Genomic DNA, 115,343 nt, shown 5'->3' with positions numbered 1-115,343 from the left:
TGCCGGTGCTGCCCCGGCCGCTGCGCCCGCTGGCCCGGTTCGACGCCCGCGACCACTTCGGCGGCACCTCCGGGTCCCTCCGCGCCGGGCTCGACGCCTTCCTCGCCGCGCACGGCGTCGACCTGGGCGGCGGGCGGGTGGTGATGCTGGCGCACGCCCGGGTGTTCGGGTACGTCTTCAACCCGCTGAGCGTGTACTGGTGCCACGACGCGTCCGGCGCCCTGGTGTGCGTCGTCGCCGAGGTCCACAACACGTACGGTCAGCGGCACTGCTACCTGCTGCGGACGGACGAGGCGGACGAGGCGGCGGTGGACAAGGAGTTCTACGTCTCCCCGTTCTTCGCGGTCGAGGGCCGCTACCGGATGCGGCTGCCGCTCCCCGGGGAACGCCTGGCCCTGACCGTCCACCTGGAGCACGACACCGGCAGGGCGTTCACCGCCGTCGTCCGGGGCCGCCGCCGGCCCGCCACCGTGCCCGGTCTGCTGGCCGCGGCCGCGCGCAGGCCCTGGTCCACCGCCGCGGTGTCGGCCGGCATCCGCCGCCACGGTGTCCACCTGCTGCTGCGCGGGCTGCCCGTGCACCCCCGTCCTCGTTCCGCCCCGCAGAAAGGCATGCCGTCGTGACCCGCTCCGCCCTCACCTCCGAGAGCCGCACCCTGGACGTCCCCGGGCGGACGCCGCCGGGCAGCCGTGCGGACGTCGACGCCGGCCGCTGGCCGGACGTGGCCCGGATCCCCCCGGCCGGCCCGGCCCGGACCGCCGTCGCCCGGTACCTGGTGGGGCGCGCACTGCGCCGGCTGGACCTGATCGCACCGCCGGCGGGTGCCCGCCCGGCGACCGTCGGGCCGCGACTGGTCCTGCACGACCCGGACGCCTTCCACCGGCGCGTCGGCCGGCACGGGCTGATCGGCTTCGGCGAGTCCTACATGGCCGGCGAATGGGACAGCGACGACCTGGCCGGCGTCCTGACCGTCCTCGCCGGCCACGTCGACGAGCTGGTCCCCGCCCCGCTGCGGCGGCTCCGCGGCCTCTGGGTGTCCGCCCGCCCGGCCGGCGACCGGAACACCCGCGACGGGGCCCGTACCAACATCCAGCGCCACTACGACCTGTCCAACGACCTGTTCGCCGCGTTCCTCGACCCCACCCTCACCTACTCCTCCGCGATCTTCCGTGCCTTCCCCGCCCGCTTCGACTCCCTCGCCTCCGCCCAGCACCGCAAGATCGACCGGCTCCTGGACCTCGCCGGCGCCGGCGAGGGCACCCGACTCCTCGAGATCGGCACCGGCTGGGGCGAACTCGCCCTGCGGGCCGCCGCCCGCGGCGCCCGGGTCACCACCCTGACCCTCTCCGAGGAGCAGGCGGCCCTGGCCCGCGAGCGGATAGCGGCGGCCGGGCTCGCCGACCGGGTGGACGTCCAGCTGCGCGACTACCGCGACATCGAGGGCCGGTACGACGCCGTCGTCAGCGTCGAGATGATCGAGGCGGTCGGCGCCGACTACTGGCCGGCCTACTTCACCGCCCTGCGGCGGGCGCTCGCCCCCGGCGGCAGGATCGCCCTGCAGGCCATCACCATGGGCCACCGGCAGATGCTCCACACCGCCGCCACCCACACCTTCATCAGCAAGTACGTCTTCCCCGGCGGCCTGATCCCGTCCCGCGAGGCCATCGCCGCGCACTCCGCCGCCGCCGGTCTGCGCACGGCCGCCGACGACGGCTTCGGCGAGCACTACGCCGAGACGCTGCGGCTGTGGCGCGAACGGTTCACCGCCCACCGCCCGGTCGTCACCGGCCTCGGCTTCGACCCGGTCTTCCAGCGCATGTGGGAGTTCTACCTCGCCTACTCGGAGGCCGGATTCCGCTCCCGCTACCTCGACGTCCGCCAGCTCCTCCTCACCGAGGGAACGCCCCGATGAGGGCCGCCGACCGACCCGCGCGGCCCCTCGGCCACGTCGTCCCCGGCCCCCTGCCCGTGCGCGTCCGCGCGTGGGACGGCAGCGTCGCGGGCACCGCGGACGCGCCCGACCTCGCCGGCGCGTCGCCCGCGTTCCCCGAACGCCGCATGGGCGGCGTCGACCAGATCCGCGCCGTACGGCCCACCCGCGAAGGAGCGTCGGACATGCCCGCCACCCCCGCCGCCTGGCACGCCCCCGCGAGCCCGGCGTGAGCGCCACCGACTGGAGCGCCCTCGGCGTCAACCTCGCCGCCACGGCGGGTGCGGCGCTGACGGTGCTCCTCGCCACCTTCGCCGTCGGCGTACGCCGCGGTCTGCACCGTATCGTCGACATCGCCTGGGGCATCGCGTTCGCCGCCGTCGCCGTCGTGACCTGGCTGCTGTCCGCCGGGCACGGCGACGACGGCCGCCGCCTGCTCGTCGCGGCGGCGACCGTCGTCTGGGGCCTGCGGCTGGCGGCGCACATCGCCCACCGCTCCCGGGGACACGGCGAGGACCCGCGCTACACCGCCCTCCTCGACAAGGCGCCCGGCAGCCGGACCCTGTACGCGCTCCGTGTCGTCTACCTCGGCCAGGGGGCGCTCGTCTGGCTGATCTCCCTCCCCGTCCAGGCCGCCTCCTACAGCTCCGCGCCCCTGGACGCCCTGGCGTACGGCGGGCTCGCGGTGTGGGCGACCGGACTCGCCTTCGAGGCCGTCGGCGACCGCCAGCTGGCCCGTTTCAAGGCGGACCCGGCCAACCGGGGACGGATCATGGACCGGGGCCTGTGGGCGTGGACGCGGCACCCGAACTACTTCGGGGACAGTCTCGTCTGGTGGGGCCTGTACCTGCTCGCCTGCACCGGCTGGCAGCCGGCCCTCGCCGTCCTCCTCTCCCCGGTCCTGATGACCCTGCTCCTCACCGTCGGCAGCGGCAAGCGCCTCCTGGAGAAGCACATGGCCGACCGCCCCGGCTACGCCGCCTACGCCGCCCGCACCAGCGGCTTCTTCCCGCTGCCGCCGCGCGGACGCGCCCGGCGCGACCCGTGAGGGGGGACCCGCCGCGGGGCGGCTCCGGCCCGAACGGCCGGAGCCGCCCCCGGCGGGGACGTCCCCTCGGTCAGGAGGGATCGCCGTACTGGAGGCCGCGGCCGTTGGTGCCGACGTAGACGCGGCCGTAGGTGTCCGGGTCTCCGGTGATGACGCCGACGCCGCCGATGCTGCCCCACTGGTGGGCGTCGTCGTTGACGCGGAGCCAGGTGGCGCCCTTGTCGGTGGAGCGGAAGACGCCGGTGACGTCCTTGACCGTGCCGATCAGGTACAGGGCCTGGTAGGAGGCGCCGGGTGCGGCCTTGCCGAAGCCGAGGGCGGAGGCGGACTTCACCGTGGTGAGCGCGGTGAAGGTGCGGCCGCCGTCGGTGGAGTGCAGCAGCCCCCGGCCGCCGCCGGCGATCCACAGGTCTCCGGCGACGCCGGGCACGGCCGTGAGCCGGCCGTCGGCCGGCAGGCCGGTGGCCCGGGCGGTGAAGGTCGCCCCGCCGTCGGTGCTGGCGTGCAGCGTGCCGCCGGACAGGGAGTAGAAGGTCCTGGCCGAGGCCCGGTCGGCGACGACGACGGCGTCGGTGCCCAGTCCGCCGACCCTCGACCAGCTCGCTCCCCTGTCGGTCGACCGGTACGGAACCTCGCCGGCCTGGGTCCAGACGACGGTCGTGCCGTCGGCCGCGAGCGCGACCCGGCCGTCCTGGGCACCGGCCACCGGCTCGGACCCGAAGCCCTTCCAGCTGATGCCGCCGTCCGTGGAGTAGGCGCCGTCCTGCGCGCCGCCGCGGCCGACGCGGACCATCGTCGACGGCGTGGACTGGGCGAAGTCGATGTCCGTGCTGTTGGTCATCATCGGACTGCTCAGCCGCCCGGCCGGCACCTTGTTCAGGTCGACGTGGCGGAAACCGCCCTGGTCGCCCATGGCGGTGACCACCGTGGCGCCGCCGGGCGGGGCGACCGCGTCCATCAGGGCGGTCTCCTCGAGTCCCCGCGCCCCCGGGGTCCAGTGGCTGGTGCCGCCGGTGTCGGTGGCGGCGGCGTCCTCGCTGCGCCAGATGCCGTTGCCGGTGCCGTACAGCACGTGCCCCGAGTCGAAGGGGTCGATGGCCAGGGCGGTCATCCAGTGCCCGGTGTGGTCGCCGATGTAGGGAGCGGCGGAGGCGTTCCGCACCGTCTTGTCCGCCAGCGCCTTCCAGGTCGTGCCGCCGTCGGTGGAGCGGTAGATCTCGTCCTCGGGCCACCAGCGGCCGAGGGTGGTGACCATCACCGTGGACGGCCTGCGCGGGTCGACGGCGAGGCCGGAGAACCCGTAGCCGCCCCGGGACGGGGAGACGTCCTTCCACGTCCCGCCGGCGTACTTCCAGACCGAGCCCCCCGTCACGCCGTTGGGCCCGAGGTTGTCGGTGTACGTCAGGTACAGCGAGCCGTCGCCGGAGAGCACGCCGTGCTGCGGCAGTCGGCCGGTGGGCTGCCCGGGGACGGCGTGCCAGGTGGAGCCGCCGTCGGTGGAGCGGTAGAGGGAGGCCGAGCGGTCGGCGACGCCGACGTAGATCGTCCTGCTGCCGGCCGGACCGTACGTCACGAAGGAGACGCCGGCGCCGGTGCCCGCCCCGTCCTTGACGGGGAACGACGACACCTGCCGCCAGGTCGCGCCGCTGTCCGTGCTGCGCCACAGGCCGTTCTTCCGGGTGCCCAGCAGCAGCACGCGGTGGTCCGACGGGTCGACCACGAGCCGCTCGCCGGCTCCGCGCCCGTCCTCGTTGCCGCCCAGTTTGAACGGCAGGTCGGTGCGCCGGAAGGTGCGGCCGCGGTCGGTGGAACGGAGGATCGCTCCGTTGCCGGCCCACTCGTTGGTGTAGGTGCCGGTCGCGAGGTAGAGCCGGTCGGGGTCGACGGGGTCGGTGGCCAGCGCGTCGATGCCCAGCAGGTTCCAGTCCTTCTCGCCGAGCCAGTCGGTCAGCGGGATCCACTGCTCGGCGGCGGCGTCCCAGCGGTAGGCGCCGCCCATGTCGGTGCGGGCGTACAGCAGCCCCTTCGCCCGGGGGTTGAAGACCAGCCCGGTGACGTAACCGCCGCCGACCACCTGCGCGTTGCGCCACCGGTACGGTCCGGCCGCGGCCGACGGGGCGGTGGCCACCTTGACCAGCTTCCACTGCTGGTTGGCGGTGCCCCTGCCGGGGTACTGGATGATCCCCGCGCCCTGGGCCGTGGATCCTCCGGAGACGTCCAGGACGAGGCCGCTGGCGCGGGAGGTGAAGGTGACGGCGTCGGAACCGCCCACCGTGTCGATCCGCCACTCCTGGGAACGGGACGCGCTGTCGGTCTGCTGCTCGGCGGCGGCGGACCGCGCGGTCGAGCCGCCCGCCACGCCCAGCACCTTGCCGCTGTTGCGGTTCACCAGCTCGTGGTAGCCGTCCCCGGTGGACCGCAGCCTCCACTGCTGGTTGGCGGTGTTCTGGTCGGTCCACTGCTGGATCCGGGTGCCGTCGGCGGTGGAGAAGCCGTTGACGTCCAGCACCTTGCCGCTGCGCACCGACACCAGCCGGTAGTAGGCGCCGGCGTCGACGGTCGCGGCCTGGGAGTCGTCCTGCGTGAGCAGCAGGTACGGGACGACGGCGGCGGGGACGCCGATCACCAGGGCGGTGGCGCTCCAGCGGCGGCGGTGACGCCCGCGGATCCTGCCGTGCTTGGAATTGCTCATGGGGGTGTGCTCCTTGCGTGTCGCGGGGGATCGGGCGGCTCAGCGCCGCAGGGTGAGGACACCCGGCCGGTACGGCAGCGCGTCGTACGGGCCGCCCGCGCGGGGGGACTTGCCCTGGTAGAGGAACTGCAGGTTGCAGGGGTCGACGGTCATGGTCTGGTCGGGGCCGACGCGGACCAGATCGCCGTGGCTGATGTCGTCGGTCCAGGTGGCGCCGCTGTTGGCCTTGCCCGCGAAGGGGTTGCTCTCGGTGGCGGCCTGCGGGGTCCACGTGCCGTTCAGGCTGGTGGCGGTGAACGAGCGGAAGTAGCGCCGCTCGTTCGCGCCCCGGGCCTCGACGATCATCAGGTACTGGTTCCGGCCCTGGACCCTGTAGACCTGCGGGGCCTCGAAGAGGTTCTTCTCCGTGTCCTTCATGACCGTGGTGTACGAGGAGCCGAAGCTGCCGGGGAAGTTCCCGATCGGCATGCTCGCCCGGTAGATCCGCCCGTTGTCGCCGGCGAAGAACAGGTACATGTTCTTCTCGTCGGCGATCAGGGTCTGGTCGATCGGCCCGGTTCCGGACTCGGCGCGCGGAATGCCTCCGGTGAACAGCGGCTGCGGCGCGGACCAGCCGTGGGGGTCGGCGGGGTTGCCCGACGTGCGGTAGCTGAAGGGCCAGGCACCCCACTGGTAGGCCAGCACCCAGATCTTCTTGGGCGCGAAGTAGAAGAGGGTGGGCGCCACGGCGTTCTGGCCCATCTTCGTCTGCGTGGCCGACGCCATGCCGGACCACTCGGCGAAGGGGCTGAACGCCATCGAGCCGTACGAGGTGCCCGAGGCGCTCGACGCGTAGACGAGGTGCTTGCCGCCCACCGTCGCATGGGTGAAGTCCTTCACCGCGGCCCACCCGTTCGCCGGCTGCGCGAGGGGACCGGTCGAGCTCCACCTGTACGTCGAGGGCAGCGGGCAGGTGCCGCCGCCCGTGCCGGTGCGGACGGTCCACTTCTGGTTGCCGACGGAGGCGCAGGCGTACAGCTGGAGTGGGGTGCCGGTCGCGGTGGCCGCGCCGACGGCGTCGAGGCACCGGCCGGACTGGACGCCGGTGATCGAGCCGTCGCTGTTGACGTTCCACCGCTGGTTGGCGCCGTCGTTGCAGTCCCAGACGATCACCGGGGTGCCGTTGGCGGTGCCCTTGCCCTGGGCGTCGAGGCACTTGCCGCCGGAGACCTTCAGCTGCTTGCCGGCGGTGTGGGTCCAGCGCTGGCCGGGCTGTCCGTCGCAGTCCTCCAGCCGCACGCGGGTGCCGTTGGCGGATCCGGGGACGCCGACGCAGCGGCCGGAGGCCGTGCCCTTGATCTCGCCGCCGCCGGCGGCCGGCTCGACCGGGGCGGTGCCGGAGCCGAGGGCCTTCACGACCGCGCCGTACGCGGGCTTGGGCTTGCCGCCGCCGTCGAAGAGGAGGGGGCTCTCGTCGCCGCGCCAGGAGTCGCTGTCGCGGACGCCCCACACCGTGATGCCGGTGCAGCGGGGCACGGACAGGCAGGTGCTGACGGTGCGCGCGTACGCGGCGGGGGACGCCTGGGCGATGTCCAGCTCGGTGATCTGGACGTCGACGCCGAGGGCGGCGAAGGCGTCCAGGGTGGTCCTGAAGCTCGCCGGCGGGCCGTCCGCCCCGAAGTGGCTCTGGAAGCCGACGCAGTCGATGGGCACGCCACGGGACCTGAAGTCCTTGACCATGCGGTGGACGCCCTGGGTCTTGGCGTCCGACCAGTTCTCGATGTTGTAGTCGTTGTAGCAGAGCTTGGCCGAGGGATCGGCGGCGCGGGCGGTGCGGAACGCCTCCTCGATGAAGCCGTCGCCCAGCACCTTCTGGAAGACCGAGTCGCGGAGCCGGCCGCTGCCGCCGTCGGCGAAGGCCTCGTTCACCACGTCCCAGGCGTAGATCTTGCCCTTGTAGTGGCCTATCTGGGTGGTGATGTGACGGTTCATCACCTCGCGCAGCGTCTTCGCGTCGCGGATGGCGGCGACCCAGGAGGGGAGCTGCGAGTGCCAGACCGTGGTGTGGCCGCGCAGCCGCTGGCCGTGCGCCAGGGCGCGGTCGACGATCCGGTCCGCGGCGCCGAACTCGAAGCGGCCGCGGGACGGTTCGACGGCGTCCCACTTCATCTCGTTCTCCGGGGTGACCATGGAGAACTCCCGGTCCGCGATCGCGGTGTACGCGGAGTCGCCGAGCCTGCCGGCGGCCACCGCCGTGCCGAAGTACCGGCCCGAGGGCGCCGCCTGGGCGCCCAGTCCGGCGGCTCCGGCGGAGCTGGGGAGGAGCGTCACGACTCCGGCCACCAGTGCCGCGGCCGACAGTCCTGTCACCCAGGTCCGGCGCCGCCGGCGGAGCCGGTGCAGGCCCTTGCCGGTCGCCCGGGGTTCGAGGGTGTGTTGCGTCATGTGAGGGGAGCTTTCTTCAGGGGATGCGTCAGCGGGGGAAGCCGTGACCTCGCCGCGCCCCCATGCGAGGACGGGTCGGCGGGAAGGCCCCCCTGAAGTGGAGGCTTCCGGGCAGGCGGCCGCGTAACAGAAAACTCGCGCCGCCCGGTGGATCGCCCGGTGACACATCTCGCAGGCGGAAAGCGTTATGCGGGACGCCGTTCCCCGGTCGCGGCCGGTGAGGAGGGGGCGCCGCGCCGACGGTCCGGCTCAGGCCCCGGGGCCGCGCACGAGGAAGGATGCCTGGCCGGCGAAGGCCCGCGTACCGTCGGAGCCGTCGAGCCAGATGCCGCCGTCGCGGTGGCGGAGGACCGATCCCGGGTAGTTGTGCGCGTGCAGGGTCACGGACCCGGCGACCGCCCCGGGACGGGGGCAGAAGGTGGCGTCCTCGCGGAACAGGGCGCTGCCGTCGTCGGTGCTCAACCGCAGCCGCAGGTAGTGGTGGCGGAGGTACCGCCCGTCCGCGGCGCGGAAGGTGACGCACCGCGCGTCGGCCAGTCCCCCGACGACCGTGAAGGTGGCCCGCTGACGTGCCTGCGCGCCGCTGGACGCGGCGACGCCGCCGAGCGCCGCGAAGTCGCCCGTGTACGTGACGAACCGGCCGGGACGGTCCGCGGACTCCAGCGACCGCGCGCCCAGCGGGACGGTGCCCGGGACGGCGGACGGACTCGCCGGGGACGGTGCGGCCGGGGCAGCGGTGGTTCGGGACGCAAGGGGCGTGGGTGTGCCGGCCGTGGGAGCGGCGGTGGCGCCGGGCGCCCGGGGCGCCGGTTCGGGCCAGGTCAGGTAGGTCGCCGTGCCGGCGACGAGCACCGCGCCGGCCGCGAGGCTCACCAGCGGATGGGCGGTCACCGCCTGGAGCTTGCCGATCAGCGCGCCCTGCACACCGCCTCCGCCGGTCGCCGTGGCGACGGCGACCGGGGCCGCGGCCAGCCCGGCGGCGCTCGCCGCCGTACCCGACAGCAGGCCCTTGGCGGCCAGCGCGGCGATCAGCGCGGCCGGGACGGCCAGCGTCGTGAGGCTGAGGGGCAGCAGTTCGGCCGGAACCCGCTCCGCCGAGGTCGCCGTGCACACCGGGCAGTCACGCGTGTGCCGCGCAATCCGCTTGCGCCACACCGACGCCGGCCGGCCGTCCCAGCCGGCGACGGTCTCCCCCAGGCCCGGGCAGCGCGGGTCGGCCTCCAGCGCGGCGACGATCGTCCGGCACAGCTCCAGCTGCTCCCGCATGCGCTGCAGGCGCACGCCGGCGTGCGCGACCGTGAGCCCCGTCGCGGCGGCCATGTCCTCCCGGCTCAGCAGACCGGCGCATTCCTGCCACCACAGCGACAGCAGCACCCGGTGGTCCGGGTCGAGCCACCGGCCCGCCTCGACGACCCGGCGCCGCTCGTCCGACACGTGCAGCCGCAGAATCGTCACGTCCACCGGCTCGGCGCCGGCGTCGGGTATCCGGCGCGCCTCGTCGATGCCCGTGGTCCGGTCGGCGAGGGCGTGCTGCCGCTGCCAGTGGGTGTTGATCTGCCGGAGCGTGATCGACACCAGCCAGGACCGGAAGCTCTCCGGGGCGCGCAGCGCGGGCAGGTCCCGCACCACGCGCAGCAGGGTCTCCTGGACGACGTCGTCGACGTCGGCATGTCCGCTCAGCGCCCGCCCGACGATGTTGTAGACCAGCGGCAGGTAGGCGGCGACCAGCTCCTCGCGCGCCCGCCGGTCCCCGGCCTGCGCCGCGACGACCAGCCGCGCGTGGTCCCCCTCGATGAGCCCCATTCCCACCTTCTCCAGGGGAGCGCCCCTCCCCGTACGGCCCGCGGGCCGGCGCCCCTACTTCACCGGCTCCAGAATCGCCACGCACTCCACATGATGCGTCATCGGGAACAGGTCGAACGCGCGCAGGGTGCGGACCCGGTAGCCCGACTCGCGGAAGTAGCCGAGGTCGCGGGCGAGGGCGGCGGGGTCGCAGGCGACGTAGGCGATGCGGCGGGCGCCGAGGCCGGCGAGGTGGCGGACGGTCTGCTTGCCGGCGCCGGCTCGGGGCGGGTCCAGGACGATGAGGTCGACCTCGGTGATGCCGGTGCGCGGGAGGACCGCCTCGACCTTGCCCTGTTCGACGCGGACGCGGGGGAAGCCGGCCAGGTTGTGGCGGGCGTCCTCGACCGCGCGCTTGCCGGACTCGATGCCGAGGACGGCGCCCTGGTCGCCGACCCGGTCCGCGAGGGCGCCGGCGAAGAGGCCGACGCCGCAGTAGAGGTCGAGGGCGGTGTCGCCCTTGCGCGGGAGGAGGCCCTGCATGACGGCCCTCATGAGGGTGTCGGCGGCCTTCGGGTGGACCTGCCAGAAGCCGCCGCTGCCGACCCGGTGGGTGCGCTCGTCGGCGCGCTCGCGGACGAAGGCGCGGCCGTGGACGCGGTGGACGCCGCCGTCCTTCTCGTCGACCCGCATCACCGAGACCGGCTTGTCGAGCTCGACGAGCGGCAGGCGGGCGCCGGGGCGGGGGGTCAGGATGACCTGGCGGTCGTTCGAGCCGGAGGCGGCGATGGCCTCGACGGCGGCCATGCCGTCCCAGGTGCGGGATTCGATGCCGAGCTCGGAGACGCCCTGCGCGGCGATCATGCAGTGGTCGATGACCTGGACCTCGTGCGAGCGGTGCTTGCGCAGGCCCGCGCGGCCCTCGTCGTCGACGGCGTACTGGACGCGGGTGCGCCACTGCGGGACCTCGCCCGCCGGGAGCTTGTCGCCCTCGGCCGGGACGACCGTGCCGTCCCAGCCGGCCTCCTCCGGGGTGAGGCCGGCGAGCCGCTTCAGCTGCTCGGCGATCACCTCGCCCTTGAGGCGGCGCTGGGCGCCCGGCTTGGCGTGCTGCCAGTCGCAGCCGCCGCACTTGCCGGGGCCGGCGAAGGGGCACGGGGCCTCGATGCGGTCCTTGGAGGCGTCCAGGATCTCGACGGCGTCGGCGCGCAGGAAGCGGCTGCTCTCGTCGCCCTCGGTGACGCGGGCCCGGACGCGCTCGCCCGGCAGCGCGTGGCGGACGAAGAGGACGCGGCCCTCCTCCGTACGCGCGATGCAGTGGCCGCCGTGTGCCACCGGGCCGACCTCGACCTCGTACTCCTCCCCGATCAGGGACGTCACAGGGGTGTTCTGCATGATCGGGGGCTCCAGAGACAGAGGGGGAAGAGAAAGGGGGCTGCTGTTCGGACAGCAGCCCACCAGTCTAGTTGCTCTTCGCGGTCGGTTCCTTCTTGGCCTTCTCGACCGGTCCGCGGCGGACCGAGCCCGGCGCGTTCCACTCCTGGCGCTTGCCCGCCCGCTTCTTCGCGGCCTCGGAGGACTGGAGCTGGTACGGGACCGAGGTCACCATGACGCCCGGGGTGAAGAGCAGCCGGCCCTTGAGGCGGAGCGCGGACTGGTTGTGGAGCAGGTGCTCGTACCAGTGGCCGACGACGTACTCGGGGATGTAGACCGAGACGGCGTCGCGCGGGCTCTCCTTGCGGAGGTTCTTCACGTACTCGATGACCGGCCGGGTGATCTCGCGGTACGGGGAGTCGAGGATCTTCAGCGGCACGTTGATGCCGCGCCGCTCCCACTCCTCCTTGAGCGCCTTGGTCTCCGCCGGGTCGACGTTGACGGTCAGCGCCTCCAGCTCGTTGGCGTGGAGCAGCTTCGCGTAGGCGAGGGCCCGGAGGGTGGGCTTGTGGAGCTTGGAGACGAGGACGATCGAGCGGACCCGGGAGGGGCGCACGTACTCGTCGGGGCGCTGCTCGGCGGCGGCGATCTCCTCGGCGACGGAGTCGTAGTGGCGGCGGATCGCGGTCATCGTCACGTAGAAGATCACCATGCCGAGGAGGGCGACCCAGGCACCGTGGGTGAACTTGGTGGCGAGGACGACGACGAGGACGAGGCCGGTGAAGAAGCCGCCGAAGGCGTTGATCGCGCGGGAGCGGATCATGTGGCGGCGCTTGGCCGGGTCCCGCTCGGTGGTCAGGTGCCGGTTCCAGTGCCGGACCATGCCGATCTGGCTGAGCGTGAAGGAGACGAAGACGCCGACGATGTAGAGCTGGATGAGGCGGGTGGAGTCCGCGCCGTAGATCCAGACGAGGAGGGCGGCGGCGCCGGCGAGGAGCACGATGCCGTTGGAGAAGGCGAGGCGGTCGCCGCGGGTGTGCAGCTGGCGCGGCAGGTAGCGGTCCTGGGCGAGGATCGAGCCGAGGAGCGGGAAGCCGTTGTACGCCGTGTTGGCGGCCAGGAAGAGGACGAGCGCGGTGGCGGCGGCGAGCAGCACGAAGAAGAACGTGCCGTCGCCGAAGACGGCCGCGGCGACCTGGGAGATCACCGGGTCCTGGACGTAGCTCTCGCCGACGGGGACGCCGTTGACGAGCAGGTCCTCGGCGGGCTTCTCGGCCATCCGGACGTCGGTCGCCTGGGCGAGGAAGATGATGCCGCAGAACATGGTGACGGCGAGGCCGCCCATGAGCGCGAGGGTGGTGGCGGCGTTCTTCGACTTCGGCTTGCGGAAGGCGGGGACGCCGTTGGAGATGGCCTCGACGCCGGTGAGGGCGGCACAGCCGGAGGAGAAGGCGCGCAGCAGCAGGAAGATCAGGGCGAAGCCGGCGAGCCCCTCGTGCTCGGGCTTGATCTCGAAGCCGGCGGTGGGGGCCTGCATGGTGTCGTCGAGGACGAGTCCGCGCCAGGCGCCCCAGGCGATCATGCAGAAGACGCCGAAGACGAAGACGTACGTCGGGATGGCGAAGAGGCTGCCGGACTCCTTCACGCCGCGGAGGTTCATCACGGTGAGGAGGACGATGACGCCGACGGCGCAGGCGACCTTGTGCTCGACGACGAAGGGGATCGCGGAACCGAGGTTCTCGATGCCGGAGGAGATCGAGACGGCGACGGTGAGGACGTAGTCGACGAGCAGGGCGCTCGCGACGGTGAGTCCGGCCTTCGGACCGAGGTTGGTGGTGGCCACCTCGTAGTCGCCGCCGCCGCTCGGGTACGCGTGCACGTTCTGCCGGTACGAGGCGACGACCGTGAACATGAGGACGACCACGGCCAGCGCGATCCACGGGCTGAAGTGGTAGGCCGACAGACCGGCGGCGGAGAGGACGAGGAGGACCTCGCCCGGTGCGTACGCCACCGACGAGAGGGGGTCGGAGGCGAAGACGGGGAGGGCGATCCGCTTGGAGAGCAGGGTCTCCCCGAGCTTGTCGCTGCGCAGGGCCCGCCCGATCAGGATCCGTTTGGGCACGTCGGTCAGTTTGGACACGCAGAGGATCGTAAGCGTTCGAAAAGAGCCATGCGCACCGGCACCCCCGATCGGCACCGAATCTCCCTGAGTATCACCTCGGATGCGGTCCCGGCCAGCGTTGCCGCTTAAGCTCGGACCGGGCAACCCGGCAGGGCGTTGCCCGCCACGGCCCGGGCCGATCGGGCGAGGAAAGTTGTGAGCAGGGTGTTTTCGCAGGTCAGCAAGGCGATCAGGAGTGCGGGGTAACGGGGACGTGCACATCGTCATCATGGGCTGCGGGCGAGTGGGAGCCGCTCTCGCGCAGACCCTGGAGCAGCAGGGCCACACGGTCGCCGTCGTCGACCAGGACCCGACGGCTTTCCGCCGTCTGGGCTCCGGCTTCGGCGGGCGCCGCGTCACCGGCGTGGGCTTCGACCAGGACACGCTGCGTGAGGCGGGGATCGAGGAGGCCGGTGCCTTCGCCGCGGTGAGCAGCGGGGACAACTCCAACATCATCGCCGCCCGGGTGGCCCGCGAGATGTTCGGCATCGAGAACGTGGCGGCGCGGATCTACGACCCGCGGCGCGCCGAGGTGTACCAGCGCCTGGGCATCCCGACGGTGGCGACGGTCCGCTGGACCGCCGACCAGATGCTGCGCCGGCTGCTGCCCTCGGGCGCGGAGCCGCTGTGGAGCGACCCGAGCGGCGGCGTGCAGCTGGCCGAGGTGCACACGTCCCCGGCCTGGATCGGTCACAAGATCAGCCGGCTGCAGGACGAGACCGGGGTGCGGGTGGCCTTCCTGACCCGGCTGGGCGAGGCGATCATCCCCACCTCGCAGACGGTCCTCCAGGAGGGGGACCTGGTCCACGTGATGATGCGGGTGGACGAGATCACGAAGGTCGAGGCGGCGTTCGCCGAGGGTCCCGAGGAGGGCGGTCACTGATGCGGGTCGCGATTGCGGGCGCGGGTGCGGTGGGCCGTTCCATCGCGGGCGAGCTCCTGGAGAACGGCCACGAGGTCCTGCTCATCGACAAGGCGCCGACCGCCATCTCGGTGGAGCGGGTTCCGCAGGCGGAGTGGCTGCTGGCCGACGCCTGTGAGATCACCTCGCTGGACGAGGCGGCGCTGCAGCGCTGCAACGTGGTCATCGCGGCGACCGGCGACGACAAGGTGAACCTGGTCGTGTCGCTGCTCGCGAAGACCGAGTACGGCGTGCCGCGGGTGGTCGCCCGGGTGAACAACCCGAAGAACGAGTGGCTGTTCAACGAGGCGTGGGGCGTGGACGTGGCCGTCTCGACGCCGCGTCTGATGTCGGCCCTGGTGGAGGAGGCGGTGAGCGTCGGCGACCTGGTCCGGCTGCTGCGCTTCAGCCACGGCGACGCGAACCTGGTGGAGCTGACGCTGCCGCCCGAGTCGGCGATGGCGGGGACGCAGGTGGGCGAGGTCGCCTGGCCGCAGGACACCTCGCTGGTGACGATCATCCGCGGTTCGCGGGTGCTGACGCCGGGCGCCGAGGAGACCCTGGAGGCCGGCGACGAGCTGCTGTTCGTGGCGGCGCAGGCCCGTGAGGAGCAGCTGGAGGAGCTGCTCCAGGTCCGCCGGGAGCCGGCGGAGTAGCGGGAAGCGGACACGGGGAAGGGCCCGGGACCGTCGACTGGTCCCGGGCCCTTCGCCGTACGTCGGGGCGGGCGTGCTACGCGTCCGGACCGGCCTGGGCGGCGGCCTTTCGCTCCCGCTCGGCCTTCTCCTCCGCCTCCATCTCGGCGAAGACGTCGATCGGCGGCGGCGCCTTGGCGAGGAAGACCCAGGTGAGGTAGACGGCGAGCAGGAAGGGCGGGATCTTCAGCGCGACGAGGACCCAGCCGAGCTGGGTGGTGTCGGCCCACCAGTAGAGCGGGAAGAGGATCGCGCACTTGGCAAGCAGGATGAGGCCCCAGGCCCAGCTGGCCTTGGCGTACGCCTTCTTCCGTCCCGGGTTCCGGGTCCGCCAGGAGAGGTTCTCCTTGAAGACCGGGCCGAGGATGAGGCCGATCAGCGGGACGCCGGCGAGCGTGGTGATGATGTACGCGAGGCCGAGGCCCAGGGTGTACAGCATGCCGGGGAGGTAGAAGTCCTTGGCGTTGCCGGTCATCATCGCGAAGACGACGCCGAAGCCGACGCCGAAGACGCCGCTGAAGGCGTGCTTGACGGTGTCGCGGCGGGCGAGCCGTACGACGACGAGCAGCAGGGAGACGGCGAGCGCGGCGATGGCCGAGCTCTTGAGGTCCTTGTTGATCGTGTAGATCGTGACGAAGAGCAGTCCGGGCAGGACCGTCTCGACCATGCCCCGGACGCCGCCGAACGCCTCGAACAGCGCGGCCTCGGTCACCGCCTTGTCGGTCCGGGCGTCCTGGTCCGGGGTCGGCGGTGCGGTGGTCGGCTTGTCGACGGACGTCACCGGCTACTCCTGTCCGAGCGGTCGGAGCTCGTATTTGGGGTTGAAGAGGACCCGCCGGCCGTGGCTCATGGAGATCCGGCCGGAGGCGATCAGCTTGCGGCCCGGTTCGATGCCCACGATGGAGCGGCGGCCCAGCCAGACGACGTCGAGCGGCGCGGTGCCGTCGAAGAGCTCGGCCTCCAGGGCGGGGACACCGGCGCGGGGGCGCAGGGTGACCGTGCGCAAGGTACCAGTCACCTTGACGATCTGGCGGTCGGAACAGTCCGAGATCCGGGTGCAGCCCGAGGCCGCCGTGTCCTCCTGGAGCTCCTCCGACTCCAGGTCCTCCGGCGAGGAGGAGAGCCGGTCGAGCATCCGGCGGAACCGGCCTGCCGGCTTGTCGGTACGGGGTGCAGCACTCATACCTGAAAGCGTACCGGCCACGGCCTCGGCCGGAAGCGGCCCGGATCAACGTTCGAAGCGGTATCCCATGCCCGGTTCGGTGACGAAGTGGCGCGGGTGGGAGGGGTCGGTCTCCAGCTTGCGGCGCAGCTGGGCCATGTAGACCCGGAGGTAGTTGGTCTCGGTGCCGTACGAGGGTCCCCAGACCTCCTGGAGGAGCTGCTTCTGGCTGACCAGGCGGCCGCCGTTGCGGACCAGGACCTCCAGGAGGTGCCATTCGGTGGGGGTGAGCCGGACGTCGCGCCCGTCGCGGTGGACCTTCTTGGCGGCGAGGTCGACGGTGAAGTCCTCGGTCTCGACGACGACGACGCCGTCCTCGGCGCCGCCGACGGGTTCGGCGCGGCGGACTGCGGCGCGCAGCCGGGCCAGGAGCTCGTCCATGCCGAAGGGCTTGGTGACGTAGTCGTCGGCGCCGGCGTCGAGCGCCTCGACCTTCTCGTCGGAGGTCTGGCGGGCGGAGAGGACGATGATCGGGACCCGGGTCCAGCCGCGCAGGCCCTTGATGACGTCGACGCCGTCGAGGTCGGGCAGGCCGAGGTCGAGGACGACGACGTCGGGGTGGCGTTCGGCGGCGAGCCGGAGGGCGGTGGCGCCGTCGGGGGCGGAGTCGACCTCGTACTTCCGCGCCTTGAGGTTGATCACCAGGGCGCGGACGATCTGTGGCTCGTCGTCGACCACGAGGACCCGGGTCATGTCGGGGGGCCTTCCTTCGCTGTACGGGGGTGGGTGCGGGCTGCTGGTACGGGTGCGGGCGCGGGGTCAGGTGACCGCGTGGGCCGGCAGGGCGGCCGGCGGCGCGGTTCCTCCTCCGGCGGCGCGCAGGGTGAGGACCATGGTGAGGCCGCCGCCGGGGGTGTCCTCGGCGCTGAGGGTGCCGCCCATGGCCTCCACGAAGCCGCGGGCGACGGCGAGGCCGAGGCCGACGCCGGAGCCGCGCGGGGCGTCGCCGAAGCGCTGGAAGGGCTCGAAGATGCCGTCCTTGGAGTCGTCGGGGACGCCGGGTCCGCGGTCGACCACGCGGAGTTCGACGCGGTCGCCGAGGGCGCTGGCGGCGACGGCGACGGGGACGCCGTCGGGGCTGTACTTGACGGCGTTCTCGACGATGTTGGCGACGGCCCGCTCCAGGAGGCCCTTGTCGACCTCGACCATGGGCAGGGTCTCGGGGATGTCGGCCTCGGCGCTGCCGTCCGGGACGCCGCCGAGGGCCATGGGGACGACCTCGTCGAGGTCGACGGCGCGGATGAGCGGGGTGACGGTGCCGGTCTGCAGGCGGGACATGTCGAGGAGGTTGCCGACGAGGTGGTCGAGGCGGTCGGCGCCGGCCTCGATGCCTTCGAGGAGTTCGGCCCGGTCCTCCTCGGACCACTCGACGTCGTCGGAGCGGAGCGAGGAGACGGACGCCTTGATGCCGGCGAGCGGGGTGCGCAGGTCGTGGCTGACGGCCGCGAGCAGGGAGGTGCGGATCTTGTTGCCCTCGGCGAGCTTGCGGGCCTCCTCGGCCTCGCCGACCAGCCGCTGCCGGTCGAGCACGACGGCCGCCTGGGCGGCGAAGGCGCCCAGCACCCGGCGGTCCTCGGCGGGCAGCACCCGGCCGCTGAGGGCGAGCGCGAGGTGGTCGCCGACGGGCATGTCCACGTCGGCGTCCTCGGGCCGGGCGGCCGGGTGCGGCCCGACGGCGGCGGCCTGGACCCAGGGCTCGGCGCCGTCGGCCCGTTCGAGGAGGGTGACGGACTCCATGGAGAAGGTCTCGCGGACCCGTTCGAGGAGGGCGTCGAGACTGGTCTCGCCGCGCAGCACGCTGCCGGCGAGGTAGGAGAGCACCTCGGACTCGGCGCGCAGCCGGGCGGCCTGCTGGGTGCGGCGGGCGGCGAGGTCGACGACGGAGGCGACGGCCATGGCGACGCCGAAGAAGACCGCGATGGCGACGATGTTCAGTGGGTCGGCGATGGTGATCCGGTGGATCGGCGGGGTGAAGAACCAGTTGAGCAGCAGGGAGCCGGCGGCCGCGGAGGCGAGCGCCGGCAGGAAGCCGCCGAGCAGCGCCGCGCCGACGGTGAGCGCCAGGAACAGCAGCATGTCGTTGGCGAGGCCGAGGTCGGCGTCGGTGTGGGTGAGGAGCAGGGCGAGCGCGACGGGGCCGGCGACGCCGACCAGCCAGCCGCCGAGGATCCGGGAGCGGCCGAGGCGGGCACCGCGGGCGACCGGGAGGCCGCGGCCCTTGGCGACCTCGCCGTGGGTGACGATGTGGACGTCCAGGTCGGGGCCGGAGTCGCGGGCGACGGTCTGGCCGACGCCGGGGCCGAGGACGTACTGCCAGGTGCGGCGGCGGCTGGAGCCGAGGACGATCTGGGTGGCGTTCACCCCGCGGGCGAACTCCAGGAGGGCGGTCGGTATGTCGTCGCCGACGACGTGGTGGAAGGTGCCGCCCAGGTCCTCGACGAGGGTGCGCTGGACGGCCAGCTCCTTGGGCGAGGCGGCGGTGAGGCCGTCGCTGCGGGCGATGTAGACGGCGAGGACCTCGCCGCCGGCGCCCTTCTCGGCGAGCCGGGTGGCGCGGCGTATCAGGGTGCGGCCCTCGGGTCCGCCGGTGAGGCCGACGACGATCCGTTCGCGCGCCTGCCAGGTGGAGCGGATGTTGTGCTCGCCCCGGTAGCGGCGCAGGTACTCGTCGACCCGGTCGGCGGTCCACAGCAGGGCCAGCTCGCGCAGGGCGGTGAGGTTGCCGGGGCGGAAGTAGTTGGAGAGCGCGGCGTCGACCTTGTCGGGGGTGTACACGTTGCCGTGGGCCATGCGGCGGCGCAGCGCCTCGGGCGACATGTCGACGAGTTCGATCTGGTCGGCGCGGCGGACGACCTCGTCGGGGACGGTCTCCTGCTGCCGGACGCCGGTGATCGCCTCGACGACGTCGCCGAGCGATTCGAGGTGCTGGATGTTGACGGTGGAGACGACGTCGATGCCGGCGGCGAGGAGTTCGGCGACGTCCTGCCAGCGCTTGGGGTTGCGGGAGCCGGGGACGTTGGTGTGGGCGAGTTCGTCGACGAGGGCAACGGCGGGGCGGCGGGCGAGGACGGCGTCGACGTCCATCTCGGTGAAGGAGGCGCCCCGGTACTCGACGGTGCGGCGGGGCACGGTCTCCAGGCCGTGCAGCAGCACCTCGGTGCGCGGCCGGCCGTGGTGCTCCACGAAGCCGACGACGCAGTCCGTGCCGCGCTCCACCCTGCGGTGGGCCTCGGCGAGCATCGCGTACGTCTTGCCGACGCCGGGTGCCGCGCCGAGGTAGATCCGAAGCTTGCCACGTCCCATGGACCGACCATACGTCCGGCTGATCGGACATTCCGCACGCGGAGGATCACCCCGGATCGGTCTTGACGTGATTCTGATGCGCGCCGGGGCGACGGTCGGTCCCGGTCCGGCTCAGCCTTCGGCTATCTCGCCGTCGCGGAGTTCGAGGACCCGGTCGGCGAGGCCGAGGAGCTGGTGGTCGTGGGTGGCGACGAGGGCGGTGCAGCCCTCGCTGCGGACCACGGCCCGGAGCAGTTCCATGACGGCGAGGCCGGTCTCCGCGTCGAGCTGGCCGGTCGGCTCGTCGGCGATGAGCAGGGCCGGCCTGTTGGCGAGGGCGCGGGCGATGGCGACCCGCTGCTGCTGGCCTCCGGAGAGCTCGCCGGGGCGCTGGTTGGCGTGGTCGGCGAGGCCGACCAGGGCGAGGAGCAGGGCGACCCGCTCCTCCCGCTCGGCGGGGTCCGCGTCGCGCAGCCGCAGCGGCACGCCGACGTTCTCCGCGGCGGAGAGGATGGGCAGCAGGCCGAAGGACTGGAAGATGAAGCCGATCCGGTCCCGGCGCAGCTCCAGGAGGCCGCTCTCGCCGAGGGTGGAGAGGTCGGTGCCGTCGATGACGATCCGGCCGCCGTCGGCGCTGTCGAGGCCGCCGACCAGGTTGAGCAGGGTGGTCTTGCCGGAGCCGGAGCGGCCCTTGAGGGCGACCAGCTCGCCGCGGGAGACCTCGAAGGAGACGCCCTTGAGGGCGTGGACCGCGGCTTCGCCCTCGCCGAAGGTGCGGCGCAGGCCCTCCACCCGGATCATCGGCCCCGTGGCGGGGTCCTCGGCGACGGCCGTCGCGGACCGCGTGCTGTTCTCGCTCACCCTGCGCTCCCCCTCCTCGAACACGTGCGCAGACCAGTATGGTCGGCCGCCGCCCCCGAGACCAGGGTCCGGACCCCGGAGGACACCCCGGTCTTCGGACGCCGTTCCCCGCCCTCCGGACGCCCGGCCCCGTAGGGGCGGCCCCCCAGGGAAGCCGTACGACCTCCCAGGGGAGCCGGCCGCAGGGCCGTCAGGAGGTCTTGTACGGGCCTTCGGCCGCCGGTCACCGTGCGCCCGGGGAAACGGCCGGTGGGCCGCCGCCCGTACGACGTGCGTACGGGCGGCGGCCCACCGGACCGGGGTCTCGCGGGTGCGTCAGCGGATCTCGGAGATCTCCGGGCCGCGCTGAAGCTGGCCCATGCCGCCGGAGAAGCGGGACCCGGCCTGCTCCTCCTGCTGGACGCCGTCCGGCACCATCTGCGCGTCGTTCGGCAGCTTGAGGACGATCGGGTCGCGCGGGGCCATCGGGCCCTCGCCGCGGGCGACCACGGTGTCCCGGACGATCTGCTCCAGGAGACCGGCCGCCTCGGGCTGGACCGCGCCCTGGCCGGAGATGACGCCGCGCAGGAACCAGCGCGGGCCGTCGACGCCGACGAAGCGCACGATCTGCACGCCGCGGTTGCCGTCGGGCAGCTGGACGGGGACCTGTGCGCGCAGCTCCCAGCCGAGCGGTCCCTCGACCTCGTCGATGGCGCCGCCCTGCTGGACGATGCCGGTGGCGATCTCCTCGCGGACCTCGCCCCAGATGCCTTCCTTCTTGGGCGCCGCGAACGCCTGGAGCTGCACGGCGCTGTCGCGCAGCACGATGGTCGCGGCGACGATCGCGTCGCCCGCCACCTCCACGCGGAGCTCCATGCCCTCGACCCCGGGCACGAAGAGGCCGCCGAGGTCGACGCGGCCCTCCTCGGGCTTGGCGACCTCGGAGACGTCCCAGGGACCGTCGGGCCGGGGCGCCGGCGGAAGGTTCACCTTGCGCGGCTGGTCGGCCGCCTCCGCGGCGTCCTCGCCGGTGACGGCGTCGACGACCTGCTCGGCCTCGCCCGCCTTGTCGGCGGCACCGCTCTTCTTGCGACGTCCGAACACGTCACTGTCCTTCCCGGTCGGATACGACCGAAGCGTATCGATTCCCACCCGTGGTGCCGTCCACGGCGGCATGACCGCCGGTGGACCCGAAGCCCCCCTCGGCCCGCGCCGAGCCGGGAAGCTCCGCCACCTCGTGGAAGCGCACCTTCTCGACCTGCTGGACGACCAGTTGGGCAATCCGGTCGAACCGCTCGAACCGCACCGTCTCGCGCGGGTCGAGATTGACCACGATCACCTTGATCTCTCCACGGTACCCGGCATCCACCGTCCCCGGGGCATTCACGAGCGCGACTCCGCAGCGCGCGGCCAGTCCGGAGCGGGGATGGACGAAGGCGGCGTAGCCGTCGGGGAGGGCGATCGACACGCCGGTGGGCAGCACGGCGCGCTCGCCGGGGGCCAGCTCGGCGGCCTCCGTGGTGACGAGGTCGGCGCCGGCGTCACCGGGGTGGCCGTAGGCCGGGATCGGCACGTCCGGGTCGACCCGGCGGATCAGTACGTCGACGGGAGGGCGCATCAGGGGTTCACCTCGAAGGCGCGGGCGCGCCGGACCTGGTCGGGGTCGGACATGGCGGCCTGGATCTCCTCCGGCCGGCCGTTGTCGATGAAGTGGTCGACCTTGACCTCGACGAACATGGCTTCGGCCCGGACGGCGACGGGGCCGTCGGGGCCGCCGATGCGGCCGGTGGCGGTCGAGTAGATCTTGCGGCCGTGCACGGCCGTCACCTCGGCCTGGAGGTGGAGCACGGTGCCGACCGGCACGGGGCGGCGGAAGTCGGTCTCCAGGCGGCCGGTCACGGCGATGACGCGGAGCAGCCAGTTCAGGGAGCCGAGGGTCTCGTCGAGCGCGGTGGCGAGCACCCCGCCGTGGGCGAGCCCGGGGGCGCCCTGGTGGTCGGCGGTGACGGTGAACTCGGCGGTCACGCTCACGCCCTCGCCCGCGCGGGCCTCCAGGTGGAGGCCGTGGGGCTGCCCGTCGCCGCACCCGAAGCAGTGGCCGTAGTGCGAGCCGAGCGACTCGCCGGGAGCGGGCGCGTCCGGATGGCGGGTCGGCGCCACGGCGTCGGCCGGCGGGGTGAGAGCGGCAGATGTTCCAGTCACAGGCGCAGACCTTACCCGCGCGGCCGGGCGCGGGTCGCGCCGTGCCAAGCTTGGAGGCATGCAGCCTTCCGCATCGAACCCCGCGCCGACTCCGCCGTCGGGGGCCTCCTCCCCCGCGTCTCCCGCCTCCCCCGCGGCGCCCCGCTTCGACGAGCGGCTGACCGTGCCCGGTTCGTGGTGGGTGATCGTCGCCCTGCTGGCGGTCTCCGGCGGTCTGATCATGTTCCCGCTGGGCACGGTGCCGATGCTGGGCGGTCTGATCGTGGCGGGGGTGGCGGCCGGTGTGGCGGCGTCCTCGTACGGCTCGGCCCGCATCCGGGTGGTGGCCGGTTCGCTGGTGGCGGGCGAGGCCCGGGTGCCGGTGTCCGCGCTGGGGGCGGTCGAGGTGCTGGACGAGGAGGGGGCGCGCGCCTGGCGCACGCACAAGGCGGATCCCCGCGCCTTCATGCTGATGCGCAGCTATGTGCCGCGGGCGGTGCGGGTGGTCGTGACGGATCCGGCGGACCCGACGCCGTACCTGTACCTGTCGAGCCGTGACCCGGAGGGGCTGGCGGCCGCGGTCGAGGCGGTGCGGGCGGAGGGCTGAGCCCTCCTTGCCCACGGTCCGTCCCGGGGCCGCCCCTGGCGGCCCGGGGCGGTCTAGAAGCCCAGTTCCTTGGGGTTCTCCGGCTGTTCCAGCGGGGGCAGCCCGGTGAGCCTGTCCCAGGGGACCTGGCGGGCCCTGAGGTCCTTGCGGATGTGCCCGGCGAGCTTCTTGGTGTCGCGCCGGTTCATGACCGCGCCGACGGCCGCGCCCACCATGAACGGGGTGAGGTTCGGCAGGTTGCGGACCATGCGTTTCATGATCTGCTGGCGCAGTTCGCGCTTGAGCTGTCCGCCGAGGGCCGCGTTGATCGTCGTGGGCTTGGTGGGGTCGATGCCCCGCTCCTCGGCCCAGGAGGTCAGGTAGGCGGCCGAGCGCTGGGGCAGGGTGCCGGGCGGCCGCAGTCCGTAGACCTCGTGCAGTTCGGCGATGAGCTTGATCTCGATCGCGGCGACGCCGGTGATCTCCGCTGCCAGCTCGGCCGGCATGGCCGGCGGTACGGGGAGCATGGCGGCGGCGCCGATGCCCGCGCCGACGGTCGAGCTGGCGTTGGCCGCGCCGAAGACCAGCTTGTCGGCCAGTTCCTCGGGGCCGAGCCCGGGGAACTGCTTGCGCAGGGTCGCGAGGTCGCGGACGGGGACGCGCGGGGCCAGGTCGATCAGCCGGTCGGCCAGGTAGGCGATGCCGGCCTTGGCGCCGTCGCCGCTCCGCTTCACGCCCTGCTTGACGCCGTCCACGCTGCGGCGGACCGCGTCGATGCGCGCGGCGTCGATCCTGAGGCGGTCGAGCTGCGCGCGCGCCGGGTTGGCCAGCCGCCTGACGGCGTCCAGCCTGCCGTGACGGCTCGCGTCACGCTCCTCGGGCGCCTCGGGGTCCGAGGGGCCTTCGGGGTCCCGCTCCGCGGGAAGGAGTGCCTCGCCCTGTCCGTCGTCGCCGGCAGCTGCGAGCGAGGCCGTGGGGCCTCGCCCGTCGTCCACCACGCCGAGGGAGGCCAGGGGGGCGGCCTGCGCGGCGTCGGGAGCCTCCTGGGCGCCCTCCGTCGGGCCCGTGCCGCCCTTGTACGCCCGGGGCTTCGCGGGAAGCCTCAGACGCCGCTTCCGGGACGGTGTGTCGCCTGCCACGGCCGCGCCTGACTCAGTCGCAGTCGCGGCAGATCGGCTGGCCGTTCTTCTCGCGCGCCAGCTGGCTGCGGTGGTGCACCAGGAAGCAGCTCATGCAGGTGAACTCGTCGGCCTGCTTGGGCAGGACCCGGACGGCCAGCTCCTCGTTCGAGAGGTCGGCGCCGGGGAGCTCCAGGCCCTCGGCGGCCTCGAACTCGTCGACGTCGACGGTCGAGGTCGACTTGTCGTTCCGGCGGGCCTTGAGCTCCTCAAGGCTGTCCGAGTCGACGTCGTCGTCGGTCTTGCGTGGGGTGTCGTAGTCCGTTGCCATGTCGCTCTCCCCCTCTGGGTGGTTGCGGGTGTCTCAGCGCACGTAACGCGTGAGAGGTCGGACTTGTGCCCGACCTGAGGCGCAGATTTTGCCTCACATCAAGGTCTGTTACTCAATCGACACCCGTCCCGCGCTCTCAAGGAGTGATCGGTACGAGTGGCGATGCGGACCGTACACGGTCCTCGGGGCGGCCGTGCGGGCCGCCACCCCGTGTACTTTCCGCCCGTCGACGCCCGGGAAACCCGGACTTTTCCGGGTTTTCCCCCGGAATTCACGGTCACGGAGCGCGACCCCGCGGGCACTCGCGCTTGTGATCGATCACACATGTCCATCTCAGGACGGGGGTCCCGAAATTCCGCTCAAAGCGAACAGATCGGGCCGCGTCCCCGCAGTCTGTCAGATCGGCAGAGTGACGCGCATCACCAGGCCACCGCCCTCGCGGGGCTCCGCGCTGATGCGTCCGCCGTGCGCCCGGGCCACCGAGCGCGCGATCGACAGACCGAGCCCGACGCCCTTGTCGCTGCCCGTCCGCTCCTGCCGGAGCCTGCGGAACGGCTCGAAGAGGTTGTCGATCTCGTACGCCGGGACCACCGGGCCCGTGTTCGACACCACGAGCACCGCCTGGCCGTGCTGGGCCTCGGTGGTGACCTCGACCCATCCCCCGTCCGGGACGTTGTACCGCACGGCGTTCTGGAGCAGGTTCAGGGCGATCCGCTCCAGCAGGACGCCGTTGCCCTGGACCACGACCGGGGCGCGCTCGCCGCGCATCTCGACGCCCCTGGCCTCGGCCTCCGCGTGCACCTGGTCGACCGCCCGCTCGGCGACCTCGGCGAGGTCCACGGGTTTGCGGTCGATGATCTGGTTGTCGCTGCGGGCCAGCAGCAGCAGGCCCTCGACCAGCTGCTCGCTGCGCTCGTTGGTGGCCAGCAGGGTCTTGCCGAGCTGCTGGAGCTCGACCGGCGCCCCCGGGTCCGAGAGGTGGACCTCCAGGAGGGTGCGGTTGATCGCCAGCGGGGTGCGCAGCTCGTGCGAGGCGTTGGCGACGAAGCGCTGCTGGGCGGTGAAGGCCCGCTCCAGGCGGTCCAGCATCTCGTCGAAGGTGTCCGCCAGCTCCTTCAGCTCGTCGTCCGGGCCGTCCAGCTCGATCCGGCGGGCCAGGTCGGAGCCGGCCACCTGGCGGGCGGTGCGGGTGATCCGGCCGAGCGGCGAGAGCACCCGGCCGGCCATGGCGTAGCCGAAGGCGAAGGCGATGATGCTCAGCCCCAGGAGGGCGAAGAGCGAGCGGCGCAGGAGGTCCTGGAGCGCCAGGTCGGTCTCGTGGCGCAGGCAGATGGAGACCGCGGCGTTGAACTGCTCGCCGGTGCCGTTGTCGGGCAGCACGCACTCCGCCGTGGTGGGCAGGACCTTGCCCTCGACGATCTTGAACGGCAGGCTGGCGACGCTGTCGGTCAGGCTCTGCGCCGTGAAGAGGTAGATGATCGACAGCAGCAGGATGCCGGCGATCAGGAACATGCCGCCGTAGAGGAGCGTGAGCCGTATCCGGATGGTGGGCCGCAGCAGCGGCCTGACCGGGTCCCGCGGGTCCCAGGTGGGCTTCGGTGGCGCCTGCGGGTGCGGCGCCGGGGTCGCGGCCATCGGATCAGATCCGGTAGCCGGAGCCGGGGACGGTGACGATGACGGGCGGCTCGCCCAGCTTGCGCCGGAGGGTCATGACGGTCACCCGGACCACGTTGGTGAACGGATCGGTGTTCTCGTCCCAGGCCTTCTCCAGGAGCTGCTCCGCCGAGACGACGGCGCCCTCGGAGCGCATCAGCACCTCCAGGACGGCGAACTCCTTGGGCGCGAGCTGGACCTCCCGGCCGTCCCGGAAGACCTCGCGGCGGTTGGGGTCGAGCTTGATGCCGGCCCGCTCCAGGACCGGCGGCAGCGGCACGGAGGTGCGGCGCCCGAGCGCGCGCACGCGCGCGGTGAGCTCGGTGAAGGCGAACGGCTTCGGAAGGTAGTCGTCGGCGCCCAGCTCCAGGCCCTCGACCCGGTCGCTCACGTCGCCCGAGGCGGTCAGCATCAGGATCCGGGTCGGCATCCCCAGCTCGACGATCTTGCGGCAGACGTCGTCGCCGTGGACCAGCGGCAGGTCGCGGTCGAGGACGACGACGTCGTAGTCGTTGACCCCTACGCGCTCCAGGGCGGCGGCGCCGTCGTACACGACGTCGACGGCCATGGCCTCCCGGCGCAGTCCGGTGGCCACCGCATCGGCGAGCAGCTGCTCGTCCTCGACGACGAGTACGCGCACGTCGTTCTTCCTTCCTTCGGCGCTCCGGTCCGGGTGGACCGGGGGGCGTTCCTGAACACTGACTGTGCGTGTCCATCCTGCCCCGTACGCGCGTAAACCGGCTGTAAGACGGCGGTGGGCGGCCGCCCGGCGGGACGGGCCGCGGCGGGCCCGCGCAGGGGGCGCGGAAGGGGGCGCGAAGAATTCACCTGATTCAGGGGGCAGTTGAGGTTTCCCCCCGGAGAGGGGTGGGGAGGAGGTCTGCACACCCCGCGATCACGCCCTGTATGTGGCACGCCCACGGCTCTTCCGTCCCCCGGGAGCGGACAGTGTGTGATCCACCCACCCCCCGGCACACCCCCGTGCCGCCGGACCCATGAGGAGGGGCGCATGGACGCTTTCACCGCAGGGCTGCTGCAGCGCATCAGGACGACGCAGTCGGACCTCACGCGGGCCCGCGAGACCGGCGACGACTACCTGGCGGACGTCGAGCAGGCCGAGCTGGAGGACCTCCACCGGCTGGCCGCGGAGCACGGCGTGGAGGTCGCGACGGTCTGCGCGCAGAGCGCCTGAGCGAGGCCGCTCCCCGTGGGAGCGGCACGGCGGTGCCCCGGAGCCGGACGGCTCCGGGGCACCGCCGTGTCCGGGGCCGCTCTCAGTCGTGCCAGGCGCCCAGCCGGTCGAGCAGCTCCTGGAGGGGCTCGAAGAGGCCCTCGGGGGCCGCTACGGCCAGTTCGCCGGAGAGGGGCTCTCCCGGGCGTCCGCCGGTGCGCGCGCCCGCCTCGTGGGCGATCAGGGCCCCCGCGGCGTGGTCCCAGGGGTTGAGCCCGCGCTCGTAGTACGCGTCGAGCCGGCCGGCCGCCACGTCGCAGAGGTCGATGGCGGCCGAGCCGCCCCGCCGGATGTCCCGGACCAGCGGCAGGACCTCCCGGACCACCTCGGCCTGGTGGGCGCGGCGGGACTGCACGTAGCCGAAGCCGGTGCCGAGCAGGGCCTGGTCGAAGGGGGGCGCGGTGCGGACGGCGAGCCGGCGCTCGCCCAGGTACGCGCCGCCGCCGCGGACGGCGTGGAAGGTCTCGCCGCGCAGCGGGGCCTCGACGACGCCGACGACGGTCTCGCCCTCGTACTCGGCGGCGATGGAGACGGCCCAGGAGGGCAGGCCGTAGAGGTAGTTCACGGTGCCGTCGAGCGGGTCGATCACCCAGCGGACGCCGCTGGTCCCCGGGGTGGCGGCGCCCTCCTCGCCGAGCAGCCCGTCCTGGGGGCGGTGCTCGGCGAGGAAGCCGGTGATCAGCTTCTCGGCGGCGATGTCCATCTCGGTGACGACGTCGATGGCGCTGGACTTGGTGGCGGCCACGGCCAGGTCGTCGGGCCGGCCGTCGCGCAGCAGCGCGCCGGCCCGCCGGGCGGCCTCCAGGGCCAGTTCGAGCAGGGCGTCGGGCGAGGGCGGGGATGCGGGGGTCACGGCATGGCTCCTCAGGCGTAGGGGCTGTCGGCTCCGGCGGCGGCGGGGCGCTCGGCGCGGGCCGGGCAGCAGCCGATCGGGCAGAGGTCGTGGGAGGGGCCGAGGGCGCCCAGGAAGCACCGCTGCGCGTGCGTGCCGCGCTCGGCGGCGGCCCGTTCCAGGACCAGGTCGCGGATGGCGGCGGCGAACCGCGGGTCGGCGCCGACGGTGGCGGACCGGCGGACGGGCAGGCCGAGCTCGGCGGCCTTGGCGGTGGCCTCGGTGTCGAGGTCGTAGAGGACCTCCATGTGGTCGGAGACGAAGCCGATCGGCACCATGACGGCGGCGGGGGCGCCGGCCGCGCTCAGCTCCTCCAGGTGGTCGCAGATGTCCGGTTCCAGCCAGGGGATGTGGGGGGCGCCGCTGCGGGACTGGTAGACGAGCTTCCAGGGGTGGTCGGCGCCGGTCCGCTCGCGCACCGCGTCGGCGATGACCCGGGCGACGTCGAGGTGCTGTGCGACGTAGGCGCCGCCGGGGCCGTGGTCGGGGACGGGGCCGGAGGTGTCGGCGGCGGAGTCCGGGATGGAGTGGGTGGTGAAGGCGAGGTGGGCGCCGGACCGGACGGGCTCGTCGAGGTCGGCGAGGGAGGCGAGGACGCCTTCCACCATGGGTTCCACGAAGCCGGGGTGGTTGAAGTAGTGGCGGAGTTTGTCGACCCGGGGCAGGGGCAGGCCCTCCGCCTCCAGCGCGGCGAGCGCGTCGGCGAGGTTCTCGCGGTACTGGCGGCAGCCGGAGTAGGAGGCGTACGCGCTGGTGGTGAGGACGGCGATGTGGCGGCGGCCGTCGTGGACCATCTCGCGGAGGGTGTCGGTGAGGTAGGGGGCCCAGTTCCGGTTGCCCCAGTAGACCGGCAGGCCGAGGCCGGCCTCGGCGAAGTCGGTCCGCAGCGCGTCGAGCAGGGCGCGGTTCTGGCCGTTGATCGGGCTGACGCCGCCGAAGAGGAAGTAGTGCTGCCCCACCTCCTTGAGCCGCTCCTTGGGGATGCCGCGGCCGCGCGTCACGTTCTCCAGGAACGGGACGACGTCGTCCGGGCCCTCGGGGCCGCCGAAGGAGAGCAGCAGCAGGGCGTCGTACGGGGCGGGATCGTGCTGATCGGACATGGCACCGATCCTCCCACCCGGCGCCGGCGGCCCGGGGCGCGGCCCGTCCGGAAATACGGGGATGACCCGACGGCTTCGAACCCTTAGGCTTTAGACGTCAATTACACGTGTTGACCGTGCCGAACGGGCGGCGCGCCGCGTCGCAGAGCCGGAGAACCCCTTGTCCAGTCCCTACCGCGCGATCTTCTCGGCGCCCGGTACCGCGTCGTTCTCCGTGGCCGGCTTCCTCGGCCGGATGCCGCTGTCCATGATGGGCATCGGCATCGTCACGATGATCTCCCAGGTCACCGGCCGTTACGGACTGGCCGGTGCCCTCTCGGCGACGCTCGCGATGTCCGCCGCCGTGCTCGGCCCCCAGGTCTCCCGCCTGGTCGACCGGTACGGGCAGCGGCGGGTGCTCCGCCCCGTCACCCTGATCTCCCTCGCCGCCGCCACCGGGCTGCTGCTCTGCGTGCAGCAGCAGGCCCCGGACTGGACGCTCTTCGCCTTCACGGCCGTGATCGGCGTGGTGCCCAGCGTCGGGGCGATGACCCGGGCCCGCTGGGCGGGCATCTACCGGGGCGACGCGCGGTCGCTGCACACCGCGTACTCGTGGGAGTCGATCGTCGACGAGGTGTGCTTCATCTTCGGCCCGATCATCTCCATCGGACTGTCGACCACCTGGTTCCCGGAGGCCGGCCCGCTGCTGGCCGGGGTCTTCCTCGCGATCGGCGTCTTCTGGCTGACCGCCCAGCGGGACACCGAGCCGGAGCCGCACCCGCAGCCCGCCGCCAAGGGCGGTTCGGCGCTCCGCTCCCCCGGCCTCCAGGTCCTCGCCCTGGCCTTCGTCGCCACCGGCGCGATCTTCGGTTCGGTGGACGTGGTGACCGTGGCCTTCGCCGAGGAGCGGGGCCAGAAGGCCGCCGCCAGCCTGGTCCTCGCCGTCTACGCGCTGGGCTCCTGCCTGGCCGGAGCGGTCTTCGGACTGCTCCACCTCAAGGGCGAGCCGTCCCGCCGGTGGCTGCTGGGCGTCTGTGCGATGGCCGTGAGTATGATCCCCCTCCTACTGGCCGGGAACCTGCCGTTGCTGGCCGTGGCGCTCTTTGTCGCGGGCCTGTCCATCGCGCCGACGATGGTGACCACGATGGCCCTCGTCGAGAAGCACGTACCGCACACCCAGCTCACCGAGGGCATGACCTGGACCGGCACCGGCCTCGCGATCGGCGTGGCGCTCGGTTCCTCGGCGGCCGGCTGGGTGGTCGACGCCTCGGGGGCGGAGTCGGCGTACGTGGTGCCCGTCGTCTCGGGCGCGCTCGCGGTCGTGGTGGGCCTGCTCGGCCACCGCCGGCTGCGCAGGCCGGCGCCGAACCGGGAGGGGCGAGATGAGCACGAGGACAGCGGGACCGGGGAGCGCCAGGACGGGCAGCCCGTGGCGTAACTGGGCGGGGAACGTCACCTCCCGCCCGGTGCGGGAGGCCACCCCGGCCTCGGCCGAGGAGCTGGCCGCCGAGATCCGCCGGGCCGCCGAGGAGGGGCTCCGGGTGAAGACGGTCGGCACCGGCCACTCCTTCACCTCGATCGCGGCCACCGACGGCGTCCTGATCCGCCCGGACCTGCTCACCGGGATCCGCCGGATCGACCGCGAGGCGATGACGGTGACGGTGGAGTCGGGCACTCCGCTGAAGCGGCTCAACGTGGCGCTGGCCCGGGAGGGCCTGTCGCTCACGAACATGGGCGACATCATGGAGCAGACCGTCGCCGGGGCCACCTCCACCGGCACCCACGGCACCGGCCGGGACTCGGCCTCCATCGCGGCCCAGATCCGTGCCCTGGAGCTGGTGACGGCCGACGGGACCCTGCTGACCTGCTCCGAGAAGGAGCACCCCGAGGTCTTCGCGGCGGCCCGGATCGGGCTCGGCGCGCTCGGCGTGGTCACCGCGATCACCTTCGCCGTCGAACCGGTCTTCCTGCTCACCGCGCGGGAGGAGCCGATGCGCTTCGACCGGGTGCTCGCCGACTTCGACGAGCTGCACGCGGAGAACGAGCACTTCGAGTTCTACTGGTTCCCCCACACGGACAACTGCAACACCAAGCGCAACAACCGCAGCGCCGGTCCCGCCGCCCCGCTGCCCCGCCTCGGCGGCTGGTTCGAGGACGAGTTCCTCTCCAACGGGGTCTTCCAGGCGGCCTGCTCGCTCGGCCGCGCGGTGCCGCCCGCCATCCCGGCGATCGCCCGGATCTCCAGCCGCGCGCTCTCCGCCCGCACGTACACCGACATCCCGTACAAGGTCTTCACCTCACCGCGCCGGGTCCGCTTCCTGGAGATGGAGTACGCGCTGCCGCGGGAGGCCGCGACGACGGCGCTGCGCGAGCTGAAGGCGATGGTCGAGGGCTCGCCGCTGAAGGTCAGCTTCCCGGTGGAGGTGCGCACCGCGCCCGCCGACGACATCGCGCTCTCCACGGCCTCCGGGCGGGAGACGGTCTACATCGCGGTGCACCTCTACAGGGGAACGCCCCACCGCGGGTACTTCACCGCGGTGGAGCGCATCATGACCGCCCACGGGGGCCGGCCGCACTGGGGGAAGGTGCACACCCGGGACGCCGCGTACCTGGCGGCCGCCTATCCGCGCTTCGCCGAGTTCACGGCGCTGCGCGACCGGCTCGACCCGGACCGCCGCTTCGGCAACGACTACCTGCGGCGGGTGCTGGGCGACTGACGGGCCCTCATCCGGCGGTGTCGCCGGACGGGGCCGCGGGGGCGTCCTGGACGGCCGGGCCCGTGGTGGGGGCCTCGGTGGGAGCGGACGGGGTGGCGGGGGCCGTGGGGTCGGCCGTCGGGCCGTCGGGCTCCCGCGTCGGGTCCGTGCCGGCGTCCCCGGAGCCGGTCGGGTCCGGGGTCGGCGCGGTGGTGGGGTCCCCGGACGGCGTCCCCGTCCCGGGATCGGGGGTGGCGCCGGTGGACGGGGTGCCCGCGTCCGTGGCGGTCCCGTCGCCGGGCTCCCGGGTGCCGTCCCGGCCCGCGGAGCCGGTCGGGGCGGGCGCCTGCGGCTCCTCGTCCCGGTCCTGCCGCCGCTGCTCCCGCTCGGGGGCGTTCCGCTCCCCGCCGTCGCCGCCGCGGACCGCCGAGCCGAAGGTGGTGGTGCCCTTGGTGCCGCTGAAGTCCTCGCCGGAGACCAGCTCGTAGGCGGTGATGCCGCCCATGGTGACGCCGAAGACCAGCGCGGCGGCCAGCACCGGGCGCCTCCAGCCGCGCAGCCGGGTGCCGTGGGTGGTGGCCGCGCCGAACGCGTCGTCGTACGGGAACGGCGCCGCGGCCTCGGGGACGGTGCCGAGCATCAGCGTGTGGCGGTCGTCCGCCGGGAAGGCCTCGGGGGCGGCCGGGACCTGACGCGCCTTCGGCCTGGCGGCGGTGGTCACGTCCCGCACCTGCTCGCCGGTGCGCTTGAGGAGCTGCTGGAAGAGCGGTCCGCCGCAGGTGGCGATGACGCTGATCACACCGGCGCCGAGAATGGTCCCGTACACGCCGAGGGTGGAGGCGAGTTTGGCGGCGATCACCGCCGCGAGGGCGCTGCCGGCGACCTGGGGCACGCTCAGGTCGATCTTCCGCCTGGCCTCCTCCCCGGATGCCGGGGGCTCGCTCCCGGGCCCCGGGGTCCGTATCTCCGGTTCGTCCGTGTCGGCCGGCTGCCTGTGACGCATCTCCACCCTCTGCCTGGTCATCTGTTCCCTCGTGCACCCAGAAGGGACAAATGAGCGAAGCGAATAGTTCCGGTTCAGGGGGTTCTGTGAAGAGTGCCACGCGGGAGGAATGGAGACGGAGGCTCAACTCCCGCGCACCCCGAGAAGTTGGGCGGCGCGCCGGTCCACCCGAGTGGCCCGAATGGAGTACATTGACGAACCCTGGGTCCGGACGCCTTCCGGGGCGCCCGGGAACGGAACCGCTACCCAGTGTGACGCCCAGTCACTCCGGGTAGTGAACAGGTAACCGTGCCATAACGGCGGACCGGGGTCCACGCCCGACACGCCGGGCAACTCGGCAAGGTAGTGGCAGGCTGCACCCGGGCAGGCCACACTCGACTAGCGGAAGCAGCGACGCACGTGACGTCGGCAGGCACCACCCGGGAGGTCCCCATGCCCGAACTGCGTGTCGTGGCCGTCTCCAACGACGGCACACGACTGGTGCTCAAGGCTGCCGACAGCACGGAGTACACGCTTCCGATCGACGAGCGGCTGCGGGCCGCCGTGCGCAACGACCGGGCGCGCCTCGGCCAGATCGAGATCGAGGTCGAGAGCCACCTCCGCCCCCGCGACATCCAGGCGCGGATACGAGCCGGTGCCTCCGCCGAGGAGGTCGCCCAGCTCGCCGGCATCCCCGTCGACCGCGTCCGCCGCTTCGAGGGCCCCGTGCTCGCCGAGCGCGCCTTCATGGCCGAGCGCGCCCGCAAGACCCCGGTGCGCCGGCCCGGTGAGAACAGCGGCCCCCAGCTCGGCGAGGCGGTGCAGGAGCGGCTGCTGCTGCGCGGCGCCGAGAAGGACACCGTGCAGTGGGACTCCTGGCGGCGCGACGACGGCACCTGGGAGGTGCTGCTCGTCTACCGGGTCGCCGGCGAGGTGCACACCGCCAGCTGGACCTACGACCCGCCGCGCCGGCTCGTCCAGGCCGTGGACGACGAGGCGCGGGCGCTGATCGGCGAGACCGACGACACCCTCGCCGCCGCGCCGGAGCCGAGCTTCCCCTTCGTCCCGAGGATCGCCCGGCTGCCCCGGGACCGGCCGCTGGACCGCACCCTGGACCGGCCGCTCGACCGTGCTCTGGACCGGCAGCTCGACCGGGCGCCGCTGACCGCTTCGGCGGCGGAGCCGGAGGAGGAGCGGGACTCGCTCACCAGCCTCCTGGAGGCGGTGCCGAGCTTCCGCGGCGACCTGGTGGTCCCCGAGCAGCCCGACTCGGAGCCGTCCGACGAGGTCGAGGCGGAGGAGCCGCCCGCTCCCGCCGCCTCCGCCGGGGCGGGCGCGGCCTACGCCGACGTCCTCATGCCCCGGTCGGTCTCCGGCCACCGCGACCGGCTGCACGGCGCCACCGACCGGCAGGCGGAGGCCGACGGCGTCCGCCCGGGCCGCCGCGCGGCGGTGCCCAGCTGGGACGAGATCGTCTTCGGCACCCGCAGGAAGAAGCAGGACTGACGCACGCCACGGCGGGCCCGCACCGGACGGCCGGTGCGGGCCCGCCGTGCGCCTACCGCGGGTCCGGTCCCGTGGCCACCGGGCGGGACGGGTCCGAGGACCACTCCGACCAGGAGCCGGCGTAGAGCGCCGCCGGGATGCCGGCCAGCTCCAGGGCCAGCACCTCGTGGGCGCCGGAGACGCCGGAACCGCAGTAGACGCCGACCTCCGGCGCCTCGGTCGCGCCCAGCGCGGCGAACCGTTCGCGCAGCTCGCCGGCGGCCAGGAAGCGCCCGTCCGCGGCCACGTTCTCCGTCGTCGGGGCCGAGTGGGCCCCCGGGATGTGACCGCCGACCCGGTCGATCGGCTCCACGTCGCCCCGGTAACGCTCGGCGGCCCGGGCGTCCAGGAGCAGCCCCGACCGGGCCAGCGCCGCCGCCTCGTCCGCGTCGAGCAGCCGCAGTCCGCCCGGCTTCGGCGTGAAGTCGCCGGGCTCCGGCTCCGGCACCTCCACCGACAGCTCCCCCGGCCAGCCCGCCAGGCCGCCGTCGAGCACCCGCACGTCCGGGTGGCCCGCCCAGCGCAGCAGCCACCAGGCCCGGGCGGCGCCCCAGCCGAGCCCTCCGTCGTACACCACCACCGGACGGTCGGCGCCGACCCCCGCCCGGCGCATGGCCGCCCCGAAGGCATCCGGGTCGGGCAGCGGGTGCCGGCCGCCCGCCCCGGGCGGTCCGGCCAGTTCGGTGTCGAGGTCCACGTAGACGGCGCCGGGCAGGTGCCCGGCCTCGTACGCCGGGCGGCCGGGCGGACCCCCGAGGGTCCAGCGCACGTCCAGCAGGACCGGCGGACGGGGTCCCGCCGACTCGCTCGCGAGTTCGCTTGCGGAGATGATGGGCTTCATGGGGCCATCCTCGCGCAGTCACGCCCGCGCCGGGGACGGACCCGGCGTCACCCGAAGGATCGCGCCAGGAGGGGTGCGACCGGGGCGCGCCGTGCGCGGCCCGGCGGATCCACCCGGCGGCGGGGCACGGTCACGACCACGGCCGAGGAGAGAGTGACCATGACCGAGGCGGCTCGTCGCAGCCCGGGGACACCCTGCTGGGTGAGTCTGATGGTGCACGGGATCGAAGCGACGCAGGAGTTCTACCAGGCACTCTTCGGCTGGGAGTTCGTCCCGGGACCGCAGCAGCTCGGCCCGTACGTACGCGCTCTGCTGGGCGGCCGGGAGGTCGCCGGCATCGGCCAGCTCCCCCCGGACCGGCACCTGGACATCGCCTGGACCACCTATCTGGCCACGGACGACGCCGACGAGACCGCGGAGATCATCCGCTGCTGCGGCGGCACGGTCGCGGTGGGCCCGCTGGACGCGGGCGAGGCCGGCCGCATGGTCATCTGCGCCGACCCGGCGGGAGCCGTCTTCGGCGTCTGGCAGGCGGAGGCCCACCACGGCACCGCGCTCGCCGGTCCGCCCGGGACACCGGTGTGGAACGAGCTGCTCACGTACGAGACGGCCACGGTCGCCAAGTTCTACCGGACGGTCTTCGGCTACGAGGTCGAGCCGCTGGTCTCGGCCGACTTCGACTACGCCACCCTGCACGTGGACGGGCGCCCGGTCGCCTCGCTGCACGGGGTGGGCGAGGAGCTGGCCCGGGACCGGGGCCCGCACTGGATGACGTACTTCGAGGTGGCCGACGCCGACGAGGCGGCCGTGCTGGTGGAGAAGCTGGGCGGCCACGTGCTGCGCGCGCCCCGGGACGGCACGGCCGGGCGGCTCGTCCTGGTCGCGGACCCGGAGGGCGCTGTGTTCACCCTCGTGAGGTCCCGCGACCGTTGACGTCGCCGCGCCCGGTGGTCAGCGGCGGCCGCGGACGAGCCCGCGGCGGAGCGGCGCCCCCGCGGCCGGGGCGGGCTCGCCGCCGGGGAGGCCCAGCTGGGTGAGGCGTACGGCGCCGAAGTGGTGGGCGACCGCCGGGTCGGCGTGGTGCGCCGCCAGGTACCTCTCGGTCTCCGCCCGCAGGCCCGGGTGGGCCTTGTGCCGCATGCAGAAGCCGACCGCCCGGACCAGCGGGGCGAGCGAGTCCGGCGCCGGGCCGGGCACGGCCGGGGACCCGCCGTCCTCCAGGTCGGGGACGAGGTGGTCGACCACGGTGAGCGGGATCCGGTTGCTGTTCTCGAAGGGCGTCAGCCGCTCCAGCAGCTCCTCGGTGCCCACCCGGGCGATCGGCACCCCGTAGTAGACGGCGGCGGTGAGCATCGCCGTGGAGAAGCAGCCGACGACGAGCTCCAGCGCGCAGCGCTCGTAGAAGGTCTCGGCGAGCAGGGGCACGTCGAGGACGGTGAGCCGGACGCCGGCCTCCTCGGCCGCCTCGCGGAGCGCGGTCGAGTAGCCGGCCGGCGCGGTGGGGTGCGGCTTGAAGACGATGCTCCGGTGGCCGAGCCCTGCGGCGCCGCGGAGCATGCGCACGTGCAGGTCCTCCTCCTCCTCGACGGTGAGCAGGCCGAGCGCGGCGAGGTACTGGCCGAGCAGCAGCGCGGTCGGGCGCGCGGCGACGGCGGCGGTGATCGCCGGGTCGTCGCCCGCGTCGGCGGCGATCTCGGCGAGGACCGCGCGGAAGGCGGCGTCGGGGACGAGCTCGGAGGGGGTGCCGTACTCGGTGAGGAGCATCGGCGTCAGCCCCGGCACCAGGTCGAGGTGGAGCAGGCGGCGGATCCGGCAGGCCAGGGACTGGGCGACGTCCGTGCGGGTGGGGCCGTAGCTCATCAGCCCGTCGGCGTACACCTCCACGCTGCTCTCCGGGAAGCAGGCGCCGAGCGCCTTGGCCGGGTTGACCTGGATGGACTCCACGATCAGCTCGACGCGGGCGGTGCCGAGGTCCCAGGCGGTGCGCAGCACGCGCTGCCAGAGCGGGGTCTCCTCGGGGCGGGGGGCCCAGGCGGCGGGGTGGTACGGGTGGATCGTCTCGTTCCAGTCGAGGACGCCGTCGAAGCGGGCGGCGATCCGCGGGTAGCCGGTCATGGTCTCCAGGCGGAGCGCGGTCTCCGGGATCTCGGCGTTGTGCGAGAGCAGCAGCAGACGGCGGGCGTCGGCGGGGGCGCCGTACAGTCCGGCGTCGATCGCGGCGGCGACGGTCGCGGCGCCGTAGAGGGTGGAGACCTGGAAGATCTGGACCGTGCGGGCCCCCGCGGCGGTGTCGGTGGTCATGGTCAGACGGTCCTTCCGGTCTCGCGCAGGCTCCGCAGAAGGGTGGCGCGGGGGGTGTCCATGGTGGCGAGGGTCTCTTCGAGCACGTCCTGCGGCATGCGGTGCAGGGCGTCGGCGACGTCGGCGCGCAGCCGCTGGGCGACCTCGGGCTCGTACTTCCCGGCCTTGTTCACGTGGAAGGCGATCATCGCGCAGTAGGTGCGGACGGCCTTCGGCAGGAAGCGGTCGGCGTCGCGGTCCCGGGAGACCTCCTCCAGGAGCAGGTCGTAGGAGGGGATGAAGTCCAGCTGACGGTTGTCGCTGATCTGGGTGAGCGAGGTGGTGACGCCCCGGCGGTAGAAGACGCCGTGCAGGGAGAGGGCGGCGTAGGTGGTGGCCTTGAGGTGGAGGCGCCAGACCCAGAGGCGGTCCTCGGCGGTGCGCAGCTTGGTCTCGAAGCGGGACGCGCCGTTCTCGAAGAGGGTGCGGCCGTAGATCCCGAAGGGGACGAAGGGGTAGTCCACCATCGTGATCATGCTGGCCGGGGCGATGCCGTCGCGGGGGTCCATGACGGCGTCGCGGACCTTGGCGGGGGCGTACTTGATGTTCCGCTTGCGGCCCTCGGCGAGGACGTGGTCGGTGCGGGCGAAGTCGCAGCCGAGGCGCTCTATGCCGTCGACGGCGGCACGGAGGTGGCCCGGGGCGTACCAGTCGTCGCCGTCGAGGAAGGTGAGGTAGTCGCCGGTGGCGGCGTCGATGCCGGTGTTGCGGGCCTGGGCGACGCCGAGGTTGGTCTCGTGCCGGATGACGCGGGCGTTCGGGATGCGGTCCTTCCAGCGGTCCAGGACGTCCGGGGTCTCGTCGGTGGAGCAGTCGTCGATCAGCAGGAACTCGAAGTCCGGGTCCGCGTTGTGGGCGAGGCTGCGCACGGTGTCGGGCGCGTACGGCCCGACGTTGTGGAAGGGGACGACGACGGAGAGTTTGGGCACGCGGAGAATCCCCACACTGGATCGGAGGCGGACACGGGTGGAATCGGGGGTGTCTTCCGGCTGTCAGGCGCCGGTACGGCGGGCAGCGTAATCGGCGTCCTGACCGCCCGAACGAGCCTCGTGTGGACGGTCGGTGAACTCTTGTCGTCCCTCGTGCGAACCGTCCGCCGACCGCCGCGCGCGGCGCCGGGCGAGAAGTCCCGTGGCGAGCAGGGCGAGCAGGGCGGAGGTGCCGACGGCGGCTCCGAGCCGGACGCCGGGCGGCCGGAAGGTGCAGCTCACACGGGTCGCGCGGCCGTCGAGGGGGACGGCGAGCAGGCCCCGGTGGGAGCGGGCGGAGACGGGCTCGGCGTCGCCGGCCGCGCACCGCCAGCCGGTGGCGCGGGGGACGGCGACGACGGCGACGCCGGTGCTGCCGGGCGGCAGTTCGGCGGTGAGGCCGTGGCCGGTGGCGGCGACCCGGGTGGCGCCGGTGGCGGTGAGGCGGGCGACGGCGGTGGCGAGCCGGCCGCGGTCGAGGCAGCCGACGGGCTGCCGGGGCAGGGTGGGCGTCCCGTCGGCGACCAGCTCGATCCGGACCTCGCCGCCGGCCGGGACGGTGCCGAGGGCCCGCATGGCGGCGCGGACGGCCGGCGGCCGGCCGTCGAAGTCGGCGGGGGCGGCGCCGGCGAGGGCGGCGGTGCCCTTGTACTCGGGCGCCCAGAACCAGACGTCGGTGCCGGCCGGGCAGCGGGCGGTCAGCGTGGTGCCGGCGCGGCGGACGGCGGGCAGCGCGTACACGGCGGAGCCGAGGAGGAGTTCCTGGTTGCGGAAGGCGGACTCCTCGGGGGCCACGGTGGCGTTCCCGGCGGGGTGGACGGTGACGAGCGGCGGTACGGGGGTGGTGGCGGCGGTCGCGGTGCCGCGGGGCGCGGCGTCCTGGCGTACCGGTTCGGTGGCCTCGGAGCGGATCCGGGTGCCGATGGAGAAGATCGCGTCGGTGACCGGGTTGTCGAGGGTCTCGGGGTGCCGGCCCTTGGCGTAGTGGCCGAAGCCGAGGGAGTCCAGGGTCCGGGAGGTGTTCTCGGTGGTGAGGCTGGAGTAGGCGTCGGCGCCCTCGCCGCCGAGGAGCAGCGGTTCGTTGCCGCCGGGCAGCGGGCCGGGGTCGGTGCGGTACGCGGGCCAGCCGTCGGCGCGGGCGACCTCGGCGGCGACCGCGCGCTGCCAGGGGCCGATCCGGGGCGCCCAGGCGACGTCGGCGCGCTGCCGCGCCTCGACGCGCGCCCCGCTGACGGCCGCCTCCCCCGCCTGCGCGGCGAACAGCAGCACGGCGGCGGTGACGGCCAGGGCGGACTTCCGGGCGCGGGGGGCGCTGCGGGCGCGGAGGGCGAGGAGCGCGGCGGCGAGGGCGAGCAGGGCGGCGGCACCGGCGGCGGGGTAGGTCCAGGTGTCGAGGTCGGCACTGCCCCGGGCGGCGAGGGCGAGCGCCCCGAAGAGGGCGGCGGCGCCGAGCAGGGCGGCCGGGCGGGGCGGGGCGGGGGCGGCGGACAGCCAGGCGGCGATCAGCAGCAGACCGCACACGACGAAGGTCTGGCGGTAGGGGTTGCCGTTGGGCGAGGCGCCCGCGTGCCAGAGGAGGTGGGTCGGCCCCCACTGGAGGGAGAGCGTCACGAGGACGACCAGCACGGTCCAGGCGAGCCGGACCCGCGGGGCGACCGCCCGGTTGAAGGGCAGGCTGAGGGCGAGGACGAGCGCGGGCGTGCCGATGAAGAGCGCCGGCGTGTTCACTTCGGCGGTGGCGGGCAGGAAGCGGCCGAGGAGCTCGGTCCAGCCGGCGGGCGCGAAGACGGTCTCGGGCGTCGGGTCGGCGTACTTCGTCCCGCTGAAGACGACGAGGACGAGCGGGGCGGCCAGCCCGACGCCGAGGACCACGGCCCGCACGGCGCGCAGCAGGGCGCCGGGCCACGGGCGCGCGGCGCCGTCCGCCGGGTCGGCCGTGCAGAGCCGGACGGCGAGGAAGAGCGCCGCGCCGAGGGTGGCCATGTAGGCGGTGTAGAAGTTGGCGATCCAGGCGACGGCGACGACGAGCGGGCCGAGCACCGGCCGGCGGCCGGCCCTGGCCCACTCCGCCACCAGGCAGAGCAGCGGGAAGGCGATGAGGCCGTCCAGCCACATGGGCACGGAGGCGCCGTGGTTGAAGGTCCAGCCGGAGAGCGCGTACGCGGCGCCGAGGAGCGCGGCGAGCGGCCACGGGCCGGGGCGGGCCGCCGGGCGGAGCCGGATCAGCAGCGCGGCCATCGCCGCGCCCGCGGCGGTGATCTTCAGCGCGGTGATGACGTACAGCGCCAGTTCCGGCCGGTCGGCCGGGAAGAGCACGACGAGCAGCGAGAAGGGGCTGCTCAGATAGGTGCCGATGTCGCCGAGGAAGCCCGCACCGAAGCCGGAGTTCCAGTTGAGGAAGGCGTCGCCGTGGGTGTCGCCGAGCAGGAAGGCCCGCCAGTAGGCGTGGTACGGCAGGTACTGCTGGCCCAGGTCGACGACGTTGCGGGTGTACGGGCCCAGCGGATGGCTGCGGGCGAGCGCGGTGGCCAGCACGAACACGGCCGCCGTGAGCAGTCCGGCGCCGGCGGGGGCGAGCAGCAGCGGGTTCCGGGCCGGGCGGGGGCCGCCCCGCGCCCCGTCCCGGACAGGGTCGGGCACGGGCGTGGCGGCGGGTGGCACGGGTCCTCCAGGGAGCACGGAGCTCTCGTCGATCACCCGCGGCGAACGCACGGCGGGACGGACCCATTACTCCTGGTTCGGGCGACCCGAAGTGGATCACCCGGCGAGGTCCGGGCAGCGCCCAGGTGAACACCCGGTGACAGCGCCCGCCGGCGGACCGCCTCAGGCCGGGGTGACCGGCAGCACGTCCGGCGAGAGGGAGGCGGCGCGGGGCCGGCGCCGGTCATCCGTCGGCGGTGGTGGCGGCACGGTACCTCGTACCCGACGACCTCCGCGGCCGTGTTCACGTCGCCGCCGACGACGACCTGCTCGCCCGACGTCGTGGTCAGACGAAGCCGTAACGAACGAGTTCCTCGACCGCCTCCGCGGAGGAACAGGCCCCCAGCAACTCGAAGTAGTGGCGGGTACCGGGACGCGCCAGCTGCGGCGGGACTGGGCGCCCGGTTCGCGCGTCACGCGGACGACCTGCCCGCCGGCGCGCTCGGCACGGTCGAACATGGGCTGGTCGTGGTGGTGGTCGTCCGCGAGCAGGGCCACCGTGCCCCCGCGTCGAGGATGCCTGTGCCGGTGGAGGACTTGAGGGCGCCGTCGACGACGGTGCCGAGCCGGCAGTGTCTCCCGTCGAACTCGATCGCGTGCCGACTACGTCGTACCGCTCGGAACGGGCGAAGACAAATGCGTAGATGCCCTGGTGGTCGACATGGAAACGATGGTTGACAGGACCCGCGTAGGATGCCCGGATGACTCGTCCTCGCCTGGTCGCCACTGACCTCGACGGCACTCTGCTACGCAAAGACGGAGTGATTTCGGAGCGGACCCGACGGGCCCTCCAGCTGGCCGGAGACGAGGGGGCGGAAGTGGTGTTGATCACTGCTCGGCCGCCTCGTTTCGTCGACGTCCTGACCGCGGCGTACGGCCTGTCGGGGACGGCGGTGTGCAGCAACGGCGCGCTCGTGTACGACATGGGCAGGCGCACCGTGCTCACCACGCGTACGCTGTCGGCCGGTTCGGCCCGGCGTACGGCCGATGCCCTGGCGGAGGCGGTACCCGGCATCGGATTCGCCGTCGAGACGGGCCACAAGGTGATGTGCGCCCCGGGTTACGGCCTGCGCCTCCCCGAGGACGCCGACGCGGAGTTCGCGGTCCCGAGCGTCGAGGACCTGTGGACCGCCGACATCCCCATCGTGAAGCTGCTCGCCTGGTCGGCCCGCCACGACGCGGACACCCTGCTCGCCGCCGCCGAGCACGCCGCCGGCCCCGTCGCGCAGTTCACCCACTCCGGTGGCACCGGGCTGCTGGAGGTCAGCGCGGCGGGTGTGACCAAGGCCGGGACTCTGTCGGCCCTGTGCGCCGACCGGGGAATCGACGCGTCCGAGGTGATCGCCTTCGGCGACATGCCCAACGACCTGAGCATTCTGCACTGGGCGGGAACCGGTTACGCGGTGGCCAACGCCCATGCGGACGTGCTGTCGGCGGTCGCGCGGCACACCGCGTCCAACGAGGAGGACGGGGTCGCGGCGGTACTTGAGCGACTCTTCGAGCACTGACACGACGGGCGCGCCCAGGGGGCCGCGCGGGCCGGAGTCCCGCTCCGGGCCGTGACCCCATCATCGGCAGGGTGCCCGTCACGATCAAGCCGTTCGGCGGCGGGCGAATCTCCCCGTCCCCCCGCCTGGGGCTGACCCTGCCTGCCGGACGGAGGCGAACCCTGGCACGCCTCCGTCCGCACGACCGACCTTGATCACATCTGGTCGATCACGTGCGCCCGACGACCGGGCATCAACTACCGTGCATCCCAGGTCGATCAGCCATGTGGCCAATGGCTGACAACTGACGTCCGTAACAACACTCCGCGTACGGGCTCAACCTGAGGTTCACACAGGAATGGGGGGAGGCCTATGGTCAGCCATGCGCACAAGCAGGTGAGATTCGCCGTCCTGGGGCCGCTTGAGGTCAGTGCAGGGAATGTGCGATTGCGACTGGGCGGGCCCGTTCCCGTCCGGATCCTCACCGCGCTCCTGCTCGACCCGGGACGGGTGGTACCGATCTCCCGCCTGGTGGAGGCGGCGTGGGACGAGGATCCGCCGGCCACCGCCGCGCACCAGGTGCGCAAGGCGATCGCGGATCTGCGGCAGCGAATCCTGCACGGTCCGGACGTCATCATCACCGACGGGCCCGGCTACCGCATCGACGTGGGGCCCGACCAGCTCGACGTCAGCAGGTTCACCCTCTGACTGCAGGAGGCCCGCCAGGCGCTGGACGGGGGCATGGTGCCCGAGGCCGTGGCGAAGCTCCGCAACGCCCTCGCCCTGTGGCGCGGCCCGGTACTGGCCGGGAACTGCGGATCGGTGATCGCCGCTGCCTCCGCCGTGCTCGAGGAGCGCATGCTGGCCGCCACGGGACAGCTCGCCGAGCTCAGGCTGGCCATGGGCGAGACGGAGGAACTCATCGGCGACCTGCGCGAACTGACGTCGCATCACCCCCTGCGGGAGAGCTTCCGCGGCCAGCTGATGCTCGCGCTGCACCGCGCCGGCCGCCAGGCCGAGGCACTGGCCGAGTACGCGGCCATCCGCAGGCTCCTGGCCGAGGAACTGGGCATCGACCCGGGCAAACAGCTCAGCACCCTCCACGAGGCGATCCTGCGCGGAAGCCCCGACCTCGCCCTCCCCGGACCCTCCCGGCAGCCGCACGCCCCGACCGCACTGCACCCGCTGCCGGCACGCCAGGCCCCCTGCACACTGCCGTACGACCTGACGGACTTCACCGGTCGCGATCGTGAACTGCAGCTGCTCATCGGACAGGCCGGCGGGCAGGACGCGGGAACCGTCCGGATCGTCGCCATCGACGGGATGGGCGGCTGCGGCAAGACGGCCCTCGCGGTGCACGCCGCGCACCGCCTCGCCGAGGCGTACCCGGACGGTCGGATCCACGCCGACCTGCGCGGCTTCACCCCCGAGGAGGAGCCCCGCCGGCCGGGCGCGGTGATCGGCTCGCTGCTGAAGTGCCTGAGCGTGCCGGCCGAGCACATTCCCGAGGGCCTGGACGACCGGGTCGCCCTGTGGCGGGCCACGCTCGCCGAGCGACGGATCCTGCTGCTCCTGGACAACGCCAGCGACGCGGCTCAGGTCCGGCCGCTGCTCCCGGCCTCCTCGGGATGCCTGGTGCTGATCACCAGCCGGAACCGGCTGGTCGGACTCGACGGAGCGGTGTCGCTCTCCCTCGGCATCCCCTCGGCCGCGGAGGCCCGTGCGCTGGTCACGGAGGCGCTGGGGGCAGAGCGGGCGGCGAAGGAACCGGAGGCCGTGGACGCGCTGGTCGAGTTGTGCGGTCGCCTGCCGTTGGCCCTGCGCATCGCCGCGACCAGACTGCGCAGCCGCCCGCAGTGGACCGTGCAGCACCTGGTGGACCGGCTCCGCCACTCGTCCCGGCGCCTCGACGAGCTGCGATCCGGAGACCGAAGCGTCGAGGAGACGCTGTGGCTCTCGTACCGGGCACTGGACGACGAACACCGCAAGTCCTTCCGGCTGCTCGCCCGCCACTCCGGTGCGGAGATCGGCGCGTCCACGGCCGCCGCTCTGCTGGGCACCCGGCCGCACACGGCCGAGAACGTGCTGGAGCATCTGATGGACATGCATCTGGTCGAGCAGCACGAAATCGGCCGGTACGCCTTCCACGACCTGGTGCGGGGCTTCGCCCAGCGCCTGCCGGAGCCCGAGGCGCTGTTGCGCGTCCCCCGTCCCGGCAGCTGTGTGCCGGCCTCCGCCGGGTAGGAGTCGGTCCAGGCCCTCGACCGGTGCCTCGTACCCGGGCAACCGGGCACGAGGCGCGCCGCGTTCACGCCCGGGCGGCCGGCTCCCGCGGGGTCAGCCGCAGCGGCAGCGTGCGCAGTCCGTTGACGACGATGGAGTCCAGTCGTTCGGGGGCCCCGTCCAGCGCGACCTCGCCGACCTGGGCGCAGAACTCCCGCAGCACCGCACGGATCTCCATCTTGGCGAGCTGCGTGCCGATGCAGTAGTGCGGGCCGGCGCCCAGGGCCAGGTGCCGGTTGGGGGTGCGCCGGATGTCGAGGACGTCGGGGTCACGGAAGTGCCGCGGGTCGAAGTTGGCGGAGGTGAGCCAGCAGGCCACCAGGTCTCCGCTGCGGATCCGCTGTCCGCCGAGCACGACGTCGCGGGTGGCCCGGCGCATGATGTGCGTGGCGCTGGAGGTCCACCGGAGCAGTTCCTCGATCGCGGTGTCCACGGTGCCCTCGAAGTCGCCGCGCAGCAGCTCCCACTGGTCCGGGTGCTCCAGCAGGGCGAGCATCCCACCGGACATGGCGAGCCGGACGTTCTCGGTCCCGCCGACGAGGAGGTTGTCGCAGTTGAGCACCACCTCCTCCAGCGGCAGCAGTTCGCCTTCGTGGCGGACGCCCGCGAGGACGCTCACCAGGTCGTCGCCGGGACGTGCCCGGCGCTGCTCCACGAGATCCCCGAAGTAGTCGAGGATCTGCAGGTGGGCGAGGGTGCGCTCCTCGGCCGTCCCGGCGCAGAACGCCTCGGAGGACCATTCCACGAGGGACGGGCGGTCCGCGTCCGGGATGTCCAGGAAGGTGCAGACGACGTCGAGCGGCAGCGTGGCGGCGACATCGGTGACGAACTCGGTGCGCCCGGCGGCGACCGCCTTCCGGACCGTCGACTCCGCCGTGGTGTCGAGGGTCTGCGACAGCCGTCGCAGGTTCCTCGGCGCGAACCAGCCGGCGATGGCGCCCCTCAGCACGTTGTGCCGCGGCGGGTCGGACAGCGCCAGGGTCCGGTTGCTGCCGGGATCGTCTCCCTGGGCGAGCGGGCGCAGCAGGATGCCGGAGGAGGAGCTGAACGTCGAGGCGTCGCGCAGTACCTCCTTCACCTCGTCGTACCCGGTCAGGGACCAGAAGCCGGGGAAGACGCCGGGCTCGTGCCAGGCCACCGGCTCGTTCTCCCGCATCCACCGCCACAGTGCGAAGGGGTTTCCGTGACGGTAGGTCTCGCCGTCGACGAGGCTGCCGATCCGCTCTCTCACGTCGCTTCCCGTCATGAGGACGCTCCCGTCACCGCAGCGGACCGGGCGAGCTCGGCGTCGATCAGCGCCACCGGCGGATCGCCGCGGAGGTAGAAGTGCCCGCCCGGCACCACGACCGGGACGAACGTGCCGTCGGTGTGCTGCCGCCACGTGGAGAACCCGGACCGGATCTCCGGTACGTCGTCGTCGCCCACCACGGCCGTCAGACGGGCGCCGATGCGCTTCCCGGCGAACCCCGTGTACTGCGCCACGAGCCGCAGGTCGCTCTTGCTGTAGTCGAGGATCAGTTCGAGGAGTTCCTCGTCGCCGCTGATCTCCGGGCTCAGCGGTTCGTAGCGTTCGAGGTAGGCGCGGACGTCGGCCGAGTGCTCGTAGGGAACGGGAGCCCGCAGGCCGGGCGCGGCGGCCGAGGAGACGATCACGCCGGGCACGGGCTCCCCGGCGCTCTCCAGCAGTCGCGCCACCTCGAAGGCGACATAGGCGCCCATGCTGTGGCCGAACAGCAGGGAGTACCGCCGGGGCCCGGCGAGGATCTCCTCGGCCACGAGGCCGGCGAGCTCGACGAGGCTCTCGGGCGCCTCGTCCGCGATCCGCTCCTCACGGCCGGGGTACTGCACGGCGTGGACCCTGGACGCGGGCAGCAGACCGGCCCAGGGGCGGAAGAACGAGGCGCTGCCGCCGGCGTGCGGGAAGCACAGCACGGCCGGCGAGGCACCGGGGTCGGCGGTCCGGTCGCGCTCGGGTGCGAACGTCGTGATGGAGGGGTTCGACGACGACATGGTCAAGGGCACTGCTCACCCATCTGTCGAGGGAGGTACGGCGGACCGAGTGGCGGACGTGGGAGATCTAGGGGGTGGACAGGAGCTCCACCTGCTGCGCGATGGTGCCGCGCCGGTACACCTCCTTGACCCCGATCGGGTGGCCGGCGATCTTTCCCAGGGCGCGGGCCAGCCGCATGATGCTGAGGGAGTTCCCGCCGAGCTCGAAGAAGCCGGCCCTCTCGGTCTCCAGGACGTCCACGCCCAGGACGTCCGACCAGGCACGCGCGATCTGCGCGGCGAGGCCGCCGCCGGCGTCCGGTCCCGCGACGGGCGCGAGCGGCCGGACCGAGGCCAGCAGAGCGGCCCGGTCGATCTTGTCGTGCGCGGTGCGCGGCAGCGTCTCGGCGAACACCACGCGGTCGGGCGTCACGCCGGATCCGAGAACGGCCTCCGCCCTGGCCCGCACCGAGGCGGCGTCCGCCTCGGCCCCGGGCGCGACGGTGACGAAGGCGAAGGTGGTCGAGGTCTCGGCGTCGTAGGCGACGGCGGCGGCGTGCACGCCGGGGTGGGAGACGAGGGCTTCCTCGATGGACTCGATCGTCACCCGCACGCCGCGGATCTTCACCTCGTTGTCGATGCGGCCCGCGAACTCCAGGCCGTCCTCGTCCGACCACCGGCCGAGGTCGCCGGTCAGATAGGCGCGCGCCGTGGCGCCGCTCGCATCGGTCAGGGTGACGAACCGAGCGTTCGTCTGCTGGGCATCGGCGACGTACCCACCGCTCACGCCCGGGCCGGAGAGTGCGATCTGCCCCACGCCTCCCGCCTCGGCGGGCTGCAGCCGGTCGTCGAGGAGGTGGACGGACGTGCCGGGGATGGGACGGCCGATGGTCGAACGGCCCGGCCGCTCATAGACGCGGTACGTGGCCCAGACGGTGCATTCGGTCGGACCGTACTCGTTGGCCAGGGCGACGCCCGGCAGCAACGCGAAGTGGCCGTCGATCACGCTCTGCGGGAGGGCCTCGCCGGCGCAGATCGCCATCCGCAGCGAGGCGACGGCCTCGCCGGCCGCCGTGTCCTGGCCGAGCGTGAGCAGGAGTTCGGCGTAGAAGCTCGGCACGGCCAGCAGATGGGTGACGCCGTACCGGGCCACGAGCCCGAAGAGCGCGGCGGGGTCGCGCCGCTCGTCCTCGCGCGCCACGACCACGGTGCCGCCGGCCGCGAGCGTGCCCCAGACACCTGCCACCGAGGAATCGAAGTGAAACGGGGACAGGAGCAGGAAGACCGGGGTGCCGTACGGCTCGTACACGGTGAGGCGTGCGGCGGTGGAGCTCGCCAGGTTCCGCTGGGAGACCGACACTCCCTTGGGCCTTCCGGTGCTGCCCGAGGTGTACAGCACGTACGCCTCGTCGTCGAGCGACCGCTGCCGCGCAGGCTTCGGCGCCGCCGGATCGGTCCCGGGGCCGGTGTGCGGGGTTCCCGTCCGGGGGTCGGTGATCAGCGAGACGTCCGCCGTCGTGCGGATGTGCTGGACGACGGCCTCGGGCGCCTCCGGGTCGACGAAGACGAACGACCGGCCGCCGAGGCTGACGCCCAGGGCGTGGGCGACGGTGGCCGCCGTGCGGTGTGCGAGGATCCCGATTCGCGCCCCACCGGGCCGGAGCCCTGCCAGGTCCTGTTCGGCGGCGACGGCCTCGGCCGCCGCGGCGAGCTGTCGGTAGGTGAGGTGGTCGCTCCCGCAGACGACCGCCAGGCGGTCGGGGTGTCGTCGTGCCTGCTCCATCACCTCGTCGCAGACGGGTCCCACAGGTTCGGCCAGATGCGGCCCGTCGGCGATCCCGCTGAGCTGAAGAGTCGTCATGGAGGGAGGGTCTTCGCCCGCCTTCCCGGATGGCTCCCAGACGGTTCCGGGAACGAAACGGGAATCCCCCGGTACCCCGTGCGTCTAGAACTGCGGACTGTCAGCGTCAAGTAGCCCGATGGTGGGAAGGCACGCGGTGTACAAGTCATTCGCCGAGAAACTCTCCGAGCCGGACCTGATCGATCTGGGAGACGGGATCTACGTCGTCCGGTTCGAGGTCATGAAGGTCACCTCGGTGTACGCGGCCGTCAAGGACCTTCTCGACCGCGGCGTGATCCAGCCCGGGCAGACCCTGGTGGACAGCTCCAGCGGCATCTACGGTCACGCTCTCGCGCTGGTGTGCCGCGCCCTGGGCCTCAAGGCCCACATCTTCGCGTCCGTCGCGGTCGACGCGGCGATCAGGACCCAGTTGAAGTACCTCGGGGCCACGTACACCCAGGTCCCCTCGTCCGGCGACGACGGGCTCCAGCACGACCAGGAGACGCGGGTCCGGCTGGTGCACGCGTACATGAAGGAGCACCCGGACGCGTACTGGATGCAGCAGTACCACGACGACGTCCACTACATCGGCTACGAGAGCGTCGCGAACACGATCGTCAAGGAGCTCGGCTCCACCGGGATCACGGTCGTCGGCGGCGTCGGCACCGGCGCCTCGACCAGTGCCATGAGCCGCTACCTTCGAGCCTCGTGCGCGGACGTCCGGGTGGCCGGCATCCAGCCCTTCGGAAGCCGGTCATTCGGTTCGGAGGCCATCCCGCTCGACGGATTCATCATCGCGGGCATCGGCAGCGGCATCCGATTCGACAACATCGACTACTCCGCGTACGACGACATCCACTGGATCAACTTCGATGCGTCGGCCGCGGGTTGCCGAAGCCTGCTCTCCCAGACCGGCGTCTTCGCCGGACTCTCGGCGGGAGCGGGCTGGCAGGTGGCCCGCTACCTGCGGGCGGAGAACCCCGACGGCGGCCCGATCGTCTTCATGGCCGCGGACCCGGGCCACCGGTACGTCGAGCGGGTCTTCCCGCCGGACGGCCCCATCGAGCAGGACCCGGACTTCCGCCCGAAGGTCATCACCGACCTGGCCGACATGGCGGGACCGTGGAGCACCATGAACTGGGCCAGGCGGCCGTACGCCGTCGAGGACGACCTTCCGGTCTACGTCCCGCAGACCTGACGCGCCGGCGCCCCTCTCCCTCCCTGACGAAGTCCTTCCCCTGCAATGCGAGGCCGCACCATGCCCAACGTCGCCGTCATCAACTACGGCCCCAAGAGCGACTACGCCGCCATGCTCCCCGAACTCGCCGACGTGCTCCACGTGTACAGCCACAACGCGCTGGCGAACACCGACGGCTTCGCCGAGTACGAGCACGTCGAGGACTGCGAGTTCGTCCCGTACGCGGAACTGCGCATCCGCGAGCTGGCGAAGAAGGCTCCCTTCAGCCACCTCATCACCGACAACGAGTACGACCTGGAGCGGGCGGCGCGCATCCGGGAGGACCTCGGGATCCCCGGCCAGTCGGCGGCCAGCGCCCTGTCCTTCCGGGACAAGGCGGTCATGAAGCAGGTGGCGAGCCGCACCGTGCGCACGCCCCGCTACGCGCGGCTGCACACCATCGTCGACCTCACGGACTTCGTCGCGGAGGCGGGCTACCCCGTCGTCGTCAAGCCGGTCAAGCAGGGTGGCTCGCGCGACATCTCGGTGCTGCGCGGCGAGGAGGACCTGATCGCGTTCAGCCGCCGGCACTGGCGCGAGGACCTCATGGCCGAGGAGTTCGTCGACGGGCAGATGTACCACGTGGACGCCGTCATCGCCCCCGGGTACCGGTTCGTCGCCTCCTCCCGCTACGTGCGCAGCTGCCTCGGTGTCTTCTCCGGGCACAACAACGGATCCCTCCAGTTGCATCCGGAGGACAAGTTCGCCGTCCGTCTGGAGGAGTTCTTCGACCGGGTGCTCGACGCCTTCGAGACCCCCGAGGTCAGCGCCTATCACCTGGAGGTGTTCCACACCCCCGACGACGAGCTCGTTCTGTGCGAGATCGCCTCGCGGGTCGGTGGCGACCGCATCCCGGCACTGACCCGCGCCACCTACGGCGTGGACCTGCACGCCACCTGGCTGCGCCAGTCCTGCGACCTGCCCGTGCCCCCGGCCCCGGCCGGCGTCCCGGACAAGGTGCACGGCTCGATCTCCATCCTGCCGCAGGGCCGTCCGGTGAAGGCCCCCGGCAGGCCCCCGTTCGAGTGGGTGCACCACTACGAGGTGAACGAGGCGCTCGCGCCGGACGCGGTGACGCAGAACAGCACCTCGCACCTGTGCTTCGTGATCGTCGAGGGTGCCGATCTCGCCGAGGTGGAGCAGCGCGTCCTGCAGGCCGAGGCATGGCTCATGGAGAACCTCGAAGAAGCAGCCGGCGCGTGAACACCTGGCGTCAGACCTCGCCGACGGGCCGTGCCCTTCTGGTGGCGGTGCTCGTCACCGGCCTGACGACGTTCATGTTCCTGCCCCTGCTGGCCATCGAGTTCACGGCACAGGGCATGCGGGCCGGCCGGGTGGGGTTCCTCGTGGGGCTGCTCGCCTTCTGCGGCCAGGGCTTCTCCCTCGTGTCGGGCCTGGTCGTGGACCGCTTCGGCACCCTGCCGGCTCTGTCCTGCGGCTTCGGTCTGCGCATCGTCGGCTACCTGTTGCTCGGCGCGGGTCTCGCGGGGGGCACCGTGATGGTGCCCCTCGTCGCCGGCATCGTGGCCATAGGCGTCGGCGGGTCGCTCCTCGGGCTGTCCATCAAGACCCTCCTGGTGCGGGAGGCCGGGTCGGACCGCAGGGAGATGCTCGCGCTGCGCTCGACGTTCGTGAACGTCGGCGTCATCGCGGGCCCGGCCCTGGGCGCGGCGGTCTACCCGCTCGGCTTCCAGTACGTCCTGGCCGCCTGTGTGGCCTCGCATCTGCTGCTCGGCCTGCGCCTGACGCTCAGGCGGGCCGGTGGCGAGGTGCCCGGCCGTCCGGCGGAATCCGGCGATCCGTCGGCCCCCGCCGAGGCCGGCGAGGCCGGCGGCACCCCGCCGGCCGCCGACGGCACGCGCTGGGCGAGGTGGCAGTGGGTTCCGCTGCTCCTGCTCGGCGTGGTCTTCTGGGCGATCTACAGCCAGCTCAACGTCGTCCTGCCCATCGCCGCGAAGCAGCTGACCGGCAGCACGGCCGCCATCTCCGTCGTCTTCACCGTCAACGGCGCGCTGTGCGTACTGTTCCAGTACTCCCTGCTGCGCCATGTGTTCCGGTCGACGGCCACCCGCAGCCTGCTCGTGATCGGGTTCCTCGCCTTCGCCGTCGGCTACGCGCTGCTCATCCCGTTCACCGGCTGGGGCGCGCTGCTGGCGTTCGTCCTGCCGATCACCCTGGCCGAGATGCTGATCGCCCCGAGCCTCGACGAGCAGGCCGTCGAGGCGAGTTCGCTGAAGCGCACCGGGCTGGCCCTCGGCACGATGAGCGCGGCCGGCGCACTCGGCAGTCTGCTCGGCTCCGGCATGGGCGGCTATCTCCTGCAGACCCTTCACGGCAGCGCCGACCTGTGGCTGGTGATCAGCACTCTGTCCGTCGTCGCGGCAGCCTCCTGCTTCCTCCTACCGAAAGGCCGTGCCCAGCATGTCTGAGACCCAGCCGACCGCCGTATTGCTGGGCCCCCGTGACTCCGTCGTCGCAGCGGCGGAGAGCCTGGGCCTGGCCGTGGTCATCGTCGACGATCCCACCCAGCCGCGCCCTCCGGCCACGGACTGGCCGGTCGTCGAGACCGCCTGGACCGAGTCCGCCGACGAACTCGTCGAGCGGTTGCGGGCGATGGAGTGGTCGGGTCCCGTGAGCTGCTTCGGCTTCGGCGAGATCGGCTCCGTCGTCTCCGCGGTCGTGAACCGGGAGCTGGGCTGGCCCGGCAACGCGCCGGAGGCACTGCACGCGTTCAAGGACAAGGCGAAGCTGCGCTCCGTGGTGGGCGACCGGGCCGGGAAGCCGGTCTCCCACGTCGTCTGCCGCACCCGGGGCGAGCTGCTGCCCGCGATCGAGCGGATCGGCCACCCCTGCGTGGTGAAGCCCGTCGACGGCACCGGCAGTTCCGGCGTGCGGTACCTCGCGGACTCCGGCGAGGCCGAGAAGCACGTGGCGGAGATGGCGTTCTCCACCCCGCATCTGGTCGAGGAGTTCCTGACCGGCCGCGAATACAGCGTCGAGGCCATGAGCGGCCCCGCCGGGCACCGGATCGTGGCCGTCACCGAGAAGGCGACCACCGGAGCACCGCACTTCGTCGAGACCGGCCACACCCTCCCGGTGAGCCTGTCCCCGGCGGACGAGGCGGCTGTGACGGAGCTGGTCACCGCGATGCTCGACGCGGTGGACTACCGGTACGGACCCTCGCACACCGAGATCATGCTGACCGCCGCCGGCCCTCGGCTCATCGAGTCGCACGGCCGCCCGGGCGGCGACCGGATCAGCGACATGCTGATCCTGGCCCTGGGCGAGGACGTCTTCGCCCAGACCATGGCCGCCGTGTTCGGGCTCCCCGTCCCCTCCGAGCCCACCGGCCGGCGGGTCGCCGGCATCCGCTACGTCACCTTCGACCGGACCGTGCCCATGCACGACATCAGCACCGCGCTGGTCGCCTCGATGCCGGGCGTGGCCGAGGTGCACATCAGCGTGCCGGCCGGACAACTCCCGCCGAGCGTCAGCAAGTCGGGCGACCGGCACGGATTCGTCGTGGCGGTCGGCGACGACCGCGACGAGCTGGAGACCCGTCTGGAGGGCGCGGTGCGCACCCTCACCGCGAGCCCCTGATCACCCTCACCGCGAGCCCCTGATCACCTCACCGCGAGCCCTGGTTCGTCCGCACCACGCCGCGCCCCGCCCCCCGAACTCCCAGAGAGGCCCTTCCTGTGTCCTACAAGATCCTCGTCCTCGTGTCCGAGGCGTCCAAGTTCGAGCTGGACAACCACTCGATCATCCCCAGCGCCCTGTACCGCGAGGGCCACGAGGTCCACATCGGCGACATCGACACGCTCAACGTCCACGAGTCGGTCGTGGTCTGCGACCGTGTGAAGCTGTCGGAGGAGTTCGCCGCGGGCGGCGACTTCCCGACGATGCGGGAGTCCTACGCCTCCGCGGAGGACTTCGACCTGGTCTGGGTCCTGGCGGGCACGCACCCCGAGGCCGGCAACGCCTCCTTCCAGCTGCTGTGGCTGCTCAATCAGCGCGTGCCGTTCGTCAACGACGCGTCCGCGCTGTTCTACCTCAACACCAAGATCAACCTCGGTGCCATCGTGCCCGCCGAGAACTTGCCCGTCTCGTACGTCACCAACGACTTCGACTTCCTGAACGCGCTGGTCGAGGGTGACGGCGACCGCTCCTGGGTGATCAAGCCGACCAACGACGGCTGCGGCGCGGACGTGTACGTGGTGAACAAGACGGACCGCAACCGCTCGGCCCTCCTCGGCTCGGCCACGGGCAACGCGATGTCCCGCTACGGCCGGTACGGGCGCGACATCATCGGCATGGCCAAGCGCCACACCGCGGTCCAGGAGTACATCCCCAACATCCGCACCAACGAGAAGCGCGTCATCATCGCGGGCGACGTCCCGGTCTCCGGCTTCCTGCGCTTCCACCCCGAGCACGACAACCGGTCCAACGCCACGCTGGGCGCGCGCTTCGAGGCCCTGGAACTGACGCCCGAGGAGGACGCGTTCGTCCGCCGGCTGGGCAAGCGCATGATGGACCTGGGCATCTTCTACTCGGGCATCGACCTCGCCTTCCCCTACGTGGTCGAGGTCAACATGGTCAACCCGGGCGGCCTGAGCTACCACCAGCTCGCCACGGGTGAGGACAAGTCCTCCGAGGCGGTCAACACCGTGCTCGCCGCCCTGCGCGCCGCCGGGAAGCTGAAGTGAGCGCCTGGTCCTGGCTCGACCCGCGAGCCGTCGCCGCCTGGACGGACTTCGCCGCCTCCGGCGAGGCGGAGGCCGACCGCAAGGAATTCACCGAGCGGATCCACCGTCAGGGGTGGACGCACATGTACCCGCCGCAGTTCTTCGGCGCCCGGGCGTCAGAGGAGATGTCGGCGGTCGCGCTGCGGCTCTCCGAGCTGATCTCCTCCCTGCCCGGGCGGATCTTCGGCGACGACCTCGACGCATGGGTTTCCTACCTGGGCGTACCGGCCGACGACGCGCAGCTGATGTGCGAGGCCCTGCGCCGCCCGCACCTGGCTCGCGTGGCCACCGCGTTCATGCGCCCGGACCTGGTCGTCACGGACCAGGGACTCCAGCTCGTCGAGCTGAACGTGGCCACCTCGCTCGGCGGCCTGAGCACCTGCGCCCCGTACACGGCGGCGACCCGGGACTCGGGCTACGCCGGGTTCCTGAAGGCCCGCGGGCTCGCCGTGCGGGGCTTCGACACGTCCAAGGCGTGGCTCGACGTGTTCGGGAGCCTCGTGGAGCGGCATGGGGACGGCCCTCTCCACGTCTTCGAGGCGACCGCGGACCCGGCCGACATCGACTCGGGACGCCGGTTCTTCGTGGACATGGTGCGTTCCGCCGGATACGAGGTCAGCTGCGGCCTCGTGCACGACCTGGAAGCGACCGACGAGGGCGTGTACTTCGAGGGCCGGCGCGTGGACGCGATCTTCACCGCGTACACCTGGCACGAGACGAAGCACTTCGTGCCGCCGGCGCTCACCCGGCGCCTGATGGAGCTCGACACCGCGGGTGTCGTCTCCTTCATCGGCTCACCCGCGGCCGCCCTTTACGACAACAAGGCGAATCTCGCGCTGCTCTTCGACGAGGAGTTCGCCGACGTCCTGAGCCGGGAGGAGCTCGCACTGGTCGAGGCGCACGTGCCGGAGACCTTCAGGCTGCGCGCCGAGACCCTCGACCGGGCGATCGCCGGCCGCGACACCCTCGTCTGCAAGCCCTCGTCCGCGTACGGCGGGAAGGACCTGGTCTTCGGTCCCACCACCGACGCGACCCGCTGGCGCACGGTCCTCACGGAACGTCTTCAGGACCCGACCGAGTGCTACGTGCTGCAGCGTCACGTGCCTCCGGCCGTGGTCGAGCTCCCCGGCACGTCCCCGTCCGGTCGTGAAGTGGTGCTGGCCCCGCTGGTGTTCGGCGGCAGCGTGGCCGGCGTCTTCGTCCGCCAGGCCGTACCCCGGCCCGCCTCCGCGATCAACGCGTCGAGCGGTGCCGAGTCGGCGGGAGCGCTCTGGCTCGCGTAGCGGGTCGCCCCCTGGGGTGACGGGCGAGGGATCTCAGGCCGGGGTGACCGGCAGCACGTCCGGCGAGAGGGAGGCGGCGCGGGAGCTGGCGCTGGTCATCCGCCGGCGGTGGTGGCGGCGGCACAGCACCTCGTACCCGACCACCTCCGCGGCCGTGTTCACGTCGCCGACGACGACCTGCTCGCCCTCGACCACCATGTGGCCGCCGACGGTCCGGGCGTTGTGGGTGGCCCGGGCGCCGCACCAGCACAGCGCCTCGACCTGGAGCTGCTCGATCCGGTCGGCGAGCTCGATCAGGCGCTGCGAGCCGGGGAAGAGCTTGGTGCGGAAATCGGTCGTGATCCCGAAGGCGTAGACGTCGAGCCCGAGGTCGTCGACGATCCGCGCGAGCTGGTCGATCTGGGCCGGGGCGAGGAACTGCGCCTCGTCGACGATCACGTAGTCGGCCTTGCCGCCCTGGGAGAGCTGGTCGACGAGGTACCCGTAGACGTCCATGTCCTCGGGCGCCTCGACGGCCTCGGTCACCAGGCCGAGCCGTGAGGACAGCTTGCCGGCGCCCGCCCGGTCGTCCCGGGTGAAGATCACGCCCTGGAGTCCGCGCGCGTCGCGGTTGTGCGCGATCTGGAGCGCCAGCGTGCTCTTTCCGCAGTCCATCGTTCCGGAGAAGAACACCAGCTCGGGCATGACGGGTCGGGGACCTTTCGGGTCGGGAGGTCGGGAAGGGGATCGGCGGGTTCAGGAGCGGACTTCGAGGAGCGGCACCAGCTGCTCGGCGGGGGTCATCGACCCGTGCATGCCGGTCATCTGGGTCTCCAGCGGCTCGCCGACGGAGGCGACGAGGGCCACGTCCTCGTGGGCGGCGGCGACGACGTCGCCGATCCGGCCGTACACCCGCTCGTCGACGGTGTCGCCGAACCAGCCGAGTGCGATGGCCTCGTCGCGGCCCGCCACCCAGAACTGCTCGCCGAGCACCTCGCGCCAGCAGGTGAGGACGTCGGCCTCGGCACCGGGGACGGCGTAGACGTGCCGGGCGCGGCCCTCGCCGCCGAGGAGGGCGACGCCGGCGCGCAGCTCCCAGTCCTCGTCGACGTCGATGCGGTGCTCCTCGTCGAAGGGCACGTCGACCATGCCGTGGTCGGCGGTGACGTACAGCGCCGAGCGGGCGGGCAGCTGCTCGGCGAGCCGGCGCACCAGCCGGTCGACCAGCATCAGCTGGCCGCGCCAGGCGTCGGAGTCGATGCCGAAGCGGTGCCCGGCGCCGTCGAGTTCGCTGTAGTACGTGTAGACCAGCGAGCGGTCGCCGCCGGCCAGCTGCTCGGCGGCGACGTCCATCCGCTCCTCGCCGGAGAGGTGCCCGTGGAAGGCGCCGCCGCTCAGCGCGATCTGGGTGAGCGGGGTCTGCGCGAAGATCGGAGAGGACACCTGGGCGGTGTGGATCCCGGCCTCGTGGGCCAGCTGGAAGACGGTCGGGTACGGCTGCCAGACCTTGGGCTCGGTCCAGGGGCGCCACTTGAGCTGGTTCATCAGCTCGCCGCTGCGCGGGTCGCGGACCGTGTAGCCGCCCAGGCCGTGGGTGCCCGGGGCGCGGCCGGTGCCGACGGAGGCGAGCGAGGTCGCGGTGGTGGCGGGGAAGCCCGCGGTGATCGGCCGGCCGGTGCCGCCGCGCGAGCCGGCGAGCAGCGAGGTCAGGTAGGGGGCCTCGTCGGGGTGCGCCTTGATCTGCTCCCAGCCGAGGCCGTCCACGAGGAAGACGCAGACGCGGTCGGCGGGGGTCAGCTCGGCGATCCGCGGTTCGAAGCCGGGTACGCCCTGGCCGGCGACGAGGGTGGGCAGCAGGTCGGCGAGGGAGCCGGAGCCGTACTCGGGCACCGGGGCGCTCTCCGGGGCGAGCGGTTCCGGTTCGTCGGGCCAGCCGTGGGCGACCGAGGTCGGCTGCGCCATCAGCGGCCGGCCGTCGGCGCGGTGGCGGCGGTGGCCTCGGAGAGCGCCTGGGCGAAGGTGAGGGTCTGCCGGACGGTGTCCGGGCCGTCGCCGGCCTCGCTGACCCGCAGGCTGAGGTCGTCGGCGGTGGCGTTGCCGGTGTAGCCGTGGTCGGCGTCGCAGTTCGGGTCGCCGCAGGCGGCGGGCTCCAGGTCGATCCGGGAGACGGCGCCCCAGCCGATGGTGAGGACGACCTCGCGGGGCACGGTGCCCGGGGTGTACGACTCCGGGTTGGCGACGACGCGGCTGACCACGACCGACGAGATCCGGTCGAGCTTCACGGACTCGGTGGACGTGGTGGCGTACGGGCTCGGGGAGCTGTTGTCGGCGGCCTGCTCGTCGGTGTGGCTGACGATGAAGCGGCTCGGGGTGAGCACGAGCACGGTGACGTGGCGCCGGACCTCGTTGGCGTCGAAGGTGGTCTCCTGGTGGACCACGTACGACGCGACGTCCTCGCCGCCGACGGCGGCCTCCACCGCCTCGGCCACGAGTGCCGGGTAGTAGCCGCTGCGCTCGATCGCCGCGCGCAGCCCCTGGGTCGTCGTACCGGTCTTCGCCATGGACTCCATCCTACGGGGCTGCGGACCCCCTCCGGCCCGTCAGTAGCCGGGCAGGCGGCGGGGGCCGAGGTCGGTGGTGGGGGCGGCCGGGGCGAGGCGGACCACGGCGCCGAGGACGGAGACGCCCGTCGGGGCGACCACGGCCGGTTCGAGGGCGACGGAGACGATCTCCGGATGGTCGTCGACCAGCCGGGAGACCCGGAGCAGCAGCTCCTCCAGGGCGGGGGTGTCGACGGGGGCCGAGCCGCGCCAGCCGAAGAGCAGCGGGGCGGTGCGGATGGAGCGGACCAGTTCGGCGGCGTCCCGGTCGGTGGCCGGAACCAGCCGGTGGGCGGTGTCGCCGAGCAGTTCGGAGGCGGCGCCGGCCAGGCCGAAGGAGAGCACGGCGCCGGCGGCGGGGTCGATCGCGGCGCGCACGACGGTGTCGACGCCCCGGGGCACCATCGCCTGCACGACGGGCTGGAGCTCGGCGGGCTTGCCGAGGGCCTCGGTGAGCTCGGCATAGGCGGTGCGCAGCTGCTCCTCGGTCGCCAGGTCGAGCCGGACGCCGCCGAGGTCGGGGCGGTGGCGGAGGTGGGGGGCGGTGGTCTTGAGCGCCACCGGGTAGCCGAGCCGGGCGGCCGCGGCCACGGCCTCGTCGGGCCCGGGCGCGGGCAGGGTGGGGCGGACCTCGATGCCGTACCGGCCGAGCAGCTCGCGGGCCTCGTCGGCGGTGAGGGTCACGCCCCGGGACTCCTGTCCGGCGCCCCGCTCGCCGAGCACGCGGTCGATGAGGGCTGCGGCGCCGGTCTCGTCGATGGAGTCGTACTCCGGTACGCGTCCCGGCTCCGCGGCCTGCCGCCGCCACTGTCCGTACCGGACGGCCTCGGCGAGCGCGCGGACGGCCCGCTCGGCGGCGGGGTAGGCGGGGATGTTCCGGGCGGGGGCGGGCGGCTGCGGCTCCTGCGGCTCCGGTGCTGCCTGCGCCTCCTGTGCCGCCTGTGTCTCCTGGGGCGCGGGGGCCGCGGCGGTCTCCGCGGCGGTCGGCGCGGCGGCGACGGTCGGGCGGCGGGTGCGCGCGGGCGGGGGGCGGGTGCTGGTGGCGGCGGAGAGGGCCTCGGCGAGCCCGCCCATCTCGACGTGGACGACGACGACCGGCTTGGCGGCACCCGCGGCCCCGCTGCCGGCGACGGCCTCGCGGAGGGAGGCGGCGAGCACCTCGGTGGTGCCCTCGATCCCGACCCAGGGGATCGCGGTGACGACGACCGCGTCGCAGGAGTCGTCGGCGAGGGCCGCGGCGAGCGCGTCCCGGAAGTCGGCCGGGGTGGCGGTGGTCGTCAGGTCCAGGGGCCGGTGCGGGCGCAGCCCCTCGGTGAGGCAGGCGTCGTACGTGAGGAGGCCGAGGGACTCCGAGTTGCCGAGGATCGCGACGCGCGGCCCGGCGGGCAGCGGCTGTCCGGCGAGGAGGAGTCCGGCGTCGACGAGTTCGGTGACGGTGTCGACGCGGATGACGCCGGCCTGGCGGAGCAGCGCGGAGACGGTGGCGTGCGGGATGCGGGTGACGGGGACGCGGTGGCCGGGCGGGGCGCTGCCGCTGTGGCGGGCGCCCTTGACGACGACGACCGGTTTGACGGCGGCGGTGCGGCGGGCGAGCCGGGTGAACTTGCGCGGGTTGCCGATCGACTCCAGGTAGAGCAGGACGACGTCGGTCGCCGGGTCGTCGTACCAGTGCTGGAGGAAGTCGTTGCCGGAGACGTCCGCGCGGTTGCCCGCCGAGATGAAGGAGGAGAGCCCCGCGCCGCGCCGGTGCAGCCCGGCGAGGAGGGCGATGCCGATGGCGCCGGACTGGGTGAAGAGGCCGATGCGGCCCGCGGCGGGCATCTCGGGGGCGAGGGAGGCGTTGAGCCGGACGTCGGCGGCGGTGTTGATGATGCCGAAGGCGTTGGGGCCGATGATCCGCATGCCGTACGAGCGGGCCTGCCGGACCAGGGCGCGCTGCCGCTCGCGGCCCTCGGTGCCGCTCTCGGCGTATCCGGCGGAGAGGACGACGAGGCCGCGGACGCCGTGCTCGCCGCAGTCGGCGACGACCTCGGGCACCCGCTCGGCGGGGACGGCGACGACCGCGAGGTCGACGGGGGCGCCGATGGCGGCGACGGAGGGGAAGGCGGGCACGCCGTCGAGGTCGGCCGCGGGGGTGTCGAGCGCGGGGTTGACCGCGTACAGCTGGCCGGTGAAGCCCGCGTCCCGCAGGTTCCGCAGGACGGTGCGGCCGACGCCGCCGGGGGTGCGTCCGGCGCCGACGACGGCGACCGAGCCGGGGGCGAGGAGCCGCTGGACGGACCGGGCCTCGGCGCGCTGTTCGCGGGCGCGCTGGACGGCGAGGGAGCGGTCGGTGGGCTCCAGGTCGAGGTGGAGCCGGACGGAGCCGTCCTCGAAGCTGCGCTTCTGGGTGTAGCCGGCGTCCGTGAACACCTTGATCATCTTGGTGTTGGCGGGGAGCACCTCGGCGGCGAAGCGGCGGATGCCGCGCTCGCGGGCGACGGCCGCGATGTGTTCGAGCAGGGCGGAGGCCACGCCGCGGCCCTGGTGGGCGTCCTGGACGAGGAAGGCGACCTCGGCCTCGTCGGCGGGGGACGAGGCGGGCCGGCCGCGTCCGTCGATCCGGTCGTAGCGGACGGTGGCGATGAACTCGCCGCCGACGGTGGCGGCGAGGCCGACCCGGTCGACGAAGTCGTGGTGGGTGAAGCGGTGGACGTCCTTGGCGGAGAGCCGGGGGTAGGGGGCGAAGAAGCGGTAGTACTTCGACTCGTCCGAGACCTGCTCGTAGAAGCTGACGAGCCGGTCGGCGTCGTCGGCGGTGATGGGGCGGACGCGGGCGGTGCCGCCGTCGCGGAGCACGACGTCGGCCTCCCAGTGGTCGGGGTAGGCGTGCTCCTCCGGGGCCGGGGGCTCCCCCGCTCCCGCCCCGCCCGCCCCGTCCGGTCCGTCCGTCTGCTCCGACGCGCTGCGCATGGGGCACAGCCTACGACCGGGGTGGGACACCGGCACCGTTCGCGCGCCGGTCCGCGCCTGGCCCCGGGAGGGGGGTCGAACGTCGTACGGTGGGGGGACCAATGTCGACGGGAGCACTCCGCTTCCCGTGAGAGACTGGTCTAGACAACCCGCCGAAGACCTGAAGGGCAACACCATGGCTGAGCGCCGCGTCAACGTCGGCTGGGCCGAGGGCCTGCACGCCCGCCCCGCCTCCATCTTCGTCCGTGCCGCCACGGCCTCCGGTGTCCCGGTGACCATCGCCAAGGCCGACGGCAACCCGGTGAACGCCGCGTCCATGCTCGCGGTGCTCGGCCTGGGCGCGCAGGGCGGCGAGGAGATCGTGCTGGCTTCCGACGCCGAGGGCGCCGAGGCCGCGCTGGAGCGCCTCGCCAAGCTCGTCGCCGAGGGCCTCGACGAGCTCCCCGAGACGGTCTGACCCGGCGGGTCGGTTCCACGCTTCCCCGGACGGCCGTGTCCCCGGAATTCCCGGCGGACACGGCCGTCCGGCATTTCCGGAACTCCGGAATTCCCCTTTCCGGGCAGCACGAAAGAGGCCCCGGAATTGCTATTCTTTGTATACGGCGCCCGTGTTAATTCCGGACGCTCGCCGTGTTGACGGCATGTTGCGAAACCCTCACACGGCCGCGCTCCGGCCTTTTCAGCCGGTGCAGCGGCAGCGCGTGTTCGGCGTGCAGGGCGGTCAGCGCGCGGGCCCGCTCGGCGTCCCCGCGCGCGATGGCGTCGACGATCGCCCCGTGCTCGGCCCAGGCGTCGACCGGCCGGTCCGGCTGGTCCACCGTGTACATCCAGGCGATCTTGTGGCGCAGCTGGGTGAGGAGGACGGCCAGAGCGGGACTGCCGGACGCCTGCGCGAGCGTCTCGTGGAACCAGCCGCCCAGCGCCCGCAGATCCTCCCCCTGCCCCCTGCGGGCCCGCTCCTGCCCCAGCCTGACCAGGCCGCGCAGCACCTTGAGGTGGGCGTCGGTGCGCCGCTGGGCCGCCCGGGCGGCGCCGAGCGGTTCGAGCAGCGCCCGTACGTCGAGGAGGTCGGCGGCCTCCTGGTCGGTGGGCTCGGCGACATGGGCGCCCGCGTGCCGGCGGCTCACCACGAAGCCCTCGGACTCCAGGGTGCGCAGGGCCTCGCGGACCGGGACGCGGGAGACGCCGTAGCGGCGGGCGAGCTGTTCCTCGGTGAGCCGGCTGCCGCGCTCGAAGACCCCCGAGACGATGTCGTCCCGGATCGCCGTGCATACCGATTGCGCGGGAACCCGCATGTCCGACCTCCGTATTCGCTCCGCGCGCCCCGAATTCGAGCGGCTTCTTCCGCGACTCTATTGCAGTGCGCCGGAAATTCCGATGCCCCCTCGGAATTCGGCCGGTTCACGGCAGCGGGCGTACCGGACGCGGAGCGACGAAAAGGCCCCGGCTCGTGGGAGCCGGGGCCGTTTCGGAGCGGGGTGGCGGGTCAGAGGCTGACACCGCGGGCGCGGAGGTACGCGACGGGGTTGATGTCGGAGCCGTACTCGGCGGTGGTCCGGGCCTCGAAGTGGAGGTGCGGGCCGGTCGAGTTGCCGGTCGAGCCGGAGACGCCGATCTGCTGGCCGGGCTCGACGGACTGGCCGACGTAGACGCCGATGGACGACAGGTGGCCGTACTGGGTGTACGTGCCGTCGTTCATCCGGATCACGATGTTGTTGCCGTACGCGCCGCCCCAGCCGGCCTCGACGACGGTGCCGGAGCCGACGGAGACGACCGAGCTGCCGTAGGCGGCGTGGAAGTCGACGCCGGAGTGGCTGCCGGAGGACCAGAGGGAGCCACCGGTCTTGTAGCCGGTGGAGACGTACGAGCCGGCGACCGGGAGGTTGAAGGAGGCGAGCCGGCGGCGCTCGGCCTCGCGGGCGGCGCGCTCCTCGGCCTCGCGGATCTCCTTCGCGCGGGCCTCGGCCTTGCGCTTCGCCTCGGCGCGCGCCTTGGCCCGGGCCTCGGCCTCGGCGGCCTCCTGCTCCTGGGCGGCGGCCTGCGCGTTGATCTGGTCGGCGATGGACTCGTCGGCGATCACCTTCATGAGGCCGGTGTCCTCGGCGGAACGGTCGTCCGTGTCGGCGGCGAGCGCCGGAGAGGCGAGGGTGCCGACGACGCCGGTGGCGGCGAGGGCGGCCACGCCGGCGATGCCGGCGCTGCGGCGAGCCAGTCGGCTCGCACCACGATGCTTCCCGGTGGCACGGGTGAACGCCAAGACGGTTCCTTTCCTTCCTTCTCGCCTACCGGGTTAGCTGACGGGTTCGGAGCAGGAAGGTCTCCTACGGGCCCCTCCGCGCGGGCGAAGGCGTCCGATTCACCCCAGGGACTGCATGGGTCCCCGGCTCCCCAGGCTCGCGCCTGACGGGGACTCGGCGATGACTGTCCGGTGCCGCGGATGCGGCGCGTGCGTCGGCCGGACAGCCGGATCGACGCTAGGCCGGACGGATGGCGATCGCCAAACAGACGCGCCCTTTTGTAAGACATGCCACAGGTCATACGATCACACTTAACGCCATAACGGACAAAGCGGAGGTCTCCGATGCTTCACCGCATCGGAGACCTCCGCCCGGGGCCGACGGAGCGTCAGCTCACCACGGTCACCTCGCCGATGCCGAGGGCCCGCACGGGCTCCTCGATCTGCGCGGCGTCGCCCACCAGCACGGTGACCAGCCGGTCCACCGGGAAGGCGCTGACGACGGCGGCCGTGGCCTCGACCGTGCCGGTCTCGGCGAGGCGCGCGTACAGCCGGGCCTGGTAGTCGTCGGGCAGATGCTGCTCGACCTGGTCGGAGAGGGTCCCGGCGACCGAGGCCGCCGTCTCGTACTTGAGCGGGGCCACGCCCACCAGGTTCTGCACCGCGACGTCCCGCTCGGCGTCGGTCAATCCGCCCTCGGCCAGCGTGCGGAGCACCTTCCACAGGTCCTCCAGTGCGGGGCCGGTGTTCGGGGTGTCGACCGAGCCGCTGATGGCGAGCAGCGAGGCGCCGTGCCCCTCGCCGTCCGAGCGGAGCACCTGCCCGAAGGCGCGCACGCCGTACGTGTACCCCTTCTCCTCGCGCAGGACGGCGTCCAGACGGGACGTCAGGGTGCCGCCGAGGCAGTAGACGCCGAGGACCTGCGCGGCCCAGACGGCGTCGTGGCGGTCCGGTCCGATCCGGCCGATGAGCAGCTGGGTCTGGACGGCGCCGGGGCGGTCGACGATGACGACCCGTCCGGTGTCGTCGGCGGTGATCGGCTGCATCGGGCGCGGCGCGGCCGGCTCGCCGGTCCAGCGGCCGAGCGTGTCGGCGAGGACCGCGTCCAGGTCGACGCCGGTGAGGTCGCCGACGACGACCGCGGTGGCGGCCGAGGGACGCAGGTGGGCGTCGTAGAAGGCGCGGACGGCGGCGGCGTCGATGGCCTCCACCGTCTCCTCGGTGCCCTGGCGCGGCCGGGACAGCCGGGTGCCGGCCGGGAAGAGCTCCTTGTAGAGCTGCTTGGCCGCGCGGCGGTTCGGGTTGGCCGCCTCGTGCGGGATCTCGTCGAGCCGGTTGGCGACCAGGCGCTTGACCTCGTCGGCGTCGAAGGCCGGGGAGGTCAGGGCCTCGGAGACGAGCGCGAGGGCCTTGGGGAGGCGGGAGACCGGGACCTCCAGGGAGACCCGGACGCCGGGGTGGTCCGCGTGGGCGTCGAGGGAGGCGCCGCAGCGCTCCAGCTCGGCCGCGAACTCCTCGGCGCCGCGCTCGGTGGTCCCCTCGGAGAGGGCGCGCGCCATGATGGTGGCGACGCCGTCGAGGCCCTCGGGCTCGGCGTCCAGCGGCGCGTCGAAGAAGATCTCGACGGCGACGACCTGCTGGCCGGGACGGTGGCAGCGCAGCACGGTCAGCCCGTTGTCGAGCGTGCCGCGCTCGGGGGCCGGGAAGGCCCACGGCCTGGCCTGGCCGGCCTGCGGCTGCGGGTGGAACTCCATGCTGGTCAGGGGCTGGGCGGTGTCCGTCACTGGTCCGCTCCCTCTTCCTCGTCGCTGTCTTCGGCGCCGGTCTCCGCCGGCTCGTACACCAGCACCGCCCGGTTGTCGGGGCGGAGCCGGGCCGCGGCCACCTCGCGGACCTCGTCGGCGGTGACCGCGAGGACCCGGTCGACGGCGGTCAGGGCGAGCTGCGGGTCGCCGAACAGCACGGCGAACCGGCACAGTTCGTCCGCGCGGCCGGCGACCGTGCCGAGCCGGTCGAGCCATTCGCGCTCCAGCTGGGCCTGGGCGCGCTCCATCTCCTCGGCGGTCGGGCCCTCGGCGGCGAAGCGGGCGAGCTCCTCGTCGACGGCGGCCTCGATGGCGGGGACCTCGACGCCGCCGGACGTCTTGACGTCGAGCCAGCCGAGCGACGGGGCGCCGGCGAGCCGGAGCAGACCGAAGCCGGCGGCGACGGCCGTGCGGTCGCGGCGGACCAGCCGGTTGTGCAGGCGGGAGGACTCGCCGCCGCCGAGCACGGTGAGGGCGAGGTCGGCGGCGTCGCACGCGCGCGTGCCGTCCTCGGGCAGCCGGTAGGCGGCCATCAGGGCGCGGGCCGGGACCTCCTCGACGACGACCTCGCGCAGCTGCTCGCCGATGACGTCCGGGAGGGCGCCGTCGCGCGGGGCGGGCTTGCCGTCGTGGCCGGGGATGGAGCCGAAGTACTTCTCGACCCAGGCGAGCGTCTGCTCCGGGTCGATGTCGCCGACGACCGACAGCACCGCGTTGTTGGGCGCGTAGTAGGTGCGGAAGAAGGTCCGCGCGTCCTCCAGGGTGGCCGCGTCCAGGTCCGCCATCGAGCCGATGGGGGTGTGGTGGTACGGGTGGCCCTCGGGGTACGCGAGCGCGGTGAGCTTCTCGAAGGCGGTGCCGTACGGCACGTTGTCGTACCGCTGGCGGCGCTCGTTCTTCACGACGTCGCGCTGGTTCTCCATCGACTCGTCGTCGAGGGCGGCGAGCAGCGAGCCCATCCGGTCGGCCTCCAGCCAGAGCGCGAGCTCCAGCTGGTGGGCGGGCATGGTCTCGAAGTAGTTGGTGCGCTCGAAGCTCGTCGTGCCGTTGAGCGAGCCGCCCGCGGCCTGGACGAGCTCGAAGTGCCCGTTGCCGTGGACCTGCTTCGAGCCCTGGAACATCAGGTGCTCGAAGAGGTGGGCGAGGCCGGTGCGGCCCGCGACCTCGTGGCGCGAGCCGACGTCGTACCAGAGGCAGACCGCGGCGACCGGGGTCAGGTGGTCCTCCGAGAGCACCACCCTCAGGCCGTTCGCCAGCCGGTGCTCGGTCGCTGTCAGGCCGCCGGAGCCGGCCTCGGCCGTGGCCGTGTGACCCATGGGCATGTACGTCCCTTCGATCGCGGTACGAAAAGTCCTGCCACTGTATGCAAGCGCGCCGACACCTGGCGAAGTTCCCCGACCCCGGAGATGTCCCTCGTCCGGGTCGCGGTCCGCGCTGTCGGTGGCACGGTCCACAATGGTCCGCGTCAGATCAAGCTTTGTCGGAGAAGGAGCCGCAGCCGCGATGGCCCGCCGCAGCACGAAGACACCGCCGCCGGACGACGCGTACGAGGAGAGGATCCTCGACATCGACGTCGTCGACGAGATGCAGGGCTCCTTCCTCGAGTACGCCTACTCGGTCATCTACTCGCGCGCGCTGCCCGACGCCCGCGACGGCATGAAGCCGGTACAGCGGCGCATCGTCTACCAGATGAACGAGATGGGCCTCCGCCCGGACCGCGGGTTCGTCAAGTGCGCCCGCGTGGTCGGCGAGGTGATGGGCAAGCTGCACCCGCACGGCGACGCCTCGATCTACGACGCCATGGTCCGCATGGCGCAGCCCTTCTCCATGCGCGTGCCGCTGGTCGACGGCCACGGCAACTTCGGCTCGCTGGGCAACGACGACCCGCCGGCCGCGATGCGGTACACCGAGTCGCGGATGGCCCCGGCCGCGCTGCTGATGACCGAGTCCATCGACGAGGACACGGTCGACTTCGCGCCCAACTACGACGGCCAGGAGCAGGAGCCGGTCGCGCTCCCCGCCGCGTACCCGAACCTGCTGGTGAACGGCGCCTCCGGCATCGCGGTCGGCATGGCGACCAACATGCCGCCGCACAACCTCGGCGAGGTGATCGCGGCCGCCCGCCACCTGATCCGGTACCCGAACGCGGACCTGGACGCGCTGATGCGCTTCGTGCCCGGCCCCGACCTGCCGACCGGCGGCCGGATCGTCGGCCTGAACGGCATCCGGGACGCGTACGAGTCGGGCCGCGGCACCTTCAAGATCCGCGCCACCACGTCGGTGGAGACGGTGACGGCCCGCCGCAAGGGCATCGTCGTCACCGAACTGCCCTTCACGGTCGGCCCCGAGAAGGTCATCTCCAAGATCAAGGACCTGGTCGGCTCGAAGAAGCTCCAGGGCATCGCCGACGTCAAGGACCTCACCGACCGGGCCCACGGGCTCCGCCTGGTCATCGAGATCAAGAACGGCTTCGTGCCCGAGGCCGTCCTGGAGCAGCTCTACAAGCTGACGCCGATGGAGGAGTCCTTCGGCATCAACAACGTGGCCCTGGTGGACGGCCAGCCGCTCACCCTCGGCCTCAAGGAGCTCCTGGAGGTCTACCTCGACCACCGCTTCGAGGTGGTCCGCCGCCGCTCCGAGTTCCGCCGCGGCAAGAAGCGCGACCGGCTCCACCTGGTCGAGGGCCTGCTGGTCGCCCTCCTCGACATCGACGAGGTCATCCGGCTCATCCGGGAGAGCGAGAACTCGGCGCAGGCGAAGGAGCGCCTGATGGAGCGCTTCTCGCTGAGCGAGGTCCAGACCCAGTACATCCTGGACACCCCGCTGCGCCGGCTCACCAAGTTCGACCGCCTGGAGCTGGAGACCGAGCGGGACCGGCTGACCGGCGAGATCGACGAACTGACCGGGATCCTGGAGTCCGACTCCGAGCTGCGCAAGCTGGTCTCGGCGGAGCTGGCCGCGGTCGCGAAGAAGTTCGCCACCGACCGGCGGACGGTCCTCCTGGAGTCGGCGGGCGCGCCCGTCTCGGCCGTCCCGCTGGAGGTCGCGGACGACCCGTGCCGGGTGCTGCTCTCCTCGACCGGGCTGCTCGCCCGGACGGTCTCGGCGGAGCTGCCGCCGGCCGAGGCGGACGCCAAGCGGGCCAAGCACGACGTCATCGTCTCGTCGGTGGCGGCCACCCAGCGCGGCGACGTGGGCGCGGTGACCTCCGCGGGCCGGCTGCTGCGGCTGGCCGTGATCGACCTGCCGCAGCTGCCGGACACGGTCGCCGCGCCGAATCTGGCGGGCGGCGCGCCGCTGAGCGAGTTCCTGTCCCTGGAGGCGGACGAGACGGTGGTCTGCCTGACCACCCTGGACGAGTCCTCGCCCGGTCTGGCGCTCGGCACCCTGCAGGGCGTGGTCAAGCGGGTGGTGCCGGACTATCCGGCGAACAAGGACGAGCTGGAGGTCATCACCCTCAAGGACGGTGACCGGATCGTCGGCGCGACCGAGCTGCGGACGGGCGAGGAGGACCTGGTCTTCATCACCTCCGACGCGCAGCTGCTGCGCTACCCGGCGAGCCAGGTGCGGCCGCAGGGCCGCCCGGCCGGCGGCATGGCGGGCATCAAGCTGGCGGCCGGCGCGGAGGTGCTCTGCTTCGCCGCGGTGGACCCGGCGGCGGACGCGGCCGTGTTCACGGTGGCGGGGGCGAGCGGCACGCTGGGCGGCGCCGCGGCGACCTCGGCGAAGCTGACCCCGTTCGACCAGTACCCGCGCAAGGGCCGGGCGACCGGCGGCGTGCGCTGCCAGCGCTTCCTGAAGGGCGAGGACGCACTGGTCCTGGCCTGGGCGGGCGCCCTGCCGGCCCGTGCCGCGCAGAAGAACGGCACGCCGGTCGAGCTGCCGGAGCCGGACCCGCGCCGCGACGGCTCGGGCACCCCGCTGCCGAAGCCGGTGGACGTGGTGGCGGGCCCGGCGAGCTAGCCGCCGACCCCCGTACGCGCGAGAAGCCCCCGTTCCCGACCGGAGCGGGGGCTTCGTCGTCGCCGGGTTCAGGCGCGCGCGCCGGGGGCGTACACCGTCTCGATCCCGGCGACGATCAGCCGCAGCCCCTCCTCGAAGCGCTCGTCGTAGCCGGAGAAGAGCTCCGCGCCGGCCGCCGCCGCGAGCGGGTACGCGGCGAGGCGCCGGGCGCGCTCGTCGATGTCGAAGCCCTCCCGGGGCTCGCCGGGGAGGGGCTCGATGCCCTGCTCCTCGGTGACGAACCCGAGGGTGTACATGTACGCCGTGGTGCTGGCCCGCACCGCCTCGCGCAGCGTGAATCCGGCGTCGATCAGGGCGCCGAGCTGAAGCTCCATGTCCTGGGCGTGGTCGGTGCCGGTGAAGCGGGCGCCGCTGTAGACCTTGGCGCCGTCGCGGTAGCGCAGCAGTCCGGCGCGCAGCCCCCGGTTGGCGGCGAGCATCAGCTCCTGCCAGCCCTGCCCGGCGGCGGGGCGGGCCTCCGGCTCGGCGACCATCCGCCGGTACATGACGGTGGCCATCTCGTCGAGCAGGGCCTGCTTGTTCTTGAAGTGCCAGTACAGGGCGGGGGCCTGGACGTGCAGCTCCTGGGCGATGGCGCGGAGGGTGAGCCCTTCCAGGCCGCGTTCGTTGAGCAGCCGCAGCGCGGTCTCCGCCACCGTGCTCGGGTCCAGCTTGGTCGTCTTCTTCGTCGCCACCCCGTCACGGTATCCCCTTGACTCCTTAACGCCGTTAAGGGGATCCTTCGAGGGTCGGCACTTAACAGCGTTAAGGACGGGAGGCGGTCACCCATGTCTGCGGACAACGACGGGGACAGGGACAGGGACAGGGACAGGGACAGCGCCGGTAGCGGGACCGGGCGCAGGGACACGGACGTCGTCATCAGCGGGGCCGGGCCCACAGGGCTCGTCCTCGCCCTCGACCTCGCCCGCCGGGGCGTCCGCACGCTCCTCCTGGAGCGGGCGGACGGGCTCTTCCCCGGCTCGCGCGGCAAGGGACTCCAGCCGCGCAGCCTGGAGGTCCTGGACGACCTCGGCGTCCTGCCCGGGGTACTGGCGGCGGGCGGACCGTACCCCCGCATGCTGGCCTGGGAGGGCACCGAGCGGCGGGGCGAGTGGGACATGGTGCCGCGCTCGGAACCCACCGAGCAGGTGCCGTACGCGAACACCCTGCTGATCCCGCAGTCCCGGACCCAGGAGCTGCTGTACGAGCGGCTCACGGCGCTCGGCGGCGGCGTCCGGTTCGGCACGGCCCTCACCGGCCTCCGCCAGGACCACGCGGGCGTGGCGGTGGAGCTGAGCACCGGCGAGACGGTCCGGGCCGCCTATCTGGTCGGCGCCGACGGGGGCCGCTCCACGGTCCGCCGAGCGCTCGGCGTCGGCATGACCGGCGAGACCGTGGACCCGCGCCCGATGCTCGTCGCGGACGTGCGGATCGTTCCGGGGACGGTGGCAGACCGGGACCACTGGCACGTGTGGCGGGCGCCGGACGGCGGCGTGGCGCTCTGCCCGCTGCCCGGCGACGACACCCTCTTCCAGCTCGCCGCCATCTTCGAGGACCGGACGGCCGAGGTGGACACGACCCCGGCGGGCGTCCGCGCGCTGCTCGCCGCCCGGACCCCGCTGGACGGGGACCGGATCACGGACGTGCCGTGGGCGTCCGACTACCGCGCCAGGGCGGCGCTGGCGGACCGCTTCCGGGAGGGCAGGGTCTTCCTCGCGGGCGACGCCGCCCACGTCCACTCCCCCGCCGGCGGCCAGGGCCTCAACACGGGCGTCCAGGACGCCTACAACCTCGGCTGGAAGCTCGCCCAGGTCCTGCTCCACGGGGCACCGGCCGCGCTCCTCGACAGCTACGAGGCCGAGCGCCGCCCCGTCGCGGCGGACGTCCTGGGGCTCAGCACCCGGCTCCACCGGGCCACCGCCGACGGCGAGGCCACCCAGCGCGGCAAGGACGTCCAACAGCTCGACCTCGGCTACCGGGACTCGGCCCTCGCGGTCGACACCCGCCCGGAGACCTCGGAGGACGCCCTGCGCGCGGGCGACCGCGCGCCGGACGGCCGGCACGGCGAGGGACGGCTCTTCGACCTCTTCCGGGGCCCGCACTTCACCCTGCTCACGGCCGGCGACGCCGAACCTCCCGCGGCGCTCCCGGAGCAGGTCCGCACCGCCCGGCTGACGGCGCCGGGCGGACCGTACGGCACGGGCGTCCTTCTGATCCGCCCGGACGGGTACGTGGGCTGGGCGGGCGACCGCGCCGACGCGGGCCTCGACGCCTACCTGACGGCGGTCGGCCTGGCACCGGCGGGCAGACCGGCCTGAGGCGCGGTCACGCCTCCTCCGCCTCCGGCTCGTCACCCCGCGGCACGTACCGGAGGACGCCCCACATGGAGTGCTCGTCCGGGACGTCCCCGGGTCCGTCCAGCTCGCAGGCGGCGAGCTCCTTGCGGAGAGCGGCCGCGTCGACGCCGGAGCCGATCAGGACCAGCTGCGAGAGGCGCTCCTGGCCGGCCGGCCAGGGCTCCGGGTAGAAGCGCAGGAAGCGGCCGACCGCGTGGACCGCGTACCGGTGGTCGGGGTCGGCGGCGCCGAAGTCCACGAAGCCCTTGAGCCGGTACAGGCCCTCGGGGCGGGAGTCCAGGAAGGCCATCAGACGCCGCGGGTGCAGCGGGACCGCCGTGGCCAGGGAGACGGTGTCGTAGGCGGCGTGCACGTGCGCGTGCCCGTCCTCGTCGCCGTAGAGGATGTCCTCGATCGACATCTGGCCGGCGATCTCGTCGTTCGGGACGACCCGGTCGAAGAGCAGCTCGGGATCGATCCGGCCGTGCGCCGCCTCGATCACCGCGGCCCGGCCCGCGAGCCCGGCGACGGCCTCCCGGACGCTCCGCAGCTCCTCCTCGGGCACCCGGTCGGCCTTGTTGACGACGACGAGGTCGGCGAGGGCGAGATGCCGGTCGGTCTCGGGGTGCCGCTGGCGGGTGGCGCCGAACTCGGCGGCGTCGACCACCTCGACCAGACCGCCGTAGACGATCCGCCGGTTCTCGCTGGCGAGCACCATCCGGACCAGCTCCTGCGGCTCGGCGAGACCGCTGGCCTCGATGACGATCACGTCCAGCCGCAGCTCCGGCCGGGTCAGGACCTCCAGGTACTCGTCCAGCTCGCTCGCGTCCACCGCGCAGCACAGACACCCGTTGCCGAGGGAGACCGTGGACCCGACCTGCCCGGCCACCGTCATCGCGTCGATGCCGATGTCACCGAAGTCGTTGACCATGACCCCGATCCGGGTCCCGCGGGCACTGCGCAGCAGATGGTTCAGGAGCGTGGTCTTCCCGGCCCCGAGAAACCCGGCGAGGACGACGACGGGGATCTGCTGCGCGCTCAAGAAACAAGCCTTTCGCCGGGACGAGAACGGGACCTGGACCGGAGGGCAGGGCGCGGCCGCGCCCCGGAACCGCCCGGACCGGCACCCAGGATAGGCAGCCCGCCCCCGACGGAACGGCTCCCCCGCGCGCGGACACCCACGAGCGCCGCCCACCCCGGACCACCGACCCCACGCCGACCGCTCCCGACCCCGGCCCCGCGCCCGACCCGACGCCGCAACCCAACCCCGGTCTCGTACCGCCTCGGCCCCGCACCCCACCACCGGCCCCGGCCCCCGGCCCCCGGCCCCGGCCCGGACCCTGCCCGACCGCCCCGACCGCGACCTCGTGCCCGACCCGGGCTCGCCCCCGCATCCCAACCCCCTCCCCCGCGCCCGACCCGGCGGCCCCCGCACCCGGCGGCCCCCGCATTTCCGGTCGCCGCCGCCGTCCCCGTACCGTTTCGGGCATGGGCAGCACCGGATCGATCCCCTCCGCGCCGCCGGCCGTGCGCCGGCGGCGCCGGCTGGGGTGGCCGCGTCGGGTGTTCTCGCAGGTGCTGCTGATGCAGCTGGCCGTCGCCACCGGCGTCACCGTGCTGGCCACCGGGTTCTTCCTGGCCCCGCTGAGCGCCCAGCTGGACGACCAGGCCATGCGGCGGGCGCTGGCCATCGCGGAGACCATGGCCTCCTCCCGTACGGCCGCCGACCTGGCCGGCGGGCCGCCGTCGGCGACGGGACCGGTGCAGCGCGAGGCGGAACGGGTCCGGGCGGCGACCGGCGCCGAGTACGTGGTCGTCATGGACACGCGCGGGGTGCGCTGGTCGCACCCCGACCCCGTCCAGATCGGCCGGATCGTCTCCACCGACCCGAGCGAGGTCCTCGCGGGCCGCGAGGTCATGGAGATCGACAGCGGCACCCTGGGCCGCTCCGCGCGCGGCAAGGCCCCGCTGCGGAACGCCGACGGCGGGATCGTCGGCGCGGTCTCCGTCGGCATCGAGTACGACAGCGTCCGCGACCGGCTGCTCTCCGCGATCCCCGGCCTCCTGGCCTACGCGGGCGGCGCGCTCGCGGCCGGCGCGCTCGCCGCGTACCTGATCTCCCGACGGATCCAGCGGCAGACCCGTGACCTGGCCTTCTCCGACATCTCGGCGCTGCTCGCCGAGCGTGAGGCGATGCTGCACGGCATCCGCGAGGGCGTGGTGGCGCTGGACCGCAGGGGCTCCGTACGGCTCCTCAACGACGAGGCGCAGCGGCTGCTCGGCCTCGGCCCCGAGGCTGCCGGGCGCCCGCTCGACGCGCTGCTCGGCCCGGGCCGTACGGCGGACGTGCTGACCGGCCGGGTCACCGGGGCCGACCTGGTGACCGTCCAGGGGCACCGGGTGCTGATCGCCAACCGGATGCCGACGGACGACGGCGGCGCGGTGGCCACCCTCCGCGACCGCACCGAACTGGAGCGGCTGGGCCGGGAGCTGGACTCGACCCGCGGCCTGATCGACGCCCTGCGCGCCCAGGACCACGAGCACGCCAACCGCCTCCACACCCTCCTCGGCCTGCTGGAACTGGAGCTGTACGACGAGGCCGCCGACTTCGTCACCGAGGTCGTCGGGGTGCACCGGGCCACCGCCGAGCAGGTGACCGAGAAGGTCCACGACCCGCTGCTGGCGGCGCTGCTGGTCGGCAAGGCGACGGTCGCGGCCGAGCGCGGGGTCTCGCTGCGGATCGCCCCCGACTCCCTGCTCCCCGACCGGCTGGTGGACCCGCGCGAACTCGTCACCGTCGTCGGCAACCTCGTCGACAACGCCCTGGACGCCGCCGCCGGCAACCCGGACGCCCGGGTCGAGGTGACGCTGCGCGCTGACGGGCGGACGGTGGTCCTGCGGGTCGCCGACAGCGGCCCCGGCGTCCCCGAGGACCGCAGGCAGCTGATCTTCACCGAGGGATGGACGACCAAGGAGCCGCCCTCCCACGGCAGGCGCGGCCTCGGGCTGGCGCTCGTCCGGCGCCTCGCCGAGCGGCGCGGCGGCACCGCGCGCGTGACGGCCGGCCCGGCCGGCGGCGCGGAGTTCACGGTGGTCCTGCCGGACGCCCTCACGGAACCGGCCCCTCCGGCCCCGCCCACCCCTCCGGCACCGGCAGGACCGACCCCACCGGCGGAGCCGGACTCGCCCCCGGCCCCGGACCCGGCCGCGACCCTCGCCCCGGACCCGGACCCGGACCCGGCCCCGGCCCCGGCCGAGGAGCCGTCCCGATGATCGACGTGCTCGTCGTCGACGACGACATCCGGGTGGCGAGGGTGAACGCCGCGTACGTGACCAAGCTGCCCGGCTTCCGGGTCGCGGCCACCGCCCACTCCACCGCGGAGGCCCTCGCCGTCCTCGACGGACGGCCGGTGGACCTCGTCCTCCTCGACCACTACCTCCCCGACGAGAACGGCCTCGCCGCCATCCGCGAGCTGCGGGCCCGCGGCCACCAGTGCGACGTGATCATGGTGACGGCCGCCCGGGACGTGGCGACCGTCCAGGCTGCGATGCGGCACGGCGCCCTCCAGTACCTGGTCAAGCCGTTCAACTTCGCCGGCCTGCGGGCCAAGCTGGAGGCGTACGCGGCCCTCCGCCGCGCCCTGGAGAGCGGCGGCGAGGCGGAACAGGCCGAGGTCGACCGGATCTTCGGCACCCTGGCGGCCGGCACCGTCGCCCCCGACCTGCCCAAGGGGCACTCGCCGACGACGGCCGAACTGGTCCGCCAGGCGCTGCTGGCCGCCGCCGGCCCGCTCTCCACCCAGGAGCTCGCCGAGCGGACCGGCGTCAGCCGCCAGACCGCCCAGCGCTACCTCAAGCTGCTCGAACGGACCGGGCGCGTCCGCCTCTCCCTCCGGTACGGCGAGACCGGCCGCCCCGAGCACCGCTACACCTGGGTCTCGTCCCGCTGAGTCCCCGGGGCCGCCCCGATCTCCTGGTGTCCCGCACCCGCGATCTCGGCGGCGTCAGGCGGCGCCCGCGCCGGTGAGCGCCCGCACCTCGGTCTCGGCGTGCCGCGCCTCGTCCGGCGGCTCGGGCGAGGCGACCGTGCCGAGCCAGCCGGCCAGGAAGCCGAGCGGGATGGAGACCACGCCGGGGTTCTGCAGCGGGAAGACGTGGAAGTCCACTCCCGGGAAGAGCGCCTCGGGGCTGCCCGAGACGACCGGCGAGAACACCACCAGGAGCACCGCCGGGACGAGTCCGCCGTAGACCGACCAGACCGCGCCCCGGGTGGTGAACCGGCGCCAGAACAGCGAGTACAGCAGCACCGGCAGGTTGGCCGAGGCGGCCACCGCGAAGGCGAGTCCGACGAGGAAGGCCACGTTGAGGTCGCGGGCGAGCAGCCCGAGCCCGATCGCGGCGGCGCCGATGACGGCGGCGGCCACCCGCGCCACCGTGACCTCGCCGTACTGCCTCCCGCCGGACCGGCGCAGCGAGGCGTACAGGTCGTGGGCGACGGAGGCGGAGGACGCCAGGGTGATCCCGGCGACGACGGCGAGGATGGTCGCGAAGGCGACGGCCGCGACGACCGCGAAGAGCACGGTGCCGCCGGTCGAGCCCGCCCCGCCGCCGAGGTCGAGGGCGAGCAGCGGGACGGCCGTGTTCCCGGAGGCGTTGGAGGCGCGGACCTCGGCGGAGCCGATGATCGCGGCGGCGCCGAAGCCGAGGACGATGGTCATCAGGTAGAAGCCGCCGATGAGGCCGATGGACCAGACGACCGAGCGGCGGGCGGCGCGCGCGGTGGGCACGGTGTAGAAGCGGGACAGGATGTGCGGCAGGCCCGCCGTGCCGAGGACGAGCGCGAGGCCGAGGCTGATGAAGTCCAGCCGGGCGGTCCAGTCGCCGCCGTACCGCAGTCCGGGGCCGAGGAAGGCGGTGCCGTGCCCGCTGCGCTCGGCGGCGGTGCTGAGCAGGCTGTTCACGTCGCCGTGGAAGCGGACCAGGACGAGGACGGTGAGCGCGACGGTGCCGGCCATCAGCAGCACCGCCTTGACGATCTGGATCCAGGTGGTGGCCCGCATCCCGCCGAGGGACACGTAGATCACCATCAGCGCGCCGACGCCGACGACGGTCCAGGTGCGCGCCGCCTCGCCGGTGCCGCCGAGGAGGAGGGCCACCAGGCTGCCGGCGCCCACCATCTGGGCCACCAGGTAGAGCACGGAGACGGCCACCGAGGAGGTGCCGGCCGCGATCCGCACCGGTCGTTCGGCCATCCGCGCGGCGACGACGTCGGCGAGGGTGAACCGGCCGCAGTTGCGGACGAGTTCGGCGACGAGGAGGAGCACCACCAGCCAGGCGACGAGGAAGCCGACCGAGTAGAGCATGCCGTCGTAGCCGTAGAGGGCGATGAGGCCCGAGATGCCGAGGAAGGAGGCGGCGGACATGTAGTCGCCCGCGATGGCGAACCCGTTCTCCATCGGCGAGAAGAGCCGGCCGCCCGCGTAGAACTCCTCGGCGGATCCGTGCCGGTTGCGGCTGACCCAGGTGGTGATGGCGAGGGTCACGGCGACGAAGAGGCTGAAGAGCAGCAGGGCGAGCGTCTGGTGGTCTCCGGTCACCACTGGCCGGCTCCTCTCGTCATCTCCTGGGTGTCCCAGCGCAGTTCGAGCGCGGCCCGGTCCCGGCGCAGCCGCGCGTGCCGGGCGTAGGCCCAGGTGAGGAGGAAGGTGGTGAGGAACTGGCCGAGGCCGGCGATCATCGCCACGTTGACCGCCCCGGCCACCGGCCGGGCCATCAGGCCGGGGGCGGCGGTGGCGGCGACCACATAGGCGAGGTACCAGACGAGGAAGGCGAGCGTCGCGGGGAAGGCGAACCGGCGGTAGCGGCGCCGTACCTCCTGGAAGGCGGGGCTGCGCTGGACCTCCAGGTAGATCCCGGCCGCCCCGGGCAGCGGCTGCGCGGCCTCGTCGTACCGCCGGCGCGGCAGCTCCGGCGGGATTCCGCCCGGCCCCTCGTACCGCGCCCCCGCGCGTTCCTGTTCGTCCAGTTGTTCCACCGGTCAACTCTCCTTGTCAGCGAACCGTTTCGGCCGCGTGCCCAAGGATGGACAGAGTGGGCAGATCCCGGACTCTTCTCCCTCCGGTCTTCACCCCATCAGGTGACTCTTCGGTCCGGTGCCTGACCGGACCGGGCCGATATGCGTATGGACGCCGAACCGGCCCGGCCCCCGCGGGAGCGGGGGCCGGGCCGGTTCGGCGGAGAGCGGCGGACGGCTCAGGCGTCGATGCGCGAGCGGTCGAGCGTCGCCGCGGAGCTGGTGATGAACTCCTTGCGGGGCGCCACGTCGTTGCCCATCAGCAGGTCGAAGACCGTCTCGGCCGCGTCCAGGTCGCCGATGTTGATCCGGCGCAGGGTGCGGTGGCGCGGGTCCATCGTGGTCTCCGCGAGCTGGTCGGCGTCCATCTCGCCGAGGCCCTTGTAGCGCTGGATGGCGTCCTTGTAGCGGACCCCCTTGCGCTGGAACTCCAGGAGCGTCTGCCGCAGCTCGTTGTCGGAGTACGTGTACACGTACTTGTCCTGGCCCTTCTTGGGCTGGACCAGCTCGATCCGGTGCAGCGGCGGCACGGCGGCGAAGACCCGCCCGGCCTCGACCATCGGGCGCATGTAGCGCTGGAAGAGGGTCAGCAGCAGCGTCCGGATGTGCGAGCCGTCGACGTCGGCGTCGGTCATCATGATGACCTTGCCGTAGCGGGCCGCGTCGATGTCGAAGGTGCGGCCGGAGCCCGCTCCTATGACCTGGATGATCGCGCCGCACTCGGCGTTCTTGAGCATGTCCGAGACGGACGACTTCTGGACGTTGAGGATCTTGCCGCGGATCGGCAGCAGGGCCTGGAACTCGCTGTTGCGGGCGAGCTTGGCGGTGCCGAGCGCGGAGTCTCCCTCGACGATGAAGAGCTCGCTGCGCTCGACGTCGTCGCTGCGGCAGTCGGCCAGCTTGGCCGGCAGCGAGGACGACTCCAGAGCCGTCTTCCGGCGCTGCGCGTCCTTGTGCTGGCGGGCGGCGATCCGGGTGCGCGCCGCGGCGACGGCCTTCTCCAGGACGGCGCGGGCCTGGGCCTTGGCGTCCCGCTTGGTGGAGGTCAGGAACGCCTTGAGCTCGCGGGCGACCACGGTGCTCACGATGCGGCGGGCGGCCGAGGTGCCGAGCACCTCCTTGGTCTGGCCCTCGAACTGCGGCTCGGCGAGGCGGACCGTGACGACGGCGGTCAGGCCCTCCAGGGCGTCGTCCTTGACGATGTCGTCCTCGGCGACCCGCAGCAGCTTGGCCGAGCGCAGCACCTCGTTCACGCTCTTGGTGACGGCCTGCTCGAAGCCGGAGACGTGGGTGCCGCCCTTGGGGGTGGCGATGATGTTCACGAAGGACCGGACGGTGGTGTCGTACCCGGTGCCCCAGCGCAGGGCGACGTCCACACCGAGCTCACGGGTGACCTCGGTGGGGGTCATGTGGCCGCGGTCGTCCAGGACGGGGACGGTCTCCTTGAACGTGCCCTGGCCGGTGAGGCGCAGCACGTCGCAGACGGCCTTGTCCTGCGCCAGGTACTCGCAGAACTCGCTGATGCCGCCGTCGAAGCGGAAGACCTCCTCGCTCTTGCCGATGCCCTCCAGGTCCCGCTCGTCGCGGACGACGATGGTGAGACCGGGCACGAGGAAGGCGGTCTGGCGGGCGCGCTGGTGCAGCGTCTCCAGGGCGAGCTTGGCGTCCTTGAGGAAGATCTGCCGGTCGGCCCAGTAGCGGACCCGGGTGCCGGTGCGGGTCTTCGGCACCCGCTTGCCCTTGATCAGCCCGCTCGCCGGGTCGAAGGGGCTGTCCGGGCCCTGCTCGGTGAAGATGCCCGGGACACCGCGCCGGAAGCTGATCGCGTGCGTGGCGCCGTTCCGGTCGACCTCGACGTCGAGGCGCGCCGAGAGCGCGTTGACCACGGAGGCGCCGACGCCGTGCAGACCGCCGGAGGCCGCGTACGAGCCGCCGCCGAACTTTCCGCCGGCGTGCAGCTTGGTCATGACGACCTCGACGCCGGAGAGACCGGTCTTGGGCTCGACGTCGACCGGGATGCCTCGGCCGTTGTCCCGGACCTCGACGGACCCGTCGTCGTGGAGGATGACGTCGATGTGGTCGCAGTAGCCGCCCAGGGCCTCGTCGACCGAGTTGTCGATGATCTCCCAGAGGCAGTGCATCAGGCCACGGCTGTCCGTGGACCCGATGTACATTCCGGGACGCTTGCGGACCGCTTCGAGCCCTTCGAGGACGAGCAGGTGCCGCGCGGTGTAGTTGGAACCGTCACGGTCTGCGGTCAGCAGCGCACTGGACGGCACGGACGTTTCGGCGGTCACGCGGTTCGCTCCTCGCTGAATTTGAAATCTTGCCCGATGGGGTGAGTACCGGCGTCGCTCACCGCTCAGAGGGTACCGATGCCTGGTGGGGCCGCTGAAACGCCACCCTCCCGGTTTCCTCATGCTAGTCCAGAGTCGCATGGGTGTTCGATCCCTCGAAGGGGTGACGCGAACATCACGTTCCCTTCCAGGCATGAACCATCTAGGCTCCGGGCACGTCCTCATGAACAACCGGCAACCCCGCCGGGAGGACGACCGACACACCACAGCAACGCGAAACCCGTAGAGCGACGCAATACGGCTCATTCGCCGCCAACCGGCAGCAGACAGCCACCTTGGGAAAAAGTTTCAAGGAAAAGCCACGAGCGGGAACGTTTTCGGCCTGGTTGGATGTTGACCCTGGTACGACAGCTCGTCGAGCTAGAGAAGAGGCGACGTGACTACTGTTCTGACCCCCGCGAGCCCCCTGACGGCCGCTGACCGCTGCGACCGCTGCGGCGCCCAGGCTTACCTGCGTGTCGTCCTGGCCAGCGGAGGTGACTTGCTCTTCTGCGCCCACCACGGTCGCAAGTTCGAGCCGGAACTCAAGAAGATCGCCGTTGAGATACAGGATGAGACGGACCGGCTGACCGACGTGCCGGCCCGCACGGTGGGCGACGAGCACTGACGCCGCGCAACCACGACGAGCTCAGGGCCGGTCGCTGACGGCCGGACGACGGGCGGTCACCCCCTCGACCAGGGGGTGACCGCCCGTTCTCGTACCGCCCGGGCACCCTACGAGGGCCCCTGCGGCTCAGATCCGGCCGGGCAACGGCTCAGATCCGCTCAGGCAACACCGTGGAGACCCGCGTGTAGACCCCGGGGTTCTCCGCCTGCCCGCAGCCGCTCCCCCAGGACACCAGCCCGATCAGCACCCCCTTGGCGACCAGCGGCCCGCCGCTGTCTCCCTGGCAGGCGTCCCGGCCGCCCCTGGGGTCGCCGGCGCAGAGCATGGACGCCTTCCGGTACGAGACTCCGAAGCCGCGCGGGTACGCCTGCTCGCAGGCCGCGTCCGGGAGGACCTGGACGGGCGCCGAGCGGAGCGAGGAGGCGTAGCTCCCGTTCCCGGTCGTGTCGCCCCAGCCGTACACGTCGGCCGCCGTCCCCGGAGCCTCGGCCGCGTCCCCGCGCGCCGCCACCTTGATCACGTAGGACTGCGGCAGTGCCTCGGCGAGGGTCAGCACGGCGAGGTCGCCCGCGTTGGTCGACGGGTCGTAGTCCGGGTTCACCCAGGTGTCCGCGATCCGCACCTCCTGCCCGCCCTGTCCGCGCAGCGCCGCCCGGCCCGCGATCACCGAGAAGTCCGGCAGCTGCCAGGGGGCACCGCCGAGCACCTCACGGCCCAGGCAGTGCGCGGCGGTGAGCACCTTGGTGGGCGCCACCACGACGCCGCCGCAGAACTGACCCGCCCGCGTACCTCCGAACCGGTCACGGCTGGACAGCGCCACCACCCAGGGCGCGGCGGCGATCGCCGCCGGGCTGCCGCCCACCACGACGCTGTCCGCGCCGGCCGGGGCGGCCCAGGCCACCTGTCCGGCCACCGCCGTGACCAGGCCGAGGGCACCCGTCAACGCTCGCGCGAAGGGACCACGCATGGAGCCTCCTGACTCTCCGCAGATATCCGTTCACCCAGCGTCGGGCACGGAGGGGTCCGCTGCACGCGCGAACGGCCGAAGGGCCCGGCCCCCGAGCGGGGAACCGGGCCCTTCGGCCACTGCTGTGCGCCTCGGACGGACCGGGAGATCAGTCGAGGTAGTCGCGCAGGACCTGCGAGCGCGACGGGTGGCGCAGCTTCGACATCGTCTTCGACTCGATCTGGCGGATCCGCTCGCGGGTCACGCCGTAGACCTTGCCGATCTCGTCGAGCGTCTTCGGCTGGCCGTCGGTGAGGCCGAAGCGCATGGAGACCACGCCGGCCTCACGCTCGGAGAGCGTGTCGAGGACGGAGTGCAGCTGCTCCTGGAGGAGCGTGAAGCTGACCGCGTCGGCCGGCACGACGGCCTCGGAGTCCTCGATGAGGTCACCGAACTCGCTGTCGCCGTCCTCACCCAGGGGGGTGTGGAGGGAGATCGGCTCGCGGCCGTACTTCTGGACCTCGATGACCTTCTCAGGGGTCATGTCGAGCTCCTTGGCCAGCTCCTCCGGGGTGGGCTCGCGGCCCAGGTCCTGGAGCATCTGGCGCTGGACGCGCGCGAGCTTGTTGATGACCTCGACCATGTGCACCGGGATGCGGATGGTGCGGGCCTGGTCGGCCATGGCGCGGGTGATCGCCTGACGGATCCACCAGGTGGCGTACGTGGAGAACTTGTAGCCCTTGGTGTAGTCGAACTTCTCGACCGCGCGGATCAGACCCAGGTTGCCCTCCTGGATCAGGTCCAGGAAGAGCATGCCGCGGCCGGTGTAGCGCTTGGCCAGCGAGACCACCAGGCGGAGGTTGGCCTCCAGGAGGTGGTTCTTGGCGCGGCGGCCGTCCTCGGCGATGATCTCCAGCTCGCGCTTGAGCTTCGGCGCGATCTTGTCCGAGCCCGCGAGCTTGTCCTCGGCGAAGAGACCGGCCTCGATGCGCTTGGCGAGCTCGACCTCCTGCTCGGCGTTGAGCAGGGGGACCTTGCCGATCTGCTTCAGGTAGTCCTTGACCGGGTCGGCGGTGGCGCCGGCCACGGCGACCTGCTGGGCGGGCGCGTCGTCCTCGTCCTCGTCGGACAGCACGAAGCCCTTGGTCTCGCCCTCGGCCTCTTCCTCGTCCTTGCCCGGCGCGACGTCCTCGAGCAGCTCCTCGCCCTCGATCAGTTCGTCGTCGGACTTCTTGGACGCGGTCTTCTTGGCCGCCGTCTTCTTGGCGACGGTCTTCTTGGCCGCCGTCTTCTTGACGGCCGCCTTCTTCGCGACCGCCTTCTTGGCGGGCGACGCGGCCTCGTCGGCCGGGTCGGCGCTCTCGGCCGCGGGGGCGGTCGAGCCGGTCGCGACGCTGGTCCTCGTCACCGTCGCCGCCCTGGCGGTGACGGTCGTCTTGGCGGCGGTGCGCTTGGCCGGGCTCTTCGCTGCTGCGCTCTTGCGGGCGCGCTTCGGCGACTCCGCTGCACTGACCATCAGCGTCACACCCTCTTCCTCGAGGATCTGATTGAGGCTGCGCAGAACATTCTTCCACTGGGTTGGCGGAATCTGGTCAGCCTCGAAGGCCCGACGCACGTCATCGCCGGCGATCTGCCCATCAGCCTTTCCCCGCTCGATGAGCGCCATCACAGACTCGGACTCGGCGATCTCCGGCGGGAGCGTACGGGATGTGCTGGCCGACACGAACAACCTCTCGGAACGATGGAAACGGCTTCCGGCCCCGCCCGGGATCGGGCCGGAGCCGACGACCGTCGACGGGGAATGAGCCGACGGCGCGGGCTGGACCGGGGAACTGCACAGCGCCTGCACCGGCTGCTGTATTCCTTCCTCGGCTGTCACCTCTTAGGTCATCGCACGGCTCGGAGGAGTGTTACGCCCAATCTTCGTGTCCCGAGTCACACCGCATCCGCGACGAACCGGACGGAAGGGAGTCAAGCGTACATTCGGCGCCGCCGGCACCCTGGCGCGGTCCGGGGAACCCCTCCGGGCTCCCCGGACCGCGCTCGGATCCGGCGGCTCTCCCTGCGTACGCGCCCGTGCGCTTCCGGCCACGGCCCGCGGATCAGTGTTCGCGGGGGGCGGGGACCACGCGGGGCTCCACCTCGGGGTGAACCGTGAGCAGTTGACGCATGGCGGTCTCGGCTCCGAGGGCGTCCCCGGCGGCGAGGGCGTCGACGATCCGGGCGTGGTGCGCCAGGCAGGCCTCGCCGGGGCGGTCGCAGCCGGTGGCGGGGCCGCCGGAGACCTGGAGGGCGGCGGCGACGATGCCGGAGAGGTGCTCCAGCATGCGGTTGCCGGCGAGCTGGATGAGCAGGGAGTGGAACTCGGCGTCGGCCCGGGAGAAGGTGATGCCGTCACCCTGCGCGTACGCGTGCCCCATGATCTCGACCATGTCGGAGAGGCGCTGCTGCACGTCCTCGCGGCCGTGACCGGCGGCGAGGCGGGCGGCCAGCGGCTCGATGGTCCAGCGCAGCTCGTTGAGCTCGCGCCGCTGGTCGTCGCGCTGCGGACCGAAGGCGCGCCACTCGATGATGTCGGGGTCGAGCAGGTTCCAGTCGCTGACCGGGCGGACCCGGGTGCCGACGTTGGGGCGGGCGCTGACCAGGCCCTTGGCCTCCAGGACGCGGAGGGACTCGCGCACGACGGTGCGCGAGACCTCGAAGCGCTGGCCGATCTCCTCGGGGACGAGGGGGCGGTCCGCGCCGAGGTCGCCGGAGACGATCATCTGGCCGAGCTGCTGGACGAGCTGGCCGTGCAGACCGCGGCCGCGGCTGCCGGCGGTGCGGCGGCCGACGCGGCCGAGCTCCGTGTCCACCCCCTCCCAGGAGGGCGGGCTCACACGGTCGGCGACGGGGGCCTCCGCGTAGGGGTAGCGGTCGAGATCGCCCGGGGCGCCGAGGCCGGAGTCGACGGAGCGGGCGGCGGTCATCATCGTATGCGCAAGGGTACTCACGCATCCTTTGTCGGCGTGGCCTCGGTGACCCTTGAGGTCTTTGGTGAAAAGCACACGAAAGGGTGATCGGCACCCGCTACACAATTGACGATTATTCGGACATAAACGGCATTCTTCAAGGGAGTTGCCGCCCATCCGGAACCTATCGATCCGGAAGTGATCACCAACGGGCCTGCGAACGAAGGCCGGTGAGCACATAGGCGCAGAGCAGAACCGTCAACGTGAGCGCGAGAGCCACACCGGCGGGCTGCCCCACCACCTCCAGAGCGCCGGCGATCCAGTGATCGAGGGACGGCGCCCACCGCGGCCCGGCGAACTCGGCGAGCCGGCCCGGGAGTCCGGTGACGGACCGGACCGCGGGGCCGCTCATCACCTGCCCCAGCAGCGGCACGAGCGCGACCGGCACGAAGAGGACCGCGGCGACCCCGGCCGCCGCCGCCCGGAAGACTCCGGCCCCCAGCACCCCCGCCCACGCGCAACCGACCGTGAGGCCCAGCCAACTCGCCGCCATCGGAGCCCAGTTGTCGGGTACGGAGATCAAGTCGGCCCCGTAGCAGAGACGGAGGGCCGCCAGATCGGCCGCCGCCACCAGCGCGCCGAGGAGCAGCGCGCCGAGGGCGGCGACGGCGAGCTTGGCGAGCAGCAGCGCGAGCCGGCGCGGCACGGCTCCGCGCCCCGCCGCCAGTGCGGGGTAGCGGTACTCCTCACCGAAGGAGAGGGCGCCGAGCAGCCCGGCACCGAGCGCGGCGGGCGGCAGCGGCAGCAGGTCGGGCCAGGCGGCCAGCACGGCGGGGAGCGGGGTGCCGCCGCCCCTGCCGAGCAGCACGGCGAGCACGGCCGAGACCGCCAGGACGCCCGCCACCACCAGGCCCGTGGACGGTACGCCGAGGATCCGGCGCAGCTCGTACCGGAGCGGCCGCAGCGGCGAGCGAACCGGCCGCCGTGCCGCCGACGCCCGTCCCGGTGCGCCGGCGCCCACCGCCCGGCCGGCCTCGTGCACCCCTTCCGGCCCCGCCGCGGCGGGGCCCGGGCCCGCGTCGCCGGTCTCGTCCGCGAGCTTGTGGACCGGTACGCCGTGCCGGAACGCGATGTCCCCCACCTGGGCACAGTCGCCGCCGTAGACCAGAAGGAGGTTGCCGTCCTCCGTGACGACCTCGACCGGGCGCCGGGCCGACCGGGCCTCCTGGGTCACGGCGGCGGCGAGGCGGGCCGCCTGCGGGGAGCGGACGGCGACCCTCGGCCGCAGCCGGGTGCGCGCGAAGTCGCCGGCGTCCTGGGCGGCGACCAGACGGCCCGCGTCGACGGTGACGACGTGGTCGGCGTTGCGGGCCGCGTCCTTGGGGTCCCTGGTCGTGTAGAGGACGGTGCCGCCCGCCCGCGCGTGCGCGCGCAGCAGTTCGTGCAGCCGGATCCGCTCCGCCGGGGACAGTCCGGCCCCCGGATCGTCGAGGATCAGCGTGTGCGGTTCTCCCAGCAGGGCGGCGGCCAGGGCGAGTCGGCGGTCGGCTCCACGCGGCAGGGTGCCGAGCCGCCGTCCCTCCAGCCCGCCGAGACCCACGGCGCGGATCACCTCGTCGGCCCGGGCTACCGGAACTCCCGCTCCGGCGGCGAGCATCCGCAGCTGTCCGCGCACGGTACGGGAGGGATGTCCGGGCACGTCGCCGAGGACCACCCCGACCTCGCGCGCGGGCTGGGCGATCCGGCGCAGCGGCCGGCCCCGGAAGTAGGTGAGTCCACGCCCCGGGTCGAGTTCGAGCAGCAGGCGCAGGGCGGTCGTCTTGCCGGAGCCCGGGGGGCCGACGAGGGCGGTCACGGCTCCCGCCGGGGCCTCGAAGGTCAGATCGTCCACGGCGGGCGGGCGGTCGCGGCGGGGGGTGCTGGTCAGTCCGATGGCCTGGAGCATCGCTTCTCTCGCGGTAGGTGTCACCGCTCCGCGGGCAGGGCGGCGCTACCGCAGCAAGATAACGCCAGATTTCGGACTTTTGCCGCAGGGTTGCCGCCTCGGGGGCGGCGGATCCTCTTGGCCCTCAGACCTCGGGGCGCAGCATCGGCGGGTTGAGCAGGGTGGCGCCGCCGGCCCTGAACAGCTGGGCGGGGCGCCCGCCCTGACGGGTGGTGGTCCCGCCGGTCGGGACGAGGAAGCCGGGGGTGCCGGTGACCTTGCGGTGGAAGTTGCGCGGGTCGAGCGAGACGCCCCAGACGGCTTCGTAGACCCGGCGCAGCTCGCCGACGGTGAACTCGGGCGGACAGAACGCGGTGGCGAGCGAGGAGTACTCGATCTTGGAGCGGGCCCGCTCGACCCCGTCGGAGAGGATCTGGGCGTGGTCGAAGGCGAGCGCGTCCGGAGAGTCGCTCCCCGCCGCCCGCGCCTGGTCGAGCAGCTCCTCCACGGGTGCCCAGCGCGCGCTGTGGGCGTCCCCGCCGGGCCGGGGCGCGGGCAGGTCGGGGGCGAGCGCGAGGTGCGCGACGCTCACCACCCGCATCCGCGGGTCGCGCTCGGGCGCCCCGTAGGTGGCGAGCTGTTCCAGGTGCGCGCCGTTGTCGGGCACGGGCTGCGGAGCCGACGGGTCGTGGGCGCACAGCCCGGTCTCCTCGGCCAGCTCGCGGGCGGCGGCGGCACCGAGGTCCTCGTCGTCGCGGACGAAGCCTCCGGGCAGTGCCCACCGTCCCTGGAAGGGCGCTTCTCCCCTGCGGACGACCAGGGTGCACAGGGCGTGGCTCCGCACGGTGAGGACGACCAGGTCGACGGTGACAGCGAAGGGCGGGAAGGCCGACGGGTCGTAGGGAGACATGCCGCGATCATAGTCGTCTTCCTGACGATAAACACGCCCCGCGTGCGCTCCGTCCGTGACTTCGTCACCCGGTCGCGAGGGCTTCCTCGTCTCCGTGCCCGGCATCCGTCACACCCCCAGCTGCAGACCCTCGGCGGCCTCCTCGACCATACCGAGTCCGAGGCGGCTCACCCGCACGGCGAAGGGTTCGCCGGCGACCACGAACCCCGAGAACCGGATCGCCCCCAGCGGCGCGGAGGGCATCGGCTGGACGGCGACGCTCCCGCCGGGGGCGTCGGGCCGGATCCCGGCCAGGGCGGCGAGCGCGTGGACCGCTCCGGCGGCCGCGACGGCGGCGGGCCGGCAGGCGGCCGGGTGCGGCACGGGGCGCGCGCCCGCGGTGCGCTGCTCGCCCGCGTACATCTCGGGCAGCCGGTGGCCGAAGTGTTCGGCGGCGTCGAGGAGGCCCCGCAGCAGGGCGGCCGCCTCCTTCTCGTATCCGGCGGCGGCCAGTCCCGTGACGGCGACGGCCGTCTCGTGGACGCGGACGGCTCCGGCCCGGTGTCCGAACGGGTTGTGGCCCGGTTCCTTGGCGCCGAGGCCGCGCAGTCCCCAGCCCGAGTCGAGCGCCGGGGTGCCGAGCAGGCGCGCGACCTGTTCGGTCTCCGCCCGGTCGAGCAGTCCCTGGGCGTACCGGCCTCCGCCGAGGAGTCCGGTGTCGAGGAGGTGGGCGGCCCATCCGCCGAGCTGCGGCAGGGCGCGCCCGTCCGGTGGCCGGACGGCGGCGGGCCGGCCGCCGGAGAGATCGTCGAGCCAGAAGGCGCTGCGGAACCGCTCGCGGAGGGCCCGGGCCGCCGCCCTGAGGTCGTCCCCGCCGGGACGCCCGCAGGCGTCGAGGAGGTCGGCTCCGAGCAGGGCGGCCCGGTGGGCGTGGGCCTGGGTCTCGGCCCGCCAGGGTCCGCCTGGAGCCGGGTCCGGCAGGAGCCCGTCGGTGTCGAGGCCGCGGCGCAGCCAGCCGAGGCAGCGCTCCGCCACCGGAAGGAGCTCGTCCAGGTCGGCCGCGGGGAGACCCCACCGGCGCGCCTCGGCGAGGACGACGGGGAAGGCGAGGGTGGCCTCGACTCCGGTGCAGCGGGGCGGGAGGTGGGGACCGGCGTCCCGCAGCGGGCCGGGGATGCGGCCGGCCTCGGCTCCGGCGGTGAGCTGGGTGCGGCCGAGGGCGCGCAGCGTGGTGGTGGCGAGCCGGGTGCCGAGCGGCAGGGCCATGCGGGCCGCCCAGAGAGCCTCCGCGGTGACGGGCCCGCAGCGCCACGGGACGCCGGCCGCGAGATGGACGTCGGCGGGGTGCGCGGGATCGCGCTGGAGGAGGGCGCGCAGGTCCTCGACGGAGGCGCGGAGCAGTTCCCCGGCGCGGCGGTCGTCGCCTTCCGCCTGCGCCTCGGAGAGCAGGTGGCCGCCGGGGCGGCCGCCGGGCGGGGCCGCCCCGGGGGCCCGCCCGGCGTGGAGTCGCAGGTGGAGGGTGAGCGCGGCACCGGGGGCGAGATCGGTTTCCCAGCGGAGGACCCCGGCCGCCGCCAGGGCGTCCATGGGCGCCGGGTCGGCCGTGACCGCGACGGACCGTCCGTCGGGGGCGGTCCAGCGCAGGCCGGTGCCGTGGACGCTGGCCCTGAGCTCGGGGCGGCTCCTGCCGGACGCGACCGCTGCCAGCTCCGCGAGATCCGTGCCCAGAGCGAGCTCCACCGGGAGACGGACGGGGCGAGGAGCGGCGCTGCGGAGGGTGATCCGCTCGGTTCCGTCGGCGCCCCGGGTGCGCTCGACGGTGACCGCCGGGTCGGGGCCGGTGTCGCCCGGGACGCGGAGGGCGCCGACGAACACGGCCCGGTCGGCGGCGGCGAGCCGTCCCTGGAGGGGGACGGGCTCGCGTCCGGCGATCCGCAGGACGCTGCGGGAGAGGAGCCGCCGCCCCGAGGCGTACACGCCTCCGGGGCCGTGTCCGGTGAGCTGGCCGTGCCGGGGAGAGACGGCGAAGGCGGGCAGGGCCACGCAGAGAAGGGCGTCGTGGACCGGGGGAAGCTCCCCGGGGCGGGTCCCGTGGGCGGCGGGGGTGCCGGCCGCGGGGGTGTGCCCGGTGGGGTGTTCCGCCGTGCGTCCGGGGGCCGGGACAGGGCTGAGGACCATGAGGGGTGCGGCGTGCTCTCTGTGCGATCCGGACGGCCGGCAGGGTGTCGGCGGCACGGCTCGCCCGGCTCCGCCACAGAGGTGAACGGTCGGGTGGTGTGCGGGGTCACGGTCGTCATCGGCCACTCCTGGAGCCGCGCCGGCCGCCGTGTCGCGGGGCGGGGCCGCCCGGCCGGGTGGAGGCGCGTCCGGCGGGCCGCGAGCCCGGCGTCGCGCGCCCCCGCCGGGCGACGCCGGTCCCCGCCTTCGGGAGCGCCGGCCGCGGTCCGCCGGGGCGGGCCCCCCGGGTCCGGGTCCGGGTGCGGGTGCGGGTACGGGGGGCGTGCGTGGCGGCGGTCTTCTCCGCCGCCATGCGGTTCTCCCGTTCGCCGCGCAGGCAGGAGCGCAGCGCCTCGGGTTCGAGGCCCTCGTTGCAGGCCTGGTGCAGCAGCCGCGCGAAGACGTACGCGGGATCCGCGTCCAGGGCGAGGTTGAGGGCGACGCGTGCGGTGGGTTCGTCGCCGGTGGACCAGGCGGCCCAGCCGGCGAGGGTCAGCGGGGCGGCGGCGTACTCCTGGTAGGGGGCGACGCAGCGCCGGGCGAGGACCCGCCAGAGCCGCACGGCGGCGACGCCCTCGGGTCCTTCCATCCATTCGGCGAGGCGGTCGCGGGTGATCCGGTCCTGAAGGCCGAGGATGACCGCGGCCGCTTCGGCGGGCTCGACACGGGCGTCGTCGTCGGCGTCGAGCGCGGCCTGGCCGCGGCGGACGCCGTCCGGCCCGATCCGGCGCGGCGGTTCGGCGAACCTGCCCAGGAGCCGGCCCGCGAGGGCCAGGGTCGTCTCCCGCAGCCGCGCCTTGCCCTGCTCCTCCGCCCCGTCCACGACGAGGGGAACGACGCGGGCCGCGGCGGCGTCGAGCGCGGACCGCTGCTGCGCCTCCCCGGGTCCGCCCGTGGGCTTGAACCGGTCCTCCATCTCCCGCAGCGAGCCGCGTACCTGGATTCCGGCGTACGCCGCCGCGGCGGCCATGACCGAGGTGCCGCTGAGGGCGAGGGGGGTGCCGTCGGGCGGGCAGCAGCGCTCGTCGGGGCAGCAGTACGAGAAGTGGCGGCCGCCGGAGATGCACAGCACCTCGTAGACCGGGATGTCGAGGGCTCCGCAGGCGGTCCGGAGCCGCTGGGCGAACGGCCGCAGCCGCTCGTAGACCTCGCCGGCGGTCTCGCCGGGACCTGGGTCCTGGCAGAGGAAGCCGACGATGCCGTCGGGTGGCGAGGTCCGCTGGACCGATGTCTCGACGAGGCATTCGGCGAGGTTGTCCGCGGTGGAGTCCCACTCGCCGGGTGCACGGGGGATGCCGATCCTGACCCGGCCGCCGAAGCGTCCGTTCTCGCCGTGCAGGGCGACGAGCACGACCGAGTCGGTCGGATGGAAGCCGAGCACGAACGGCAGGGCGTCGGCGAGCTCGGCGGCGCTGCGCAGGGTGATCTGCTGGCCTCGGGTGGATGCGCTGATTTCGGGGTGATTCGCGTTCATGGCGAGGACCGTCTCGTGATCTCCGATTTCCGACAACCCCTGTGGATAACTAACTCATACGACCTGATCATCCGATTTGCACTGTCCACAGATCGCCGGCTCGTTCGCCGAATGTCCGAGGCATCGGGTTGCATGGGACGCATGACCCACGCAGACCTCCCGGAAGACCGCGCCGCGCTCCGCGCCACCGCCGACGCCGTACTGGCCCGACTCGTCGGAGACCCGACCGGCACGGCGAGACTCCGTGAGGACCAGTGGCGCGCCATCGAGGCGCTGGTCGCCGATCACCGCCGGGCGCTGGTCGTCCAGCGGACCGGCTGGGGCAAGTCCGCCGTGTACTTCGTGGCGACCTCCCTGCTGCGCGAGCGCGGCAGCGGGCCCACCGTCATCGTGTCGCCGCTGCTCGCGCTCATGCGCAACCAGGTGGACGCGGCGGCCCGGGCGGGCATCCGGGCGCGCACGATCAACTCGTCGAACACGGAGGAGTGGGAGAGCGTCCAGGAGGAGATCACCGCCGGCGAGGTCGACGTCCTGCTCGTCTCCCCCGAGCGGCTCAACAACCCGGACTTCCGTGACCAGGTCCTGCCGCGGCTGGCAGCCGCCACGGGACTGCTCGTGGTGGACGAGGCCCACTGCATCTCCGACTGGGGACACGACTTCCGCCCGGACTACCGACGGCTGCGCACCATGCTGGCCGACCTTCCGGCCGGGGTGCCGGTGCTCGCCACCACCGCCACCGCGAACGCCCGGGTGACCGCGGACGTGGCCGAACAGCTCGGCACCGGCGCCGGCACCGACGCCCTGGTCCTGCGCGGACCGCTGGACCGCGAGTCGCTCAGCCTCGGCGTGGTCACGCTGCCCGACGCGGCCCACCGCCTGGCATGGCTCGCCGACCACCTGCACGAGCTGCCCGGCTCCGGCATCGTCTACACGCTCACCGTCGCGGCGGCCGAGGAGGTCACGGCGTACCTCCGCCAGTGCGGGCACACGGTCGCCTCGTACACGGGACGCACGGAGAACGCGGACCGCCAGCAGGCCGAGGAGGACCTGCTGGCGAACCGGGTGAAGGCGCTGGTGGCGACCTCGGCGCTCGGCATGGGCTTCGACAAGCCGGACCTCGGCTTCGTCGTGCACCTCGGTTCGCCGTCCTCCCCCATCGCGTACTACCAGCAGGTCGGCCGTGCCGGGCGCGGCGTGGAGCACGCGGAGGTGCTGCTGCTGCCGGGCAAGGAGGACGAGGCGATCTGGCGGTACTTCGCCTCCGTCGCCTTCCCCCCGGAGGAGTTGGTGCGCCGGACCCTCGACGTGCTCGCCGGCGCGGGCCGGCCGATGTCGCTGCCCGCCCTGGAGCCGCTGGTCGAGCTGCGCCGGACCCGGCTGGAGACGATGCTCAAGGTCCTGGACGTGGACGGCGCCGTACGACGCGTCAAGGGCGGCTGGGAGAGCACCGGACAGCCGTGGGTGTACGACACCGAGCGGTACGCCTGGGTGGCCCGGCAGCGTTCGGCGGAGCAGCAGGCGATGCGCGAGTACGCCACGACGACCGGCTGCCGGATGGAGTTCCTGAGGCGCCGGCTGGACGACGAGGCGGCCGCGCCCTGCGGCCGCTGCGACAACTGCGCGGGCCCGCGGTTCGACCCGAAGGTGACGGACGCGGCGCTGGACGCGGCCCGGGGCGAACTGGGCCGTCCCGGCGTGGAGGTGGAGCCGCGCCGGATGTGGCCGACGGGGCTGGCCGCCGCGGGGGTCGATCTGAAGGGCCGCATCCCGGCGGGCGAGCAGGCGTTCGCCGGCCGCGCCCTCGGGCGGCTGTCGGACATCGGCTGGGGCAACCGCCTCCGGCCGCTGCTGGCCGAGTCCGCGCCGGACGGACCGGTGCCCGACGATGTGGTGCAGGCCGTGGTCCAGGTGCTCGCCGACTGGGCGAAGGGGCCCGGCGGTTGGGCGTCCGGCGGCTCCGACGTCCCGCCGCGGCCGGCGGGCGTGGTCACCGTGGCCTCGCGGCGGCGGCCGGCCCTGGTCGGCTCGCTGGGCGCGCGGATCGCCGAGATCGGGCGGATGCCGCTGCTCGGAGCGGTGGAGTACGTGCCCGGGGCGGAGGACGCGCACCTGTCCCGGACCAACAGCGCCCAGCGCGTGATCGGGCTGCACCGGGCCCTGGAGGTTCCGCCCGGAGTCGCCGAGCGAGTGGCCGCGGCCGGCGGTCCCGTACTCCTGGTGGACGACCTGTCCGACACCGGCTGGACCCTCGCCGTGGCCGCCCGGCTGCTGCTGCGTTCCGGAGCGGAAGGAGTCTTTCCGTTGGTGCTCGCCGTCCAGGGCTGAGAAGGGTCGGCAAACTGCGAGTGAATACTGGGTAACTGGGCAGGGATATCAGTGGCATAACGGTTCATTACCGTCAGCCGCCTCAATTGCTCGTTGCCGCCCCCGCTCGGGCCAAGCCAGAATTGGGGAACCGCCCCACACGGCTCGAAGCGGTCCGGAAGGACTGTGCCGTGCTGCGCCCTCACCCGACCTTGCCCGCCTCGCGGGCGCGTATCCGAAGGGAGGACCGTGACCCTCGGATTCGCTCCGTCCACCACCTCGCTCGGCTCGAACTCCGCCTCTGCGAGCCGTCTCGCCCGGATGCTGGAGCCGGCCGACTGGGCCGCGGCCGGAATTCCCTTGCTGCGGAGCCCGCGTGAGGTCGTGAGCGGACTGCACTCCCGCCATCGTCCCCTGCCCACGACCGCGGTCGTGGCGGTGCTCGACCACGAGGAGCGGCTCACCGCGAGCGCCTCGTTCGTCCGCCGGCCCGGCCCGGCCGACGGATGGGAGTTCCGGAACGCCCTCCTCGCCCATCTGCGGCGAGTGGTGCCGCACGACCTCCGGCGCCGCACCCCGGTGCGGACCGCGGTGCTCGTCTACTGCCGTGACGGGGACGAGCGCTGGACGGAGGAGGACGGAGCCTGGATGTGGGGGCTCCGCGACGCCTGCACGCTCCACGGACTGCGCTGCGGCGCGTACATCACCCTGACCAAGGCCGGCTGGCAGGTCTTCGGAGAGGGCCGGGGCGGCCGTCGGCCGAGCTCGGACTCCGTTCCGCTCGCGCTCGGCGAGCCGAACGACGAGCTCGGTCACCTCGCGCCGAGGACGGCGGGCGGAGCGGCCGAGCCCCTGCGCAGGGCCGCGGCGCGCTGAACCGTCCGCCGCTCCGCCGGGCCGCTGCCGGTCCGGCGGAGACGCGACAGGTCAGACCCCGGCGCCGAGCACCGCGGTGACGCGCTGCGGGTCACCGCAGACCACGAGCAGGGCACCCGCTCGCGACCGGGCGACCGGAAGGGCGCGGGCGACCGCCTCGTCGTCACCGCCGTTGACGGCGACGATCACCACGGGGCGGGCGGCGACCCGGTCCACGGCGGCGGCGTCCGCGAAGAACACGTCCTCGGCGGAGTCCTGCTGGGCCCAGTAGGCGGACTCGCCGAAGGTCAGCTCGTGCGCGGCCCACGGGTGACGGTCACCGGTGGTGAGCACCAGGACGTCGCCGGGTGACCGGCCGCTGTCCAGGAGCAGGTCGAGGGCCTCCTCGGCGGCGTCGAGGGCGCCGTCGGCCGGGGCCGGGATGAGCTGCAGCTGCGGGCCACCGTCGGCGGAACGATTCTCCGCACGGTTCTTGGCCGCGGGCGGACCCGGGACGGGCCGCGGGGCCGGCGGGGCGGGGCGGGCCGGGCCGGGGCCCGGTCGACCGGGACGCGGGGAGGCCGCCGAACGCGGGCCGGGTACGGGACGTGGGGTCGGCGCGGGGCGGCCGGCGGCCGCGGTGGCGCTAGGACCCTGGGCGCTCTCGTGAATCTGAGGCTCCTCGGGAGGGAGAGGCATGGGTGGATGTCTATCAAATGCCGTTTCGGACGGCACCGTCGGGTGGGCACACACGTGCGCCCCCGGTCCTGCGGGGCCTCTTCGGTGAGGTCCCGCGGCCGGAAGATCAGAAGTCGAAGCCGAGTTGGCCCCCGCTCTCCAGAGCGGCCGCCTCCGCGGAGAGACGGACCTTCTTGAGGTGGCGCCATCGGGGCATGGCGTCCAGGTAGGCCCAGGAGAGCCGGTGGTACGGGGTGGGTCCCAGCTCCTCGAGCGCGGCCTTGTGGACGGGCGAAGGGTAGCCCGCGTTGGCCGCGAAGCCGTACCCCACGCAGTCGGGGCCGGTCTCCAGCAGGGCCATCATGGCGTCCCGCCGCACCTTGGCGATCACGGAGGCCGCGGCGACGGCGATGCAGGACTGGTCGCCCTTGATCACCGTGCGGACCTGCCAGGGGCTGCCGAGGTAGTCGTGCTTGCCGTCGAGGATCACCGCGTCCGGCCGGACCGGGAGGCCGTCGAGGGCGCGGACGGCGGCGAGACGCAGGGCCGCGGTCATCCCGAGTTCGTCGATCTCCTGCGGGGACGCCTCACCGAGCGCGTAGGCGGTGACCCAGCGCTCCAGCTCGGCGGCGAGCTCGGCGCGCCGCTTGGGGGCGATCAGCTTGGAGTCGGTCAGTCCCTCGGGGGGACGGCGCAGACCGGTGACGGCCGCGCACACGGTGACGGGCCCGGCCCACGCCCCGCGACCGACCTCGTCGACCCCGGCGACGATCCTGGCGCCCGTGGTGGCTCGGATCGACCGCTCGACGGTGTGAGTAGGGGGTTCGTACGGCATGGCGCCTGACAGGTTACGCCGCCGGGTACCGCACGCGGTACCCGGATTCCCGTCAAGCGCTCCGCCTCCCTGCCGCGGGGCCGGTCAGGCCGGCGTCGAGCGCACCAGCGGAACCATGATCCGGTCGATGACATCGGCCATCTCGGCATCGGTCCATTCGCTGCCGCACACCTTGGAGCGGTACATCATCAGCGCGGGGATGACGTCGAGCACGAGGTCGTCGAGGGCGCCGGGGCGCACCTCTCCCCGCGCGACACCACGCTCCAGAACCTGTGCGAAGAGCCGTTTCGACGGTCCGACGACACCCGTCTCGATCAGGGTGCGGAAGCGCACGGCGGCCTCCTCGTCGCACTCGTGAAGCACCGCGCGCAGGGCGAGGCCGGGGCGCGAGTTCATCACGTCGCGGACGCGGCAGCAGAGCTCGTACAGCTCCTCGCGGACGTCGCCGAGGTCGGGGGCCTCGTCGAACCGGGGCAGTCCGGCCTGGAGGGCGTCGGCGACCAGATCTTCCTTGGACGGCCAGCGGCGGTACACCGCGGCTTTGCCCGTCTGCGCACCGAGCGCGACACGCTCCATGGTCAGGCCGTTCCATCCGACGCTGCTCAGCTGGTCGAGCGCGGCCTCCAGGATGGCGCGTTCGAGCACCGGTCCACGTCTGCGCGGCGCCGCTCCGTCCGGCCGAGCGGCGGCCGCGGAGCGCGAAGTCATCATCAGGGTCTCTCCGTTGGGGCCGAGGCGATCCACCGGCAGCACGCAGTGAACGGTTGCGTTCACTGCGGGGGACTCACTACCGTGAAGAACAGTGAACGGTCACGTTCACTAATTCTTCCGTGGGGGGTCCATAGTGACAACAACTCCGGTCGAGACACAGGCCGAGAACGGCCTGTCCGGCTCCGGGGGCCGGCCGGGAATCGCATTGACGGTCATCGCCGCCTGCCAGCTGATGGTCGTCCTCGACGCCACGATCGTGAACATCGCGCTCCCGCACATCCAGGACGCGCTCTCCTTCTCCACCACCGACCTGTCGTGGGTGCTCAGCGCCTACACGCTCACCTTCGGCGGTCTGCTGCTGCTCGGCGGACGGGCCGGGGACATCCTCGGCCGCCGCCGGGTCTTCATGGCCGGCATCCTGCTCTTCACCCTCGCCTCGCTGCTGGGCGGCTTCGCGCAGGAACCGTGGCAGCTGCTCGCCGCGCGGGCGCTGCAGGGCGTGGGCGGCGCGATCGCCTCGCCGACCTCGCTCGCCCTGATCACCACCACCTTCCCCGAGGGCCCGGAACGCAACCGGGCCTTCGGCGTCTTCTCCGCGGTCTCGGCCGGTGGCGGCGCGATCGGCCTGCTCGCCGGCGGCATGCTCACCGAATGGCTGGACTGGCGCTGGGTGCTCTTCGTCAACGTGCCCATCGGCCTGCTGATCGCCTTCCTCGCTCCCCGGTACATCAAGGAGTCGGAACGCCACCCCGGCCGGTTCGACATCGCGGGGGCGGCGACGTCGACCCTCGGCATGACGGCCCTCGTCTACGGCTTCATCCGCGCCTCGGAGAAGGGCTGGAAGGACTCGCTGACGATCGGCTCGTTCGTCGCCGCTGCGCTCCTGCTCGTCGCCTTCGCCCTGGTCGAGTCGCGCGCGAAGGAACCGATCACGCCGCTGCGGATGTTCGCCGACCGGAACCGCTCCGGCACGTACATGATCATGCTGAGCCTCGCGGCCGCCATGTTCGGCATGTTCTTCTTCATCGTCCTGTGGGTGCAGGACGTGCTGGGGTACTCCCCCATCGCGTCCGGCCTCGCGTTCCTGCCGGTCACGGTGGCCATCGTGACGGGCGCCGGGCTGTCACAGCGGTTCCTGCCCACCGTCGGCCCGAAGCCCTTCATGGTGACCGGTTCCACGATCACCGGCCTCGGCCTGCTCTGGCTGACCTTCATCGACGCGGACAGCGGCTACGCCGGCGGGGTGCTCGGCCCGATGGTCCTCTTCGGCTTCGGCATGGGCCTCAACTTCGTCACCCTGACGCTGACGGCCGTCTCTGGGGTGTCGCAGCGCGAGGCGGGCGCCGCGTCCGGGCTGCTCAACGCGACACAGCAGGTGGGCGGCTCGCTGGGCCTGTCCATCCTGGTGACGGTCTTCGGCACGGCGAGCCGTACCGAGGGCGAGAAACAGGTGGCGGACTTCCTGGCCACCGCGACACCCCAGCAGCGGGCCGACTTCCTGCGCACGAAGGAACTCCCGGCGCCGTGGGGCCACGAGGTGCTGACCTCGGGCATCGCGTCCGCCTTCACCGCGGGCGTGGCGATGGTCGCGGTCGCGCTGCTCACCGCGGTCCTGGTGATCCGGGTCCGCAGGAGCGACCTGGAGGCGCTCAGCGGCAAGGCCGAGGCGGCGGGCCCCGTCGCCTGACGGCCGGATCGGCGACCGGCGGCGGCCCGGACCCCGTGGGGTCCGGGCCGCCGTCGCGCTCAGCTCCGGGGCGTGCCCCGCGGCACCCAGGCGGGCAGGTCCTCGGTCCGTTCCAGCCAGTCGGCCGGGGGCGCGCCCGCCGCCGAGGAGGCCACCACGCCGCCGGCGATGGCGCACGTGGTGTCGACGTCCCCGCCGACCTGCGCCGTCGTCCAGAACACCGTCTCGAAGTCGCCCAGCCCGCGGGCCGCCGACCAGAGGGCGAACGGCACCGTGTCGTGAGCGCTGGTCCGCCGGCCGCTGCCGAGCACCGCCGCGACGGTCCCGGCGTCGCCGTAGTCCAGCATGTCGCGGGCCCTGCGCAGCCCGGCCCCGACCGCGCTGCGCGGCACCAGCGCGATAACCCCGTCGAGCAGCGCCTCGGGAGTGGGCGGACCCGTGGGCGCGGCCGCGAGGGCGGCCGCCGCGGCGACCGCCATGGCACCGACGACGGCCTCACGGTGCTGGTGGGTGGGGTAGGCGGAGATCTCCGCCTGATGGGTGGCCTGCTCGGGGTCGTCGGCGTACCAGGCACCGAGCGGGGCGATACGCATGGCGGCGCCGTTGCCCCAGGAGCCCTGCCCGTTGAAGAGCGCGGCGGACAGCTCGCGCCAGTCGCCGCCCTCCCGGATCAGCCGGAGCATCCGGTTGACGGCGGGCCCGTAGCCCCGGTCGAAGTCGTGGTGTTCCGCGAAGGAGGCGGCCAGGGCGTCCTGGTCGATGCGGTCGTGCCGGGCGAGAACGGCGAGGACGGAGCAGGCCATCTCCGTGTCGTCGGTCCACTGCCAGGAGCCGGGCGGCAGTTCGCGCCGCTTCAGGAGGGGGTAGTGCGCGGGGACGAAGAACTGGGAACCCAGGGCGTCCCCCACGGCCAGTCCGCGCAGACTGGCGAGGGCGCGGTCGAAGCGCCGGTCGAATGAGGAGTCAGCGGTCATCGGTGCGCCACTCTATCCGGTGGGGCCGTACGGTTCCGGGGTACACCAGCGTTCGAACGGGCGGTCCAGCCGATAGCGTCCGTCCTCCCCGAGGAGCAGGATCCGGGTCTCCGCGTTGCCCGGATTCGACAGCGACTCGAACTCCGCGACACTCCAGTGAAACCACCTCATGCAGAACAGCCGCATGGTCAGACCGTGGGTGACCAGCAGGACGTTCGGCGGGTGGTCGGGGGCTTCGAAGCTGCGGTAGAGGCTCTCCAGGAAGGCCCCGACCCGGTCGTAGACGTCGGCTCCGGACTCTCCCTGGGCGAAACGGTAGAAGAAGTGGCCGTACGCGTCCCGGTAGACCTTCTGGAGCCGGACGTCCTCCCGGTCCTGCCAGTTCCCCCAGTCCTGCTCCCGCAGCCGCGGCTCCTCCCGGACCCTGACCCGTCCGGGCGGCAGCCGGAAGGCGTGCAGGGTCTCGTGCGTGCGGCGGTAGGGCGACACGTACACACTGACCGCCTCGTCGCCGAAGAGCTCCCGGAGCCGCTCCCCCGTGGCCTCCGCCTGCCGCCGCCCGGTCTCGGTGAGCCGGAGGGCATGGTCCGGCTCCCGTTCGTAGACGGTGTCGTCGACATTGCCTTCGGACTCTCCGTGCCGTACGAGAACGATGCGCCGCGGTCGTGCCATGCTCCGACCCTAGAGGGCGTCACCCCGTTCGGCTCAGCCGAGGCTGCCCCTGGAGTCCATCCGGCCTATCCCCGCACCGAGACCGCACCGCGCGCACTCCGCCGGAAGGCGTCGCGCGGGCTGCACGCTCAGACGGTCCAGGCGGGCTCGAGCCGCACCACGTCACCCGAGAGGGCGGCCACGTCGGCCTCGGTCTGGGCCCGCAGGCCGAGGCGCTCCACCCGTTCCTCGCGGTACTTGCCGTGCTCCGCGACGGAGTTCCAGAGCGAGAGCACCAGGAACTCGTGACCGGGCGCCTCGCCGAACAGCCCCCGCAGCATGCCCGGGGATCCCGCCATCGCCGGGTTCCACACCTTCTCCTGCATCAGCGCGAAGTGCTCCACGCGCTCCTCGTGGACACGGCAGTGGGCCACCCGTGCCACGTCCGCGTCGGAGAACTTCGGCTCGAAACCGGTCTTCACGTCGAAGCGGTGGTCGAACAGCCTGACCTGGGCGTCCTTGTACGTGCCGGACTGCGCCGCGGCCAGCCGGTCGTGCGAGCGGGCCATGAACGAGTCGTAGAAGGCCCGGCTCTCCCAGAAGGAGAAGACGTGCGCGATCTCGGGACGGGCCCGGCTCCAGCCGCCGCCCTGCCCACGGAAGCCCGGCTCCCCGAGCAGCCCCGCCCACTTCCGCTGCCCGCGCTCGAAGCCTCGACGGTCCACGACGGCGCAGCGAATCCACTTGACCAGCACCGCGCCATCGTACGGGTCGGAGGAGCGCCCCGGCAGTCCGTCCTCACAGACGGAGGACCGGCGTGAACCCCCGTCAAGCACCCGCCGTTTCCCGCCAGTCGGGCGTCGAGATCCGGCACGTCCCCGCCCGGGAGCCGCACTCGGCGGCCCGCGCCGCCCCAACTGTCGTACCCGCGTGACACCATGAAGAAGGACCCGGTGAGAGGGGTCCTCGCGGGGAGACGGGGAGAGGGGAGACACCGTGAGCGGACTCAACAAGGGCGTCGGCAAGGTCGAGGTGGCGCTCAGGTGGGATCCGGCGCCGGCGGGCGAGCCGGCGCACGACCTGGATCTCGTGGCGGCCGTCTTCACCGCCGACGCCCCTCACGGCGCGCCCGCCCAGCTCGTCCACTTCGGCAGCCGCTCCCCCGACGGGACGATCACCCTCCACCGCGACAGCCGTACGGGACAGGGCTTCGGCTACGACGAGGCGATGACGCTCGAACTGGACCGGCTGGCCGACCGGTACGTCCGGGTGGTGGTCGGTGTGGCGATACAACAGGGCGGCGGCCGCGTGGTGTTCGGCCGTATAGCCCAGGCCTCCGTGCGCGTCAGCCAGGGCTATACGGAACTCCTGACGGACGACTTCACCGCCGCGTCCGACGCCACCGCGGCGACCGTCGTGGAGTTCGTCCGCGACGCCTCCGCGGGCTGGACCCTCCACCCGCTGCCGCGGGGCTTCGACACGGACCCGCAGACCTTCGGTTCGCTCATGGGCACGCCGCGCGCCTGACCCTCCGCCCGCCCGGCACGACGAAGGGGACCGACCATCGGTCGATCCCCTTCGCGGGCCTTCGGATCAGCGGCACATCAGCCGCGGATCAGACGTGTCAGCTGCAGCCGCTGGTCGAGCCGCAGCCCTCGCAGATGTAGCAGGAGCCGGCGCGCTGCATCTTCGTACCGCAGGAGAAGCAGAGCGGGGCGTCGGCGCTGATGCCGAGCTGCATCTCGACGAGCTCCGCCGAGGTGTGCGCCTGCTTCGGGGCCGGGACCTCGGCCTTGGCGACCGGGGCCGGCGCGGCGACGGCCTTCAGCTCGGTGGCGACCGGGGCGGACTGGGCCAGCCCCTCGACGTCGACGTCGTCCTCGGACGGCTCGTAGGAGCCGGTCTCCAGGTGGCGCTGGCGCTCCTCGGCGGAGTGGATGCCGAGGGCCGAGCGGGTCTCGAAGGGCAGGAAGTCCAGCGCCAGGCGGCGGAAGATGTAGTCGACGATCGACTGCGCCATCCGGACGTCCGGGTCGTCGGTCATGCCGGCCGGCTCGAAGCGCATGTTGGTGAACTTCGAGACGTACGTCTCCAGCGGCACGCCGTACTGCAGACCGACGGAGACGGCGATGGAGAAGGCGTCCATCATGCCCGCGAGGGTCGAGCCCTGCTTCGACATCTTCAGGAAGACCTCGCCGAGACCGTCGTCCGGGTAGGAGTTGGCGGTCATGTAGCCCTCGGCGCCGCCGACGGTGAAGGAGGTGGTGATCCCCGGGCGGCCCTTCGGGAGGCGCTTGCGGACCGGGCGGTACTCGACGACCTTCTCGACGGCCTCGCGGATCGTCGCCTCGGTCTTCGCGGTCACCTCGGCCTTCTCGTCCTCCTTCTTCTTGGCGGAGAGCGGCTGGCCGACCTTGCAGTTGTCGCGGTAGATGGCGAGCGCCTTGACGCCCATCTTCCACGCCTCGAAGTAGACCTCCTCGACGTCCTCGACCGTCGCCGTCTCCGGCAGGTTCACGGTCTTGGAGAGGGCGCCGGAGATCCAGGGCTGGATGGCGGCCATCATGCGGACGTGGCCCATCGCGGAGATGGAGCGCTCGCCCATGGCGCAGTCGAAGACCTCGTAGTGCTCGGTCTTGAGGCCGGGGGCGTCGATCACGTTGCCGTGCTCGGCGATGTGGGCGACGATCGCCTCGATCTGCTCCTCCTGGTAACCCAGGCGGCGCAGGGCCTGCGGGACGGTGCCGTTGACGATCTGCATCGAGCCGCCGCCGACCAGCTTCTTGAACTTGACCAGTGCGAGGTCGGGCTCGAGGCCGGTGGTGTCGCAGGACATCGCGAGACCGATGGTGCCGGTCGGGGCGATGACCGACGCCTGGGCGTTGCGGAAGCCGTTCTTGGCGCCGAGGCGGACCACGTCCTGCCAGGCCTCCGTGGCGGCGGCCCAGATCGGCGAGTCCAGGTCGTCCATGCGGACGGCCTTGTCGTTGGCGTCGGCGTGCTGCTTCATGACGCGCTGGTGCGGCTCGGCGTTGCGGGCGTAGCCGTCGTAGGGGCCGACGACCGCGGCGAGCTCGGCGGAGCGCTTGTACGAGGTGCCGGTCATCAGGGAGGTGATGGCGCCGGCGAGCGCGCGACCGCCCTCGGAGTCGTACGCGTGGCCGGTCGCCATCAGCAGGGCGCCGAGGTTGGCGTAGCCGATGCCGAGCTGGCGGAAGGCGCGGGTGTTCTCGCCGATCTTCTGGGTCGGGAAGTCGGCGAAGCAGATGGAGATGTCCATCGCCGTGATGACGAGCTCGACGACCTTGGCGAAGCGCTCGACGTCGAAGGACTGGTTGCCCTTGCCGTCGTCCTTCAGGAACTTCATCAGGTTCAGCGAGGCGAGGTTGCAGGACGTGTTGTCCAGGTGCATGTACTCGCTGCACGGGTTCGAGCCGTTGATGCGGCCGGACTCGGGGCAGGTGTGCCAGTGGTTGATCGTGTCGTCGTACTGGATGCCCGGGTCGGCACAGGCCCACGCGGCCTCGGCCATCTTGCGGAAGAGCGCCTTGGCGTCGACCTCCTCGATGACCTCGCCGGTCATGCGGGCCCGCAGTCCGAACTTGCCGCCGGACTCCACGGCCTTCATGAACTCGTCGTTCACGCGGACGGAGTTGTTGGCGTTCTGGTACTGAACGGACGTGATGTCGTCGCCGCCCAGGTCCATGTCGAAGCCCGCGTCGCGGAGGGCGCGGATCTTCTCCTCCTCCTTGACCTTGGTCTCGATGAAGTTCTCGATGTCCGGGTGGTCGACGTCGAGGATGACCATCTTGGCGGCGCGGCGGGTGGCACCACCGGACTTGATCGTTCCTGCGGAGGCGTCGGCGCCGCGCATGAAGGAGACCGGGCCGGAGGCGTTGCCGCCGGAGGAGAGCAGCTCCTTGGAGGAGCGGATGCGGGAGAGGTTCAGGCCGGCGCCGGAGCCGCCCTTGAAGATCATGCCCTCTTCCTTGTACCAGTCGAGGATCGACTCCATGGAGTCGTCGACGGACAGGATGAAGCAGGCGGAGACCTGCTGGGGCTGCGGCGTGCCGACGTTGAACCAGACCGGCGAGTTGAAGCTGAAGATCTGGTGCAGCAGCGCGTAGGTGAGCTCGTGCTCGAAGATCTCCGCGTCGGCGGGCGAGGCGAAGTAGCCGTAGTCCTCGCCGGCCTTCGTGTAGGTCTTCACGATGCGGTCGATGAGCTGCTTGAGACCGGTCTCGCGCTGCGGGGTGCCGACGGCCCCGCGGAAGTACTTGCTGGTGACGATGTTGACCGCGTTCACCGACCAGAAGTCGGGGAACTCGACGCCGCGCTGCTCGAAGTTGATCGAGCCGTCGCGCCAGTTGGTCATGACGACGTCACGGCGCTCCCAGTTCACCTCGTCGTACGGATGCACGCCGGGGGTGGTGTGGATGCGCTCGATCCGCAGGCCCTTGCTCGCCGCCTTGGCTCCCTTGGTGCGGGAACCACGTGCCGGGCCGCTCGCCGTCTCTGTCATGCCGCCTCCCATATACGGGCAAAACACCCTTTGGCGCCCAGATAATCCCAGAGCACCGTCGTCTGTACTACGTTCTGTACTGCTTGACCCACGGGCACCGCACAGGTCGCCCGGGGCAGGTCTTCACGGCCGTGCCACGGCCGGTGGCCGGGCCCACGAGGGCCCGGATCGCCGTCAGTCGGCGGCACCGGCGGGAACGGGCACCTCCGGGGCGCCGGTCCCGCCGTTCTCAGCGGGAGGCCGCACGCGGAGTTCCGCGATGGCGGCCTCGAAGTCTTCGAGCCCCTCGAACGCCTTGTAGACGGAGGCGAAGCGCAGGTACGCGACGAGGTCGAGCTCCTGCAGCGGCCCGAGGATGGCCAGGCCCACGTCGTGCGTGGTCAGCTCGGCGCTTCCGGTGGCGCGCACCGCCTCCTCGACCCGCTGGCCGAGCTTGGCGAGGGCGTCCTCGGTGACCGGTCGCCCCTGGCACGCCTTGCGGACGCCAGAGATGACCTTGGTACGGCTGAAGGGCTCGGTGACGCCGGAGCGCTTGACCACCATGAGCGAACAGGTCTCCACCGTCGTGAAACGGCGGGCGCAGTCGGTGCACTGGCGACGGCGTCGGATCGACGTCCCGTCATCGGTGGTGCGGCTGTCCACGACCCGGCTGTCGGGGTGCCTGCAGAAGGGGCAGTGCATCGGTTACGACCCTCTCCTCATGGCACGACTGACAGCCTCGCGCGGCCCGTCAGGGCCCTCGAAGCGACCACCAGCATAGGCGATGGACGGCACCCCGGCAGACCGGGGACCACTATCCCTGGGTGGCCGATGACATCCAACCACTAGATCTTGGGTTGGGGCCGTTGCGACGCCCCCGCGTGTCGCGGGCCCCCCGGAGCCGCGCCCGTGCTCCACGGATGGGAGACTGGGAGGGCGCGCCGGGGCCCGGGAACCCAGCGGCGAAGGCTACCGTAAGGGCGGGACCGGTCCCCGGGGACCCACTCCCATACACCCCCACCCGCACACCCGTAAGGCAATCTGCGGATTTTCACTCGAACGTGTGTTTGGCGCAACCTTTCGAAAGCTACTACCGTTGTGCCAGCCAGGGAGACCATTCGAGAGGGGCCGACGACGTGACCACCACCGCAGACAGCGCCACCATCACCGCCCAGGACCGCTCCCAGGGCCGACTCGAGCCGGTGCACGCGATGAACGACACAGCCATGAACGGCGAGGAGCCCGGGCGACCCGCCCGAGCCCTCCCCGGCAGGCCGCCAGGCATCAGGGCCGACAGCTCCGGTCTCACCGACCGCCAGCGCCGGGTCATCGAGGTCATCCGCGACTCGGTCCAGCGGCGCGGCTACCCGCCGTCGATGCGCGAGATCGGCCAGGCGGTGGGCCTGTCCAGCACGTCGTCCGTGGCCCACCAGCTGATGGCCCTGGAGCGCAAGGGATTCCTCCGCCGCGACCCGCACCGCCCCCGGGCGTACGAGGTCCGCGGTTCGGACCAGCCGAGCACCCAGCCGACCGACACCACCGGCAAGCCGGCCGCGTCGTACGTGCCCCTCGTCGGCCGGATCGCGGCCGGTGGCCCCATCCTGGCCGAGGAGTCCGTCGAGGACGTCTTCCCCCTCCCCCGGCAGCTCGTCGGCGACGGCGAGCTCTTCGTCCTCAAGGTCGTCGGCGACTCCATGATCGAGGCCGCCATCTGTGACGGCGACTGGGTCACGGTCCGCCGCCAGCCCGTCGCGGAGAACGGCGACATCGTCGCCGCCATGCTCGACGGCGAGGCCACGGTCAAGCGCTTCAAGCGCGAGGACGGGCACGTCTGGCTCCTGCCGCACAACGCCGCGTACCAGCCCATCCCCGGTGACGAGGCGACGATCCTCGGCAAGGTCGTCGCCGTTCTGCGGCGGGTCTGACCACCTCGCCGGCTCCGACCGGGCCCCGGGAACCACTGCGCCGGTCCCGGGGCCCGCTGTACGTCTCACACTCCTGGCTCACCTCCGGCCCCGGCATCCGCCGGGGCCGGAGGTGCGTGCGCTCGCTCCTGGACCTCAGGCGCCGTCCGCCTTCGCGGCGGCGTCGATCGCGGCCAGCGACTTCCGCACCTGGTTGCGGTCGGTCGTGTACCAGAAGTCGGGCATGGACGCCTTCAGATAGCTGCCGTACCGCGCGGTGGCGAGCCGCTGGTCCAGTACGGCCACCACGCCCCGGTCGCCCGTCGCCCGGACCAGACGGCCCGCGCCCTGGGCCATCAGCAGCGCCGCGTGCGTCGCCGCCACCGCCATGAAGCCGTTGCCCCCGGCCTCCTCGACCGCCTTCTGCCGGGCGCTCATCAGCGGGTCGTCGGGGCGCGGGAACGGAATCTTGTCCATGACGACCAGCTGACAGCTGGCCCCCGGCACGTCCACGCCCTGCCACAGCGACAGGGTGCCGAACAGGCAGGTCTTCGGGTCGGCGGAGAAGTTCTTGATCAGCTCCCCTAGGGTGTCCTCGCCCTGGAGCAGGATCGGGAACTCGGGGATACGGGTCCGCAGCTCCTCCGCCGCCAGCTGGGCCGCCCGCATCGAGGAGAACAGCCCGAGGGTCCGCCCGCCGGCCGCCTGGATCAGCTCCGTCAGCTCGTCCAGCATGTCGCCCCGGTCGCCGTCCCTGGCCGGCTTGGCCAGGTGCTTGGCGACGTACATGATCCCCTGCTTGGGATAGTCGAACGGCGAGCCGACGTCGATGCCCTTCCAGACGGGCAGGTCGTCCCCCGTGGTGCCCTCGGGCGCGAGGCCCAGGGAGGCACCCACCCCGTTGAAGTCACCGCCGAGCTTCAGCGTGGCCGAGGCGAGGACGACGGAGCGCTCGGTGAAGAGCTTCTCCCGGAGCAGCCCGGAGACCGAGAGCGGCGCGACCCGCACCGAGGCGCCGAAGCGGTCATGGCGCTCGTACCAGACGACGTCGTACTCGGAGCCCTGGGTGATCCGCTCCGCCACTCCGTGCACGGTCTCGACCGAGGCCATCGCCTGCTTGCGCACCGCGTCCTCGTCCTGCACGGCCCGGTCCCGGGTGTTCCCGAGCGCGGTGATCACGGCTCGGGCCGCGTCCCGCAGCGCCGCCAGCGCGTACGCCAGGTCCTCCGGGAGCTTCTCCAGGCGGCCCGGCAGCGCCAGCTCCATGACCCGCTCGAAACCCTCCGCGGCGGTCTGGAGCTGGTCCGCGACCTTCTCGTCCACGAGCTTGGCGGCCCGGCGGACCGCCCGGTTCACCTGCCCCGGGGTGAGCTCACCGGTGGCGACACCGGTGACCCGGGAGACCAGCTCGTGGGCCTCGTCGACGATCAGCACCTCGTGCTGGGGCAGCACCGGGGCGCCTTCGATCGCGTCGATGGCGAGGAGGGCGTGGTTGGTGACGACGACGTCGGCGAGCTTGGCGCGCTCGCGGGCCGCCTCGGCGAAGCACTCCGCCCCGTAGGCGCACTTGCTCGCGCCGAGGCACTCCCGGGACGAGACCGAGACCTGGGCCCAGGCCCGGTCGGAGACGCCGGGCGTCAGGTCGTCCCGATCGCCGGTCTCCGTCTCGTCCGCCCAGTCGCGCAGCCGGAGGAGGTCCTGGCCGAGCTTGCTGGTCGGCGCGGCCGCCTCGAAGGGGTCGAACAGGCCGTCCTCCTCGTCCTGCGGGACCCCCTCGTGGAGACGGTGCAGGCACAGATAGTTCGACCGGCCCTTGAGCATGGCGAACTGGGGGCGGCGGCGCAGCTGCGGGTGGAGCGCGTCGACCGTCCGCGGCAGGTCGCGCTCGACGAGCTGGCGCTGGAGCGCCAGCGTGGCCGTGGCCACCACCACCCTCTCCCCGTGCGCGAGCGCCGGCACGAGGTAGCCGAGCGACTTTCCGGTGCCGGTGCCCGCCTGGACGAGCAGGTGGGAATTGTCGTCGATGGCCTCGGCCACGGCCTCGGCCATGGTGACCTGGCCGGGCCTCTCGGTGCCGCCGACGGCGGCGACGGCGGCGTGGAGGAGGTCGGGGAGGGATGGCTTCGTCATAGCGTTCCCAGCCTACGGGGCGGCACCGACAGCGGGGGCACGCACGGCGATCACGCCAGGGGGTTGGGGACGGTGCCGTGGACGGCGGCGTGGGGGCGGTCGGAGCGGTCCCGGTAGCCGTCCATGTGCAGGCGGTTGCGGTTGAGGCAGAGCCGTTCGATCCGGGGGGTGAGCAGGTCGAAGAGCTCGAACCGGTCCTTCAGCTCGGGGAAGCGTTCCTGGTGGCGGAGGATCTCGGCGCGGACGAGCGCCCAGAAGTCGGCTTCGGAGACGTCGAGTTGTTCCTCGCACAGCGGGGCGAGGTAGCGGAAGACGCCGACGAAGAGCCCCGAATGGATGAACTGGGTGAGGAAGCCGGGCTCCTCGGTGAGGAGGACGGCACGGACGTCGTCGGGCATCGCGTCGTGTTCGGGGAGCGGGTGGGCGCTGATGTTGACGTCGTCGACGAAGTCCTTGATCGCCAGTCGGACGGGGACGTCCTGTTCGTCGTAGACGACGATCGCGTTCTCCCCGTGCGGGGAGAAGACCGTGCCGTAGCGGTAGAGGAAGTGGAGCAGCGGCGGCAGCAGGGCGGCGAAGAGCCGCCGCAGCCAGGCGGCGGGTGCCAGTCCGGAGCGCTCGACGAGCGCGGCGACGAAGGCGCGGCCGTCGGGGTCGGTGTGCAGCAGCGAGGCGAGGGTGCGGGCGCGCTCGCCGGGCGGCAGGCGCAGGGGTTCGCGCCAGATCGCGCCGAGCAGTTCCTTGTACTGGTACGGGACTTCGGGCAGCCGGTCGTAGAGGGGGTGCTCGACGGTGACGGAGGCGACCTCGCCGAGGAGGATCACGCCGCACTCCCGGTGGAGGAAGGGGTCGGCGTCGCGCAGGCCGTGCACCCAGGCGGTGACGGCGGGTGCGGCGAGGGTGCGCTCGGTGGGGAGTCCGCGCCAGACGAGGGTGTTGAGCACGGAGAGCGGCAGCTTGACGGTGTGCCGGTCGGGGCGGCTGGTGTTGAGGAAGGTACGGATCGACTGCTGCGGCAGGCGGAGGTCGTCGTCGGCGGGGAGCGGGACGATCGCTCCGGAGGCGATGGCGGGGGCGAAGAGCGGGAGGAGGATCTCGTCCCACTGCCAGGGGTGGACGGGGAGCAGCAGATAGGCGTCGGGATCGAGGCCGCGGGCGGTGAGTTCGGCGCGGAAGGCGTCCCGGACGGGCGGGTCGAGTTCGCGGGCGTAGAGGCGGTCGGGGGTGTCGAGTCCGGTCACGCCGCGGTAGGCGGCGAGGCGGTTGCTGACCGCGATCCACGGGAGGCGGGTGGCGCGGCGTGCCTCGGGTGCCCAGCGGGCGGCGTCGCCGGCGGAGAAGCCGATGCGGCCCTTGTTGAGGACGAGCCAGGGGTGCCCGGTCTGGTGGCCTTCGAGTTCGGCGTACGGGAGGTCGGCGAGGCGGTCCGCGGTCAGGGCGGTGTGGACGAGGCGGGCCTCGGCGGCGAGGGTGGCGGAGAGTTCGCGGATGAGGTGCCCGAGGGTGGCGCCGTCGAGTCCGAGGAGGCGGCGGGCGCGGACGAGGAAGGCGAAGGGGTCGGTCAGCGGCCGGTCGTCCAGGGTGATCGTGTCGGGTGCGACGCGCCAGCCGCCGTAGGCGCCGCGGCGGGCGGTGAAGGCGAGCTCGGCGCCGTCGTCGAGGGTGAGGACGTACCGGTCCGGGGCGTCGCCGTCGGCGGGGACGGGTTCGAGGATCTCCTCGTAGGCGAACTCGCCGAGGGCCTTGGCGAAGGTGCCGGCGGCGGCACGGGCCCAGGCGGCGGGGTTGAGCTCGGGGGGCGCGAGCAGTTCGGGGGCGGGTGCGGGGGGTGCCGCGGGTCCGGAGGTCGCCGCGGGTCGTGCGGAGTCGTGGGGTGCTGGGGACGTCGTCACAAAGACTCCTCGAAATCGGGAACCGCTGTGGGTCGAGCGGTGTATCAAGGACAGAGAGTGGTCACAGAGCGTGACGGATGGAGCGGTCGCGGATCATGAGCGCGGCTCGTTTGTCGGGCAGGTCGATTTCCGCGGCGTAGCGGAAGCCTGCGCTGAGGAAGGCCGAGACGGAGGGGGTGTTGCGGATGTCGGGTTCGGCGACGACGCGGGTGCAGCGGGGACGGTGGGCGAGGACGAGATCGGCGACCGCGCGCAGGAGCGCGGTGCCGATGCCTCGGCCTCGGTCGGCGGCGCCTCCGAGGAGGAGATGGACGCCCGTGTCGTCCGGACGGGCCGGGTAGGCGCGGGCGAGCGGGTCGAGATCGGCTCGGTAGAGCTCGAAGTAGCTCATCGGGGTGGAGTCGAGCACGCCGAGGCAGGGGACGCTGCGGCCGTCGCCTTCGAGCTGGGCGCAGATGTGGCGCGCGGTGAGGAACGCGGGTCCCGCGAGCTGCCAGAAGGCGGCGACGGCGGGGTCGTTCATCCACCGGGTGATCAGGGACAGGTCCTGGGCCGGGCGGACGGGCACGAGGCGGAAGGCGCCGAAGGGGGTGTCCGCCGGTGCCCAGGAGGCGACCGAGTCGAGCAGGTCGCCGCCGGGTCGGCCGGCCGGGGCGGTGTCCGTGTCGGTGGTGATGTCCGTGCCGTGGGTGCCCGACGCGGTGGCCGTGGTGCCGGCTTCGTGTCTGTGGTCCGGATGTAAGGACATGGGTGGGTCTTCCGGGGTCGGGCGTCCCTTCGGTGGGTGGTGGAGGGACGCGCGGGCGGGTGCGGGCCGCGGGCGGCCGGGGGTGGGCCGCCCGGGGCTCAGGAGCGGAGGGGGTTGGTGATGGTGACGTAGACGGACTGGGTGTCGACGGGGCCGACGAGTTCGTCGAGGCCGTGGAGACGGGTGAGGAGGTTGGCCTTGCTGCGGAGGGTGGCCGCTTCGAGGAGGCGGTGCGGAAGCGGGGAGCCGAGACCGGTGGCGGAGGTGAGGAAGGAGCGGAAGGCGGCGAGCAGGATCCGCTCGTCGGCGAGGTGCTGGGCGCCGAAGGCGCCGACCAGGCCGAGGACGTTGTTGATGCCGAGGTAGTAGGCGAAGCGCTCGTCCGTGACCTGGTCGGAGACGAAGGTGTCGCTGTGGGCGCCGATGCCGGGGAGGCGGGCCTCCAGCTCGGCCCGGTGGGACTCGCGGAAGTAGTAGCCCTGGTTGTCGCGATAGCGGCCGCCGGCGGGCCAGCCGTCGGGGTCCAGGAGGACGAGGGTGTTCTGCTGGTGGGCTTCCAGGGCGATGCCGGCGTGGCCGTCGAGCCAGAGGACGGGGCGGACGACCTGGTCCAGGTAGCGGAGGAACCACTCGGCGGAGACGGCGGCGACCGGTCGGCCGGTGCGGGCGGCGAGGCGGCCGATGAGGTCGGCGAGCCGGGAGCTCATGCCGGTGCTTCCGGGCCAGGGGCGGGGTGCGGTGAGGGCCGCGAGGCAGACGGCGTCGTCGCCGGGGCCGAAGGGGTTGTGCCGGATCATCAGGTCGAGGCCGGGGACGGGGGTGCCGTCGGGGGCGTCGACGGCGAGCCAGGCGGGGTCGCGGACGATGTCGAAGCCGGGGTGGGCGGCCTGCCACTCGTCGACCAGGCCGGTCCGCAGGAGGCGGTGGACCTCGACGCCGCGGTGGAGCTCCTTGCGCAGGTTCTCGCGGCGGGAGTTGGTGATGCGCAGGCCGAGGGAGAGCTTGAGCATGGCGCGGGCGCCGGGGCGGTGGACGGTGCGGACGGAGGAGGTGGGGTGCCAGTGGCTGCCGTGCGGGCCGAGGTCGTGGAGGAGGCCCCGGTCGAGGAGGACGCGGATGTCGGGGCGGTGCAGGAGTTCGCGGGCCTGCCAGGGGTGCAGGGGCAGGGGGGCGGTGCCGGCCGGGTGGGCGAGCCCTTCGGCGAGGCCGGCGGTGAGCTGTTCGGCGGTGACGGCGCGGCCCTGTTCCGTCCAGGCGGAGTCGGAGGCGAGGAGGGAGCGGTCGACGGCGAACCAGTGGAGGGGGAAGGAGCCGTGGAGTTCGGGCGAGTAGAGACGGGCCTCGGCCTCGGAGAGTCCTTCGCGGCTCTTGGGGGTGGGGTGGAGCGGGTGGCCGAGGAGGAGGGACTGTTCGGCGGCGAGGAAGAGGTCGGCGTCGGGGCGGGGCCGGGGGTCGCGGCGGCGGGCATCGAGGAAGTCGGCGGTGCGGCGGGCGGAGTCGGCGACGCGGCCGACGAGTTCGGTGGCCTCGGGGCGGCCGGTCTCGCGGCTGAGGAGGGCGGCGAGGGTGACGGCGTCCACGGCCGGGGCCGTGGAGGGGAGGCCCTCCAGGGTGGGGGTGCCGAAGCGGTGCCAGCCGGTGGGAGACCAGTAGCGGACGGGGACGAGGAGGGCGGTGCCGCTGGCGTCGAGGGGGACGCGGAGGGTGGACGTCTCGGGGGCGGGGAGGTTCTTCTCCCGGACCCAGCAGCGGAGGAGGTTCTCGAGGGCGGCGGCGTCGGCGGCCCGCTGGGGGTCGGGGTCGTCGAGCGGGTCGGCCGTGGGGGCGGCGGGCGGCCGCGGGCCGGTGACCGGGTCGGCGCCGGGGCGGGACGGCCGGAGGGGGGCGGGGCCGATGTGCTGGCGCGGGACCGTGTGCTCCTCGGTGTCGGGGTGGGTCTCGGTCTCGGGCACCTGGGAGGTGGGGGTGGCGTTCACGCGGGATTCCTTGGAGAGGGGGCCGGGGGCGGTCCGGGTCAGTGGGACGGTCCGGGGGCGGTCCGGTGGGGGGCGGGCGGCCCGGGACGGTGGGCCCGCTCGGCGGCGGCGAGGGCGTCCGCGAAGCGGTCCAGGACGGCGGTGGCCTGCTCGTCGGTGAGGGTGAGCGGGGGAAGGAGGCGTACGACGGCGGAGTGGCGGCCGCCGAGTTCGACGATGAGCCCGCGGGCGAGGCACTCGCGCCGGACGGCCCGGGCGAGGGCCGGGGCGGCGGGCGGGACGGGATCGTCGGGTGCGGCGGCCTCGGGGTCGACGAGCTCGACGCCGATCATGAGGCCGCGGCCGCGGACGTCGCCGACGCAGGGGTGGGCGGCCTGGAGGCCCTGGAGCCGGCCGAGCATCCGGGCGCCGAGGGTGGCGGCCCGTTCGGCGAGCCGGTTCTCGCGGACGTACGTGAGGGTGGCGGTGCCGGCGGCCATGGCGAGCTGGTTGCCGCGGAAGGTGCCGGCGTGGGCGCCGGGCTCCCAGGCGTCGAGTCCGGAGCGGTACACGATGACGGCGAGGGGGAGGGAGCCGCCGATGGCTTTGGAGAGGACCATCACGTCCGGGACGACGCCGCTGTGTTCGACGGCCCAGAAGGCGCCGGTGCGGCCGACGCCGGTCTGGACCTCGTCGACGACGAGGGGGATGGAGTGCCGGGCGGTGATGCTCCGGACGCGGCGCATCCAGGCGTCGGGGGCGGGGAGGACGCCCCCTTCGCCCTGGACGGCCTCGACGATCAGCCCGGCCGGGGCGGCGACGCCGCTCTTGGGGTCGTCGAGGAGCGTCTCGGTCCAGCGGGCGGAGAGTTCGGCGCCGCGCTCGCCGCCGACGCCGAAGGGGCAGCGGTACGACTGGGGGTACGGGAGCCGGGTGACGCGGACGTCCTCGGCGCCGCCGGAGACGGCGAGGGCGCCGGCGGTCATGCCGTGATAGGCGCCGGTGAAGGCGAACAGGCCGCGCCGGCCGGTGGCGGTGCGGACCAGTTTCAGGGCGGCCTCCACGGCGTCCGTGCCGGCGGGGCCGCAGAACTGGACGCGGGCGTCGGCGGCGAGTTCCGGGGGGAGGGTGGCGAACAGCTCGGAGGTGAAGGCGTCCTTGACCGGGGTCGCGAGGTCGAGCACGTGGAGCGGCGCCCCGGAGTCGAGGACCCGGTGGATGGCTTCGAGCACGACCGGGTGGTTGTGGCCGAGCGCGAGGGTGCCGGCGCCGGAGAGGCAGTCGAGGTAGCGGCGGCCGTCGGCGCCCTCGATGGTCAGGCCGCGGGCGCGGACCGGGACGATCGGCAGCGAGCGGGCGTAGGTGCGGGCGCTGGACTCGCGTTGGGCCTGCCGCCGCAGGATGGCCTCGTAACCGCCCCCGGCCACCGTGCCGTAGCCGCGCCGGGTCGCTGCCGCGGGCTTCCCTGCCGGCTTCCCGGCCTGCTCGGCCGGCTCGGCCGGCTCGGCAGGCTCCCGGTCTCCGGTGCGCTCCGCCGCGATCTCTGCCTCGGTCGCGTCGGGCTCGGGGACCGGGGGACGGGTGGGTGCGGTGGCTGGAGCTGATTCGGTCACGGCCACGGCTCGGTGTCCTCCCGCGATAACAGTTGCGTTGCACATCGGGGACCGCCGGACCGTGGCCAATGGCCGCTCCGGGCGCCGCCGTTGTGTCCCCCGTCCGTACCAACGACGGGAACTGCCGGGGAACACGGGCCGGAGGGAAGATCCTTGGCGTGGCGCGGATCACGGCATGACAACGGCCGTACCGGCTCGG

92 protein-coding genes and 1 riboswitch (1 of these 93 cut by a window edge) are annotated in these 115,343 nt (G+C 73.2%); of the genes, 32 read left to right on the top strand and 60 right to left on the bottom strand.

Going from position 1 to position 115,343, the window contains the following annotated elements:
• The 4 genes in view from ABFY03_RS28120 to ABFY03_RS28105 are tightly spaced (each overlapping or abutting the next) and all read left to right on the top strand, a layout consistent with a single transcriptional unit that may run on beyond the window.
• On the top strand, window positions 1-623 hold the 3' portion of the coding sequence (locus ABFY03_RS28120) for a DUF1365 domain-containing protein (protein ID WP_346171094.1). It extends 154 nt beyond the left edge of the window; only the last 623 of its 777 coding nucleotides appear in the window; its start codon lies beyond the left edge, outside the window; its stop codon occupies window positions 621-623.
• Window positions 620-1,912 carry a class I SAM-dependent methyltransferase gene (locus tag ABFY03_RS28115; RefSeq protein ID WP_428838197.1) on the top strand — a complete coding sequence of 431 codons (1,293 nt, stop codon included), beginning with the start codon at window positions 620-622 and terminating at the stop codon, window positions 1,910-1,912. The genes ABFY03_RS28120 and ABFY03_RS28115 overlap by 4 nt, the downstream gene beginning before the upstream one ends.
• Window positions 1,909-2,163 carry a hypothetical protein gene (locus ABFY03_RS28110; protein ID WP_319010862.1) on the top strand — a complete coding sequence of 85 codons (255 nt, stop codon included), beginning with the start codon at window positions 1,909-1,911 and terminating at the stop codon, window positions 2,161-2,163. The genes ABFY03_RS28115 and ABFY03_RS28110 overlap by 4 nt, the downstream gene beginning before the upstream one ends.
• Window positions 2,160-2,978 carry a DUF1295 domain-containing protein gene (locus ABFY03_RS28105; protein WP_319010863.1) on the top strand — a complete coding sequence of 273 codons (819 nt, stop codon included), beginning with the start codon at window positions 2,160-2,162 and terminating at the stop codon, window positions 2,976-2,978. The genes ABFY03_RS28110 and ABFY03_RS28105 overlap by 4 nt, the downstream gene beginning before the upstream one ends.
• A gap of 70 nt (window positions 2,979-3,048) precedes the next feature.
• Here the strand turns inward: ABFY03_RS28105 and ABFY03_RS28100 are convergent, their stop codons facing one another.
• The 5 genes from ABFY03_RS28100 to ABFY03_RS28080 form a co-directional block, all read right to left on the bottom strand.
• Window positions 3,049-5,670: an RICIN domain-containing protein gene (locus tag ABFY03_RS28100; protein ID WP_346171093.1), complete on the bottom strand. Its 2,622-nt coding sequence runs from the start codon at window positions 5,668-5,670 to the stop codon at window positions 3,049-3,051.
• Between the two features lie 39 nt (window positions 5,671-5,709).
• A complete protein-coding gene (locus ABFY03_RS28095) occupies window positions 5,710-8,094 on the bottom strand; it encodes a non-reducing end alpha-L-arabinofuranosidase family hydrolase (RefSeq protein WP_346171092.1) in 2,385 nt (794 codons plus the stop codon).
• A gap of 249 nt (window positions 8,095-8,343) precedes the next feature.
• A complete protein-coding gene (locus ABFY03_RS28090; protein WP_346171091.1) occupies window positions 8,344-9,897 on the bottom strand; it encodes a sigma-70 family RNA polymerase sigma factor in 1,554 nt (517 codons plus the stop codon).
• 54 nt (window positions 9,898-9,951) lie between these two features.
• Window positions 9,952-11,271, bottom strand: coding sequence for a class I SAM-dependent RNA methyltransferase (locus ABFY03_RS28085; protein WP_319010867.1), 1,320 nt, complete (start codon window positions 11,269-11,271; stop codon window positions 9,952-9,954).
• 67 nt (window positions 11,272-11,338) lie between these two features.
• A complete protein-coding gene (locus ABFY03_RS28080) occupies window positions 11,339-13,390 on the bottom strand; it encodes an APC family permease (protein WP_319010868.1) in 2,052 nt (683 codons plus the stop codon).
• Window positions 13,391-13,625: 235 nt separating this feature from the next.
• Here ABFY03_RS28080 and ABFY03_RS28075 point away from each other — a divergent pair, with 235 nt between their 5' ends.
• Window positions 13,626-14,294 (top strand): potassium channel family protein, encoded by a 669-nt coding sequence (locus tag ABFY03_RS28075; protein ID WP_030496284.1) that lies wholly within the window; start codon window positions 13,626-13,628, stop codon window positions 14,292-14,294.
• Window positions 14,294-14,968: a potassium channel family protein gene (locus tag ABFY03_RS28070; RefSeq protein WP_319010869.1), complete on the top strand. Its 675-nt coding sequence runs from the start codon at window positions 14,294-14,296 to the stop codon at window positions 14,966-14,968. The genes ABFY03_RS28075 and ABFY03_RS28070 overlap by 1 nt, the downstream gene beginning before the upstream one ends.
• A 76-nt stretch (window positions 14,969-15,044) precedes the next feature.
• Here ABFY03_RS28070 and ABFY03_RS28065 read toward each other — a convergent pair whose 3' ends face one another.
• The 8 genes from ABFY03_RS28065 to ABFY03_RS28030 all read right to left on the bottom strand — a co-directional run bounded on the left by ABFY03_RS28065 (window position 15,045) and on the right by ABFY03_RS28030 (window position 22,553).
• Entirely contained in the window at window positions 15,045-15,788 is a 744-nt protein-coding gene (locus ABFY03_RS28065; protein WP_319010870.1) for a DUF3159 domain-containing protein, read from the bottom strand.
• Between the two features lie 3 nt (window positions 15,789-15,791).
• On the bottom strand, window positions 15,792-16,190 hold the full coding sequence (locus ABFY03_RS28060; protein ID WP_078868359.1) for an OB-fold nucleic acid binding domain-containing protein: 399 nt from the start codon (window positions 16,188-16,190) through the stop codon (window positions 15,792-15,794).
• 45 nt (window positions 16,191-16,235) lie between these two features.
• Window positions 16,236-16,922: a response regulator gene (locus ABFY03_RS28055; protein WP_319010871.1), complete on the bottom strand. Its 687-nt coding sequence runs from the start codon at window positions 16,920-16,922 to the stop codon at window positions 16,236-16,238.
• 66 nt (window positions 16,923-16,988) lie between these two features.
• Window positions 16,989-19,532, bottom strand: coding sequence for a DUF4118 domain-containing protein (locus ABFY03_RS28050; protein WP_346171090.1), 2,544 nt, complete (start codon window positions 19,530-19,532; stop codon window positions 16,989-16,991).
• Between the two features lie 111 nt (window positions 19,533-19,643).
• Complete coding sequence (locus tag ABFY03_RS28045; protein ID WP_319010888.1) at window positions 19,644-20,312, bottom strand: ABC transporter ATP-binding protein; 669 nt, start codon at window positions 20,310-20,312, stop codon at window positions 19,644-19,646.
• A 375-nt stretch (window positions 20,313-20,687) separates the two neighbouring features.
• A complete protein-coding gene (locus ABFY03_RS28040) occupies window positions 20,688-21,455 on the bottom strand; it encodes a DUF3710 domain-containing protein (RefSeq protein WP_319010873.1) in 768 nt (255 codons plus the stop codon).
• Window position 21,456: 1 nt separating this feature from the next.
• Window positions 21,457-21,969, bottom strand: coding sequence for a dUTP diphosphatase (gene dut, locus ABFY03_RS28035; RefSeq protein WP_319010874.1), 513 nt, complete (start codon window positions 21,967-21,969; stop codon window positions 21,457-21,459).
• Window positions 21,969-22,553, bottom strand: coding sequence for a PaaI family thioesterase (locus tag ABFY03_RS28030; RefSeq protein ID WP_319010875.1), 585 nt, complete (start codon window positions 22,551-22,553; stop codon window positions 21,969-21,971). The genes dut and ABFY03_RS28030 overlap by 1 nt, the downstream gene beginning before the upstream one ends.
• A 58-nt stretch (window positions 22,554-22,611) precedes the next feature.
• Between ABFY03_RS28030 and ABFY03_RS28025 the strand changes: the two genes are divergently transcribed.
• On the top strand, window positions 22,612-23,139 hold the full coding sequence (locus ABFY03_RS28025; RefSeq protein ID WP_319010876.1) for a DUF3093 domain-containing protein: 528 nt from the start codon (window positions 22,612-22,614) through the stop codon (window positions 23,137-23,139).
• 53 nt (window positions 23,140-23,192) lie between these two features.
• Here the strand turns inward: ABFY03_RS28025 and ABFY03_RS28020 are convergent, their stop codons facing one another.
• The 4 genes from ABFY03_RS28020 to ABFY03_RS28005 form a co-directional block, all read right to left on the bottom strand.
• Window positions 23,193-24,257, bottom strand: a complete 1,065-nt coding sequence (locus tag ABFY03_RS28020; protein WP_346171089.1) for a hypothetical protein — start codon at window positions 24,255-24,257, stop codon at window positions 23,193-23,195.
• Window positions 24,258-24,270: 13 nt separating this feature from the next.
• Entirely contained in the window at window positions 24,271-24,567 is a 297-nt protein-coding gene (locus ABFY03_RS28015) for a DUF4193 domain-containing protein (protein ID WP_003955561.1), read from the bottom strand.
• A gap of 396 nt (window positions 24,568-24,963) precedes the next feature.
• Complete coding sequence (locus ABFY03_RS28010; RefSeq protein WP_319010878.1) at window positions 24,964-26,202, bottom strand: sensor histidine kinase; 1,239 nt, start codon at window positions 26,200-26,202, stop codon at window positions 24,964-24,966.
• A gap of 4 nt (window positions 26,203-26,206) precedes the next feature.
• Window positions 26,207-26,860, bottom strand: coding sequence for a response regulator transcription factor (locus tag ABFY03_RS28005; RefSeq protein ID WP_030496297.1), 654 nt, complete (start codon window positions 26,858-26,860; stop codon window positions 26,207-26,209).
• A 369-nt stretch (window positions 26,861-27,229) separates the two neighbouring features.
• Between ABFY03_RS28005 and ABFY03_RS28000 the strand changes: the two genes are divergently transcribed.
• Window positions 27,230-27,412, top strand: coding sequence for a hypothetical protein (locus ABFY03_RS28000; protein ID WP_319010879.1), 183 nt, complete (start codon window positions 27,230-27,232; stop codon window positions 27,410-27,412).
• Window positions 27,413-27,494: 82 nt separating this feature from the next.
• Here ABFY03_RS28000 and ABFY03_RS27995 read toward each other — a convergent pair whose 3' ends face one another.
• Window positions 27,495-28,304, bottom strand: a complete 810-nt coding sequence (locus tag ABFY03_RS27995; RefSeq protein WP_319010880.1) for an inositol monophosphatase family protein — start codon at window positions 28,302-28,304, stop codon at window positions 27,495-27,497.
• A gap of 11 nt (window positions 28,305-28,315) precedes the next feature.
• Window positions 28,316-29,443 carry a ferrochelatase gene (locus ABFY03_RS27990; RefSeq protein WP_346171088.1) on the bottom strand — a complete coding sequence of 376 codons (1,128 nt, stop codon included), beginning with the start codon at window positions 29,441-29,443 and terminating at the stop codon, window positions 28,316-28,318.
• Window positions 29,444-29,603: 160 nt separating this feature from the next.
• Here ABFY03_RS27990 and ABFY03_RS27985 point away from each other — a divergent pair, with 160 nt between their 5' ends.
• Together ABFY03_RS27985 and ABFY03_RS27980 are read left to right on the top strand one after the other, a co-directional pair.
• Window positions 29,604-30,860 carry an MFS transporter gene (locus ABFY03_RS27985; RefSeq protein WP_319008841.1) on the top strand — a complete coding sequence of 419 codons (1,257 nt, stop codon included), beginning with the start codon at window positions 29,604-29,606 and terminating at the stop codon, window positions 30,858-30,860.
• Window positions 30,805-32,139 carry a D-arabinono-1,4-lactone oxidase gene (locus tag ABFY03_RS27980; RefSeq protein WP_346171087.1) on the top strand — a complete coding sequence of 445 codons (1,335 nt, stop codon included), beginning with the start codon at window positions 30,805-30,807 and terminating at the stop codon, window positions 32,137-32,139. The genes ABFY03_RS27985 and ABFY03_RS27980 overlap by 56 nt, the downstream gene beginning before the upstream one ends.
• A 7-nt stretch (window positions 32,140-32,146) precedes the next feature.
• Here ABFY03_RS27980 and ABFY03_RS27975 read toward each other — a convergent pair whose 3' ends face one another.
• On the bottom strand, window positions 32,147-33,010 hold the full coding sequence (locus ABFY03_RS27975) for a hypothetical protein (RefSeq protein WP_319008839.1): 864 nt from the start codon (window positions 33,008-33,010) through the stop codon (window positions 32,147-32,149).
• Between the two features lie 543 nt (window positions 33,011-33,553).
• Here ABFY03_RS27975 and sepH point away from each other — a divergent pair.
• Window positions 33,554-34,606: a septation protein SepH gene (gene sepH / locus ABFY03_RS27970; protein ID WP_319008838.1), complete on the top strand. Its 1,053-nt coding sequence runs from the start codon at window positions 33,554-33,556 to the stop codon at window positions 34,604-34,606.
• 52 nt (window positions 34,607-34,658) lie between these two features.
• Here sepH and ABFY03_RS27965 read toward each other — a convergent pair whose 3' ends face one another.
• Window positions 34,659-35,486 (bottom strand): sulfurtransferase, encoded by an 828-nt coding sequence (locus tag ABFY03_RS27965; RefSeq protein ID WP_346171086.1) that lies wholly within the window; start codon window positions 35,484-35,486, stop codon window positions 34,659-34,661.
• Between the two features lie 159 nt (window positions 35,487-35,645).
• On the opposite strand from ABFY03_RS27965, the gene ABFY03_RS27960 reads away from it, so the two are divergent.
• A complete protein-coding gene (locus ABFY03_RS27960) occupies window positions 35,646-36,419 on the top strand; it encodes a VOC family protein (protein ID WP_319008836.1) in 774 nt (257 codons plus the stop codon).
• An 18-nt stretch (window positions 36,420-36,437) separates the two neighbouring features.
• Here the strand turns inward: ABFY03_RS27960 and ABFY03_RS27955 are convergent, their stop codons facing one another.
• The 3 genes from ABFY03_RS27955 to ABFY03_RS27945 all read right to left on the bottom strand — a co-directional run bounded on the left by ABFY03_RS27955 (window position 36,438) and on the right by ABFY03_RS27945 (window position 41,455).
• A complete protein-coding gene (locus ABFY03_RS27955) occupies window positions 36,438-37,787 on the bottom strand; it encodes a polysialyltransferase family glycosyltransferase (protein WP_319008835.1) in 1,350 nt (449 codons plus the stop codon).
• Between the two features lie 2 nt (window positions 37,788-37,789).
• Window positions 37,790-38,755, bottom strand: coding sequence for a glycosyltransferase family 2 protein (locus ABFY03_RS27950; protein ID WP_346171085.1), 966 nt, complete (start codon window positions 38,753-38,755; stop codon window positions 37,790-37,792).
• A gap of 63 nt (window positions 38,756-38,818) precedes the next feature.
• Window positions 38,819-41,455, bottom strand: a complete 2,637-nt coding sequence (locus ABFY03_RS27945; RefSeq protein ID WP_346171084.1) for a YfhO family protein — start codon at window positions 41,453-41,455, stop codon at window positions 38,819-38,821.
• A gap of 740 nt (window positions 41,456-42,195) precedes the next feature.
• Between ABFY03_RS27945 and ABFY03_RS27935 the strand changes: the two genes are divergently transcribed.
• The 3 genes from ABFY03_RS27935 (at window position 42,196) to ABFY03_RS27925 (ending at window position 45,225) form a co-directional block, all read left to right on the top strand.
• Window positions 42,196-43,002, top strand: a complete 807-nt coding sequence (locus ABFY03_RS27935; RefSeq protein WP_319008820.1) for an HAD family hydrolase — start codon at window positions 42,196-42,198, stop codon at window positions 43,000-43,002.
• Between the two features lie 420 nt (window positions 43,003-43,422).
• Complete coding sequence (locus ABFY03_RS27930) at window positions 43,423-43,689, top strand: AfsR/SARP family transcriptional regulator (RefSeq protein ID WP_346171083.1); 267 nt, start codon at window positions 43,423-43,425, stop codon at window positions 43,687-43,689.
• A complete protein-coding gene (locus ABFY03_RS27925; protein ID WP_346172317.1) occupies window positions 43,690-45,225 on the top strand; it encodes a BTAD domain-containing putative transcriptional regulator in 1,536 nt (511 codons plus the stop codon).
• A gap of 64 nt (window positions 45,226-45,289) precedes the next feature.
• Here the strand turns inward: ABFY03_RS27925 and ABFY03_RS27920 are convergent, their stop codons facing one another.
• From ABFY03_RS27920 to ABFY03_RS27910, 3 genes are all read right to left on the bottom strand, one after another.
• Window positions 45,290-46,510: a cytochrome P450 gene (locus tag ABFY03_RS27920; protein WP_346171082.1), complete on the bottom strand. Its 1,221-nt coding sequence runs from the start codon at window positions 46,508-46,510 to the stop codon at window positions 45,290-45,292.
• Entirely contained in the window at window positions 46,507-47,274 is a 768-nt protein-coding gene (locus ABFY03_RS27915; protein WP_346171081.1) for a thioesterase II family protein, read from the bottom strand. Before ABFY03_RS27915 ends, ABFY03_RS27920 begins: the two co-directional genes overlap by 4 nt.
• A 67-nt stretch (window positions 47,275-47,341) precedes the next feature.
• Window positions 47,342-49,114 carry a non-ribosomal peptide synthetase gene (locus ABFY03_RS27910; protein ID WP_346171080.1) on the bottom strand — a complete coding sequence of 591 codons (1,773 nt, stop codon included), beginning with the start codon at window positions 49,112-49,114 and terminating at the stop codon, window positions 47,342-47,344.
• Window positions 49,115-49,232: 118 nt separating this feature from the next.
• Here ABFY03_RS27910 and ABFY03_RS27905 point away from each other — a divergent pair, with 118 nt between their 5' ends.
• The 6 genes from ABFY03_RS27905 to ABFY03_RS27880 all read left to right on the top strand — a co-directional run bounded on the left by ABFY03_RS27905 (window position 49,233) and on the right by ABFY03_RS27880 (window position 56,358).
• The gene (locus ABFY03_RS27905; protein WP_346171079.1) at window positions 49,233-50,291 is read left to right on the top strand and encodes a pyridoxal-phosphate dependent enzyme; all 1,059 of its coding nucleotides are present in this window, start codon (window positions 49,233-49,235) and stop codon (window positions 50,289-50,291) included.
• Window positions 50,292-50,351: 60 nt separating this feature from the next.
• On the top strand, window positions 50,352-51,533 hold the full coding sequence (locus ABFY03_RS27900; RefSeq protein ID WP_346171078.1) for an ATP-grasp domain-containing protein: 1,182 nt from the start codon (window positions 50,352-50,354) through the stop codon (window positions 51,531-51,533).
• Complete coding sequence (locus tag ABFY03_RS27895) at window positions 51,530-52,759, top strand: MFS transporter (protein WP_346171077.1); 1,230 nt, start codon at window positions 51,530-51,532, stop codon at window positions 52,757-52,759. Before ABFY03_RS27900 ends, ABFY03_RS27895 begins: the two co-directional genes overlap by 4 nt.
• Entirely contained in the window at window positions 52,752-53,930 is a 1,179-nt protein-coding gene (locus tag ABFY03_RS27890; RefSeq protein WP_319008849.1) for an ATP-grasp domain-containing protein, read from the top strand. Before ABFY03_RS27895 ends, ABFY03_RS27890 begins: the two co-directional genes overlap by 8 nt.
• Window positions 53,931-54,028: 98 nt before the next feature.
• Complete coding sequence (locus tag ABFY03_RS27885) at window positions 54,029-55,036, top strand: ATP-grasp domain-containing protein (protein ID WP_346171076.1); 1,008 nt, start codon at window positions 54,029-54,031, stop codon at window positions 55,034-55,036.
• On the top strand, window positions 55,033-56,358 hold the full coding sequence (locus ABFY03_RS27880) for a hypothetical protein (RefSeq protein ID WP_346171075.1): 1,326 nt from the start codon (window positions 55,033-55,035) through the stop codon (window positions 56,356-56,358). Before ABFY03_RS27885 ends, ABFY03_RS27880 begins: the two co-directional genes overlap by 4 nt.
• 33 nt (window positions 56,359-56,391) lie before the next feature.
• On the opposite strand, the gene ABFY03_RS27875 is transcribed toward ABFY03_RS27880, so the two are convergent.
• The 4 genes from ABFY03_RS27875 to ABFY03_RS27860 are packed head-to-tail and all read right to left on the bottom strand — an operon-like array spanning window position 56,392 to window position 61,889.
• Window positions 56,392-57,042 (bottom strand): thymidine kinase, encoded by a 651-nt coding sequence (locus tag ABFY03_RS27875; protein WP_346171074.1) that lies wholly within the window; start codon window positions 57,040-57,042, stop codon window positions 56,392-56,394.
• A 51-nt stretch (window positions 57,043-57,093) separates the two neighbouring features.
• On the bottom strand, window positions 57,094-58,299 hold the full coding sequence (locus ABFY03_RS27870; protein ID WP_319008809.1) for an alkaline phosphatase family protein: 1,206 nt from the start codon (window positions 58,297-58,299) through the stop codon (window positions 57,094-57,096).
• A complete protein-coding gene (locus ABFY03_RS27865; protein ID WP_031010889.1) occupies window positions 58,299-58,898 on the bottom strand; it encodes a DUF5998 family protein in 600 nt (199 codons plus the stop codon). The genes ABFY03_RS27870 and ABFY03_RS27865 overlap by 1 nt, the downstream gene beginning before the upstream one ends.
• Window positions 58,899-58,937: 39 nt before the next feature.
• Complete coding sequence (locus tag ABFY03_RS27860; RefSeq protein ID WP_346171073.1) at window positions 58,938-61,889, bottom strand: bifunctional acetate--CoA ligase family protein/GNAT family N-acetyltransferase; 2,952 nt, start codon at window positions 61,887-61,889, stop codon at window positions 58,938-58,940.
• Window positions 61,890-62,064: 175 nt separating this feature from the next.
• On the opposite strand from ABFY03_RS27860, the gene ABFY03_RS27855 reads away from it, so the two are divergent.
• The gene (locus ABFY03_RS27855) at window positions 62,065-62,346 is read left to right on the top strand and encodes an HPr family phosphocarrier protein (protein ID WP_043227291.1); all 282 of its coding nucleotides are present in this window, start codon (window positions 62,065-62,067) and stop codon (window positions 62,344-62,346) included.
• Between the two features lie 154 nt (window positions 62,347-62,500).
• On the opposite strand, the gene ABFY03_RS27850 is transcribed toward ABFY03_RS27855, so the two are convergent.
• The 4 genes from ABFY03_RS27850 to ABFY03_RS27835 form a co-directional block, all read right to left on the bottom strand.
• The gene (locus tag ABFY03_RS27850; RefSeq protein ID WP_319008807.1) at window positions 62,501-63,184 is read right to left on the bottom strand and encodes a GntR family transcriptional regulator; all 684 of its coding nucleotides are present in this window, start codon (window positions 63,182-63,184) and stop codon (window positions 62,501-62,503) included.
• Window positions 63,185-63,375: 191 nt separating this feature from the next.
• Window positions 63,376-64,146, bottom strand: a complete 771-nt coding sequence (locus ABFY03_RS27845; protein ID WP_346171072.1) for a M23 family metallopeptidase — start codon at window positions 64,144-64,146, stop codon at window positions 63,376-63,378.
• A gap of 8 nt (window positions 64,147-64,154) precedes the next feature.
• Window positions 64,155-64,316, bottom strand: a riboswitch (cyclic di-AMP (ydaO/yuaA leader).
• A gap of 198 nt (window positions 64,317-64,514) precedes the next feature.
• Window positions 64,515-65,879, bottom strand: a complete 1,365-nt coding sequence (locus ABFY03_RS27840; protein ID WP_386723582.1) for a M16 family metallopeptidase — start codon at window positions 65,877-65,879, stop codon at window positions 64,515-64,517.
• Between the two features lie 26 nt (window positions 65,880-65,905).
• The gene (locus tag ABFY03_RS27835) at window positions 65,906-67,252 is read right to left on the bottom strand and encodes a M16 family metallopeptidase (RefSeq protein ID WP_346171071.1); all 1,347 of its coding nucleotides are present in this window, start codon (window positions 67,250-67,252) and stop codon (window positions 65,906-65,908) included.
• Between the two features lie 181 nt (window positions 67,253-67,433).
• Here ABFY03_RS27835 and ABFY03_RS27830 point away from each other — a divergent pair, with 181 nt between their 5' ends.
• Window positions 67,434-69,893, top strand: a complete 2,460-nt coding sequence (locus ABFY03_RS27830; protein ID WP_319008803.1) for a DNA gyrase/topoisomerase IV subunit A — start codon at window positions 67,434-67,436, stop codon at window positions 69,891-69,893.
• Window positions 69,894-69,961: 68 nt separating this feature from the next.
• On the opposite strand, the gene ABFY03_RS27825 is transcribed toward ABFY03_RS27830, so the two are convergent.
• The gene (locus ABFY03_RS27825) at window positions 69,962-70,627 is read right to left on the bottom strand and encodes a TetR/AcrR family transcriptional regulator C-terminal domain-containing protein (protein WP_319008802.1); all 666 of its coding nucleotides are present in this window, start codon (window positions 70,625-70,627) and stop codon (window positions 69,962-69,964) included.
• A gap of 93 nt (window positions 70,628-70,720) precedes the next feature.
• On the opposite strand from ABFY03_RS27825, the gene ABFY03_RS27820 reads away from it, so the two are divergent.
• Entirely contained in the window at window positions 70,721-72,250 is a 1,530-nt protein-coding gene (locus ABFY03_RS27820; protein ID WP_346171070.1) for an FAD-dependent monooxygenase, read from the top strand.
• Window positions 72,251-72,257: 7 nt separating this feature from the next.
• Here the strand turns inward: ABFY03_RS27820 and ABFY03_RS27815 are convergent, their stop codons facing one another.
• A complete protein-coding gene (locus tag ABFY03_RS27815) occupies window positions 72,258-73,310 on the bottom strand; it encodes a CobW family GTP-binding protein (protein ID WP_346171069.1) in 1,053 nt (350 codons plus the stop codon).
• Between the two features lie 446 nt (window positions 73,311-73,756).
• Here ABFY03_RS27815 and ABFY03_RS27810 point away from each other — a divergent pair, with 446 nt between their 5' ends.
• Both ABFY03_RS27810 and ABFY03_RS27805 read left to right on the top strand, forming a co-directional pair.
• A complete protein-coding gene (locus tag ABFY03_RS27810; protein WP_346171068.1) occupies window positions 73,757-75,541 on the top strand; it encodes a sensor histidine kinase in 1,785 nt (594 codons plus the stop codon).
• Entirely contained in the window at window positions 75,538-76,218 is a 681-nt protein-coding gene (locus ABFY03_RS27805) for a response regulator (protein WP_319008798.1), read from the top strand. The genes ABFY03_RS27810 and ABFY03_RS27805 overlap by 4 nt, the downstream gene beginning before the upstream one ends.
• Window positions 76,219-76,272: 54 nt before the next feature.
• Here ABFY03_RS27805 and ABFY03_RS27800 read toward each other — a convergent pair whose 3' ends face one another.
• The 3 genes from ABFY03_RS27800 to ABFY03_RS27790 form a co-directional block, all read right to left on the bottom strand.
• On the bottom strand, window positions 76,273-77,865 hold the full coding sequence (locus tag ABFY03_RS27800; RefSeq protein ID WP_319008797.1) for a solute symporter family protein: 1,593 nt from the start codon (window positions 77,863-77,865) through the stop codon (window positions 76,273-76,275).
• Complete coding sequence (locus ABFY03_RS27795; RefSeq protein WP_319008848.1) at window positions 77,862-78,245, bottom strand: DUF485 domain-containing protein; 384 nt, start codon at window positions 78,243-78,245, stop codon at window positions 77,862-77,864. The genes ABFY03_RS27800 and ABFY03_RS27795 overlap by 4 nt, the downstream gene beginning before the upstream one ends.
• A gap of 275 nt (window positions 78,246-78,520) precedes the next feature.
• On the bottom strand, window positions 78,521-80,638 hold the full coding sequence (locus ABFY03_RS27790; RefSeq protein WP_319008796.1) for a DNA gyrase/topoisomerase IV subunit B: 2,118 nt from the start codon (window positions 80,636-80,638) through the stop codon (window positions 78,521-78,523).
• A gap of 436 nt (window positions 80,639-81,074) precedes the next feature.
• Between ABFY03_RS27790 and ABFY03_RS27785 the strand changes: the two genes are divergently transcribed.
• Entirely contained in the window at window positions 81,075-81,305 is a 231-nt protein-coding gene (locus ABFY03_RS27785) for a DUF7455 domain-containing protein (RefSeq protein ID WP_030495106.1), read from the top strand.
• 148 nt (window positions 81,306-81,453) lie between these two features.
• On the opposite strand, the gene ABFY03_RS27780 is transcribed toward ABFY03_RS27785, so the two are convergent.
• From ABFY03_RS27780 to ABFY03_RS27750, 7 genes are all read right to left on the bottom strand, one after another.
• On the bottom strand, window positions 81,454-82,272 hold the full coding sequence (locus ABFY03_RS27780) for a serine protease (protein ID WP_346171067.1): 819 nt from the start codon (window positions 82,270-82,272) through the stop codon (window positions 81,454-81,456).
• Window positions 82,273-82,420: 148 nt separating this feature from the next.
• A complete protein-coding gene (locus ABFY03_RS27775; RefSeq protein ID WP_319008847.1) occupies window positions 82,421-83,974 on the bottom strand; it encodes an RNA polymerase sigma factor in 1,554 nt (517 codons plus the stop codon).
• A gap of 379 nt (window positions 83,975-84,353) precedes the next feature.
• Window positions 84,354-85,244, bottom strand: coding sequence for a FadR/GntR family transcriptional regulator (locus tag ABFY03_RS27770; RefSeq protein ID WP_319008794.1), 891 nt, complete (start codon window positions 85,242-85,244; stop codon window positions 84,354-84,356).
• Between the two features lie 160 nt (window positions 85,245-85,404).
• On the bottom strand, window positions 85,405-87,147 hold the full coding sequence (locus tag ABFY03_RS27765; protein ID WP_346171066.1) for an ATP-binding cassette domain-containing protein: 1,743 nt from the start codon (window positions 87,145-87,147) through the stop codon (window positions 85,405-85,407).
• 124 nt (window positions 87,148-87,271) lie between these two features.
• On the bottom strand, window positions 87,272-88,036 hold the full coding sequence (locus tag ABFY03_RS27760; RefSeq protein WP_031010844.1) for an NUDIX hydrolase: 765 nt from the start codon (window positions 88,034-88,036) through the stop codon (window positions 87,272-87,274).
• A gap of 108 nt (window positions 88,037-88,144) precedes the next feature.
• Window positions 88,145-90,193 (bottom strand): glycogen debranching N-terminal domain-containing protein, encoded by a 2,049-nt coding sequence (locus ABFY03_RS27755; protein ID WP_346171065.1) that lies wholly within the window; start codon window positions 90,191-90,193, stop codon window positions 88,145-88,147.
• A 115-nt stretch (window positions 90,194-90,308) separates the two neighbouring features.
• A complete protein-coding gene (locus ABFY03_RS27750) occupies window positions 90,309-91,706 on the bottom strand; it encodes a DUF4192 domain-containing protein (RefSeq protein WP_346171064.1) in 1,398 nt (465 codons plus the stop codon).
• A 141-nt stretch (window positions 91,707-91,847) separates the two neighbouring features.
• Between ABFY03_RS27750 and ABFY03_RS27745 the strand changes: the two genes are divergently transcribed.
• A complete protein-coding gene (locus ABFY03_RS27745; RefSeq protein ID WP_346171063.1) occupies window positions 91,848-94,031 on the top strand; it encodes a RecQ family ATP-dependent DNA helicase in 2,184 nt (727 codons plus the stop codon).
• A 228-nt stretch (window positions 94,032-94,259) separates the two neighbouring features.
• Window positions 94,260-94,886, top strand: coding sequence for a hypothetical protein (locus tag ABFY03_RS27740; RefSeq protein ID WP_319008789.1), 627 nt, complete (start codon window positions 94,260-94,262; stop codon window positions 94,884-94,886).
• 51 nt (window positions 94,887-94,937) lie between these two features.
• On the opposite strand, the gene ABFY03_RS27735 is transcribed toward ABFY03_RS27740, so the two are convergent.
• The 3 genes from ABFY03_RS27735 to ABFY03_RS27725 all read right to left on the bottom strand — a co-directional run bounded on the left by ABFY03_RS27735 (window position 94,938) and on the right by ABFY03_RS27725 (window position 97,089).
• Entirely contained in the window at window positions 94,938-95,564 is a 627-nt protein-coding gene (locus tag ABFY03_RS27735; protein ID WP_346171062.1) for a hypothetical protein, read from the bottom strand.
• A gap of 106 nt (window positions 95,565-95,670) precedes the next feature.
• The gene (locus ABFY03_RS27730; RefSeq protein ID WP_319008787.1) at window positions 95,671-96,378 is read right to left on the bottom strand and encodes a ribonuclease HII; all 708 of its coding nucleotides are present in this window, start codon (window positions 96,376-96,378) and stop codon (window positions 95,671-95,673) included.
• Window positions 96,379-96,462: 84 nt separating this feature from the next.
• A complete protein-coding gene (locus ABFY03_RS27725; RefSeq protein ID WP_346172316.1) occupies window positions 96,463-97,089 on the bottom strand; it encodes a TetR/AcrR family transcriptional regulator in 627 nt (208 codons plus the stop codon).
• 133 nt (window positions 97,090-97,222) lie between these two features.
• Between ABFY03_RS27725 and ABFY03_RS27720 the strand changes: the two genes are divergently transcribed.
• Window positions 97,223-98,776, top strand: a complete 1,554-nt coding sequence (locus ABFY03_RS27720; RefSeq protein ID WP_346171061.1) for an MFS transporter — start codon at window positions 97,223-97,225, stop codon at window positions 98,774-98,776.
• A gap of 59 nt (window positions 98,777-98,835) precedes the next feature.
• Here ABFY03_RS27720 and ABFY03_RS27715 read toward each other — a convergent pair whose 3' ends face one another.
• From ABFY03_RS27715 to ABFY03_RS27705, 3 genes are all read right to left on the bottom strand, one after another.
• Window positions 98,836-99,750 (bottom strand): ADP-ribosylglycohydrolase family protein, encoded by a 915-nt coding sequence (locus tag ABFY03_RS27715; protein ID WP_346171060.1) that lies wholly within the window; start codon window positions 99,748-99,750, stop codon window positions 98,836-98,838.
• Between the two features lie 12 nt (window positions 99,751-99,762).
• Window positions 99,763-100,422: a histidine phosphatase family protein gene (locus ABFY03_RS27710; protein ID WP_319008784.1), complete on the bottom strand. Its 660-nt coding sequence runs from the start codon at window positions 100,420-100,422 to the stop codon at window positions 99,763-99,765.
• A 128-nt stretch (window positions 100,423-100,550) separates the two neighbouring features.
• Window positions 100,551-101,156 (bottom strand): YdbC family protein, encoded by a 606-nt coding sequence (locus ABFY03_RS27705; protein ID WP_319008783.1) that lies wholly within the window; start codon window positions 101,154-101,156, stop codon window positions 100,551-100,553.
• 241 nt (window positions 101,157-101,397) lie between these two features.
• On the opposite strand from ABFY03_RS27705, the gene ABFY03_RS27700 reads away from it, so the two are divergent.
• Window positions 101,398-101,928: a TerD family protein gene (locus ABFY03_RS27700; RefSeq protein ID WP_346171059.1), complete on the top strand. Its 531-nt coding sequence runs from the start codon at window positions 101,398-101,400 to the stop codon at window positions 101,926-101,928.
• Window positions 101,929-102,025: 97 nt separating this feature from the next.
• Here ABFY03_RS27700 and ABFY03_RS27695 read toward each other — a convergent pair whose 3' ends face one another.
• Complete coding sequence (locus tag ABFY03_RS27695; protein WP_319008781.1) at window positions 102,026-104,923, bottom strand: vitamin B12-dependent ribonucleotide reductase; 2,898 nt, start codon at window positions 104,921-104,923, stop codon at window positions 102,026-102,028.
• Between the two features lie 174 nt (window positions 104,924-105,097).
• Complete coding sequence (gene nrdR / locus ABFY03_RS27690) at window positions 105,098-105,604, bottom strand: transcriptional regulator NrdR (RefSeq protein ID WP_319008780.1); 507 nt, start codon at window positions 105,602-105,604, stop codon at window positions 105,098-105,100.
• 434 nt (window positions 105,605-106,038) lie between these two features.
• On the opposite strand from nrdR, the gene lexA reads away from it, so the two are divergent.
• Window positions 106,039-106,827, top strand: a complete 789-nt coding sequence (gene lexA / locus ABFY03_RS27685) for a transcriptional repressor LexA (RefSeq protein WP_031010805.1) — start codon at window positions 106,039-106,041, stop codon at window positions 106,825-106,827.
• Window positions 106,828-106,962: 135 nt separating this feature from the next.
• Here the strand turns inward: lexA and ABFY03_RS27680 are convergent, their stop codons facing one another.
• From ABFY03_RS27680 to ABFY03_RS27660, 5 genes are all read right to left on the bottom strand, one after another.
• Complete coding sequence (locus ABFY03_RS27680) at window positions 106,963-108,936, bottom strand: ATP-dependent DNA helicase (protein WP_319008779.1); 1,974 nt, start codon at window positions 108,934-108,936, stop codon at window positions 106,963-106,965.
• A 50-nt stretch (window positions 108,937-108,986) separates the two neighbouring features.
• Complete coding sequence (locus tag ABFY03_RS27675; protein WP_386723580.1) at window positions 108,987-110,828, bottom strand: IucA/IucC family protein; 1,842 nt, start codon at window positions 110,826-110,828, stop codon at window positions 108,987-108,989.
• Window positions 110,829-110,889: 61 nt separating this feature from the next.
• A complete protein-coding gene (locus tag ABFY03_RS27670) occupies window positions 110,890-111,576 on the bottom strand; it encodes a GNAT family N-acetyltransferase (protein WP_346171058.1) in 687 nt (228 codons plus the stop codon).
• A 98-nt stretch (window positions 111,577-111,674) separates the two neighbouring features.
• A complete protein-coding gene (locus ABFY03_RS27665) occupies window positions 111,675-113,552 on the bottom strand; it encodes an IucA/IucC family protein (protein WP_346171057.1) in 1,878 nt (625 codons plus the stop codon).
• Between the two features lie 38 nt (window positions 113,553-113,590).
• Window positions 113,591-115,150, bottom strand: coding sequence for a diaminobutyrate--2-oxoglutarate transaminase family protein (locus ABFY03_RS27660; RefSeq protein ID WP_428838196.1), 1,560 nt, complete (start codon window positions 115,148-115,150; stop codon window positions 113,591-113,593).
• Between the last annotated feature and the right edge of the window lie 193 nt (window positions 115,151-115,343).

It is taken from the genome of Streptomyces roseofulvus (assembly GCF_039534915.1).
Lineage (GTDB): Bacteria > Actinomycetota > Actinomycetes > Streptomycetales > Streptomycetaceae > Streptomyces > Streptomyces roseofulvus.
This window is presented reverse-complemented; position numbering and strand designations above follow the sequence as displayed.

Bases quoted from the DNA above. Each gene is read 5' to 3' on its own strand.
- ABFY03_RS28045 (WP_319010888.1), bottom strand. From the start codon at position 20,312: ATGATCCGGGTGGAGGGCCTGCGCCGCACCTTCGGCGAGGGCGAAGCC.
- ABFY03_RS28085 (WP_319010867.1), bottom strand. From the start codon at position 11,271: ATGCAGAACACCCCTGTGACGTCCCTGATCGGGGAGGAGTACGAGGTC.
- ABFY03_RS28095 (WP_346171092.1), bottom strand. From the start codon at position 8,094: ATGACGCAACACACCCTCGAACCCCGGGCGACCGGCAAGGGCCTGCAC.
- ABFY03_RS27860 (WP_346171073.1), bottom strand. From the start codon at position 61,889: ATGCGCAGCGCGTCGGAGCAGACGGACGGACCGGACGGGGCGGGCGGG.
- ABFY03_RS27905 (WP_346171079.1), top strand. From the start codon at position 49,233: ATGGTGGGAAGGCACGCGGTGTACAAGTCATTCGCCGAGAAACTCTCC.
- ABFY03_RS27695 (WP_319008781.1), bottom strand. From the start codon at position 104,923: ATGACAGAGACGGCGAGCGGCCCGGCACGTGGTTCCCGCACCAAGGGA.
- ABFY03_RS28055 (WP_319010871.1), bottom strand. From the start codon at position 16,922: ATGACCCGGGTCCTCGTGGTCGACGACGAGCCACAGATCGTCCGCGCC.
- ABFY03_RS27780 (WP_346171067.1), bottom strand. From the start codon at position 82,272: ATGCGTGGTCCCTTCGCGCGAGCGTTGACGGGTGCCCTCGGCCTGGTC.
- ABFY03_RS27750 (WP_346171064.1), bottom strand. From the start codon at position 91,706: ATGAACGCGAATCACCCCGAAATCAGCGCATCCACCCGAGGCCAGCAG.
- dut (WP_319010874.1), bottom strand. From the start codon at position 21,969: ATGCGCCCTCCCGTCGACGTACTGATCCGCCGGGTCGACCCGGACGTG.
- ABFY03_RS27805 (WP_319008798.1), top strand. From the start codon at position 75,538: ATGATCGACGTGCTCGTCGTCGACGACGACATCCGGGTGGCGAGGGTG.
- ABFY03_RS27765 (WP_346171066.1), bottom strand. From the start codon at position 87,147: ATGCTCCAGGCCATCGGACTGACCAGCACCCCCCGCCGCGACCGCCCG.
- ABFY03_RS28110 (WP_319010862.1), top strand. From the start codon at position 1,909: ATGAGGGCCGCCGACCGACCCGCGCGGCCCCTCGGCCACGTCGTCCCC.
- ABFY03_RS28010 (WP_319010878.1), bottom strand. From the start codon at position 26,202: ATGGCCGCGACCCCGGCGCCGCACCCGCAGGCGCCACCGAAGCCCACC.
- ABFY03_RS27755 (WP_346171065.1), bottom strand. From the start codon at position 90,193: ATGGTCCTCAGCCCTGTCCCGGCCCCCGGACGCACGGCGGAACACCCC.
- sepH (WP_319008838.1), top strand. From the start codon at position 33,554: ATGCCCGAACTGCGTGTCGTGGCCGTCTCCAACGACGGCACACGACTG.
- ABFY03_RS27955 (WP_319008835.1), bottom strand. From the start codon at position 37,787: ATGACCACCGACACCGCCGCGGGGGCCCGCACGGTCCAGATCTTCCAG.
- ABFY03_RS27735 (WP_346171062.1), bottom strand. From the start codon at position 95,564: ATGCCTCTCCCTCCCGAGGAGCCTCAGATTCACGAGAGCGCCCAGGGT.
- ABFY03_RS28050 (WP_346171090.1), bottom strand. From the start codon at position 19,532: ATGGGACGTGGCAAGCTTCGGATCTACCTCGGCGCGGCACCCGGCGTC.
- ABFY03_RS27840 (WP_386723582.1), bottom strand. From the start codon at position 65,879: ATGGAGTTCCACCCGCAGCCGCAGGCCGGCCAGGCCAGGCCGTGGGCC.
- ABFY03_RS27910 (WP_346171080.1), bottom strand. From the start codon at position 49,114: ATGACGACTCTTCAGCTCAGCGGGATCGCCGACGGGCCGCATCTGGCC.
- ABFY03_RS27900 (WP_346171078.1), top strand. From the start codon at position 50,352: ATGCCCAACGTCGCCGTCATCAACTACGGCCCCAAGAGCGACTACGCC.
- ABFY03_RS27890 (WP_319008849.1), top strand. From the start codon at position 52,752: ATGTCTGAGACCCAGCCGACCGCCGTATTGCTGGGCCCCCGTGACTCC.
- ABFY03_RS27710 (WP_319008784.1), bottom strand. From the start codon at position 100,422: ATGGCACGACCGCGGCGCATCGTTCTCGTACGGCACGGAGAGTCCGAA.
- ABFY03_RS28015 (WP_003955561.1), bottom strand. From the start codon at position 24,567: ATGGCAACGGACTACGACACCCCACGCAAGACCGACGACGACGTCGAC.
- ABFY03_RS27810 (WP_346171068.1), top strand. From the start codon at position 73,757: ATGGGCAGCACCGGATCGATCCCCTCCGCGCCGCCGGCCGTGCGCCGG.
- ABFY03_RS28090 (WP_346171091.1), bottom strand. From the start codon at position 9,897: ATGGGGCTCATCGAGGGGGACCACGCGCGGCTGGTCGTCGCGGCGCAG.
- ABFY03_RS27745 (WP_346171063.1), top strand. From the start codon at position 91,848: ATGACCCACGCAGACCTCCCGGAAGACCGCGCCGCGCTCCGCGCCACC.
- ABFY03_RS28000 (WP_319010879.1), top strand. From the start codon at position 27,230: ATGGACGCTTTCACCGCAGGGCTGCTGCAGCGCATCAGGACGACGCAG.
- ABFY03_RS27855 (WP_043227291.1), top strand. From the start codon at position 62,065: ATGGCTGAGCGCCGCGTCAACGTCGGCTGGGCCGAGGGCCTGCACGCC.
- ABFY03_RS27875 (WP_346171074.1), bottom strand. From the start codon at position 57,042: ATGCCCGAGCTGGTGTTCTTCTCCGGAACGATGGACTGCGGAAAGAGC.
- ABFY03_RS28070 (WP_319010869.1), top strand. From the start codon at position 14,294: ATGCGGGTCGCGATTGCGGGCGCGGGTGCGGTGGGCCGTTCCATCGCG.
- ABFY03_RS27915 (WP_346171081.1), bottom strand. From the start codon at position 47,274: ATGTCGTCGTCGAACCCCTCCATCACGACGTTCGCACCCGAGCGCGAC.
- ABFY03_RS28100 (WP_346171093.1), bottom strand. From the start codon at position 5,670: ATGAGCAATTCCAAGCACGGCAGGATCCGCGGGCGTCACCGCCGCCGC.
- ABFY03_RS27680 (WP_319008779.1), bottom strand. From the start codon at position 108,936: ATGACGAAGCCATCCCTCCCCGACCTCCTCCACGCCGCCGTCGCCGCC.
- ABFY03_RS27960 (WP_319008836.1), top strand. From the start codon at position 35,646: ATGACCGAGGCGGCTCGTCGCAGCCCGGGGACACCCTGCTGGGTGAGT.
- ABFY03_RS27935 (WP_319008820.1), top strand. From the start codon at position 42,196: ATGACTCGTCCTCGCCTGGTCGCCACTGACCTCGACGGCACTCTGCTA.
- ABFY03_RS27760 (WP_031010844.1), bottom strand. From the start codon at position 88,036: ATGTCTCCCTACGACCCGTCGGCCTTCCCGCCCTTCGCTGTCACCGTC.
- ABFY03_RS27870 (WP_319008809.1), bottom strand. From the start codon at position 58,299: ATGGCGCAGCCGACCTCGGTCGCCCACGGCTGGCCCGACGAACCGGAA.
- ABFY03_RS27715 (WP_346171060.1), bottom strand. From the start codon at position 99,750: ATGACCGCTGACTCCTCATTCGACCGGCGCTTCGACCGCGCCCTCGCC.
- ABFY03_RS27835 (WP_346171071.1), bottom strand. From the start codon at position 67,252: ATGCCCATGGGTCACACGGCCACGGCCGAGGCCGGCTCCGGCGGCCTG.
- ABFY03_RS27820 (WP_346171070.1), top strand. From the start codon at position 70,721: ATGTCTGCGGACAACGACGGGGACAGGGACAGGGACAGGGACAGGGAC.
- nrdR (WP_319008780.1), bottom strand. From the start codon at position 105,604: ATGCACTGCCCCTTCTGCAGGCACCCCGACAGCCGGGTCGTGGACAGC.
- ABFY03_RS27730 (WP_319008787.1), bottom strand. From the start codon at position 96,378: ATGCCGTACGAACCCCCTACTCACACCGTCGAGCGGTCGATCCGAGCC.
- ABFY03_RS27920 (WP_346171082.1), bottom strand. From the start codon at position 46,510: ATGACGGGAAGCGACGTGAGAGAGCGGATCGGCAGCCTCGTCGACGGC.
- ABFY03_RS27830 (WP_319008803.1), top strand. From the start codon at position 67,434: ATGGCCCGCCGCAGCACGAAGACACCGCCGCCGGACGACGCGTACGAG.
- ABFY03_RS27990 (WP_346171088.1), bottom strand. From the start codon at position 29,443: ATGTCCGATCAGCACGATCCCGCCCCGTACGACGCCCTGCTGCTGCTC.
- ABFY03_RS27725 (WP_346172316.1), bottom strand. From the start codon at position 97,089: ATGATGACTTCGCGCTCCGCGGCCGCCGCTCGGCCGGACGGAGCGGCG.
- ABFY03_RS27670 (WP_346171058.1), bottom strand. From the start codon at position 111,576: ATGTCCTTACATCCGGACCACAGACACGAAGCCGGCACCACGGCCACC.
- ABFY03_RS27865 (WP_031010889.1), bottom strand. From the start codon at position 58,898: ATGGCGAAGACCGGTACGACGACCCAGGGGCTGCGCGCGGCGATCGAG.
- ABFY03_RS28060 (WP_078868359.1), bottom strand. From the start codon at position 16,190: ATGAGTGCTGCACCCCGTACCGACAAGCCGGCAGGCCGGTTCCGCCGG.
- ABFY03_RS27965 (WP_346171086.1), bottom strand. From the start codon at position 35,486: ATGAAGCCCATCATCTCCGCAAGCGAACTCGCGAGCGAGTCGGCGGGA.
- ABFY03_RS28025 (WP_319010876.1), top strand. From the start codon at position 22,612: ATGCAGCCTTCCGCATCGAACCCCGCGCCGACTCCGCCGTCGGGGGCC.
- ABFY03_RS27850 (WP_319008807.1), bottom strand. From the start codon at position 63,184: ATGCGGGTTCCCGCGCAATCGGTATGCACGGCGATCCGGGACGACATC.
- ABFY03_RS27980 (WP_346171087.1), top strand. From the start codon at position 30,805: ATGAGCACGAGGACAGCGGGACCGGGGAGCGCCAGGACGGGCAGCCCG.